Source organism: Kribbella qitaiheensis, assembly GCF_042657745.1.
In the GTDB taxonomy this organism is placed as follows: domain Bacteria; phylum Actinomycetota; class Actinomycetes; order Propionibacteriales; family Kribbellaceae; genus Kribbella; species Kribbella qitaiheensis.
Genome location: NZ_JBHSKE010000048.1, coordinates 112,493 through 224,994 on the forward strand (window position 1 = coordinate 112,493; position 112,502 = coordinate 224,994).

Sequence of the window (112,502 nt, forward strand, 5' to 3'; positions counted from 1 at the left end):
GCGACGGTCGGAGCCGTGGTGTCCGGCCTGGTGCTGATCGGGTCCGCGGTGCTCTGGTGGGACCTGCTCCGGTCCGCAGATGGCGGCGTCGGCTCGGGCGCGTTGGTCGGCTCCTCCAGCGAGGGGCGCGTCTTGCCGGGCCGGTTCGCCGACATGTTCGCCGAGACGGACGTGTCCTGGATCCCGGCGCTGGGCGTTCGTTTCCATGTCGCCGTCGACACGATCTCGATGCCGTTGATCGTGCTGACCGCGCTGCTGGTGTTCCTGTGCTGCCTGTACTCGCTGCGGATCACCCCGCGGATCGGCCGGATGCGCTCGCTGATCGCGCTGCTGCTGGTGATCGAGACCGGCGTGATCGGCACGTTCTCGGCGGTCGACCTGGTGCTGTTCTTCCTGTTCTTCGAGGTCGTGCTGATCCCGATGTGGCTGGTGATCGACATCTGGGGCGACGAGCACGACCCGGCCGGACGGCGCCGTGCGGCGACCACCTTCGTGCTGATGACGGTGCTCGGGTCGGCGCTGATGCTGCTCGGGTTCCTGCTGGTGTACCGCGTGACCGGCACCTTCGACCTCGAGGTGCTCGGCCAGGACCCGATCCGCAACGGGCATGGGGTCGCCCTGGCCGCCGCTGTGCTGATCACGATCGGCCTCGCGGTGAAGATGCCGCTCTGGCCGTTGCACATCTGGCTTCCCGACGCTCACGCCAAGGCCCCGACGGTTGGCTCTGTACTGCTCGCCGGGGTGCTCCTGAAGCTCGGCAGCTACGGCCTGATCCGGATCCTGCTCCCGGTGCTGCCCGGGGCCACGGCCACCATCGCGCCATATCTGGCCGGCTTCTCGACCGTGGCGATCATCGCCGGATCGCTGGCCTGCCTGGCGCAGACCGATCTCAAGCGGCTGATCGCGTACTCGAGCGTGGGCCACATGGGTTTCATCGGGCTCGGCATCGCGACGATGTCGCCGGAGGGGCTGAGCGGGGCGCTGTTCGCGAACATCGCGCACGGCATCATCACCGGCCTGCTGTTCTTCCTGGCCGGCGCGATCAAGGACCGGCACGACACCAGCGACCTGCGCGCCATCGGCCGGGCCCTCTACGCGCGACTGCCGCGGATCGGCGGGCTGCTCACGTTCGCCTGCCTGGCCTCGCTCGGACTGCCCGGGCTGGCCGGCTTCTGGGGCGAGATGCTGGTCCTGCTCGGGGCCTTCCACCCGGCCGATTTGTTGCCGAGGACAACGTTCCTGGTGATGATGGTGGTGGCCGGGCTCGGCACCGTGCTGACCGCGGCGTACTTCCTCCGCCTGGTGCGCACCCTGTGCCAGGGTGATCCGGCCGAGCACCCGGCGGCCGCCTTCGCCGTGGACCTGAGCCGGATCGAGCTGATCACCTGGGCGCCGCTGATCGCGCTGACCGTGGTCCTCGGGCTCTGGCCGCCGCTGCTGCTCAACCACTGGAACTTCCTATGACGATCACCTGGACCGACTGGCAGGCGACCGCCGTACCGCTGCTGCTCGCGCTCGGCGCGATCGCGGTGCTGCTGATCGACGCCTTCTGGAGCACCGGGACCAAGCAGCACAAGCACACCGTCATCAGCTTGATCACCGGCGGCACGATCCTGTTCTGCCTCGCGTTCGTGGTGGTGCAGCGCAACGGGTTCAAGCCCGCGTTCTGCCGGACTGTGGTGGAGGGCCCGGCCGAGTGCAGCCTGGTGCTCGAACCGCTGACGATCGGCCTGTGGGCGGTACTCCTGATCGGCGGACTGGGCGTCGTCGGCCTCTCGATGTACCGGCTGTTGTCGGCAGACATCCCGGTCGGGGAGTACCACTTCCTCTTGCTGAGCGCTCTGGTCGGCGCGACTGTGCTGGCCGGCGCGCGGGACCTCGCCACGGTGGTGATCGCGCTCGAGGTGGTATCGCTGCCGACCTTCGCGATGGTGGCACTGAACCGCGACCGCCGCGGCTCCGAGGCGGCGATGAAGGCCTTCCTGGTCTCGGTGCTCTCGACCGCCGTGATGCTCTTCGGCATCTCCTACCTGTACGGCGTCACCGGGTCGCTGTACCTCCAGACGATCGCGACGCGACTGCCGGGGATCGACCCGGACCTGCGCCGAGTGGCCTTCGCGGCCGGGTTGTTCGTCATCGTCGGGTTCGGCTTCAAGATCGCCGCCGTCCCGTTCCACGGCTGGCTGCCCGACACGTACGCCGGGGCGCCGATCGAGGTGACCACCTTCCTCGCGGTGGTGTCGAAGTCCGCCGGCGTGGCCGGGTTGCTCGTGCTGGTCACGTTCGGCGTCGCCCCGAGTGGTTCGGAGTTGCGCCTGGTCGTCGCGATCCTGGCCGCGGTGACGATGACGGTGGGCAACCTCGCTGCGTTGCGGCAGCAGGAGGCCGTGCGGCTGCTCGCCTGGTCGTCGATCGGGCAGGTCGGGTTCCTGCTCGCGCCTCTCGCCGTCGGTGACGCGCAGGCGGTCGTGGGATACCTCGCCGCCTATGTCGTGGTGACACTCGGCGCCTTCGGAGCGGTCGCGGTGGTCCAGCGGCACCGCCCCGGCGGGCTGCTTTCGGACTACCGCGGCATGATCCGCTCGGAGCCGGGCCTCGGGGCCGCCCTCGTGTTCTTCCTGGTGGTTCTGGCGGGGCTGCCGCCGGGGCTGGCCGGGCTGTTCACCAAGTTCGCGGCGTTCCAGGCGGTGATCGACGCGCACCTGGGCTGGCTCGCCGTGGTGATGGCGGTCAACGTGATGGTCGGCCTGGCGGTCTACCTGCGCTGGGTCGCCGAGATCTTCCGGCTCCCGGCCGACGACCCGTTCTCTGTCGACATCGAGACCCCGGCCGTCGCCGTCATCTCCGCCTGCGTCGGCTCCGCCGTGGTGATGTCCCTGCTCCCGAGCGCCCTCTTCGCCCTCGTCACCTGACGTCAGTTGAGGTCAGTTGGCGTTCTGGGCGGCCAGCCACGCCTCGTACTGCGTGTGGGCGCGGGCGAAGATCTGGTCGCGCTCGGCGGGAGACAGGTGGCTGCAGGGCAGGCCGAAGATGTCGTTCAGGGCCGCGTAGAAGTCGGCCGGGGTTTCCAGCAGGGTCGAGTCGATCCGGTCGTCGAAGGTCTCGATCAGGCTGAGCGACCGGAGAATCACCACGCTGCCGGCCTTGCGCCGGTAGGCCGCGCACAACCGGAGAAACGGCGAGTCGGGCGCCACCGAGAGGTAGGCGTGCTGGTCCTCGAAGGCCGCCAGGGTCGCCTGTGCGGACTCGAAGTCCATCCCGGCAAGGGTGCTGCGCGGATCGTGGTCCAGCCGCCACCCGTCGACGATCTCCGACGGCCGCAGTCGCAGCTCGAATGGAGTCTGCCTGGCCATCCCTGCCGCGAGCGGCATCGGCGAGAACAGGCCGTCGCCCAGGCCGACATCGACCAGCCAAGCCTTCTGTGGATCGTCGTCCAGGCCGTGGACGGTCAGCACCATGTGGCTGGCATCCACCCTGGCCAGCCGCGTCATCGTCTGCACGCCGCCGCGATGCATCGTCACCTGGTAGCCGAGCTCGGTGAGGAACTGCGCGAACACCCCGTTCAGCTGGAAGCAGTACCCGCCGGCTTCCCGCGTGAGGATCCGTTCCGCAACCGCCGAGGGCTCCAGCGGGCCGCCCCTGCCGAGCTGGTACTGCACCGACTCGTACGGCACGGTGTCGGCGAAGGCCGCGTGCAGTTCGAAGAGCGCCTCGACACTCGGCCCATCGTGCCTGGTCAGACCGACGCGACGGAGGAAGGCGGCGGTATCCATGGGGAGGAGGGTAGGCCGCGCCGGGGCCGACCTGGCAGGGTAGGGGCATGACCTCGGAGCGGATCTACGTCGGCAGTTACACCAGTCAGGAAGGGGGCGGCGAAGGCATCGGCTTCGGCACCCCCGAGCAGTTGCGGGTCGCCGCGGCGGCCTCTGATCCGTCGTTCCTGGTCCGGTCGGCGGATGGCCGGTTCCTCTACACGACGAACGAGCTGGAGGCCGGTCGCGTCAGCGCCTTCGCCATCGACGAGAACGGCTCGCTGGAGTTCCTCAACCACCGGCCGACCGGCGGTGCGCACCCCTGCCATCTCGAGATCGACCCGACCGGCCGGTTCCTGCTCTCGGCGAACTACACCTCCGGCTCGGTCGCGATCCACCCGATCGGGGCGAACGGCTCACTCGGCGATCCCAGTCAGATCCTGCAGCGCGAAGGCAGTGGCCCGAACACCGAGCGCCAGGAAGGCCCGCACGCGCACCAGGTCACCTTCGACCCGTCCGGCGCTTTCGCCTTCGACGTGGATCTCGGCTCGGACTCCGTCTACGTGTCGATCCTGAGCAACAAGGGCCGGCTGGAAGAGGTGGACCGCCTCACCATCCACCCCGGCGCCGGACCACGGCACCTCGTCTTCCACCCGGGCGGCGGAGCGGCGTACCTGATCAACGAGCTGGACTCGACGCTGGCCGTGCTCAGCTACAGCGACGGCAAGCTGGCAGTCGTGCAGACCGTGTCGACGCGGCCCGAGGACGCGACCGGCGAGAACTTCCCGGCCGAGGTGCTGATCTCCGCGGACGGCCGGTTCGTCTACGGCTCGAACCGCGGCGACAACACCATCGCCGTCTTCCAGACCGGTGCCGACGGGCTTCAGGCCGACCTGATCCAGACGATCGGTTCCGGCGGGACCTGGCCGCGACACCTTGCCTTCAGCAAGGATGGGACCCAGCTGTACGCCGCGAACGAGCAATCCGACACGATCGCGGTCTTCACCGTCGACCAGACCAGCGGCGCCCTCACCGCAACGGGGACGCCGCTGACCTGGCCCAAGCCGGTCTGCATTCTCCCCGCGTAACCCGTGGCGCAGCCGGACTTCCCCTACGCCGACACCGACTACCAGGAGGTCAACCGCGGCCAGTTCCACTTCAGCTCCCAGAGCGGGTGGATGAACGATCCCAACGGGTTGCTGTACTACCGCGGCACCTACCACCTCTACTACCAGCACAACCCGTACGGCCTGGCCTGGGACACGATGCACTGGGGTCACGCCACCAGCCCCGACCTGATCCACTGGCGGCAGCAGCCGATCGCGCTCGATCCGAGGATCCACCCCGGCGACCTGTGGTCCGGCGGGGGAGTGGTCGACATTCGCAACACGTCCGGGCTCAAGAACGGCTCGCACGACCCCATCGTGGTCTTCTCCGGCACCCAGGGGGTGCGGATGCTCTACAGCCTCGACGGCGGCAGCACCTTCACGGCGTACGACGACGGCCGGGTGGTGGCGCGGCCGAGCGGGTCCGAGAGCCGGGACCCGAAGGTCTGCTGGCACGAGCCGAGTGGGCGCTGGGTGATGGTGGTCTGGTCCGATGCCGACGGCAACGGTGTGGACTTCTTCGTGTCCGTCGACCTGCGCGACTGGGAGCGGGTCAGCCGGTTCGCGGCCGGCTGGTTGTTCGAGTGCCCGGACTTCACCCCGATGGGGCTGGACGGCGACGTGACCTATGTACTGCGGGACGCGCGCGGCTCGTACGTCGTCGGCGACTTCGACGGCCGGGAGTTCCGGACCTCCTGGCAGGAGCCGAGCACCATCGCCCGGAACACCGGCGGCGCTGGGAGCGACTACTACGCCGCCCAGTCGTTCCAGAACCTGCCAGATGACCGGGTTGTCACCCTGGCCTGGCAGGGCGGCAACCAGGGCTCGAGCTGGACCGGCAACGCCAGCTTCCCGGTGCAGCAGCGGCTCGTGAGCACCCCCGACGGCCCACGGATCCACAGCGAACCGATCGACGAGATCCGCCTCCTGCGCAGCTCGACCAAGACGTGGGGGGCGGCTCTGTTGTCGCCAGACGCGGCCCTGGACCTGCTAGCGGCCGAGGTCGCCGACACCTACGAGCTCGAGGCCAGCTTCGACCTCAGTGCCTCGCAGGCCACGGCGTTCACCTTCCGGCTCGGGACCGCCGACGGGCGGTCCGTCCGCTACGACCTCGGGTCAGGGCAGTTGGACGGCTACGACCTGCCGGTCGCGCCGGACGGGACCCTGTCGCTAAGGCTGCTCGTCGACCGAGGTCAGCTCGACATCTTCGCCGCGGACGGCGCGTTCTACGAGTGCCTCAACGTCGACTTCGACGGTGGTCACGGACTCCAGTTGGTCACCGACGGACCGTTGATGCTGAAGTCGCTGACACTGCACCGGCTCGGGTCGATCTGGAATGAGGGCCTACCGGCCTAGTGCCGCGACAGGTCTCGCTCTCGGCAAGCCTCGCGCGGCGAGGGCAAGACCTGATCCGGCGACTAAGGCCGCGGCCAGGAACCCGGTACCGCGGTCGAGGCCGGCGGCGACGAGTCCGAAGGTCGCCGGGCCGAGACCGAGTGCCAGGTCGAGGCTCATGCTGACCGTGCCCATCACGGCACCTCTTTCGGCCACAGGCACATCCTGCAGCGCCAGCATCATGATCGCGGGCGTCCCGAGCGCGACACCGACACCGAGCACGACCGTCCCGAGCGCCAACCCCGGCACGGCTCGCCAGCCCCCGATGATCGTCAGCCCGGCCGCCGCGCACAGCAGCGCCAGCCGAACACTCCGCTCCGCGCCCAACCGGTCCGGAATCCGTGCACCAACACTGCGGATCAGGATCACGATGGCCGCGAACACGAACATGAAGATCCCCGCCCCCGGCAGCCCGAGGTCCAGCGCATAGAGCGGCACGAACGCCAGGAACCCGGCCATGCCCCACACCAACGCGAGGAGCAGCAAGGCAGGTACCACCGCGGCCGGATGCAGCAGCCGTACTCCGGACTCGGCCGGCCCCGGCTCACGGGTGTCCCCGACCTTCAGAGCGAGTACTACGGCCAGTGCCGCCGCGCCGCTCGAGATCACCCAGACCGTGGCGAAGCCGATGGCCGCGACCACCGCCTCCCCGATCGGCGGGCCGACCGCGAGCCCGGCGTACAGGGAGAGGGAGAACAGGCTGATCGCCTCGCCTCGACGTTCCGCCGGCGCCAGGTCGCTCATCGCGGTCACCGCGCCGACGAAGAAGAAGGCCTCGCCGATGCCGGTCAGCAGCCGCAGTACGACGAGCACCACGAGGCTGTCCGCGATGCTGTAGCAGGCGACAGACGCTGCGAAGACGAGGCCGCCTCCGACCATCACCACCGACCTGCCGCGCCTGTCGGCCAGCCGCCCGGCCCACGGGCGCAGTACGAGCGCTGACAGGCTGAACGCGCCGACTGCGATCCCCACGCCCACGTCGCCGCCGGCCAGCGGTCCGGTCACATAGAGCGGCACGGTGGGCACCAACAGTCCGTCTGCGAAGAAGTAGGCGAGCGCGGCCAGCCCGAGCAGTGCGAACTGCGGTGTGACGAGACGGGGTCTGGCTAATGCTGTCCGGCTCATGAGCTGCCTCCGGCGGTCCGAAACGGGCGTTCGAGGATCACAATGGCTGTACGGCGCCTGCCGGGGCATCGGTAGTTCTGCCCATCTCGCAGGTCGCCGGGGAGGGGGCTAGATGGCGCGCGACGACCTGCGGCTCGCAGACCTGCTCTGCGCGCTGTCGGTGACGCTGGACCTCGCCATGGCCCAGCCACCGGAGAAGTCGCTCCGCAGTTGCCTCGTGGCGATGCGACTGGCGCAGTCCCTCGGACTGCCGCTGGTCGACCAGCGGACCGTCTACTACACGACCCTGCTCCGCCACCTCGGCTGCACAGCCACCACCCATGAAGAGGCCCGCATGATGGGCCCGGGCGTGGCCCGGCTCCGCCCACTGATGGAACGGACCGATCCGGCGAGCAAGCGCGAGTCACTCACCCTCCTGACGCACGTCGGCCAGGGCAGCGGCATCCGCCGGCTCCAGTACGTCGCTCGCACGCTGTCGGCCGGGAAGTCCGGTGAGGCGCAGGTGCTGCTCGCGATCTGTGAGGTCGGCAGCATGCTCGCCGAGGGACTCCATCTCGGCTCGGCGGTGGCCGATGCGCTCTACCAGAACCTGGAACGCTGGGACGGCACCGGTGCGCCGAGACGTCTGGCGGGTGAGGAGATCGGCATCGCGACCCGGATCGCCGAGGTCTCCACCCAGGCGGTGATCTTCACCGGCCTCGGTGGGCCGGAACTCGCCGAGAAGATGCTGCGCAAGCGGCAAGCAGGCTGGCTCGACCCGCACGTGGTCGCGGCCTTCAAACCGGACCTCGTGGGGGATCTGGAGACCAGTGACGTCTGGGAGGAAGCGCTCGCCGCGGAACCGCAACCGTGCTGGACGATCGCGGCCGACCGAGTAGACGACGTCGCGCGCGCGTTCGCGTACTTCGTGGACCTCAAGTCGCCGTATCTGTTCGGGCACTCGACCGGGGTCGCGGAATTGGTGGAGCAGGCCGGTGAGCGGCTGCTGGATGACGACGAGCGGCCCCTGGTGAAACAGGCCGCTTACCTCCACGACCTGGGCCGGATCGCGGTGCCCACTGGTGTCTGGGAGAGGTCGGGTGAGCTGCGCCGGGGTGACTGGGAGCAGGTGCGCCTGCATCCCTACCACTCGGAGCGGATCCTGGCTCGCTCCACCGCACTCGAGCCGGTGGCGACGCTGGCCGGGCTCCACCACGAGCGGCTCGACGGGAGCGGCTACCCCCGGCAGGCCAAGTCGAGTGACCTGCCGCCCGCGGCTCGCCTGCTGGCCGTGGCGGACGTGTTCCAGGCGCTGACACAAGAGCGCCCGCACCGGGCGGCGCTGCCACCCGAGGCGGCGGCGGACGCAGTACGGGCTGAGGTGGCTGCCGGGCGCCTCGACGGGGACTGTGCGCGGGCCGTGCTCGAAGCGGCCGGGCAACGAGTGCCCGGCCGCCTGTCGAGTCATCCTGCCGGCCTCAGCGAGCGCGAGGTCGAAGTACTGCGCTTGCTCGCCCTGGGCCGGTCCAACGCCGAGATCGCGCGCGAGTTGGTGATCTCACCCCGTACCGCGGAGCATCACGTGCAGCACATCTACGGCAAGATCGGGGTCTCCACCCGGGCTGCCGCCGCACTGTTCGCGATGCGCCACGGCCTGTTCACGCCGTGACGGTCACGCCGTGACAGGGACCAGCTTCTCGAAGAAGAACTCGTGCTTGAGGAACGACACGTCGTACTCGTGGCCCGGCTGCGGCGGGAGCAGTTGGGCGGCCTGGAAGAGGCGCCAGCCGTCCTTGAGCGCCTCCAGCCCGCTCGCGTACGGCGGGACGTCGGAGTCGCCCGTGGTCGGTGAGGTCTCGCCGGTCCCGTCGTACGTCGACCAGCCGACCGTGCGGGAGTCCAGCGCGGACGAGGCCAGGTAGAGCACCAGGACCTGCTGGCGGACGGTCTGCTGAACGGCAGCGGTGGTCATGCCATCTCCTTCTTCGCGGCGTGTGGGTTGAGGCTGCGCTGCGCGACCACGCGGCGCGGGCGGTTCGACACCCGGGTCACCCAGTAGTCCGGGTCGTAGGTGTCGTCGCCGGTGATCGCCTGCCACAGCTTGACCCGGTTGTAGATCTCCAGCCGGCCGGTGGCGTTCTCGTACCAGGGGAAGTACTGGCCGAGCTCCGTGGCCACCTGCTCGTCGTACAGGTCGTCGGTGTTCCACAGCCGGACCTGGCGGACGGTCGGGTTGAAGCGGATCTTGAACATGTAGCGGTCGACGGCGCTGTCGTTCTTGCGGCCGCCGTGCCAGATGCCGTGGTGCAGGAGCACGACAGTCCCGGCCGGGCAGGTGAGCCGGGTCTGGCCGAGCAGGTTCTGGTACCGGCCGGTGTCGGACTCGTTCGTCCGGCGCAGGTGGCTGCCGGGCACGCTGAGGGTGCCGCCCATCTCGAGCGTCACCTCCTGCGGGTAGTACATGAGTTGCACGTCGAAGGCGTCCTCGCGGACGTCGATGATCGCGTCACCGTGCAGGTTCTGCGCCTCGCCCTCGTGCGCCTTGCGGATGTGGACCGCGTGGTGGTCGACGGTCGGCTCGGGCCCGACCAGGCTGTGGATGGCGCCGGCGATCTCGGGCAGTTGTACCAGCCGCTGGACGAACTCGCTGTCCTGGAACGCCTCGGACAGCGGGGTGCCGTAGGGGACGCCGGGGATGCCGGCCTTCAGGACGTCGAGCGCCTGCTGGTTCATCTCGTCGGGGACGACGGCGTCCATCCGGAACGAACCGGTGGCGACGAACTGCGCCATCTGGACCGAGGTGAGCAGGTTCTTGCGATGCGGTTGGGTCATGTCTCTCCCTCTCGGGGCGACTGGGCCTTGGTGGTCACTACTCGTCCAGGTTAGGTTTCGATGCTCTTGTTTCGCGTGGGTTGAGTTCACCACTGGTGGTAATTTCTCACCATGATTCCGTTGCACCTGGCCGAGCCGCCCGAGGTCGTGAACGTCGGGGTGGGGGTGCACGGGGTGCGGGGGCCGCGGGACATCTTCCGGCTGCCAGACCTGTGGCAGTTCCACCTGTATGGGTACTCCGCGGACCTGACCGTGAGCGGGACGACGTACCCGGTCGCGCCGGGATCGGTCAGCCTGACGCCGGCCGGAGTACAGGTGCAGTTCGACTATCGCGGGCGCTCGGAGCACCTGTACGTCCACTTCCGCCCGCGCCCGATCGGCGAGCCGTCATACGTGCCGGTCGTGCAGGACGCCGGTACTGCGGCGCCTGCGCTGTCCGACATGCTCCGCTCGGCGATCGGGGCATCGCCTAGCGGCTCGGCCCGGGTGGTGTCCGAGGTGTGGGCGGCGTTGTGGCGGGTGGCGCAGCTGTCGGCTCCACTCACCGAGGGTGGGGCGGTTGCCGGACACTCGGCCGTGTCGGCGGCGATCGCGTACATCGAGGCGAACCTGGCGCGGCCGCTGACCGTGCCCTCGCTGGCGGCTGCCGCGGGGGTGTCGCACAACCACCTGACGCGGTTGTTCCGGGCGGAGACGGGGATGACGGTGGTCGCGTACATCCGGCAGCGGCGGATGACCCGGGCTCGCCACCTGCTCGTCTCGTCGACCTTGTCGATCCCGGCGGTCGCCGCGTCGGTCGGCATCCCCGACCTGCACGCCTTCAACAAGGCGTGCCACCGGGAACTCGGCGGACCGCCTCGCGTAGTACGGGCCGGAAACACGGTGGCCGGTGGTGGGCGGGCCGTCTAGGGTTCGCCGCATGTATGAGCTGATCCCGGTGGCCACCGCGCCCGAACTGGAAGAAGAAGCGGAAAAGCGGTTCGTGGAGGAGTGGCCGGAGTTCATCTTCCACGATGCCGGGGTGAAGGTTTACCGCGAGCGGCGGCGGTCGTACTTCCTCGACTGGGAGTTCTACCTGGTCTCGGTCGAGGACCGGCGGCTGATCGGCGGGTGCTGGGGTGTGCCGATCGCGTGGGACGAGACGGTTTCGGACCTGCCCGGTGGGTTCACGGATGCGCTGGGGCGGGCTGTCGAGTCTCGGGAGGCCGGTGTGGTGCCGGACACGTTCGTGCTGATGGCCGCGGCGGTGCGCAACGACGAGCAGGGCAAGGGGCATGCCGGCCGGGTGATCACGGCGGTGAAGGAACAGGCGGCTCTGGCTGGGCTGACGCGGATGATCGCTCCGGTGCGGCCGACGTTGAAGGCACGGTATCCGCTGACCGATATCGCCGAGTTCATGACGTGGACCCGGCCTGACGGGCTGCCGCTGGATCCGTGGCTGCGGACGCACGTTCGCCTCGGCGCTCGGTTGCTAGCGCCGGCTCCGGTGTCCCAGACCATGACCGGCACGGTCGAGGAGTGGGAGAAGTGGACCGGGCTCGCACTGCCGTCCAGTGGTACCTATGTGATCCCCGATGGACTGACCGTGCTGGAGGTCGACCGCGAGGCCGACCAGGGCATCTACCGCGAGCCCAACATCTGGCTACGTCACGCCTGAATCAGCTCGCCCGAGAGCCCGAGCGGTGAGACTGTCCGGGCCGAGGTTTCCGCGGAGGATGTGGAGACAGGTTTCGCGGTCGGGACCGGTCAGGGCTTGCTGGGCCCAGAGGGCGATGTCTTCCAGGGCTCGGGCGGCTCGGTAGTAGGTGAGGCGGGTGTGATCGAGGGTGACCGGGCCGTAGCCCTTGAAGAACGAGTCCTCCTCGGCCTGTGTGGTGGGACCGACGGAGCGCATTCCGCCGAGCATGAACAGCAGGTCCTGCTCGACCGGCGCGAGTACTACGTCGTCCCAGTCGATCAGGTGCAGTTGCTCGGGAGCGACCAGGATGTTGCCCAGGTGCGGGTCAGCGTGGCAGATGACCGCAGTACCGCCTAGATCCCGTGCTGCGAGCTCTTGGGTCAGCTCGACGATCCGCGCGATGGTCTGCTGGTGCTCCCGCCAGGTCGCGGCGACTTCGGCCTCTAGGTCGTCCTGCGGTTCTACAGTGCTGAACCTCTCACCCAGGGACTGAGCGAGTGCCGGCATGCGGGCGTTGATGGGGTTCAGCCGGGGCATTGCGGCTGCCAGGGCCGCCGGTGGCTCGATGGCGTGGACCTCAGCCAGCAGAGCGCCGTACGAGGTCCACTGGTCCGTGGTGAGGCCAGTGTCGGCCGCACGGTCTCCGGTGATCCACGGGGCCAGGGAGAGGCGTTTGCCGTCCCGGACGCTCCAGAGCTCGCCGGTGCGGGTTCTGAGTGGTCCCGGGATGCCCTGGACTCCGGAGTCGACCAGGAACGCCGTGACCTTCGGAGCTACGTCGGTACCGCCGCCGCTCCACTTGAGCGCGTACTGCTCGCCTGTGGGGGTCGAGGCCTGCAAGACCTCGGCAGCCACGTCCGCGCCGTGGTGGACCGGCTTCAGGTCGGCCAGTCCCACGCCGAAGTCGTCGGCCACCCATCGCACGAAGTCCGTCACCCGCCCCAGGATGCCGCTTTCCACGTCACCCGGCGAGCGAGTTATCCGCTGATGCTTGAGAGCTGCCGGGGCCGGGGCTTCCTGGGCGGAGGTTGCCCCTGGCCGCGTTCGCAGTACGGCGGTTCGCAGTACGGGCGGGTCAGCGGTAGTTGACGAACTGGACCGCGAAGTCGAGGTCCTCGCCTTTGATGAGCGCCTGGACCGCCTGCAGGTCGTCCCGGCTCTTGCTGGACACCCGGAGTTCGTCGCCCTGGATCTGCGCCTTGACGCCCTTCGGGCCCTCGTCGCGGATCAGCTTGGAGAGCTTCTTGGCGTTCTCCTGGGTGATGCCGGCGCTGATCGTGGCGTTGATCTTGTAGATCTTGCCGGACAGCTTCGGCTCGTCGGCCTCCAGGCCCTTGAGCGAGATCTGCCGCTTGACCAGCTTGTCCTTGAGCACGTCGAGGACGGCGTTCACCCGCTCCTCGGTGTTCGCCTGCATGTCGATCGTCTCACCAGACCACTTGACGCCCGCGTCCACGTTCTTGAAGTCGAACCGCTGGCTGATCTCCTTCGCCGCCTGGTTGACGGCGTTGTCCACCTCCTGGTGATCGACCTTGTTCACGATGTCGAAGGAGGACTCCGAAGCCATGGCAGTTCCTTTCCGATTTGCTGTCAGGGGCACTGTCTGTTGTATCGTCTCTCACGCCGCTCCTCGGAGCAGCATCACCCTGGCAGGTTGCCCGAGCGGCCAAAGGGAGCAGACTGTAAATCTGTCGGCTTATGCCTACGCAGGTTCGAACCCTGCACCTGCCACAGGGACTGAAACCGCCCCTGACCTGCGAAAACGCAGGTCAGGGGCGGTTTTGTCGTGTCCGGCTGTGTCCGGCCGTAACCGACTCTCTACGGCCGTCCGTGCGGAATGCGTGCGGAAGTTTGCTACGCCGAGGGCCGCCAGAGGGCTGGCCGCGTGGCGCTGCTGGTCCTGGGAGGCACATTGGGACTGAAGTCCTGCCTCGGCTGGCCGTAGTTGCGGCCTTCGACGAGGGGAGCGACCCACAGTCCGGAGCTTCATCACCGCTGTGGTCAAAGGCCCCACGTGGAACTGGCGAGAGTCACTCTGGCTGAGGTGTGGGGTTGTTCCTCGGTGGGAGGTGGCCATGAGGATGCATATGTCGGTCCACTGCTCGTCGTTGTCCTCGAACCGGGTGAATCCGGCCGATGCTGACCAGGCCGTCCGAAGTGATGCTCGTGAGCACGATGTCGCCGCCGACGTAGATCCGGTCGGCCGGCGGCCGGCGTCCGCCGCCGGGCGCGACAAATCTGCCCCACCTCGGGACACTGGAGTCGGAGCGGCGGTAGTGGGCTGGTGTGTGAGTCGGTTCTGCTGCGGCCCGGCGCCGCTCGCCACCGTTCGCATATCGAAACCAAGTCGGAAAACACGATCGACACCTTCACCTAGACTCCCTCCATGAGTCGTCCCCGCGCGACAGGCCGAATTCGACGATTACTGTTGTTCGCCGCTGCGATCGTGACGGCTGCGATCGCCGTCAGCGGGCTGTACGCCTACATTTTCCCTCCCGCATTGGGGATCTACAGGGAGTATCCGGATGAAGCTGCGTCCGTGGGGGTGTACTTGGAGGTCACCTTCAATGATGTTGAGCCGAGTTCCAGCACGATCCTTGCGACGGTCCAAGTCGACATTCTGGTTCCACGCGAAAGAGTATCGAGCCCTGGCGACTCGAAGGTGAAAGTGGGTTTCAGGACTGGAAGTCAAACATCGGAGCTGGAGTTCGTGCCGATGCTCGCCGATGCCTCGGATGATCGCGTTGATGCATGGTCGTCAAGACCCGCTAACATTCGTTTCGAAACATACGGAAATCAAAGTTCCTTCCCATGGGACAGCTATGAACTAGCTGGATTCCTCGATGTGGTCGGATCAGGCGACTTTTCAGTCATAAATGAATCCGGGGAGACACGTGGATATCCTGTCTATCTCAGTCTTTCCACAGGGAACGGCGCATCCGACTGGAGTGTTCGACAGATAGACTTCAGTTCACGAGGTTCGGCAGGGAGTTCATTCGATTCGCCCAGCATCTATCTCAGAGTATCTCGCCCTCTGTCAACTATTATCTACCTCATGACAGTTGCCGGTCTGCCGCTTCTCATTGCGTTGGCCTTCGCTAGCAAGTCATTAACGCGCCGGCATCGCCTCTCGCCTGGCGACGCGACCAGTCCGCTTGAGCTTGCTTCTGCTCTTCTTGCGCTTCTCGCACTAAGGCAGGTATTGACGCCAGCGAATGTCTCGTCAATAACGCTTCTGGACAGGGTTTTGGCAATCGAACTTGCGGTAATCCTAGTTCTGACGCTGATTGTGTATCTTGACGAACGCCCTCCGGCCGTTGCGCAATCAATCGACGCGTCCGGGGTTGCGGTGAAGCCTGTTGAGGACAGGAATGATATATCCAGTTCTTCGGTGCCGCTTTCGCCTCATTGGGCACAGGCGAGCTCGGGGTTGTGGCTACCGCGGGCGTTACCGAATGAAGAGCAGGTGGGGGTCACGCGAGAACGGCAACGGCGGATTGCACCGCCAGATGCTCGGTCATGAAGATAACCGGTTCGAGGTTCGTCGGTGATTCGGACAGCAGCGCTGTCCGGCTGTACATCGAAGCCACGGAATCAGGCAGTCCTGGTACAGGCGCTTCGGTGAACCGGACTTGCTCGATGATCCCGCACCAGCGCTGGTGATGTAGCTTGCGCCCTGAGCCGAACAGGGGAGCGAATCGGTGAACGATAAATTGCGACACGGTGGGCGCCGGGCCGCGGAGTGGATCGAGCAATTCGCGGGCCGTACTGGTTGGGCGTTACTCATCCTGGCGGTTGGGTTGATTATTGGCTGGTGGGCTGGCAGCTATACGGCATGCTCACAAGCGAAGTGTCACGTTCGCGTTGATGCCATCGAGGCTGCTGGCACGTGGGTAGGTGGGCTTGGCACGATGGCGGCGGTCCTCTTCGCGATCAACGCATTTCAGGCAGAGCAGCGCAACCGCCTGGAGGAGCAGCTCAGGCGGGACAGAGAAGAGCATCTTGCTGTGGTCGCCGCATTGGCAGATGCCCAGGAGGAAGAACACCGCGCTCGGGCCGACGCGGAGCTGGTGATCATTGACGCGCGGATCCGGGTCTCCGATGCCTCCCACGTAATGGGTGTGGCGGTGGTAGTGCGCAACCATTCCAACGCGACCTCGATCTACAAGCTCAGCGGCGAGATCGTGGGGTACGGACCCATACCTCCGGAGCACGAGGTTCCTGCCGGACGTTGGTCGTACCCAGCCGACTATGGCTCCGCCGGCACAGCGACTGACCAGTTGCCGACTCCCCTCGCTGGTGAGGGGGACGATGCCCGGCGCGCCTTTGAGCAGAACCTCCGCGCCCGCGTCACCATCACGTTCGAGATGAACGATCGCCGATGGCGACGCGCTGGCAACGACCCGGTAGAGCTGATCAGTTGACTGGGCGTCGTCGGTAGCCGGGGTCGCGCATCGCCGACTATGGCCGAAACCGAGGTTGACCTGCCCGCTGCCGATGCCGTCCGGATCGGCGCCGGCCTGATGGTGGCGGCCTGTTCTCTGACCTTCGGGCGGAAGGTGCGATTCGCCAGGTGGAGCCGCTTCAGTCGACGCGGGTAGGTGGAGCGGACCAGGAGCGGCAAGGGCTGCTGTGTCTGTGGATTCGTAGTCCGTCTGGATGGTTCGGGTACGTTCTGATCGACGAGACCATGAGTGCGACTTGGGTCGGCAGAGATGCTCACGCTCGCTGAAACTCCGCGGTAGTGGCTACCCGTAGGCCTGTGTACAACGGCAGCCGGCCAACGCCGACTCGTGCAGACTTATAGTCAGATCCGGGTGAGGTCACCCTCGCGGACCCTGGCCCAGCCTGAGGGCGTGGGAGGTAGCCGCTTCGGAACGCTATCACCCCTGAATCCAGTCAACTCTGCCAGGGGACCGCGTCGCCAGCGAGTTTCGACGAAGTTGGGTCCTGGAGAGCTCGAACACTCTGATGGACGCCCTCGTCGGGGAGATGGGCAAGCCGAATCTTGCCACGGCGTCGCGACGGTGGCGCCGTTCCATTGAGGGTGTCGCCGGCATGTGCGAGGCTGCTCCGATGCGAGTCTTGTGCCTCGACTACGACCTCGGCGCTGGTGAAGACCACTACAGGTTCGGTTCGTCGGTTTCTCTGTTTGACTACGATGTTGTGTTCTGGGATCCCGCCCAATCCCTTGAAGGGTATAAGGCGCTCAGGGATACCTATCAAGGGCGGGATTCTCTCAATGACAACGCGTCGGCGAGGCTCGTGAACGACGTGCATCGCCGGAACTCTGAATTCAAAGACTTCCTAGAGATGGGGAGATGTCTAGTTATATTCCTCCCAGGCGATCTGGACGTCTGGGTGGATACGGGGAAGAAAGATTACTCCGGGACGGGACGGAATCGTGCAGCCACGCGCATTGTCGACAGGTTCAACATCCTGAAAGCTATCCCCCTGGATCTCACTTTCGCGCCCGGAAGTGGCCTCGAAATCACGCCAGCCAACGACATCATGGCTTCTCTGTTTAAGCAGAGCCGTGAAAGCTGGATATACCGATCCGTGATCGAGAAACACCAGACCGTGAAGCCGCTCCTGCATATCAAGGGGACGAAGAAGTCGGTCGCAGGCATGGTTCGTGTCAAAGGGGCAGGTGGAAGACTCATACTGTTGCCCGAACTCGTCTTGCCCTTCGCTGATGATGAGAGCGACGGTGACGCAGACGATCTTGATCTTGTCGAGACTGGCTCCCCCGAGGACTCCGGAGTCGCAACGCAGGCTGAGGAGGATGAGGACGAGCCATGGCCGGGTGATCTATTGCTGGCCTGGGTTGAATCGTTAGTGGCTGAACCGGATGCGTCCTTGCCATCATGGACGGCGGAGTACAAGTTTCCGACTGAGGCGCGGCGGTCGGCTGAGCAGGTGGCGTTGGAGGCGGAGCTATCGGAGCTTCAGGTTCGGATTGAGTCGCTCAACGCGGAACAAGCGCGAGACGAGCAATGGAAGACGCTAATTGCAGGTTCTGGTGCATCGCTTGAGAGACGAGTCAGAGAGGCTTTCGAGCTGGTCGGATTCACCTTTGAACAAGTCGATCCGGGCCGAAGTGACCTGAAGGGCGAGTATCAGGGTCGGCGAGTTGTGGTCGAAGTCAAAGGGCTCTCCAAGAGTGCGGCTGAGAAGAACGCCGCGCAGCTCGAAAAATGGGTCTCTGAAGAACTTGCCGAGGAGCGCGAGGTGAAGGGTGTGCTCGTGGTGAACACTTGGCGGGAGCTCCCGGTTGCGAGCCGCACCGAGGCCGATTTTCCTAACCAGATGCTGAAGTATTGCGAGCAGCGAGGACACTGCCTGTTAACGGGACTCCAACTGCTGTCCATGGTCAGAGCGTGTCTTGACTCGCCGGATCGCAAGTCTGAGATCGCATCGCTGGTCCTCGACACGGTCGGTCCCGTAGAGAACTGGAGCGACCTAGCCTCGATCTTCGTCCCGCGTGAAGGTCAGGCGGAGTCGGCCCAGCTCTCGGTGGACGAGCCTGAGTCGTCCCTGCAGGGCGAGGTTGTGGATCCCACCGAGAGTCAAGGCGCTGACCCGGATTAGCAGCACCCTGAATCGGTACCCGACTTCGTGCCCCACGACGATCCGTCGCCCGATGGACAGGTCGGAGCGCGTTTGACAACTGGTACGCGGCTGAGCGCGTAATCGCCGATATCGGCCGGCTAGCATGCCTGAGACCGCGTCAGGGCTCCTCATAACCCAGAGGACGCAGCTTCGGTGGGGGCGCTGGTCAACGCCTTGGCGGGCCGCCGAGGAGATCGCATCTAACGTCATGTGCGCGGAACTGGTGCGGAAGTTTGGGAGCGTGCTGATTGCCGCCCAGGTCAGAGCGTCGGAGACGCCCCTCTGTAAATCTGTCGGCTTATGCCTACGCAGGTTCGAACCCTGCACCTGCCACAGGGCCTGAACCAGCCCCTGACCTGCGGAAACGCAGGCCAGGGGCTGGTTCGCTGCTCGAGGCCTGAGCATGCCCGTTCGGGCAAGCGGATCTGCCCGAAAGTACGGGTTGGAGATGCTCGCGTCCGGGAACGGCGCGATCCATGCTGGCATGGTCGATGTTCTCGTACGGATGAGGACGGGAGTCGCCCTGTGCCGATGTCTGCCGTGCTGTACGACGGGGCGACACCACCACGTCCCAAGAACCGTCGCGCTGAGACGGAGGCCGCAGGATGCCGACGGCTCACGCCGGGGCTCGGCCGACAGGGCAATGCCGCCACTCTTATGCGGCTGCAGCGGACGCCGGTAATGCCGCAGTGGTTGCGGATCTCCTTCGGCACCCCTCTGCAGCCCGTACTGAGCAGCCTGCTGTGCAGCGGTGCGGCGGCGAGGTCCATGCCGGCTGCCCGTGCGGAGCGGAGGAAGCCACGGCCGAGGAGCCTGGCCTCGGCCAGCCAGCTGTCCAGCGCCTCAGCGTGCCAGTCGTGCAGCGCGCCTGCCCCACGACCCCGACCGGCAGGGGAGGAGGCATCCAGCAAGACGGGGGCGGGTTCCTGTCCTCCGATGTATGGTTCGACCGCAGCGCGAACAAGGTCTTCATCTCTGACTTCCCCGTAAACGGCGCGAGTCCCCCGGCGGGTATGACGACCGAGCCCGACTGGGAGCGCGCGCTGTCGGTCATCGCTGGAACGCCCTCCGTCGGGCCGATCGTGGGGATCTTCGGCTACTCAGACTGTCTCGGCTCCGAAAGCCGCAACGGCCCGCTCCGCCAGAAGCGAGCCGACGCCATCCTCGGGCTGCTGCCGCCGGCGTCGAAAGCGAAGGTGATCCTGACCTCCGGCCAGATGTCAGGGAGCTTCCTGGCCGGCAATGACAGCGCGGAGCAGCGGGCTCATAACCGCGCCGTGATGGTGCGCATCCTCCCGCCGATCGGGCCGAAGGGCTCCGACGCCTGCGACATGCTCGCGGCCGCCACGAACCTGGACCAGTTCTTCTTCCTCGTCCGGTGCATGGAGACGCGGCTCGGCCTGACGAAGGCAGCGGATGCGCCAAAGGTGTTGTCGCTCCTTCGTCAGATCTACTACGGGTCGGCCGTCTGGACGCTGCCAAGCGGCCGCAACCCGGTCTGGGACGACGTTGTGACCGTTCGGCCGTGGTCGCCTGGCACCGATCCGGGTCCGATGCTGGGCAAGAAGCTGTTCGATGCTCTCAAAGCCAGCCAGACAATCACTGAGAACGGCAAGGACATCGACCTCGGGCACCTGCTGACCGGGATGGATGCCGCCCGTAAACCCGAGAACGTGAGCGCCAGCGTCGGCCCGTTCAAGCTCGGCACCAACGTGAAGAACCACGAGTGGGCCACCTGGGCCGGAGACGTCGGGTCCGGGGCCGCGATGTCCGTGCTGTGCACCTCGTACATGACCTTCCCTGTGAACGATGCGAAATACTTCACCGGGGGTGCCTCCGACCAGGACCTGGATGGCGACATCGACGCGTATGCCATCTGGGCGGCACTCAACGAGGGCACTCCAGACGTCGCGCTTCGGCTCGACATGACGGTCTCCGACGCGTTGCTCGACTACTACCGCACGACGAAGACGAACGCCGGCAAGGGGCGAGCAAGTAGGTACGAGGTGTTCGTCAACTTCTACGGTGGCCAGGCCAAGGGTGGCGTGATCGGGAAACCGGCGGAGCTGCATGCACGGCTACTGCCCTCGGTCCAGGAGTTTGCCCTGCTCTTCTTCGGCAACGAGCTGAAGAAGGTTCTCGGTGGTTCCTACTCCGGCGGCTGCTTCGGAACCCCGACACCACCAGCGCCGGGCCGTACGGTCGATCTCGGGAAGCTGCTCGGCGACGTCGCAGTTGCCTCGGACAAGATGACGGCCATCTTCGTGCATTGGCTGATGAAGCGGGTATAGCCGGACGTGAATGGCAGGAGCATCCCGAAGGAGCCGAGCGCACAGCCTCCGACCTGCGGAAACGCGGGGGCGGGGGCTGCTTCGTGGGCGGGGAATAGGGGCGAGGAGACTTGGGGTTGGTCTGTACGTCGAGTTGGCTGAATGAGCTAGGAGAGAGCGGGCGATGAAACCCACCGAGTTCGTCAAGGTGAACAGTCAGTTCTGGGGGGATCATCTGCGGAGTGTGAGTGAGCATCTGCCCACCAGCCACTCGCGCGAGCTGCCCGGGCCGCTGGTGTATCCGCGGCTGATGGTGCTGACCGAGACCCCGGACTGGAACATCCTGGAGTTGGTCGGGGTGAGCCGGGAGTACCGCTCCCTCGAGGTGAAGCGACAGAAGGCCGACAGCATCGACCAGTACTTCGGGGGCGCAGCCTCCGCATCCGATGCAGTTGTAGTCCTGCAGGACGAGAGGGTCTTCAAGGACGCGACGATTGCCACTGAGTCTGCGCGCACGGCTCTCGGAGACAGGTTCGGAGGCGCCGAGAGCCTGATCGGCGCTGAGGTGGTGGGTAGCGGCACGAAGCTCCTGCAGTTTGCTCCGGGGAACTACTCGACGTTCGAGCGTGTCCTGCTCGCCTCGACGGCTGACTCGTCGGTCCGCCTCCACTGGACGTTCCTGGCGATCGCAATCCACCGGTCGGAGCCGGCGGACAAGTACCGGGACTACCTGCAGCAGCTGGTGTCCGCGTCCAACCATCTCGATCCGGTCGGCACCTTCAGCGTGCCGCGGGGCGAGGTGGAGCAGCGCCTCAAGAGCGACGCGTTCGCGAGCACCTATCTGATGCACGGTCTCCCCGACGCGACTGCCGGCGAGTTCCTGGAACAGCACGAGGACATCCTGTTGTCGGCGTTCGACGCGACGAAGCTGATCCGTGAGCCGTACCTCGAGTGGCGCGATGGCAGCCCCGGTGCGGACGAGGTCGCGCTCACCCCGGACTTCATCCTCGAGCGTGCGGACGGCAGTCACATCATCGGCGACCTGAAGTTGCCGCTGCTCGAGACCGGGACCAAGGGCGGCAAGAAGCGGCACCGCTCGTACGGCGCACCCGTGCGCGACGGGTCGGCCAAGCTCGCGCAGTACGACGAGTACTTCAAGAGCCCCGAGAACCGCACGTTCGCCCAGGCGAAGTACGGCGTCGAGGTCACCGACCCGCGCAAGCTGCTGGTGATCGGCAGCCAGGAAACCGTCGACCCCGCCGAATTCGAGGGCGCGGCACAGACCAACTCCTTCGAGATCGTCGACTACGACACGATCCTGCGCCTCCACCTCGCAGCCAAGTTCTAGCTGCAGCCGGCCAGGGCGTTGGTGACGCTCCAGGCCTAGCGCCGGCGGGGCTGTTGTTGGGGGTGGGGACACCAAAACGGGACCTCGGACAGGTCATTTCTTGTCCGAGGTCCCCGTCCGTTGTCCGAGGTCCCGGCATCGTGGGCGGACCCACCGCAGGTGCTCGGCCCAGAAGACACCTGGACGGTCGCGGTGGCTGGCGCTGCCGAGCAACCTGGCGATGGCGGTCGGGGTAGCCCCGGACCGCCAGCACTCAGTAACCGCACCCGCCCCTCTGACAGGCCGCCTGGCGACGCCGGGCTCGTGACCTATCGGCGAGGTTGCTGAGTGGTGGCAGTCCGCCGGACCCCGGACCATACGATCCGGTCGGCGAAGGCGCCGCGGGCGGCGGCTTTGTCCTGGCGGAGCTTCTCCAGTTGATCCCTGTTGATCCCGAGGTCGGCGGCCAGGGCGTAGACGACCTCCAGTACGTCGGCCAGTTCCTCCGGGGCATCCTGGTCGTCGGCTGTCAGGAACTCGTCGACTTCCTCGGCCAGCTTCTCCCGCAATCGCCGGCGATATTCAGCGAGGTCTGCCCGGTGGGTGATCGGCTCCTCACCCTTGGCGCGGATGATGTCGGGGATCAGATCCCGCACCAGTTTCCCGTCAGTCGTCAACTCTTCCCTCCGTTGGCGGTAATGCCGGTGAGGGCGGTAACCAGGGTGGCGCGGGAGGTGGCGGACAGGTCGGAAGTGAGGGCCTCGATGCGGGTGGTGAAGGCGTTGTGGGCTTCGTGGGCGAGGGCCAGGCCGTCGGTGGTGAGGGCAATCTGGCAGGCGCGGCGGTCGGTCGGATGAGCCGCGCGGGCGACCAGCGAGCGACGTTCTAGGCGGTCGACCATGCTGGTCAGGCTGGAGCGTTCGATGCTGAGGATGCGGCTGAGATCAGTCATGCCAAGCGGGCCGCCGAGGAGTACGCAGAGCAGGTGCGCCTGCTGAGGAGTCAGCCCGAGCGGGCGGCTCGTCTCGGCGTACAGGTCTTGGAGGACGTGCATCAGGCTGACCAGGGAGCCGACCAGCTCCGTGTCGCTCGCTGTCTTGGTGGCCACCATCCCACTGTAGTCCGAAGGGCGGAAAGTTTGCTCTCCTGATAGTTAGCAGGACTAGTATTTAGGTCTACGAACTAAATAGGAGGCAGACGATGAACGTGCGTTTCGGCTATGGCTCACCCAACGGCATCCGCGACATCGCGGAGATCCTCGACCTGGCCGCGAAGGCGGACCGGGCCGGGCTCGACGTCTTCTCGGTCTCGGACCATCCGTACCTGGCGGATCACCTCGACGGCTATGCCCTGATCGGCTACATCCTCGGTCGTACCGAGCGGATCTCCACGCTCGTGAACGTGACCAACCTGCCGCTCAGACCCGCGCCGATGCTCGCCCGTACTGCGACCTCGCTGACCGCGCTCTCCGGCGGCAGGTTCATTCTCGGCCTGGGTGCGGGCGGCGCCTGGGACCGCATCACCACGATGGGGGTGCCGAGAATCCGCCCGGCCGAGGCGGTCGCCAAGTTCGAGGAGGCGATGGTGCTCATCCGCGAACTGTCAGGCGGCGGTCCGGCCGTCACCAACGACGCGGTTCGAGGCATCGTCCCCGCGGCTGTCCCGGCGCCACTCATCTGGACAGGCTCGAACGGCCCGAAGTCCCTCGCCGCGACCGGACGCCAGGCAGACGGCTGGATCCCCGGCCACGCGGCCGACTGGATCAGCGAGGTCTACAAAGACGGCCGCCGCATCATCGACGAGGCCGCGCTGAGCGTCGGCCGCAAACCGTCGGACGTCGCGACGATCTTCAACCTGCCAGGCGTCATCACGTCCCAGCCACGCAGCCGGGTCCGCGACGCCGACGGCCGCTGGATCGGCGGATCACCGGCGCAGTGGATCGAGGAGCTCACCACCGCGGTCCACCAGTACGGCGCCGCCGGGTTCACGCTGTTCGCCCGCGGCACCGAGCCGCTCGAGCACACCCTCGACCTCTGGGCCCACGAGATAGCCCCCGCAGTACGAGCCGCGACCTCCTAACCGTTGGGTGCACCTGCAGGATGGACGGCTGACGTCGAGGTCGTGGAGGCCGGTTCAGTCGAGGGTCGCCAGCTCTTCCGGGGTGAGGGTCAGGGAGCCTGCGGCGATGTTTTCTTCCAGGTGGGCCGTGCTGCCGGTGCCGGGGATGGCCAGGACGTTGGGGGATCGGTGGAGGGTCCAGGCCAGGCGGATCTGCTGGGCGGTGGCGTTGTGGGCCGCGGCGAGCGCCTGTACTGCGGCCGACGGGGCGGGCGTGGCGCCCCGTCCGCCGGATGCGCCGGCGATTGCGAAGAAGGGGACATAGGCGATTCCGCGGTCCGCGCAGGTCCGGAGGAAGGTGTCGTCGGAGCGATGGGTGTCGAGGGAGTAGCTGTTCTGGACGCAGACCACCGGGGCGATCGGTTCGGCCTCGTCGAGGTGGTCGGGGCGGACGTTGGAGATCCCCAGGTGCCTGATCAGGCCGGCGTCGCGGAGTTCGGCGAGCCAGCCGAAGCGCTCGGCGAGAGAGCCGGAGCCGTCCATGACCCGCAGATTGACCACGTCGAGGTGGTCGCGGCCCAGTTGGCGGAGGTTCTCCTCGACCTGCGTCCGGAGCTCGGCAGCCGTGGTGGCGTTGTAGAACCCGCGCTCCGGGTCGACGCCCGGCCCGACCTTGGTGGTGATCACCAGGTCCTCCGGGTACGGCGACAAAGCCTCCCGGATCAGCTCGTTCGCGTACCGCGTCGGCGCCTTGTCGCTGATCCCGAGCGTCCCGCCGGGGGTGGCGTAGAACGCGGCGGTGTCGAGGTGGTTCACGCCGAGCTCGACCGCGCGGCGCAGTACGCGGATGGCGACGGATCGGTCCGGGTTGGCCGTGATGCGCATCGCGCCGAAGCCCATCCGGTTGACGGTGAGGTCGCCTAGCTTCCAGGTACCCGCGGCTGCCGCGGTGATGTCAGAGGGCACTCGGCGAGCCTAGCCCTGCGGCAGAGGTCACTCCTCGATCGCTCCGCCGACGCCACGCAGGTGCTCGCGGAACGTCAGCGAAGGCCGCTTCTTCCGCTCCGCGAGATAGACGTCGAACCGCACCTGCTCGCGCAACGACGTACCGGCGTTGATCTGCGCGGCCTGGCGCCGTTCGGTGTCGCGGATCGACTCGGCGAGGTCGAGCAGTTCGTCGGCGCGCGCCGCTGGGATGAAGACGATCCCGTCCTCATCACCCAGTACTAAGTCGTCGGACGTGACGGTCCATTCGCCCACGGTGGCAGACTGCAGCGCATCGGCAGGCAGGGTCCTCATCCCAAGCGGGCCGGTCGGCATGGCGCCCAGGCTGTAGACAGGCAGCCCGATCGCCTGGATGTCGACGGTGTCGCGGTGCAGACCCCAGACGACCAGCCCGGCGAGCCCCGCCGCCTTCGCCTCCAACGTGACCAGGTCGCCCACGCACGCCTCGTCGCGCCGGCCGCCGTTGTCGACCACAAGTACGTCGCCCGGCGAGGCCGATTCGAACGCCTCGAGGAAGATGTCGACGCTCCCGACATGCTGCGCGGGCAGCACCCGGCCGGCGACCCGCGCGGCGACCACCGGCCGCAGCGACACCGTGCGAACGGGCAACCCCGCCCGCAGGCAGGCATCGGCGACATGAGCAGTGGTCAGATTCCCGAACCGCGTCTGAAGATCAGTCATTCCCTGACCATAGTCAGAGAATCGACGCCCCACCACCGGTACGCCGTACCGTCCTGCGAGTGGTCAGTGGGAGAGGAAGGTGATGATTTCGGGGAGGCCGGGGTGGTAGCCGTCGGTGGTGTCGACGGTGAGCTCGGGGACCGGCAGGGAGACGCGGTTGAAGGCGTCGTGACGGCGGCGCCAGTTGTCGCTCGGGGTGTGGCCGTCCTCGTGTGCCTTGCGGAGTTCGTTGCCGGCGGCCCGTTCGGTGATCCGGGCCTGCGCGACCCCGGCGGAGACGGTGCAGTGGACGATGCGGAGATCGGCGAGGTCCATGAACGGCGTGAGCCGCGGACCCCAGATGTGGTCCTGGAACGCCGCCTCCACCACCACCGTCGTACCGCGGCCGATCAGCAGGCCGATCACGTCGAAGAAGGTGGACAGCGTGCGCATCGTCAGCGGGTCCGACGGCCCGGGGACGAACCCGGGATTCGCGTGCACCATGCCTTCCTTGATCTCGTCTCGGCAGATCGCCGGACAACCGACCGCCGCGGCGACCTGGTGGGCGAGCGTGGTCTTGCCCGTGCCCGGGGGACCGCTGATCACGATGAGCATGGGCTTGGCTGGCACCGGGGCACCCTAGCCTGAACCGGGCCCCCGTGTCCGGTCCCTCTGCCCCGATCCTCTGTGCCCGGTCCGAAGCTGTGTCCGGATATGGCTGGACGTGGGACGAACGGATTCGCAGGATGAGTCAGTGACCACGTACTCCGCCGTCCGCACCACCGGCATCTACTGTCGGCCCGGGTGCGGCGCGAAGCCCCTCGCGGAGAACGTGCAGACCTTCGAGCTCGCGGCTGCGGCCGAGGCGGCGGGGTACCGCGCGTGTCTGCGCTGCAGGCCCTACCGGGTCGCGGGGACCGTCGCCGACGATGCGCCCGAACTCGTCTGCCGAGCCGTCCAGCTGATCATCGGAGGCGCGCTCGACGAGGCGGACGAGTCGGCGCTGGGTGCGCGGCTGGGGTTGTCGCCGCGGCATCTGCGGCGGATGTTCAACGATCACCTCGGCGTCACGCCGGGCCAGTTCGCGCGGTCCCGGCGGGCGCATTTCGCCAGGCGGCTGCTGGACGACTCGGAGTTGACGATCGCGGATGTCGCCTTCGCCTCCGGATTCGGGAGCCTGCGGCAGTTCAACCGGGCGATGCGGGAGGTGTTCCGATCGACGCCGCGCGAACTCCGGGAACGTCGTCGCCGCACCGATCGCCTGGTCGCGGACGGTGGACTGGTACTGCGGATGCCGTTCACCCCGCCGTACGACTGGGATGCGATGGTTGGGTTCCTCGCCGAGCGCGCGATCCCCGGTGTGGAGTCGGTGGTGGACGGGATCTACCGCCGCACGATCGGGCTGGACGGCGAACCAGGTCTGCTCGAAATTGCTCCCGGCGGCGCCGATCACCTGCTGCTGCGCGCCCATCTCCCTTACTGGGAAGGCGTTATCCACGTCGTCGAACGAGCCGCCCGCCTGGTCGGCCTGGAAACCGAACCTCTGCTCGCCGCCGCCCAACTCGCCGGCGACCCGGTGATCGGCCCGCTGATCGAATCCCGCCCGGGCATCCGCGTCCCCGGCGCCTGGGCCCCCTTCGAGACCGCCGTCCAGGCGGCCATCCGAGATCAATCACCCGCAGAAGCCGATGAACTGCTCGCCGGGCTGGTCAAGGTTGCAGGAACCCCTGTGCCCGGGCTCGACCACGGCCTCACCCACGCCTTCCCGTCCGCAGAAGCCGTGTACTCCGCGCCGCACGCCGCCGGCGAGGCCGTGCAGTCCCTAGCCGCAGAAGTTGCTGCAGGCAACATCAGGCTGGACGGCGCGGAGTCCCTTGAGAACCTGGTCGCCTCCCTGACCGCGATCCCCGGCATCACCGAACAAGCCGCCCACGAAATCGCCCTCCGCCTGGGTGCCAGAGACGCATTCCCCCGCACCCCGACCCTAGAGTCCGAAGCCTGGCACCCCTGGCGAGCCCTAGCCGGCATCCACCTCCTGACCGCCGATCGTGAGGGCGGTCAGGCGAGCGTGGTGTAGGTGCCAGCAGCTAGCAGTTCGTGGGTGGTTGTGGCGGCGAGGTTGTAGGCGGCGGTGGTGATGGCGGGGCCGAGGCTGACTCGGGCGACGCCGAGTGTGGTGAGGTCTCCGATACTGGGAGAGCCTGGGCCGACCATGATGTTGAGCGGGAGAGGTGACCCGGTCACGAGATCCTGGATCGTGGGTGGGTCGGTGACGCCCGGTACGAAGAGCACGTCCGCGCCTGCCTCGGCGTACAGCTTGGCTCTCTGCAAGGTGCCGGTTCCGTCGCCCAAGAGATAGGTGTCTGTGCGGGCGTTGATGCAGAGGTCAAGACCGGCGGCGACGGCTGCCTCGCGGGCGGCGGCGATGCGCTCCGCCTGGACGGTTGCCTCCAGCAAGGATCCGTTGAGGCTGTCCTCGAGGTTGATCCCGACGGCGCCGATCGTGATGACCTCGGCAACTGTCGACGCCACGTCGGCCGGCGTCGCGCCGTACCCGGCTTCGATGTCGGCGGTGACGGGCACGGAGACGACGGCGACGATGCGCCGCAGCGCGTCGAGCGCGTCGGCACGGCTCAGGCCGCCGCCGTCCTCGACTCCAAGTGCCCAGGACACCCCGGCGCTCGTCGTCGCGATCGCTGGTGCCCCGGCTGCCTCGATCGCCTTCGCCGAGCCCGCATCCCACGCGTTCGGCAGGACCAATGGAGTCGGTCCGTGGTGCAGAGCCCGGAAGGCGCGAGCCTGCGCGTCCCGGTCGATGGCTGCGCCGCTCACAGGCTGACCAGCAGTTCGTGATCGATCTCGACGAACTCCACGATCAAGTCTGCGAACTGCCCCGCGATCAGTTCCTTGTACGCCGCCGAGCCCGTGTGCGCCTCGTACGCCGCCTGGTCGGCGAAGTGCTCCACGAACAGCAAGTAGTCGGGGTTGGCCGGATCGCGGTAGACGCGGAACGACAGAGTGCCTTCCTCTTGCCCTGGACCCTGCGGCGCGAAGGCCTGGATTAGCTCCTCCGCCTTCGCCTGGTTGCCGTCCTTGAGCTTGATGGGGAACACCTTTGCGAGCACTTTCTTCCTCCTGGCTGAGTGGTGAGGAGTCAAGCGTCACCCGCACCGGTACCCCGGGTCTGGCCATATTCGGCCATCACAATCCGTCTCTGTATTCAAGATGATATGTCTCATCAAGCAAGATCTTGGTCTAGCCTGAACAGTGTCGACGAGGACGAAGGAGTCCGGGATGAACAACGTGTACACCCATGGCCACCACGAATCGGTACTGCGCTCGCACATCTGGCGCACCGCGGAGAACTCGGCCGGGTATCTCCTCCCGCAGCTCCGCCCCGGCATGTCCCTGCTCGACATCGGCGCCGGTCCCGGCACCATCACCGCCGACCTCGCGGCCCTGGTCCAGCCGGGCCGGACGACCGCGCTCGAGGCGAACGAATCCGCCCTGGACATCACCCGCGCCACCTTCGCCAAGCTCGACATCGAGGTGGACTTCGTCGTCGGCGACGTGCATCGGCTCGAGCTCCCGGACGACTCGTACGACGTGGTGCACGCGCACCAGGTCCTGCAGCACGTGGGTGATCCCGTGCAGGCGCTGAAGGAGATGCGAAGGGTCTGCAAGCCCGGCGGGATCGTCGCCGCGCGGGATTCGGACTACCACGCGTTCACCTGGTTCCCGGAGTTGCCCGAGCTCGACGAGTGGATGGACCTCTACCAGCGGATGGCGCGGGCGAACGGCGGTGAGCCCGACGCGGGCAGGCGCCTGCTGGCGTGGGCACTGGCCGCCGGGTTCGAGAAGGTCGAGGTGACGGCGAGCAACTGGACCTTCGCGAACCAGCCGGATCGCGACTGGTGGGGTGGCATGTGGGCCGACCGCATCCTCCAGTCCGACCTCGCCCGCCAGGCGCGCGCCGCCGGAGTACCGGAGGAAGATCTGCAGCGCATCTCCGACGCCTGGCGCACCTGGTCCGCGGCCCCCGATGGCTTCATCTCCTTGCTCCACGGCGAAATCCTCGCGACTGCCTGAGCCTTTTGTCGGTAGGCCCTGCCTAGCATCACCGGCATGATCGACTACAGCGTGCCAGGGCCTTTGACGGAACTTCGCCCTGACCAGGTTCAGCTGGCCGAGAGCCTGCCGAGAGACCCGCGCGGGATCTGCAAAGCCGTGCAGAGCTTGGTGATCCAGCCACGCGACGCGCCCGCGGCCGGCATCCCCGACGAGCGCATCCCGGAGAAGAACCTGCGCTCGGCCGCAGCGATAGTCGACGCCCTGATCGCCGAGGACCCACGACCATTGAGCGACGCCCGTACTGCGGAGCGCCGCGTGGTCGGCACCTGCCGTCACTTCGCGACGCTGGCCACGGCTCTGCTGCGGCTCCGCGGTGTGCCGGCCCGGGCGCGCTGCGGGTTCGGCGCGTACTTCGTGAAAGGGCAGAATCTCGACCATTGGGTGATCGAGTACAGGCCGGCCGAGGACGATCGCTGGATCCGGCTCGATGTCGAGAACCTCGACCGGCACTGGCCCGCCCACCTCGACGATCTCCAGCCCGGGGAGTTCCTGACCGGTGGCGAGGCCTGGCAGTGGTACCGGACGGGTGAAGTCGATGGCGACCTCTTCGGCGTCGGTGGACCCGACCCGGTCTGGGGACCGGGGGAGATCCGCGGCAATGCGATCCGGGATCTCGCTGCGCTCAACAAGGTGGAGATGCTGCCGTGGGACGAGTGGAGCCGGATGGACGACTCCTACCAGGGCAGGACCGGCCCGGACTTCGATGCGCTGATGGACGAGATCGCCGCCACGACCGACCCCGAAAGCCTTTACCAGAAGGAGGATCTGGCCGTCCCCGAGGAGCTGATCAACTAGCCGGCACGACGGGGTAGCCCTCGGGGTCGCACGGAAACAGCTATGGTGACGAAGCTAGTGTCCGTAAGTCGTGCTCTGACAGTGGGCGAACCCCCACGGCGCGGGCGGAGCACACTGCGCTGCGGCGGACGAGGTTTCGCGCTCTCCGGGGGTTCACTGGTGCTGTAGGGGTTCGCTGCTTCCTCTGGGGGTTACCCCACTGCTCTGGGGGTTAGCCCATTGCTCTGACAGTGGGCGAACCCCTACGGCACGGGCGGAGGACACTCTGCGGCTGCGGCGGGCGAGGTTTCGCGCCCTCCGGGGGTCCGCTAGTGCTTCTGGGTTCGCTGCCTCCTCTGGGGGTTACCCCACTGCTCTGGGGGTTAGCCCATTGCTCTGACAGTGGGCGAACCCCTACGGCACGGGCGGAGGACACTCTGCGGCTGCGGCTGCGGCGGGCAAGGGTTCGCGCGCTCCGAGGGTCCGCTAGGTGCCCGCGCCACCGCCCGTCTTGAACGAATGGGCACGCTGCCGGGAAACCTCGTAAAGCACCGCAGTCGCGGCGTTGGCCGCGTTGAGCGAGCTGGCCGAGCCGGTCATCGGAATGCGGACCAGATGGTCGGCGAGACCCTTCCAGGCTGCGCTCAGACCGGAGGTCTCGTTGCCGATCAGCAGCAACGTCGGGCGCGTCAGGTCGAAGTCGTAAATGTCGGCCTCGCCGTGCTCGTCCGTACCGACGACCACGATCGGTACGCCGTGCGCGCGCTGCGTCTCGACCCACTCCATCACCTCGCGCTGCGAGGGGACACGGACCGCGGGCAGTGCGAAGAGCGATCCCGTGCTCGCCCGCACCGACTTCGGGTCGTACACGTCGGCCGCGTGACCGGTGACGATCAGCCCGTCGGCGCCGAACGCGTCGGCGGACCGGATGATCGAGCCGATGTTGCCCGGCCCGGTGGGCCGGTCGAAGACGACGCCGAGGAAGTCGGGCCCGACCTGGATCCGGTTCAGGTCGTCGGCCGGCATCTCGAGTACGGCGATCACCTCGGGCGCGGCCTCCTCCTTCTCGCCCAGTTCCGCGAGCAACTCCGGCGCCATGCTCACCCGCTCGGTCAAGGGCAGTCGCTGCAGCAGATCCTGCGCCCAGTGCGACAGCGGCCGCGCGGAATCGTGGATCAACGCGCGGACCGGCCAGCCGTGATCCACCGCGAGAGTGATCGGCCGGACGCCCTGGACCAGGAACTCCCCGGCCCGCTGCCGCTTGTTCCGGTTGGACAGCAACGCCTGCCACACCTGGAACCGGGCATTCCGGCTACTGATCCGCTGCACCGCGGCCATCGGTCCTCCGTGAAGTCAGCCGAACGAACCCCCACACTACGAGGACCGGCATGGTTGGCCGCCCGCGGTTCGTCGAAGTACTGCCTCCAAGTACGGCGTTGAACCGTAGAACTGCGCGGAGGTCAGGCGACGGATTCGAGTAGGCCCAGCTGGTTGCCGTCTGCGTCGCTCACGGTCACCAGGCGCTGGCTTCCGCTCGCGACGATCTGGGGGTCGGTGCTGGTGATGCCGTGGGTGGCGAGTTCGGCCAGCGCCGGGTCGAGTTCGTCGACGGTGAAGTTGACCGCGGTCCGGCCGGCCCGGTCCGGGTCGTGGAAGACCTGGACGACGCCGAGGTCGCTCAGGTGCCATTCGGCCAGCGAGTCCATCGGGCGCGTGTCGGCCGGGCGGCCGAAGAACGACTCGTACCAGTCGCACGCCGGACCGAAGTCCGTCACCGGGATCACCGCGAGCACTGCCTTGATCGTCACCGTTCGTCGCCTACTTCCCATCAGGGTCGCCCTGGGCGGCCGACCTCCCCTGCCCCTGTCGGTGCCCAGGTCCCCGCTCCGCCACACCGAGCATGCCGAGATGGTTATATGCAGACCGAGCGATGCAAGCCGCGCCAACCCCGCACGGTAGTTGAAATGAGCGACCCGTCAGGTTGTCGTGGGCAACTACTCGAAGTGGTTGCCAACCGCGGCCGGGAGACAGGATCGTGGTGACCCGGCAGGACCGGTCGACGGCGGTGTTCCGCGTCAAGCAGTACCCGAAGTCCACCTTCCCGAGCGCCGCCGTGTACGGCGACATCGACTCGGCCGGACTGCGCCTGATCACCTGCGGTGGCCTCGACTACGTGTCGAGGAAGTTCGAGGCCAATCTGGTGGTCGTCGCCACCCTGATCGGTCACACGATCGGATAGGGACCGCGAAGTTCTGCAAATCGCCCTGGGGGAGTACGGTCGCGCGCATGGACGTCGACTCGGTGGTCGCGGGGTTGTCGCTGGCGGAGAAGGCCTCGTTGTGCCGGGGGTCGGGGTTCTGGCATACGCAGGCGATCGAGCGGGCCGGGATCCCGCGGGTGATGGTGACCGACGGGCCGCACGGACTGCGGAAGCAGCCTGGCGACGCCGACCACGTCGGGTTGTCCGGCAGTGTCCCCGCGACCTGCTTCCCGACGGCGTCCGCGCTGGCCTCGTCGTTCGACACCGACCTGCTGTACCGCGTGGGCGAGGCGCTGGGCCGGGAGTGCCGGGCCGAGCAGGTCGGAGTACTGCTCGGGCCGGGGGTGAACATCAAGAGGTCGCCGCTCTGCGGGCGCAACTTCGAGTACTTTTCCGAGGACCCGCTGGTCGCCGGCGCGCTCGCCGCCGCGGCGGTGCGCGGAGTGCAGAGTCAAGGTGTCGGGACCTCGCTGAAGCACTTCGCGGCGAACAACCAGGAGACCGACCGGCTCCGGGTCAGCGCCGACGTCGCCGAGCGGACTCTGCGCGAGATCTACTTGCCCGCGTTCGAGCGGGTGGTGACCGAGGCCCAGCCGTGGACCGTGATGTGCTCCTACAACAAGATCAACGGCACGTACGCCTCCCAGCACCACTGGCTGCTCACCGAGGTACTCCGCGACGAGTGGGGCTTCGAAGGCATGGTGGTCTCGGACTGGGGTGCCGTGGCCGACCGGGTTGCCGCGCTGGCTGCCGGACTCGACCTCGAGATGCCGCCGAACCTCCAGACCAGTGACGCCCAGATCATCGAGGCGGTGCAGAGCGGAGCCCTCGACGAGGCCGTGCTCGACACCGCCGTCACTCGGGTGCTCAACCTGGTCAACCGAACCACCACAGACAAAGGTGGCCCGCTGGACCTCGAGGCGCACCACGCGTTGGCTCGCGCGGCCGCTCGCGATTGCCTGGTGCTCCTCCGCAACGACGACAGTATCCTGCCGCTCGCGCCCGAACCGGGCAGCACGCTCGCCGTCATCGGCGAGTTCGCCCGGACTCCGCGATACCAGGGCGCCGGCAGTTCCCAGGTGAACCCGACCAAGGTCGAGACAGCACTGGACGAACTCACCCTTGCAGCCGAAGGCGTGACGGTCGCGTTCGCCGCCGGCTTCGGCCTCGACACAACCGCCGATGACGACTCACTGGCGCAGGAGGCTGTGGAGTTGGCGAGCCGGGCCGACACGGTCGTCGCCTTCCTCGGGCTGCCGGCGAGCGACGAGTCCGAAGGCTTCGACCGCGACCACCTCGACCTCCCCGCCTCGCAGACCGCGCTGGTAGCCCGGCTGGCCTCGGCGAACCCGCGCCTCGTCGTCGTCCTGGCGAACGGCTCCGCGATCAGGCTCGACGGCTGGGAGCACCACGCCAAGGCGGTGCTCGAGACCTGGCTCGGTGGCCAGGCAGCCGGTGGCGCGATCGCCGACGTCCTGCTCGGTACTGCGAACCCCTCCGGCCGGTTGGCGGAGACCCTCCCGCTGCGGCTGGAGGATAACCCGTCGTACCTCAACTTCCCCGGCGACTCGGGCCACGTCCGGTACGGCGAGGGCGTGTTCGTGGGTTACCGCGGGTACGACGCACTCGCCCGCGAGGTGAGCTACCCGTTCGGGCACGGCCTCTCGTACACGACCTTCGAGTACGCCGATCTCGTCGTCGAGCAGTCCGGCAGCCACGAGGCCGGCGACCTCGCAATCAGCGTGAAGTGCAACGTCACGAACACCGGGCCGCGAGCCGGCAAAGAGGTCATCCAGCTGTACGTCGGTGCCCCCGACGCGTCCGTCGCACGGCCGATCCGGGAGCTGAAGGGTTTCGCCAAGGTCGACCTCGCGCCCGGCGAGACTGCGCAGGTCGCGTTCACGCTGGACAGCCGCGACCTGTCCTACTGGTCCGAGCTCCACCATCGCTGGGTGCTCGAGGCAGGCCGCTTCGACCTCGCCGTCGGGGCGTCCTCGCGCGACCTGCGGCTCACCACGTCGCTCGACATCGACGCACCGCCGGTGGCCGCACCGCTCGACGATTCGTCCAGCCTGCAGGAGTGGCTGGCCGACCCGGTCGGTGGTCCGTTGCTCTTGGCAAGCATCGGCGCGAGCGACGCCGGTACTCCGAACGGCGTGCTCGGCGACCCGGAACTCCTCCAGGTGATCGGCAACTTCCCGCTCAGACGGCTGTGCGCGTTCCCCGGCATGGTCGTCGACAACAAGACGCTGGACAACCTCCTCGAACAACTAGGTGCCGAGCGTTGACTCGCGGGTGACCAGCCGGGTCGGCATCTCCACCAACCCGGGGTGCGGGTTGTCAGCGATCGCGTCGAGCAGGAGTTGCGCAGTACGGCGGCCGAGCTCTTCGAGCTCCAGGTCGACCGTGGTGAGAGGCGGGCGGCTCGCCAGCGCCATCACGCTCCAGTTGTCGTAGCCGGTCACGGCGAGGTCGTCCGGCACGGACCGGCCGAGCTCGCGCAGCCGGTCGCACACGCCGCGGGCGATCTGGTCGCTGCCGCAGGAGATCGCGTCCACCTCGTTGCCGGAGCGGAGCAGGACGTCGACCGCGTGCCGGCCCCAGCGTTCACTCCACTCGCCGTGCATCGGCTCACCCACGAAGGTATCGCCAGCTGACTCGATGGTCGCGGCTGCTCGGGCCCGCGCGCTGTTGTGGGTCGCGGGCCCGGTGACATGGGCGATCCGCCGGCGGCCGAGGCTGAGCAGATGCCGGACCGCCGAGGACGCGCCGCCGTGGTCGTCGACGATCACCGAGGTGTCGGCCGGATCGGTGGACGGGCTGAAGGCGTAGACCACCGGGATCGGTACGTCGATCGGCTCGCGCGGCTCGGTCCGCCGGCCGGTGACGATGATCCCGTCGACCCGCCGCGACACCAGCGAGCGCAGGTAGTGCTGCTCGCGCAGGGGATCGTCGCGGGTATCGCAGAGCACGAGCGCCATCTCGCCAGCGCTGAGGGCGTCCTCCGCGCCGAGCATGATCGGGATGCTGAACCGGCCCGAGCTGTCGGTGGTGATCAGGCCGACCGTGTAGCTGCGGCCCGAGGACAGGGCGCGGCCGCGGCTGTCCGGCGTGAAGCCCAGTTGTTCGGCGGCCCGGCGGACCCGTTCGCGGGTCTCCTCACGGAGCTGGCCGGTGTCGTTCAGTGCCTTCGACGCGGTGCTCGTGGAGACGCCCGCGAGCGCGGCGACATCGGTGATCCGTGGCAGCGATGGTCCGCGCGACGCCATCCGGCACCTCCTCAGCAGGGCCTGTCTACAACTTTCCGGACTTTCCGCAGTCAGCTCGTACGGTACCCCAGCCGATCCGGAACTCTCAGCATCTGACGAGGTCCGAGGGGTTGACCAGGCTGCGGAAGCTCTCTACGTTCGATCAGGAAAACGTGTTCCGGATTTTCCGTCCCAGCCAGGAGTCGCTGATGAGCGCCAGCCCGGAAGCAGCCACCACCTCCCTCAGCCCTGCCGCCGCCCGCCGGGGTAGCTGGCAACCGGTCGGTCTCGGGCAGGCCCGGATCAGCAGCGGATTCTGGGCTCCGAGGCAGACCCGGAACGGCGATCAGGCGATCCCGTTCGGGCAGCAGCAACTCGAGTCGGCCGGCAACCTGCACAACCTGCGACTGGCCGCGGGGATCGGCGAGGGCGAGGCGATCGGGCCCGTGTTCGCCGATTCCGACGTCTACAAGTGGCTCGAAGCCGTCGCCTGGGAGTACGGCCGGAACCCTTCCGAGGATCTCCTGAAGCGCCAGCGCGAGCTGACCGCGATCGTCGCCGCCGCGCAACGCGAGGACGGCTACCTCGACTCCGTCGTGCAACTCCGGTACGGCGAGGAGGGTCGCTACCAGCAGCTCGTCTGGAGCCACGAGCACTACTGCGCCGGCCACCTGATCCAGGCGGCGGTCGCGCAGGTCCGGTGCACGGGGGATCGCGAGCTCCTCGAGGTCGCGATCAAGCTGGCGGACCACCTGGCGGCGTCCTTCGGCGAGGGTGACGGCAAGACCGTGGATGTCGACGGTCATCCAGTGATCGAGATGGCCCTGGTCGAGCTGTACCGCGAGACCGGCACGAGTGCCTACCTCGACCTCGCCCGCTGGTTCGTCGAGGCCCGCGGCCACGGCATCATCGCGAACCACGGCCACGAGCCGACGTACTTCTCCGACCGGGTTCCGGTGCGAGCAGCCGCCACCGTGGAAGGCCACGCAGTGCGGGCGGTCTATCTCGCGGCGGGGGCCACGGATGTCGCGCTGGAGACCGGTGATGCGGAGTTGCTGGATGCGTTGAAGCGGCAGTTCGCCCACATGTGGTCGACGAAGACCTACGTGACCGGCGGACTCGGCGCGCGGTGGGAAGGCGAGGCGTTCGGCGACGAGCACGAACTGCCGCCGGATCGCGCGTACGCCGAGACGTGCGCCGCGATCGGTGGCATCCAGTGGGCCTGGCGGATGCTGCTGGCGACGGGCGAAGCGCAGTACGCGGATGCCATCGAGCGGATGCTCTACAACGGCTTCCTGGCCGGCGTCTCGCTGGCCGGCAGCGAGTACTTCTACGTGAACCCGCTCCAGCTGCGAGGTTCCGCGCACGCCGACAACAACCGCAGTCCAGCTCACGGCCGACGCGGCTGGTTCGAGTGCGCGTGCTGTCCGCCGAACATCATGCGTACCCTCGCCAGCCTCGACGGCTACCTCGCGAGCACCAGCACCGACAGCGTCCAGCTTCACCAGTACGCCGCGGGCGTGGTGACGGCGGAGCTGCCGGGGCGCGGCTCGATCGGGCTGACGGTGGAGACGGAGTACCCGTGGCAGGGCTCCGTCCGGGTGACCGTCGAGCAGACGGTCGACGGTCCGTGGGCGTTGGAGCTGCGCATCCCGCAGTGGGCCGAAGGAGCAACGGTCGGCGGCGTTCCGGTGGCAGCCGGCGAGTACGCGCGGATCGAGCGCGAGTGGCCGGTCGGCGCCGTAGTCGAGCTCGAGCTGCCGATGAAGCCACGGGTGGTCACGGCTCATCCGAGGGTCGACGCGGTCCGGGGATGTGTCGCGCTGGAACGCGGACCGCTGGTCTATGCCGTCGAGCAGGTCGACCAGCAGGCGAACGTCGACGACCTCCACCTGCTGACCGACGCGGAAGTAGCCGTCAGCCACGACCCGTCGCTGCTAGACGGCGTCACCGTGCTGAGGACCAGAGGCAGAACCGACACCGAGGTCGAGGTCGTCGCGGTCCCGTACTACGCCTGGGCGAACCGTGAGATCGGCGCGATGCGCGTCTGGCTCCCGCGCGGCTGATCATGCTGACTCGACGGAGGTTCCTCGGCGCAGCGACCGCCACCGCGGCGGCCGGGCTCCTGCCTGGCTGCAGCTCAGTGTTGCCGGAGCCGGATGTCCGAGCGGCGGGCTTCGGTGAGAGTGCCACCGGCACCGTCCGGGTCTGGTGCCGGGCGGCGACGCAGACCGGTCTGACCGCGCTGGTGGAGAAGTTCAACAAGTCCCAGGACCGGCTCACCGTCGAGCTGACACCGGTCCTGGACGCGCAGTACGTGACCAAGCTGGCGACGGCGATCCGCGGCCGGGAAGTGCCGGACGTGGTGGACATCGATGACATCAACTCGATGCTCTTCATCTACCGCGACGCCTTCACCGACCTCACCGAACCCCTGCGGGCGCTGGACTTCCGGGACAAGCTCAGCCCCGGACACCTGCGCCTGGCCACGAAGACCGACCGGGTGTACGGCGTGCCGTACCTGGCCGACAACTCGATGTTCTGGTTCAACACCGAGCTCTGCGACAAGGCCGGGGTCGATCCGGACCAGGCGATCAAGTCGTTCGACGATCTGCTGGACGCGGCGCGGAAGCTCGGCAAGCTCGGCGACGACATCTACGCCTGGAGCTTCCCGGCGAACAGCCCGGGTGCGCTCGGGTTCGTCGTCCAGCCGATGATCTGGGCGGCCGACACCGACCTGATCAAAGGGGAGATCGGGCAGCAGTCCGGCGACATCGTCGGCAACGACGTGGTCCAGCGGATGCTGGAGCTGCACCGGCAGCTCTGGGTCGACGGCCTTGTGCCGCGGGCGAACTTCTCCGACGACGCCTCGCGCTGGGGCAGCGACTTCCGGGCCGGCAAGGTCGGCATCTTCCCGTCCAACTACAGCGTGGTCGTGTCCGCGTCGGACGACAAGTTCCACCAGAAGGTGACGCCGCGACTGCTGTCCGGTCCCGACGGTGGCTCGGCCTTCTTCGACGGAGGCGACAACATGTGCATCCCGCGGGGCGCCGAGAACGCCTCCGGGGCCTGGGAGTTCGTCCGATTCGCGCTCGACCTGCCGCAGCAGATCGATCTGCCCGCGGGTGGCTACACCCCGGTCCGGTCGGATGCGGCGACTGCCGACTTCGGCAAGAAGTTCCCTCTCGCGACGCTGCCGCTGGAGCGGATCGAGGAGGGCTACGCGCCCACCACGCTCTCGTACAACCTGCTCTACAACCAGCCGGACGGACCGTGGCTGCAGATGTTCCGCCGGGCCGTGTTCGACGGCGAGGTGGAGGCCGCTATGCAAGAAGCGCAGCAGTCGTACGACCGGATTCTGGCGCAGGGGCAGGCATGAGCGCCGCCCGAACTGACGCGCCACCGCAGCCGGGACCGGCCACGCAGGCCGAGAACCGCCGTCCGACCCAGCGCCGAGCCGCGGGTCGCCGTACCGGGCAGGGATCTCTCACGCATCCGTCCCGGACCGGTCTGCTGCTGGTCACGCCCGCGGTGCTGTTCGTCGCGGTCTTCGTGCTGATCCCGCTCGGCTTCGCGCTGGTGATCTCGCTGACGAACTGGCCGCTGATCGGTCAGGTCCGGTTCAGCGGCCTGGACAACTACACCGCGATCGTCTCCGACGCGGCGTTCGCGAAATCCGTCCTCTACACCCTGATCTACACGGTCATCGTGACCGGCCCGATCCTGGTGCTCGGGTACGCGCTGGCCGTCCTGGTCCGGCGCAAGCGGCGCGGGTCCACCGTGTTGCGGACGGTCTTCTTCCTGCCGTTCGTGGTCGGCCTGTCCACGTTGAGCTTCGTCACCGTGCTCGAGGCGCAACCCGACAGCGGGGCGATCAACATCGTGCTCCGCAAGCTCGGCATCACCGACGGTACGACGGCCTGGCTGGTGGACGGGCCGCTGGCCACCGGGCTGATCTGCGTGCTGGTGATCTGGGGAGTCTCCGGCCTGACCATGATGTTGCTGATGGCCGGCATGCAGGCCATCCCGCGCGAGTACTACGAGTCGTCCGAGCTGGACGGCGCCACCTGGTGGCAGCAGGAGCGGGAGATCACCATCCCGGTCCTGCGCCGGACGATCGCGATGGCCGTCATCATCTCGGTGGTCGGGTCGCTGCTGGCGTTCACCCAGTTCTACATCCTGACCCGGGGCGGCCCGGGCACGGATACCACCACGGTCGTCCAGTACGTCTACAACCGCGCCTTCGTGCAGCTGCAGCTCGGCGCCGCGACCGCGTTGTCGATCGTGCTCGTCGTCGTGGTCGGACTCGTCACCGCGGCCCAGTTCTGGCTGCTCCGGGAGAGGGACTGACGATGAGGCTGAAGAACGTTCCCTACCTGGTCGGTGGCGGCGGCGCGCTGCTGGTCTTCGCGATTCCGTTGCTCTGGGCCCTCTTCCGGTCGGTCCGGCCGAACGATGTGATCGTCGCGGCGCCCGACTCGGCCACCTTCTTCCACCTGACCTGGGCCAACTTCCAGGCCTTGATCGAGGGCCCGGGCAACCTGCTGCGGGCCGTCGGCAACAGCCTGGTCGTCGCCCTGAGCACCGCCGTCCTGACCGCGGTGCTGGCGACGCTGGCGGGGTACGGGTTCGCCCGGTTCCGGTTCCGGACCGCGCCGCTGCTGTTCGCGCTGGTGGTGGTGTCGATGATGATCCCGTTCCAGGCGATCCTCACCCCGCTCTACCTGCAGCTGAACGTGATGCGGCTGACCGACAGCCTGTTCGGGTTGGTGCTCTTCTACACCACGGTCAACCTGCCGTTCGGCGTCTTCGTGATGCGGAACTCGTTCTCCTCGGTGCCGGTCGAGCTGGAGGACTCCGCCCACGTGGACGGTTGCGGCACCCTGCGGATGATCGGCTCGGTACTGCGCCCGCTGGTGACCCCGGGCGCGGCCACCGTGGCGCTCTACGCGTTCCTGGCGGCGTGGACGGAGTTCCTCGGCGCGCTGACCTTCCTCACCAAGGACGAGCTCTACACCCTGCCGGTGGCCCTGGTGAACGTGCAGGCCGGTGCGTACGGCGAGGTGAACTTCGGGTCGTTGGTGGCCGGCTCGGTGATCGCGATGGTCCCCTGCATCGTGCTCTACGTCGGACTCCAGCGCTTCTACGTCACCGGTCTGGCGTCAGGAGCGGTCAAGGGGTGAGTCGCCCGGGTTCGCAGTACCGGAGTTCGAGCTCGAGACATGGCTGGTGCCGGCGACAGCATGAGCGGTGTCGTGGGACTCGATGGCGCGGCGGCACAGGTCCAGCAGTTCCGGCTCGTTCTTGACGATCTTCTTGGCCTTCGGGCCGAGCGCGATGATGTGGTCGCGGGCGCCCTCGAGCCGCCGGAAGATCCGCTCCCGCTCCTCGGGATCGTCGGAGTACTCCGAGTCGAGGTACGCGGTCGCGTCGCGGCGGGCGTTCGCCATCGCGGTCTGGGTCCGGCCGCGGGTGCTGAACAGCGAGGCGAAGATCGTGATCACCAGCACCACGACGATGACGACCAGCGACAGGCCGGTGCTGATCTCCATCACGTCCACCGGCTCGCCGCCGTTGATGAACGGCAGGTTGTTCTCGTGCAGCGCGTGCAGGATCAGCTTCGCGCCGATGAACGCCAGGATCGCGGCCAGCCCGAAGGACAGGTAGACCAGCCGGTCGAGCAGGCCGTCCAGCAGGAAGTACAACTGGCGCAGGCCGAGCAGGCTGAAGGCGGTCGCGGTGAACACGATGTAGACGTTCTGGGTCAGGCCGAAGATCGCCGGGATGGAGTCCAGCGCGAACATCAGGTCGGTGCCGCCGATCGCCGCCATCACCAGCATCATCGGGGTCAGCGCCCGCTTGCCGTTCTCGATCGTGAACAGCTTGTCCCCGTCGTAGTAGTCCGTGGTCGGGAACACCTTGCGGCTCAGCCGGACGACGACGTTCTGCGCGGAGTGCGACTCCTCGGTCTCTGGCTTGAGCATGTTACCGGCGGTCAGCAGCAGCGCCACCCCGAACAGGTAGAACACCCAGGAGAAGGTGTTCAGCAGCGCCGAGCCGAGGAAGATGAACGCGGTGCGCGCGATCAGCGAGAAGACGATGCCGAACAGCAGCACCTTCTGCTGGTTCTCCCGCGGCACCCGGAAGCTGTTCATGAGGATCAGGAAGACGAACAGGTTGTCGACCGACAGCGCCTTCTCGGTGATGTAGCCCGCGAAGTACTCCGAGCCCATCGTCGGACCGCCGATGATCAGCATGCCGAGTCCGAACAGCACCGCGATCCCGACGTACAGGCTGGACCAGATGGCGGCCTCCCGCAGCCGGGGCGTGTGCGCGGTCCGGACGTGGAAGAAGTAGTCGAAGAGCAGCAGCCCGACGATCGCCGCCACCGTCAGGATCCAGACCAGCGGGGAAACGGTCATTGTCTCGGTTCCGATCGCGAAGGGGAGGAAGGTGGCGCCGGTGCTCCGCGCACTAGCCAACCATGAGCCCTCGGATGCTGTCGCCGACCGTCTCGAAGGCGGCCCGGCCGTGGCGATATTTGCCGAATGGGCATATTTGCACTTTGGGCAAATTTTGCTACGGTGACCTGTATGGACACAGTCGGGCTGCGGGAGCGGAAGAAGCAGGAGACCCGGATCGCGCTGAGCTGGGCGGCGGTCCGGCTGGCGGTCGAGCGGGGCCTGGACAACGTGCGGGTCGAGGACATCGCCGCCGAGGCCGGCGTCTCGCTGCGGACCTTCCGGAACTACTTCTCCAACAAGGCCGAGGCGATCGCGGCTCGGCACGTCGACCGAACGCTGCGGATCGCGGAAGCGTTGCGGGCGCGTCCGGCCGACGAACCGCTGTGGCCCGCTCTTCGGGGCGCGATCGAGACCCAGTTCGCGCTGGGTCAGCAGGGCCATGGCGGGTTGCGGCCGCCGGACGAGCAGTGGCTCGCCGGGATCCGCCTGATGATGACCGAGCCGGCCTTGCAGGGCGAGGTCGCCAAGGCCAACGCGGCCGTCGAGCAGGAACTGGCTGAGGCGATCGCCTCGCGGACGGGGGCGGGCGGGATGTATCCGAAGCTCGTTGCCGCCGCGGTGGGCGCGGCTGCCGCGGTGGCGATGGGGGAGTGGCTGCGAGCCGATCCACCTGTATCCATGGCCGACCTGCTGAGTGATGCCCTCGATCAACTGCAGGCCGGTCTGCCAGAGCCTGGCTAGAGCCCAGCCACAGATCCACCCGGAAGGTGCGAGCGCGCCGCCGGGGTGCTGAGTCACGCCCATTTTCGTAGCGACTGGAAGGAACAGACTGATGATTGCCGATGTCGTCATCGCGGGTGCCGGACCGAACGGACTGATGCTCGCCTGCGAGCTGAGTCTGGCCGGGGTCCACCCGATCGTGCTGGAGAGGCTGCCTGAGCGCAGCGAGGAGCCGCGAGCCAACGGGCTCGTCGGCCAGGTGGTGCGGATGCTCGACCGTCGCGGGCTGTACGAGCGCCTCAAGGGTGACCTCGTGCCGCCGGCTCCGGTGCCGGCCTTCACCTTCGGCGCCTTGCCACTGGAGCTGAGCGGGTTGGACGACAATCCGCTGTACATACTCGGCGTTCCCCAGCGCCGGATCGAAGAGGTGCTGCAGGAGCGGGCACTCGAGCTCGGTGTCGAGATCCGCCGCGGGCGCGAGCTGGCGAACCTGTCGCAGACCCCCGACGCCGTCACCGTCGAGGTCGCCGGACCGGACGGTTCGTACGAGTTGCAGACCCGCTATCTGGTCGGCGCCGATGGTGGTCGCAGCCTGACCCGCAAGCTCGCGGGGATCGACTTCCCGGGCGTGACCACCGACACCATGGTCTCCCGTACGGCGAACGCGGTGGTTCCGCCCGAGCTGGTGGATCCGGCGACGGGCGCGCTGGTGGTACCGGAGTACGGGATGATTCCGCCGTTCAGGCATCACCGGAACGAGCGCGGGTTGTTCGTGTTCGCGCCGTTCCCCGGGCGGATTCCGCTGGTGAGCACTGGGGAGTGGGACGTGCCGACAGATGGGCCGATGACGTTCGAGGACTTGCGGGAGAGCGTGCGGCGGGTGCTCGGGGTGGACCTGCCGCTGGCGGCGCCTGATGGCGACGGGCCGCACGTGCTGCGGCGGGTGGTCGGTGGGAACAGCCGGTTGGCCGAGCGGTTCCGGGAGGGGCGCGTGCTGCTCGTCGGCGATGCCGCACACGTGCACTCGGCGATCGGCGGGCCCGGGCTCAATCTCGGGCTGCAGGACACGATCAACCTGGGCTGGAAGCTCGCCGCCGAGATCCAGGGGTGGGCACCGGACGGGCTGCTCGACAGCTACGAGGCTGAGCGTCGGCCCGTCGGCGAGCGCGTGGTCATGCAGACGCAGGCCCAGTCCGCGCTGATCGCCCCGGGCAGCGAGGTCACCGCTCTGCGCAAGCTCTTCCAGGAACTCCTCGCCAAGCCGGAGAACGCCCGCCACATCGCAGCGCTGATGTCCGGCGCCGATATCCGGTACTCCGATGGTCCGCACCCGCTGGTGGGTCAGTGGGCTCCCGACATGCTCCTCACGCCGGCAGGTGGGGCTGATTCAGTCAGGCTGGCCGAGCTGACCCGGACCGCTCGTCCACTGCTCTTCGACTTCACCCCGGACGCGGTGTTCGCCTGCCAGTTCGGTACTGATCGCGTCCAGACCATCACTGCTCAGCCGCAGACGTCCGGCCTGCCGATCGCGCTACTGCTGAGGCCGGACGGGTATGTCGCCTGGGCTGCTGAGGTCGATGCGCCTGAGGAGCGGGACGCCTTGCGGATCGCGCTCGCCCGCTGGTTCGGAGTACAGGCTGGTCAGGCGCGGCCTTTGACTAGCGCGACGAGGTAGCGACAAGGGTCGGCGGTGGGGTTGTTGAAGGTGCAAGGGGCCGGGGCGCCGAGTTGGAGGCAGTCGCCGGTGGCCAGTTGGTGCAGCACGCCGCCCTCCTGGAAGTGGAGTTCGCCTTCGAGGATCCAGATCTGCTGGTACTTGAAGATGTAGGCGTCGGCGGGATACGAGACCGAGGCGCCGGGCGGGAGTTCGACCTCGACCAGTTCGAGCGGGCCCTCGGTGGTGGGGGAGACGGCGCGGCGGCGGTAACCGGTGGCTGGGTCGGTCCAGGTCGGCTGGTCCGCCGCCCGCCTCAGCAGGTCACCGGCGCCGCCCTCGGCCCTCGCCACCAGTTCCGACAGGGTCAGGCCGAGCGCGCCGGAGAGCCGGCCGAGCAGTACTGCGGTGGGCTGGGCCTCGCCGCGCTCGATCTTGCCGATCATCGCGCGGGAGACGCCGGAGCGATCGGCCAGGGCGTTCACCGAGAGATCCTGCGCGACCCGGGCGGACTGGAGGGTGGCGGCGAGTGAGGCGGACAGCGGATCTTCCAACATGCTTGCCACTATAGGGGCAGGTCTGGCTACTATCGTAGTCATGAAGATCAGGGATGCCTCGGAACTCGACGCCGAGGCCTGTGCGGCGATCTATGCGCCCTACGTGGAGCAGACCGCGATCAGCTTCGAACTCGACCCGCCGACCCCCGCCGAGATGGGCGAACGCATCGCCCGCTCGCTCGAGACGCACGCCTGGCTCGTCCTCGAGGACGACGGCCGCGTCGTCGGCTACGCGTACGCCGGGCCGATGAAACCCCGAGCGGCGTACCGCTGGTCCTGCGAGGTCAGCATCTATCTGGAACTCGGCAGACGCCGTACCGGAGGCGGGAGGGCTCTCTACGAAGCCCTCTTCGAGCGCCTGACGGAACGCGGCTACCGCACCGCCGTCGCCGGCATGACCCTCCCGAACGACGCCAGCGTGGGCCTCCACGCCTCCCTGGGCTTCGAACCCATAGGCACCTACCGAAACATCGGCTGGAAACACAAGACCTGGCACGACGTCGCCTGGTCCCAACGCCCCCTGGCCACCCCCACCACCCCACCCACAGAACCCCACTAACAGAAGCTGCGGTGGGTAGCGGTGGCAGGGACCTCAGCGGGAGGTGTCCGCCGCCGGCATCACGGTCACCACCGACCTGGCCGAGACGGTTGTCCAGGGCAACGAATTGCTGCTGCACCAACTGGTGATGAACCTGGCCGATAACGACATCCGCCACAACCTCGGCCCCGGCGGCACCCTCGCTCAGGCAGCTCCCGCGGCCACGGCCTCGGCCCCACCGCGGAACTCATCTTCAGCTCCTGAATGCACCCTGTGTGGGGTGAAGATGGACGACGTGACTGATGACCGCTCTCCTGTTGCAGCCGAGTCGACCGGGAATGTGACCGTTCGGCGGGCTGTGGAAGCTGACGATGCGGCACTGCTGGAGATCGAGCTGACCGCCTGGGACGGGTCGTCCGGTTTCCCGTCGCTCACCAGCGGCGAACGGAGCCAGTTCTTCAATGAACGCAGCGGACCCGACGCCCACCTGGTCGCCGAAGCCGGTGGCGAGGTGCTCGGCTACCTCCGGCTGCAGGACAAGTACCCGTTCCCCGAGGGTAACGGCGTACTGGCCATCAACGGCCTGGCCGTCGCCAACAGCGCCCGGGGCCGCGGCATCGGCTCCACCCTCCTCGAAGCCGCCACCGCCGAGGCCGTCCGCCGGGGTGCCCGCAAGCTCACCCTCCACGTGCACGCCACCAACGCCCCGGCCCGCCGCCTCTACGAGCGCCACGGCTACACCCTCGAAGGCACCCACCACCGCGAGTTCCAGATCGACGGCGAATACGTCGACGCCCTGCACCTCGCCAAGTTCCTCTAGCCCGTACGCCGGACCCACGGGGATCGGCTGGTCGGGGACACAGACAACCGGGTGGCTCCCACAAGACGTGGGAGCCACCCGGTTGGAGGGGTGGTGCAGGGGTTACGGGTTGATGCCTCGGGCCTCGAGCCAGGGCTCGGGGTTGATGGCGGGGCCGCCGCCCGGGAGCACCTCGAAGTGGAGGTGCGGGCCGGTGGTGTTGCCGGTGACGCCGATGGCGCCGACCTTGGAGCCGGCGGAGACCGAGTCGCCGACGGAGACGTCGAACTCGGACATGTGGCTGTAGGAGGTCACCGTGCCGTTGGCGTGGCGGACCTTGACCTGGCGACCGTAGGCTCCCGCGAACTCGGCCTGGATTACCGTGCCGGCCATCACCGACCGGACCGGCGTACCGATCGGGGCGGCGAAGTCGAGGCCGGTGTGGTTGGCGGCCCAGCGACCGCCGGCCTGGCCGAAGCGCGCGGTCAGGTGGTAGCCGGTGGTCGGGAGGACGATCTTCGGAGCCGCCGCCGCGGCCTTCGCGGCGGCCGCCGCGGCTGCGGCCTTCGCCTTGGCCTTGGCGATCGCCGCGGCCTTCGCGGCCGCGGCTGCCTTGACGGCCGCTGCCCGCTTCTGAGCGGCGAGAGCCTTGGTAGCCGCCAGGGCGAGGGCCCGGCGCTGGGACAGGGTCGCGGTGGCTGCCAACTTGGCGGCGCGGATCCTGGCCGCCTCGGCCGCTTGGGCCTTGCGGGTGGCCTCCAGGGTCAGGTCGGTCCGCGACCCGTTCCGAGAGGCCTGCTGCTGGCGCTCGATCCGAGCGGTGGCGAGGGCGTTCTGCTGGACAGAGGTGGCGCTGGTGGCGGCGTTGGCCGCACCGGAGGGGGAGGAGTTGAGGGCGACAGCGCCCGTGCCGGCGGCCGCGGCCAGCGCGGCCGTCAGGCCGACCAGCTGCGCGGCCTGACGGCCAGTGGGACGACGGGTGAGGCGGTGCAGGGCCACCCGACGGGAGCCGGGCGAGCGGCGCGGTTTCGCGCGTTCTGCATCCGACACATCGTGGTGAGGGGACACGAGAGCCTTCCAGAGTCGAGTAGCCGCCAGGGTGTGCCCAAGCGGCTCATCGACCATAACGACGCCTTCACGGGCTCCTCAAACGCGGACTGCAACCAGATCACCGAATTCCGTGACGCACGGTGAGGGTCGGGCTGCCCCGTGTGGCTACTCAGGCGTAAACAAAGGGCCGAGGTAGTTCAATCCGAGCGTGACTGGGATCACGTGGGTCACGCCTGCCCAGAGGCCCTTTGAAGCGCTATGGGGCTCCCTGGACCCATCGAGCGCTCCGGCTTCTGCCTAGCGCAGACGGGGCTTGAGTGGTTCCGCGGGCTGCCGTAGGACGGGGTCATGCGGATCGCGATCCTGGGCGGAACCCAGTTCATCGGCAGGGCCATCACCTCGCGGCTGGCGGGGGAGGGCCACGAACTTCTGGTCGTTCACCGGGGTGAGCATGAGCCGGCTGATCTTCCTGACGCGCGGCATGCGCATGTGGATCGGCATGACGGCCCTGCTCTGCGCGAGGCAGTCGCCGGCTTCCGGGCGGAGGCTGCCGTCGACGTGTCCGGGATGAACGCCCGCGCGGCCGAGGCGGCGCTCGGTGCGTTCGGGCCGGAGGTGAAGTTGGTCGCGATCTCCAGTTGCGACGTCTACCGGGCCTATGACGCCCTCCATGCCGGGTGGACGAGCGACGCCCTGCCGTTGACGGAGAACTCACCGCTGCGGGAACGACGGTTCGTGGATGGACCGGAGTACGAGAACCTCGAGATGGAGGAGCGGTATCTGCCGCGCGGGGCGACCGTGCTCCGGCTCGGGGCGGTCTACGGGGAGCATGACTATCAGCGCCGATTCGAGTTCGTACTGCGACGGGTGCGTGCCGGGCGGAAGCGGATCCCGGTGGGCTCCGGGCAGTTCCTCTTCAGCCGCGTGTACGTCGGGGACGTGGCCGCGGCCGTCTCCCTGGCGCTGGCGGGCGATCACCGGGGTGAGGCGTTCAACGTGGTCGAACGGGCCACCGCGCCGTACCGGTTGTTCGCCGAGCAGATCCTGGCGGCGGCGGATGCGCCGGACGCGTCGGACGTCGAACTCGTGCGGGTCTCCGACGAGAGGCTGCCGGCCGATCTCGAACTCACCGGAGTACTGAGTCAGCATCTGCTGATGGACCCCGGCAAGGCGCGGACCGTGCTCGGCTGGGAGCCGGTCGATCCGGCCGCCAGCCTGCGGGAATCGGTGCGGTGGCACCTCGCGAATCCGCCGGTGGATGCCTCGGACGACTTCAGTGCGGACGAGGCCGCGCTGGAGTGAGAAGTGGCGCCGATGTGGTCCGGAAATTGGTCGGAAGCACTCCTGGGAACCGGTATGCTTCTCGGGTTGGTTGAGGGACCTTGCAAGGGGTGCCGCTCTCGATTTCACATCGGGGCAGCAGACCGTGTAATCTCTCTCCTCGGCCCGCCCCTTTAGCTCAGTCGGCAGAGCGTCTCCATGGTAAGGAGAAGGTCTACGGTTCGATTCCGTAAAGGGGCTCTGAGAATCGCTGCGTCACCCGGTCCGCCGGGTGGAGTGACGGACTCTCTGGCGGGGTAGCTCAGGTGGTTAGAGCACACGGCTCATAATCGTGGTGTCGCGGGTTCGACTCCCGCCCCCGCTACCCACCACCATGTATTTCGAGAGCGCGATCACCCAAGTTGCGCGCTCCTGACAAGAAGAGGCAGTAGTGGCCAAGGCAAGCGACGTCCGCCCGAAGATCACGCTGGCGTGCACGGTGTGCAAGGAGCGCAACTACATCACCAAGAAGAACCGGCGTAACGACCCGGATCGTCTTGAGCTGAAGAAGTACTGCGCCCGGTGCAACGACCACACCGACCACCGCGAGACCCGCTGACCTCAGCAGTCTTCCGGAAGGGCCGCTTCGAAACCCGAAGCGGCCCTTTCGCTGTGCCCTGAGGCCGCTGTGCCCTGAGGTCCCTTGCGTCCAAAGAAGTGGAGTGAACCTCCCTCCACTTCTTCGGACGTCAGGGGATTAGACGGTGAGGATGGGGCGGTCGGCTTCGTAGGCGGCCCAGGCGGGAGAGGCCGCCCGGCGCCTTGGAGATGAAGGTCTCCCAGCGCTCCAGCAGGTACGGCGCTGCCACCGTCTCCTGCTCGCGGGTTGCCGCGCAGAAGGCCATGGCGCAGCCGGCCGCCACCCCGCCGTGGAGTTGGCGCAGGCCGGCCCGGGTACGGCGATGGATCTCAGCCGCCAGCGGCAGAAGATGCTCGGCCAGCACCACGTCGTACAAGGTCTGCAGGCCGCCGGAGAGGAAGCTGGCGGATCTGACCGCGACCGAGGCGATCCCGTGGCCGTCGTGCGGCCGCACCCACAGGTTGGAGGGGCGGATGTCGAGTACGCGGCCCTCCAGAGCCCAGAGCAGCAGGGCTGTCGCGGGGGCGCGGCCTGCGTAGAAGGAGAGCATGCTCAGCGCGTTCGCGTGGGGTGAGACGTGACCGCTCGCGTCGTGGTCGCGTTTGAGCAGTTCGGTCAGCTCGGGACCGTCCGGTTCGAGCAGGCGGTCGACCCGCAACCACGCGGATTCCGCCGGTTCGCCGATCTCCAGACCGTAGCGAGGGGCATACCGCGCCAACGCGGCCACGCCTGCCCGCCCGGCCATGACAGAGTCTGCCGTCACACATCCGCCTTCCCGCGATCCCCCAGGTGATCAGCTGAGTGGGTGGCGGCACTAGCGGTCATAGGCTGCCAGTAGGGTTACTGGATATGACGATCGACGCCACGATGGTCGGCCGGAGCTATGCGGCCGCCGAGTCCTACCAGGTCGGCCGGGAGAAGATCCGGGAGTTCGCCGACGCGATCGGGGACCCCAACCCGGCGTACCGAGGTAATGACGCGATCGCGCCGCCCACCTTCGCCTTCATGGTCGCCAACCCGGCGCTGTTGGAGTTACTCGCCGACGAAGAGCTCGGGCTGCGGCTGGACCGGATCGTGCACGGCGCGCAGAAGTTCAGCTACACCCGTCCGATCAAGGCCGGCGACGACATCGCCGCGACCGCCACCATCACCACCGTGCGCAAGGCCGGTGACGTCGAGGTGATCATGTACGAGACCGCGCTGACCACCGTCGACGGCGACCCGATCGCCACCTCCACGTCGACCATCTCGCACAACCGGGCGGACGCATGACCGGCCGCGTCGTCGAGGTCGGCACCGAACTGCCCGCGCTGACCGTCACCCTGCGCCGCGAGGACCTGGTCCGGTACGCAGGGGCCAGCGGCGACTTCAACCCGATCCACTGGAACGACCGGATGGCCGCGTCCCTCGGGCTGCCCGGCGTGATCGCGCACGGCATGCTCACGATGGCGTCCGCGGCCCGGGTGGTGACGGACTGGCTGGACGATCCCGCCGACCTGCTCGAGTACGGCGTGCGGTTCACCAAGCCGGTGGTCGTTCCGGACGACGACAAGGGCGCGACGGTGACCTTCTCGGCCAAGGTGGACAAGCTCGCCGACGGTACCGCGGAGATCGACATCACCGCGCTCGCCGGTGAGGAGAAGGTCCTCGGCCGGGCCAGGGCGGTCGTACGAGTCTGATGCCCGCCACCAGGAGTGCAGCAGTGATGACCGATGTGCGGTTGGCCGACCTGACCACGCTGCGGATCGGTGGTCCGGCCGACAAGCTGATCGAGGTGACCACCGAAGACGAGCTGATCACGGCGATCCGGGACGCCGACGCCGCCCGCGAACCCCTGCTGCTGCTGTCCGGCGGGAGCAACGTGGTGATCGGCGACGAGGGTTTCCGCGGCACGGTGATCAAGATCGCCACCCGCGGGATCCGGGTCGACGCGGACGCGTGCTCCGGCGCGATGATCCACGTCGCCGCCGGCGAGGACTGGGACGCCGTCGTGCAACGGGCGATCGCCGAGGAGTGGGTCGGCCTCGAGTCGATGTCGGGCATCCCGGGCCTGGCCGGGTCGACCCCGGTACAGAACGTGGGCGCCTACGGACACGAGGTGGCCGAGACGATCGCCTCCGTCCGGGTCTGGGACCGGGTCGAGAACGCCGTCCGGACGATCTTCGCCGCCGACTGCGGATTCACCTACCGGAGCTCACGGTTCAAGGCCGACCCCTCGCGGTACGCCGTGCTGGAGGTCGCCTTCCAGCTTCGGCTCGGCGACCTGTCCGCACCGATCGGGTACGCCGAACTGGCCCGGGTGCTCGGGGTCGAGCCGGGCTCACGGGCGCCGATGACCGAAGTACGGGAAGCCGTGCTCGGGTTGCGCCGGAGCAAGGGCATGGTGCTGGACGAGGCGGACCACGACACCTGGAGCGCCGGGTCCTTCTTCACGAACCCCCTGCTCGACACGGCGGCCGAAGTACCGGCGGGTGCGCCGCAGTGGCCCCAGCCCGACGGCCGGGTGAAGACCAGCGCGGCCTGGCTGATCGAGCACGCCGGTGTCGCCAAGGGCTACGCGATCGGCAACGCCGCCGTCTCCTCCAAGCACACCCTCGCCCTCACGAACCGCGGCAACGCCACCGCCAAGGAACTCCTGGCCCTGGCCACCCACGTCCGCACCCAGGTCCACCAGGCCTTCAACATCACCCTCGTCAACGAACCAGTCCTGGTGAACTGCAGCCTCTAGCAGCACTCGCCCAGGGCGCTGGTGTCTGCCCGGCCAAGCGCTTGTGGTGGGTCCGCACATCATCCAGAGACCTCGGACAGGAACCGGGGACCGCGGACAGGAATTAGCGTGTTCGAGGTCCCGACTTGGTGTCCCCGCCCCCAACAACCGCCACTGCCACCGCTCGGCCGGAGGGGCGCTGGACGGCTGACCCCGAGTACAGCGAGGCGTACCGAGTGACAGGAAATACTGCCTGTACTTCGGTACGCCGTGCGCGTGGTGCGGTGGGGCGCTGGCGGGACGAGGGGGTACCTCCTGTCGTTGGGTACAGCGATAGTGATCCGTGAAAAAGATTTGCACAAGGGGTTGTTGAGATGGGCCTATCTGGTTAATCTTTTGCTCGCTGGCGGGGGGTGAGGCGCGCGAGAGGAGAAAGTTGTGCGAGGAGATTTGTCGCGAAGGCGGTTCCTTGCCGGGGTGGGGGCAGTGGGCGCGAGCGCTCTGGTAGCCGGGTGCTCGGGGAGTGGTGGTGGGGGTGGTTCTGATGTTCTGCAGGTCTGGGGTGGGGTGCCGGCAGCGTCCGGGCCGGGGAAAGTGGTCGAGGCGTTCCAGCGGAAGTTTCCGCAGTACAAGGTGAATTACACGCGGTTCGTGAACGACGATCGCGGCAACTTGAAGCTGGACACCGCGCTGCAGGGTGGGCTCGACATCGACGTGTACTTCACCTACGCGTCCGCATCGCTGGCGCTGCGGGCCGGATCGGGACTGGCGGCCGATCTGACCGACCGAGTGAAGGGCGATCCCGACCTCGCGTTGTTCCTCGACACCGAGCAGCCGCGCGCGTTCCTCGACCAAGGCCGGGTCAAGGCGCTGGCGACCGCCCGCGAGCCGTACTTCGTGCTGTTCAACGAGAAACTCCGCGAGCAGGCGGGCGTCGAGTTGCCCCACCAGTGGACGGTCGACGAGTACCGCGCCACCGCGAAGAAGCTGACCTCGGGCAGCACCGTCGGCGCCTACACGATCCCGGACATCGCCCGCATCTCGCTGGGCCCCAACTACTGGTACTCCGACGACAACAACCGCCGGTCGAACTTCGACAACCCGATCTTCGAGCAGGCGCTGGCGACCGGGCGCGCGATGATCGACGAGGGCAGCGCGTTCCCCTGGAGCGAAGTACTGGCCAGGCATCTCGACGCCTACCAGCAGAACTCGTTCCTGAAGGCCGAGTTCAACCTCTGGTCGACCGCGCCGTTCAACCTGCGCTATCTGTACGACGCGAAGAAGTATCCGCACGACTTCAAGGTGTCCTTCGCGCCGCCGCCGACAGTGCCGGGTGGTGGCGACTGGAACGGCGGCAGCTACAACAACTTCGTCATGATGAACCCGAAGTCCGCGAAGACCGAGGCGGCCTGGCAGTTCATCAAGTTCTGGCTGACCGAGGGATCCGCGCCGATGCTTGCCGGCGGCAAGATCCCGACGCTCGGCAACGTCACGAACGAGCAGTTGATGGCCGGCATGCTCGGCAAGGAGCCGGACAAGTACTTCGACCTCGACTCCTTCCAGCGGGTCGTGCTCGACGCCGAACCGAAGCTCGCGACCGACACCTTGCTGGCCGGGTTCCCCGAGATCAACCTCGCCTACGGCCAGCAGCGCGATCTGTGCTGGCTGGGTGAGAAGTCGCCGGGCCCGGCGATCCGTGAGGTCTACCGGCTGGCCAACGCCGCCATCGCCCGTAATGAGGGGAGTGCCTGATGACTGTCGCGACTCCGCCCGCTCCGGTGCAGACAGCCACCGAACAACCATCGGCAGAACAGCCCGGCCGCGGGATCACGCCCAGCGGCTGGACCGGCCTGGCCTTCATCGCGCCGAACCTGCTCGGCGTCATCGCCTTCACCCTGATCCCGTTGATCAGCGTGATCGCGCTCGCCTTCACCGACTGGAACCTGGTGTCCGGCCTCGGCGGGATCGAGTTCAACGGCCTGGACAACTTCATCGCGATCGCCCGCGACCCCGGCTTCTGGAACGCGGTCGGCCTGACTCTGCTGTACGTCGGGGTGAGCGTCCCGCTGACCGTCGTACTCGGGCTGGCGCTCGGGATGGCCCTGAATCGCCCGCTGCCCGGCCGCGCCGTACTGCGGGCGATCTTCTTCCTGCCGTACATCGTCAACACGGTCGCGATCGGCATGACGTGGCTGATGCTGATGAACCCGAAGTCGGGCCTGGTCAACCAGACGCTCGACGTCTTCGGCATCTCGCCCGGCTGGTTCGCCTCGTCGCACTGGGCGTTGCCGGCGCTGATCGTGATGGCGGTCTGGGGCGGCGTCGGTTACTGCTCGCTGATCTATCTGTCCGCCTTGCAGGACGCGCCCGGCCAGCTCTACGAGGCGGCCGACATCGACGGCGCCGGGATCTGGATGAAGTTCCGCGCGATCACCTGGCCATCGTTGCTCCCGACAACCATCTTCCTGGCCGTGACGCTGATCATCGGTGCCTCCCAGGGCTTCGGGCTGATCGCGCTGATCACCTCCGGTGGTCCGGGCGACTCCACCACGACCATCTCGTACTACATGTACCAGACGGGCTTCCAGTTCTACAGGTTCGGCTACGCGTCGGCGATCGGCCTGGTGACGTTCCTCGGCGTACTCGTGCTGACCCTGGTGACGTGGCGGGCCCAGCGAGGGAGGGCTCTTCATGACTAAGACGCCGAGACAGCAGCAGGCGGCCAGGGCCAAGTGGTACTGGGGGATCTCGTTGTGGATCCTCGGGCTGGCATTCCTCGCGCCGTTCGCCTGGATGCTGTCGACCTCGCTGAAGCAGGACGTCGACGCCTTCCAGGTCCCGATGCAGTGGATCCCGGATCCGGCGCAGTGGGAGAACTTCAAGACCGTGCTGATTGGTGCGGACTCGGTACTGCCGGCCTTCGGCCGCTCCGCGCTCGTCGCCCTGCTCCGGGTGGCCGGGGAGCTGATCACCGCGACGATGGCCGGCTACGCGTTCGCCCGGATGTCGTTCCGCGGCCGGGACAAGCTCTTCCTGCTGTACCTCGCGACCGCGATCATCCCCGCCCAGTTGCTGCTCGTACCGCGCTTCATCTACTTCCAGAAGCTCGGCCTGTACGACACGCTGTGGGCGCTGATCCTGCCCGGCATGTTCACCGTGCTCGGCACCTTCCTGATGCGCCAGTTCTTCGTCAGCCAGCCCGGCGAGTTCGCCGAGGCGGCCCGGATGGACGGCGCGAACGAGTGGCAGATCTTCTCCCGGATCTACCTGCCGCAGGCGGCGCCGGTGATCAGCGCGCTCGGCATCCTCGCCTTCGTCTGGTCCTGGAACGACTACGAGACACCACTCGTGCTGATCAGCAGCCCCGAGCAGTACACGTTGCCGCTCAGCCTGACCAACTTTGTCGACGAGCAGGGCTCGATCGCGCCCGGCCTGACGATGGCCGCCTCGGTGGTCTCGATCGTGCCAGTGCTGATCGTCTTCGTCGTCCTGCAACGCCGCTTCATCGCCGCCATGACCCATACCGGCATCAAGTGACCCCGGCTCCGCAACGAGCCGGCATCCAGTGAAGGAGCCTTCTTGAACGTCTCAGGTGTCTTCCCGGACCTCGCCCAGATCGGGGACTTCGGTCCACCGCGCAGCGAGCTCGGTGTCGGCTCGCTGATGCCCTGGAACGGCCTGCTCTATGTGCAGAACTACAACTCGCACAAGGCCGCGAGCGGGGGCGGGGTGAGCCTGCGCCGGATCGCGCCCGACTTCTCGATGGAGATCGTCGCGGAGACCCTCGGCGTGGACGGCACCTACACCAACCGGTTCGTGCACTTCCCGACGTCGAAGCTGGTGCTCGGTCCGCACGTGATCGACCAGGACCACAAGATCACCACGATCCCCGAGCTCCAGCCGCTGCGGGTCTGCGGCACGGCCCGGCACCTCACCAAGCCGGACACCCACGTCTACGTGCTGGCGATGGAAGGCGAGCTTTTCGAGCTGGACCTGACCAGCTACGAGTGCGTCCAGCTCTTCGACCTCAACGAGGAGCTGGGCACCGAAGGAGAGATGAAGGTCCACTACAAGGACTGCTACTCCAGCTTCGGACGGCTCGTCGTCTGCTCCAACGAGTACGACGAGCAGGACTGGGCGGGCCACCGCTCGCAGGGCCGCCTCGCGGAGTACGACGGAACGCAGTGGCGGGTGATCGCCGAGAAGCCGTTCACCGGCATCGGTGGTCGGCACGAGTTCGGCGGCACCATCTTCGCCACCGGGTGGGACCAGGCCTCGGCCATCCTCGAGGTGTTCACCGAGTCCGACCAGCAGTGGACCCGGTACCGGCTGCCGAAGGCGTCGCACTGCTTCGACCACAAGTGGCAGACCGAGTGGCCGCGGATTCGCGAGGTCGAGCACGAGCGCCTGCTGATGGATCACCACGGCATGTTCTACGAGCTGTCGCCCTGGGCGTACGGCGGCAGGATCTGGGGAGTGCGGCCGATCTCCACCCATCTGTGGGTGCTCGGCGACTTCTGCTCATGGCGCGGCATGCTCGTCGCCGGCGCCGACAACGCCTCCCCGAGCCACGGACTCAACCCGACCACCGCGGAGCCGCAGTCCGGCCTGTGGTTCGGCAAGACCGACGACCTGTGGAACTTCGGCAAACCCGCCGGTTGGGGTGGCCCGTGGTGGGAGACCCCGGTGACCGCGGGAGAGCCGTCCGACCCGTACCTGATGACCGGTTTCGACAACAAGTGCCTGCACCTGGAGAACTTCGGCGAGCAGCCGATGACCGTGACGGTCGAGATCGACTTCCACGGGCACGGCCGGTTCGGTGCCACCGAGGCGATCACGGTCGAGCCCGGCAAGATCCACACCCACGTCTTCCCGGCCGGGTTCAGCGCGCACTGGGTGCGGCTGGTCAGCGATGTCGACGGAGTTGCGAGTGCCCAGTTCATCTATACGTGATGATCGCGGGATGGGATCAGAGATGGACAGCGACAAACCCTCCCGGGCCGACACCCCGAGCCCCTTGCAGGTGGTCAGACGGGCCCTGCCCGAGCTGAACGGCGCCATGCAACGGGTCGCCGAGCACATCCTCGCCAACCCTGACGAGGTGGCCCGGGGATCCATCACCAAGCTGGCCGAGGCGGCGCAGACCTCGGCGGCCACGGTGACCCGGCTGTCGACCCACCTGGGCTTCGCCGGGTACCCGGCGCTCCGGGCCGCGATCGCGATGGAGATCGGCCGCGGCCTGGAAGCCGGCTGGACGAGTGACATCGGCCTGGCCATCGGTCCGGCCGATCCGCCCGAGCAGGTGCTCGGAGTACTGGCCAGCACGCAGGCCAACGCGCTCCGCAACGCGCTCGCGTCCATCGATCTGCCGGCCGCCTCCCAGGTGGCCGACGCGATCGCGGGTGCCCGGCGTACCCATATCTACGGCGAGTGGGGCGACGCGATCCCGGCGCGCGAGCTCTACATCCGGCTGCTCCGGATCGGCATCCCGGTCTGGTTCTTCGACGGACCGCAGTCGGCGCAGATCGCGGCCGGACTGCTGGGCGACGGTGACGTCGCGCTCGTGGTCTCGCGGTCCGGCACCGACCCGGCGACGCTCGAGTTCGTCCGCCGCTCGAAGGTCGAGGGCGCGCTCACGGTCGCCATCACCGGCGTAGCGGACTCCCCGATCGGCGAGCTCGCCGAGATCTGCTTCGACACCGGTACTCCGGTGGGCGGTACCTGGACCGAGTTCTTCGCCGGGCGAGCCAGCGACACCCTCACCGCTGGGCTGCTCTTCGTCCTGGTCGCCCAGCGGATACCCGACCACCTCACCGCGAACCACCCGAACGGACCGGGACAGCCGGTCGTGCACCCAGACCCTCCACCCCGAAGGTGATTGCATGCAGCAGCTCCACGTCCACTCCGATCTGACCGTCGTGGGCGGTGGCCTGGCCGGCGTCTGTGCCGCGATCGGCGCCGCCCGGCAAGGCAGTACCGTCGCCCTGATCCAGAACCGGCCGGTGCTCGGTGGCAACTCCTCCAGCGAGGTACGGGTCTGGGTCTGCGGGGCCACCGCGCACGGCGTCCAGCACTTCGCCCGCGAGACGGGGATCATGGGCGAGCTCTTTGTCGAGAACCAGTTCCGCAACCCCGAGGGCAACCCGTACTACTGGGACCTCGTAGTACTGGAGGCCGTCCGGGCCGAGCCGAACATCACGCTCTACCTCAACACCGACGTCCGGACCGTCGAGGCGTCCGGCCCGGCAGACGACCGGGTGATCGACTCGGCGACCGGGTGGCAGATGGGCTCGGAGAAGGAGATCCTCTTCACCAGTCCGGTGTTCCTCGACTGCACCGGCGACGGCCTGGTCGGTCACCTGGCCGGCGCGGAGTACCGGACCGGCCGCGAGCCGCGTTCGGAGTACGGCGAATCGTGGGCGCCGGAGGTGCCGGACGGCAACACCCTAGGCAGCACGATCCTCTTCTACAGCAAGGACGTCGGCCACCCGGTGAAGTACGTGCCGCCGTCGTTCGCGAAGGACATCACCAAGACCTCCATCCCGGAACGCCGGGTGATCCGGACCGAGGCCAACGGCTGCGCCTACTGGTGGATCGAGTGGGGCGGCGAGCGGGACGTCGTCGACGACAACGAACTGATCCGCGACGAGCTCCAGGCCGTGGTCTACGGAATCTGGGACCACATCAAGAACTCCGGCTTGTACGACGCCGACAACCTCACGCTCGAGTGGATCGGCTCGGTCCCGGGCAAACGGGAGTACCGGCGGTTCCTGGGGGATCACGTGCTCACACAGCACGAGGTCCTCGGACAGGAGTTGTTCGAGGACCGGGTGGCCTTCGGCGGCTGGTCGATCGACCTGCACCCGCCGGGTGGGATGTACGCGACCGAGCGCGGGTCGAAGCACTGGCACCCGGACGGGAACTACCACATCCCGTTGCGGTCGCTGTACTCGCGCAACGTGCGGAACCTGTGGATGGCCGGGCGCAACATCAGTGCGAGTCACGTGGCGTTCGGGACCACCCGGGTGATGGCGACCTGCGCAGTACTGGGTGAGGCTGCCGGGGTCGCGGCGGCCGTCGCCTCGCAGGCTGGGGTGACTCCGCGTGAGGTGGCGACTGAGCGATTCGACTTGGTGCGGAAGGCGTTGCACCGTGCGGACGCGTCCGTTCTCGGGGTGGAGGACGCGGATCCGGCGAACCTCGCGCTTGCCGCTTCGGTCACGGCCTCGTCGAGCTTGCGGCGGATGGCTGTGGAGGTGTCCGCGGGGACCCGGGCGCTCGACACGGATCTGGCGATGGTGCTGCCGGTCGATCCTCGGCTGGATGGGCTGGAGCTGTTGGTGGATGCGACCGCGGCAACGACGTTCACGGTCGAGCTGCACGATCCGTTGAAGCCGCAGAACTACCTGCCGCTGTGGAAGCTCGCGGAGTGGACGGTCGAGGTCGCGGCCGGGGAGAAGCGGTGGGTGCGGATTCCCGTGCAGTGGCGGCCGGATCAGCCGCAGAACGCGGTCGTAGTAGTGAAAGAGAACGCGGCGTTGTCCGTGCACGTGGCGGACTCCGCGCTGCCGGGGACGATCTGCTTCGCGCATCGGGCCCCGGAGCCGGACGAGCAGTACACCGAGCAGTTCCGGGAGTGGAAGCACATCCTGCCGCGTGGGGGTCTGTGCTTCCGGCTTGGTGCGGAGACGGCCGCTTACTCGCCTGAGAAGGTCGTCGGCGGCTTCGCTCGTCCTTATGGCGGCCCGCAGATGTGGGTGTCGGAGGACCTGGCGTGGGATCCGTCGCCGGCGGTCGAGCTGGCCTGGGCGGAGCAGGTGGAGATCGGGGAGGTGACGGTGATTCTGGACGACGATGTCGAGGAGGACCTGATCAACCTGCATCACCACCGGACGCCTTTCGACGTACTGCCGACGCTGGTGCGGGAGTACGAAGTACAGGTCGCCGATGACGATGGCGAGTGGCAGACCGTTGCCTCGGTGACCGGCAATCGCCGACGTCGGCAGACGCATCGCCTGACTGCCCGGGCTGCGAAGTTGCGGGTGCTGGTCGGCGCGACCAACGGAGCAACGCGCGCTCATCTCGTCTCTGTGCGGGTCTATGCCGCCTGATCCCAGCACCCGTACACCCCACCCGTGATCGTGGCCGACGGCGATGGCTCCCCGTCCACGGTCTGGGGTATGCTTCTTGATGCCCCAGGCAATAGCTTGCGGGAAGTGAACCCGGCAGCCATCCGGACGGTTGGTGAGCCGGGTTTTGCGCGTTCAAAGCCGCCTGAGGCAGCAGTACGACGCGACCGCCTGACGCCACTCACCGCCCTTCGCCCAGGCCCAGACCACTGCATCCGGGATCCACAGCAGAGGATCCAGATGCGGCGCGAGCAGCTCGTACTGCAAGCTGTCGGCACAGCCGTACCGCCGAACGGCCTGGAAGAGCACCCGAGCGTCGAACTCCAGCGTGGACTCGTCCCGCTCGATCACCAGCCGCTCAGTCGTCTCGGCGGCATCCTCGACGATTGCCGTCAAGCAGAACTTCCGACCTGCTGCATCGGCTTTCGCCGTGGCGTAGAGCTTGACCGTGAGGTCGAGTTCGTCGATCACGGACAGGATCTTGCGCTGGCGGGCTGGTGACTCCTTCTGGAAGTGGAGGCGGCGCTGACGCGGCATCAGCAGTCCCGAGATCAGTTGGCGGTTGGCTCTGACATCGGTAGCAGAGCATGCGGCGGCCGCCATCAGGAGGCCTCGGGACTTGTTCTCGTCGACGAAGACGTGCAGGGGCATGGGGAGAGTGACTCGTTCAGAGGCGCCAGGATTTGTTGTTGAGGTGCAGCCAGCGGAGGAAGTGTTTGGCTTGGCGTTGGGTGCTCAGGGGGCCGGTCAGGAGGTCTGCGGCGATCTGGGCCGGAGCTGCGGTGCGGAGGTTGGTAGGGCGGGTTCGGGCTCGGGTGAAGACGATGTCGGTTGCCGGCTCGGCGAGGAGGACGTTGGCGTGGGGGCCTGCGGGGCTGAGGTTCCAGGCTTCGGCGGCGGCGTTTGCGTCCGGGGTGTAGATCATCGCGGAGCGCGAGGCGGTGCCGTCGGCCCAGTGAGCAGCGGCGAGTGGGCCGGTGACCGCATGGGGGACTCCCACGGTGTGGATCCGGGTCAGCAGCGGTTCCAGGCCGCGGGGTGCATTCCAGCGGGTCAGGCGGCTGTTGCGGATGAAGCCGAGGTCGTCGGTCCAGCGACGGAGCAGCGGTGCCCAGTCCGGTACTGCGATGGCGCCGGGTGAATGGCGTGCCACGAGATCTTCAGCCTCGAGCAGGTCGACGATTCGGTGGACCTGCGGGGTGGGGATCTTCGTGATCGAGACGAGATCGCGGGTTGTCCAGAGGCCGTTGTAGTCGAGCAGCGCTCTGATGACGGCGGCTGCGGGGGCTCCCTGCAGCGTTCCGGGTGAGCTCGAGCTTTGCCAGGGATCACGGTCGGTGCCGCGGTCGGAGATGAACAGGTCGGGGTGCGTCAGATTCAGCAGCACGTTGCCGGTGGCATCTGCGTAGCCGAGACCCGCTTCCGTCAGGCGCCGGCGCACCGGCGCGGTCAGCCGCCCGGTGACGATCACGGTCGGACAGCCCGGCGTCTGCGGCTGCTTGCGAAGCCGGGAGACGTCCTGGGCGGTGACCTCTTCGGGGTGGATCGACAGGAGTAGGCGGCCGGACAGTCCGTCCGGCGCAGTGACGATCACCGGCTCTGTCGGCGCGACCCGCCAACCGTGGGGGAGCCGGTTGGCCAGGAGTATCAGGGCGGTGGCTCGGAGGGCGTCGATGGTGAGGGGCACCTCGTCCACGGCAGCGACCTTTCGATGGGGGGTGGTCAGCGGGTTGGCAGCTGGAGGGTGATGACGGGGGTCCAGTGGTAGAGGTGGGGGGAGCGGGTGAGGGTGATGAGGGAGACGGACGCGAGGGTGGTCGTGGCCGTGTGGGCGGGGGCCGCGGCCAGGTGGGCGAGTAGGGGTGCGGCGGGGGCTGGGGTGGTGAAGTAGCCGAGGGTGATGTGGGGGTTGAGGGCAGGGAGTTCGGGGACGGCGTCGGGGCCCCAGACATCGGCGATGGCGGCGCGGATCGTGTTGCGGAGGCGTTGGAGCGGTTCGGCCGGGGTGACGGGCAGTTGCACGGTCTCCGGGTCGACCACGGCCGGGCCGATCGTCACGTCGAAGGGCGAGAAGCGCTCCAGCCGGCTCTCGGCGGCCTCGGTGATCGCCCGCAGCTCGCCCGGCTCCACCCGGTCCGCGAAGCCGACACCCTGCAGGGTCAGGTGCAACCACTCGAGCGGTACCGGCGCGATCCCGGGCATCGTCGCAATCACCGGCTCGTACGCCGAGAACAGCCGCGCGACGGCGCAGTCGCCGGCGAAGGTCAGGTGCCACGTATAGAAGGAGCGGTCCTCGCGCCAGCCGGGACGCAGGTACCAGTGGTCGCGGACTTCGTCGAACATCTCGGGGCTCCCGTCAGTCGAGCCGGCCGCGCGTGGTCGCGGGGCGGCGGGTGAACTCGCGGATGCCTTCGTGCATCGCGCGGGCCTTCGGTTCTTCGGCGTACCGCTCGGTCCTGGTGATCGCCGCGACCTCGCTAATCCGATGGATCAACGGCCGGACGCGGTACTCCGTGGGGGTGGCGAGCACGGCGCCGAGTGCCTCCAGCGCGCCGTCCAGCTCGCCGAGTTCGAGGCGCGCCTTCACCTGCTGCAGGCGGACCATCCGCTCGGACCCGTAGTTGCGCAGGGCATGCGGAGCCGCCTCGAACAGCGCGACCCCCAGGTCGGCATGGGCGAGCGTGTACTGCGCTTCGCCGAGTGCCAGGTGGGCGTCGGACCAGATCCCCTCGGCGCGTTCCGGAGTACAGAGGAAGGGTCCGCCGAGCTCGGTCAGGCCCGGCCTGATCCTGGTGTGCTTCGCGTTGTGCAGGGCGTCTCGGGCGTCGTCGATGCGGCCGCATCGCGCCAGGTCCACTGCTGCCACGCTCGCGAGGAACAGCGCGGACGTGCCCGCGGCGTACTGGAGTCCGTCCTCGGCATACCGCGCGGCGCGGGTGAAGTCGTCCTGCCAGAAGGCGGCCGTGTGCTGGGTGGCGCGAACCCAGGCGCGGAGCTCGTCGTTGCCGGCTGCCTCGGCGCAGGCCCAGGCGGTCCGGGTGTGGCTCTCGGCGATGTCCGGCCGGCCGAGGTCCACCGACATCCAGCCGAGCAGCGTGAGCGCCCAGCCGGCCGCGGCGTACAGGTCGCGCGTCTGGCTCGGTGGCTGCCGCCCGGCGAGCAGCCGGAACGCGCGGTCGCGGATCGCCCGGCAGCGCAGGAAGAGCGGCTTGGTGGGCACCTTGAGGTAGTTCTGCGCGATCCGGCGGATGTCCGCGTGCAGTTGCTCGACGGTGAGGTCGCCGACGTTCGACTCCTCCGCCAGCGCCAGCAGCGCGACCGACTCGTCGCCCGCGTCGACCACGTCGTCCTCGAGCCCGATCGTCGAGCAACTGGTCAGGTCGAGATCGAGCTGACCGGCCGCGCCCGGCGGCGGGGCGAAGCCGATCTCGTTGTCGGTGGCAACGCTCAGGACGTACCGCAGCCCGGACCGGTACGCCGCGCCCGGCCAGCGCACCGCACCGCGTTCGAGCTTGGCGATGTAGTGCCCGTCCAGGTCGTACTGCGTATCGGTGGTCTCCCACAACCAGGTGCAGACGGCCTCCGCCAGCTCCGCGCGGGACATGTGTTCACCTGGTGCGCGGCGCGACGGGGTCCGCTCCCGCGCCGCCCGCAACAACCCGTTGGACTCTGACATGGCCGCCACTGTAGGGGGCCGAACACGCTCCGCGACGGCCGAAAAGGCCCCTGTGGACGACTTGCCCCACGATGCCCCGAGATGCCCCGCGATGGCCCGGATCCCTGCCCCGCAAGAAGGTCTCCCCACGCCACCACTCGGTGCGCTATGGGGTCACCCCCTAGGGTGTGCGGTGTGGCTGAAGAGGCGATCACTACGTTGCGTGCGGAGCTCCGGAGCTTCGGCCGGGCCGAGGAAGGGTTCGCGCTGCTGGAAATGTTCCTCGAGGTCGCGCTGCCGCGGCTGAGCGACACGGTGATCGACCCGCGCGGCCTGGTGCTGCCGAACGAGATGACCGACGACCGTGCGGTGGTGCAGGGGCTGATCGACGAGATCGCCGCCGACCGGGAGCCGGCGCGGCGCCTGCTGACCGCGGCCGAGCGCTCCTATGACGTCGGGGACGAGCAGAGCCGCTGGGACTTCACTCGGCTCGCCTACTGCTCCGCCTCGGCCTCCGTCTGGAGCAAGGGCAGGCGCACCACGTACTTCGAGGTGGTGCACCACGACCGAGCCACCTACTGGCTCCCGGACAGCCTCAAGGCGGAGTACTTCGATCGCATCTCCACCAAGGGCTGGGCCATCCCGGAGGCGTGGCTCCAGGCGATCCCCAAGCAGCCCAAGCCCTGGTGGAAGCGCGGGCGCTAGCCGACGGCTGGTAGCCGCTCGAGCGCCTTGGCCACGGATGCCTGGAGTTCGGCGTCGTCCCAGGCTCGGTCGGTCATCGCGCCGGACAGGTACGCGTCGTACGCGGCCAGGTCCAGGTGACCGTGTCCGCACAGGGCAGTCAGGATGACCTTCTCCTCGCCGGACTCCTTGCACCGCTGGGCTTCCTCGATCGTGGCGGCCAGCGCGTGGGTCGGCTCCGGCGCCGGCACGATGCCCTCGGCCCGGGCGAACAGCACGCCCGCGGCGAAGCACTCGGACTGCGCCTTGGCGATCGCCTCGATCTCGCCGGTCTCGTAGAGGTGGCTGATCAGCGGGCTCATCCCGTGGTACCGCAGGCCGCCGGCGTGGATCGGGTCCGGGACGAAGTCGTGCCCGAGGGTGTGCATCTTCATCAGCGGCGTCATCCCGATGGTGTCGCCGAAGTCGTAGGCGTAGGTGCCCTGGGTCAGCGACGGGCAGGCCTCGGGCTCCACCGCGCGCACCACCGGCGCCATCCGCCCGGCCCATTTCTCCCGCAGGAACGGGAACGCCAGGCCGCCGAAGTTCGAGCCACCGCCGGTGCAGCCGACCAGCAGGTCCGGGGTCTCGCCGACCATCGAGAGCTGGATCAGGGCTTCCTCGCCGATGATCGTCTGGTGCAGCAGGACGTGGTTCAGCACGCTGCCGAGCGCGTAGTGGATGGTCGGGTCCTGCAAGGCCATCTCGACCGCCTCGCTGATCGCGATGCCCAGCGAGCCGGTGGAGTCTGGGTCCTCGGCCAGGATCTTGCGGCCGGACTCGGTGAGCTCGGACGGGCTCGGGTGCACGGTCGCCCCGAAGACCTCCATCATCGTCCGCCGGTACGGCTTCTGGTCGTACGACGCCCGCACCTGCCAGACCTCGCACTCCAGCCCGTACTGCGCGCACGCGAACGCCAGGGCGGTTCCCCACTGGCCCGCGCCGGTCTCGGTGGTCAGCTTCCGGATCCCGGCCTTCGCGTTGTAGTAGGCCTGCGGGACCGCGGTGTTCGGCTTGTGCGAGCCGGCCGGGGAGACACCTTCGTACTTGTAGTAGATCCGGGCCGGCGTATCGAGCGCCTTCTCCAGCCGGTGTGCCCGGTAGAGCGGGCTCGGACGCCACAACCGGTACACGTCGAGCACCTCACCAGGGATGTCGACGTACTGGTCCTGCGAAACCTCCTGCAGGATCAGGTCCATCGGGAACAGCGGCGCCAGGTCGTCCGGCCCCACCGGCTGCCCGGTGCCCGGATGGAGCACCGCCGGCGGTGGTGTCGGCAGATCGTGCAGCACGTTGTACCAGCGAGTCGGCAGCTCTTCCTCAGGCAGCAGGATCTTGGTCGGCATCATCTCCGCAAAGTAAGGCCGCCCCCAGACCCCGCGCAATCCCCGCCCCGTGCGATCGGGTGGGGTGGGTCCGGCCGGCGGCTAGTACGCGGGCTCTGGTGCGGGCGAGTGTGCGGGCTGGGTAACGCCGAGCCAGGTGTCGATGTCGGTCAGGAGGAGCTTCTGTACTTCGGCCGGTGCGGTGGACGCGAGCACCGACCCGCGCGCCAGATCCGCAAGCTCGGCATCGGTGAAGCCGTGCACGCTGCGGGCGGTCTCGTACTGCTCGGCGAGGCGGGAACCGAACAGCAGCGGGTCGTCCGCTCCCAGGGCGATCCGAGCGCCCGCCTCGTACAGCTGCCGCAGCGGGACGTCTTCCGCACGCGGGTAGACGCCGAGCGAGACATTGGATGCCGGGCAGACCTCCAGGGCGACCTGGGCGTCGACCAGGCGCTTCAACAGGTCCGGGTCCTCGACCGATCGCACGCCGTGGCCGATCCGCCCCGCTCCGAGCTCGTCGAGGCACGTCCGCACCGTCGCCGGCCCGCACAGCTCGCCACCGTGCGGAGTCGCCAGCAGCCCGGCGTTCCGCGCGATCCGGAAAGCCGGGGCGAACTCCGACGTGGTCCCGCGCCGCTCGTCGTTGGACAACCCGAACCCGACGACACCACGTCCGACGTACTGCGCCGCGAGGCGGGCGAGGGTGCGCGCGTCGAGCGGGTGCCTGGTCCGGTTCGCCGCGATGACCACCTGTACTGCGATGCCGGTGGCGGCGGCCGCGTCACGGGCGGCATCCAGCACCAGATCGGTGAAGTCGGTGATCCCGTGGAAGCGGTTCGCGTAGCCGGAGGGGTCGACCTGGATCTCCAGCCAGCGGGACCCGTCGGCCCGGTCGTCCTCGGCGGCCTCGCGGACCAGCCGGCGCACGTCGTCCTCGGTCCGCAGTACGGAACGAGCGATGTCGTAGAGGCGCTGGAACCGGAACCAGCCGCGCTCGTCGGCCGCGGAAAGCTCCGGCGGCCAGTCGGTGCGGAGGGCGTCGGGCAGCCGGACGCCGTGCTTGTCGGCCAGCTCGACCAGCGTCAGGTGCCGCATCGAGCCGGAGAAGTGCAGGTGCAGGTGGGTCTTCGGCAGCAGCCGCAGGTCCCGATCCGTCATCACAGAAGGTTACCGAGACATAGCCCGACCCACGAAACCGGCCCGCTCACCTGACGGCCGCGGCGGGAAAGTGGCCGGGCGGACGCGGCAGGAGTTCTGCCGCGTCCGCCCGGGGTGATCAGGTGGTGGTCAGCTCAGGAGCTTGGCGATGCGGGAGACGCCTTCGGTGAGGTCGGCGTCGCCTAGCGCGTACGAAAGACGCAGGTACCCCGGGGCCCCGAACGCCTCGCCCGGGACGACCGCGACCTCGGCGTCGTCGAGGATGATCGAGGCGAGCTCGGCGGACGTGGTGGGGGTCCGGCCGTTGATCTCCCGGCCGAGCACACCCTTGACCGACGGGTACGCGTAGAACGCCCCGGTCGGCTCCGGGCACTCGACGCCGGGGATCTCGTTCAGCATCTGCACCATCGTCTTGCGGCGCCGGTCGAAGGCGACCTTCATCTCGTCGACGGCGCTCAGGTCGCCGGTCAGCGCGGCGATCGCGGCCCGCTGGGCGACGTTGCAGACGTTCGAGGTCTGGTGCGACTGCAGGTTCGTCGCGGCCTTGATGACGTCCTTCGGACCGATCATCCAGCCGACCCGCCAGCCGGTCATCGCGTACGTCTTGGCGACCCCGTTCAGCACCACGGTCCGGTCCGCGAGCTCCGGTACGGCGACCGGCATCGAGGTGGACCTGGTGTCGCCGTAGGTGAGGTGCTCGTAGATCTCGTCGGTGATCACCCAGAGGTCGTGCTCCAGCGCCCAGCGGCCGATCGCCTCGACCGCCTCCGGGGAATCCACCGCGCCGGTCGGGTTCGACGGCGAGCAGAACAGCAGCGCCTTCGTCTTCTCGGTCCGGGCCGCCTCGAGCTGCTCGACGGTGACCAGGTAGTTCTGGCTCTCGTCCGCCAGCACCTCGACCGGCACGCCGCCGGCCAGCTGGATCGTCTCCGGGTAGGTGGTCCAGTACGGCGCCGGCAGCAGCACCTCGTCGCCCGGGTCGAGCAGCGTCGCGAACGTGTTGTAGACGGCGTGCTTGCCGCCGTTGGTCACCAGGACCTGCGCGGCCTCGATCTCGTATCCGGAATCCCGCTTCGTCTTGTCGACGATCGCCTGCTTCAGCTCGGGCAACCCGCCGGCCGGGCTGTAGCGGTGGTTCTTCGGATCGCGGGCGGCCACCACGGCGGCCTCGACGATGTAGTCAGGCGTCGGGAAGTCCGGTTCGCCGGCGCCGAAGCCGATCACCGGGCGGCCGGCCGCCTTGAGGGCCTTCGCCTTCGCGTCGACAGCGAGGGTGGCCGATTCACTGATTGCACCGATACGTGCGGAGATGCGGGAGACCATGGCTCCCATCCTGGCACTGCCGCCCTGGCCCTGACATCTGGGTATCACCTGCTGACCGTCCGTGCCTCTCCGCCCGCCGCAAGGTGGTGCCCCGGGCCTGATCGGAACTGTCGCGAGCCCCCTGGCGTTGGGTGCTGCGTGGAGACGGTATGGTTCTGCCCGCAGTACGACGTCCGGCCGGAAGTGCACGGGAGTTTGGCGCCGTGGCGGGGAGCCGGAGCGGCCTGGGGCTCAGTTCGACCAGGTGGCCCCGACCCCGTACACTCTTCTAGTCCGGGCGTAGATGGCCCTGACTCGGCATGCCCGAGATCAGGTCCAGCGGCGTTCGGAACTTTGCAGAGGGCACTAGCTCAACTGGCAGAGCATCGGTCTCCAAAACCGAAGGTTGGGGGTTCAAGTCCCTCGTGCCCTGCAAATCCTGACCGGCGAAGGGCCGGCCAGGCCGCTGCTAGCGAAAGAGGTAGGTCGTGACGGAGACGCGCACCCCGGCACCGTCCGGCGCCGGCAAGCCTGCGGAGAGCAAGTCGGGCAACCGCCTGCTGCGCTTCTACCGCCAGGTGGTCGCCGAGCTCCGCAAGGTCGTCTGGCCGACCCGCAAGCAGCTTTCCACCTACTTCGTGGTCGTCCTGACCTTCGTGGTGTTCGTCATCGCGATCGTGTCGGTGCTCGACCTCGCCTTCGGCTGGGCGATGTTCAAGATCTTCGGCTGATCCCGGCCGCCCCGAACCACCAGCCCGAGCTCACCGGTTCCACCACCCCGATGCACAGATGACGGAGTACAACGTGTCCGACCAGCGCGACGACGAGGTCCTCGACGTGGAGGACGAGTTCGACGTATCCGCTGACTCCGACGACGATCTCGACTTCGACTCGGACGACGATGACGACGACGACCTGTTCAAGGCCGACGACGCCGACCCGTTCGTGGAGCTCGACGTAGAGGCCTCCGTCGACGAGGACGATGACGACGTGCCGGTCGCCGCGGACAGCGAGTACTCCGCCGACGACGAGGCCGAGGACGGCCCGGCGGACTCCGACGACTCCGACGACGAGCCGGTGGTGGTCGTCGCGGCCGCCAACGCCGCCGAGGACGACGAGGTGGTGACCGAGGCGGACATCGAGGACGCCACGGACGAGCTGGCCGCCGAGACCGCCGAGACCGCGCCGGACGACACCACCGAGCCCGAGACCGAGCCCGACGAGGTCGTCTACGCCAGCGACGAGGCTCCCGAGGCCGTCGCCGACGTGACCGAGGCCGAGGTCGAAGAAGTGGTCGCCGAGGAGGTCGAGCCGGAGGAGCCGGGCGACCCGCTGGAGGAACTGCGCAGCACGCTGCGCTCCCAGATCGGCGACTGGTACGTGGTGCACACGTACTCAGGGATGGAGAACCGGGTCAAGGGCAACCTGGAGAACCGGATCAACTCCCTGAACATGGAGGACTACATCTTCGAGATCGTCGTGCCGACCGAAGAGGTCGCCGAGATCAAGAACGGGCAGCGCCGGATGGTCAAGCGCACCGTGCTCCCCGGCTACGTGCTGGTCCGGATGGACCTGACGGACGAGTCCTGGTCGACCGTGCGGCACACGCCGTCGGTGACCGGCTTCGTCGGGAACAGCCAGAAGCCCGTCCCGCTCAGCCTCGAAGAGGTCGAGAAGATGCTCGCTCCGGCCGTCGTGGCGGCGGCCGAGGCGGCGGCTGCCGAGACCGGTGCCGCACCCACCAAGACCGCGGCCAAGAAGAAGGTCGAGGTCGCCGACTTCGGTGTGGGCGACTCGGTCATGGTGGTCGACGGGCCGTTCGCGACCCTGCACGCCACGATCACGGAGATCAATGCCGACGCCCAGCGGATCAAGGCGCTGGTGGAGATCTTCGGCCGGGAGACCCCGGTGGAACTCAGCTTCAGCCAGATCCAGAAAGTCTAAGGACCCGAGAGAATGCCTCCCAAGAAGAAGATCGCTGCCCTCGTGAAGGTGCAGCTCCAGGCCGGTGCCGCGACGCCGGCCCCGCCGGTCGGTACCGCGCTCGGTCCGCACGGCGTCAACATCATGGAGTTCTGCAAGGCGTACAACGCCCAGACGGAGTCCATGCGCGGAAACGTCGTGCCGGTCGAGATCACCATCTACGAAGACCGCTCCTTCACCTTCATCACCAAGACGCCGCCGGCGCCGGAGATGATCAAGAAGGCCGCGGGCCTGCAGAAGGGTTCGGCCGTCCCGCAGAAGGACAAGGTCGGCAAGATCACCAAGGACCAGGTCCGCGAGATCGCCACCACCAAGATGCCGGACCTGAACGCGCGCGACATCGACGCCGCGATGAAGATCATCGAGGGCACCGCCCGCTCGATGGGTGTCGTCGTCGAGAAATAAGTCCCGCGGCCCGGCCGTTGGACAGGTAGTACGGAACAGCAGTTGTGGCAGGGCGAAGCGCCGCCCGTGACACCACATCCCAGAGAGGAACACTCATGACTCAGCGCAGCAAGAGCTACCGCGCCATCGCGGAGAAGATCGACTTCGACCACCTGTACACCCCGCTCGAGGCGATCAAGTTCGCCAAGCAGGGCGCGACCGGTAAGAAGTTCAACTCCACCATCGATGTCGCGATGCGCCTCGGGGTCGACCCCCGCAAGGCCGACCAGATGGTGCGCGGCACCGTCAACCTTCCGCACGGCACCGGCAAGACGGCACGGGTCCTCGTCTTCGCCACCGGTGAGAAGGCCGAGGCCGCCAAGGCCGCCGGCGCCGACTTCGTCGGTGACGACGACCTGATCAAGAAGGTGACCGACGGCTGGCTCGACTTCGACGCCGTCGTCGCCACCCCCGACATGATGGGCAAGGTCGGCCGGCTGGGCCGTGTGCTCGGCCCGCGTGGTCTGATGCCGAACCCGAAGACCGGTACGGTCACCCCGGACGTGACGAAGGCTGTCACCGACATCAAGGGCGGCAAGATCGAGTTCCGGGTCGACCGGCACGCGAACCTGCACTTCATCATCGGCAAGGTCTCCTTCGACGAGACCCAGCTGGTGGAGAACTACAGCGCCGCGCTGGAGGAGATTCTCCGGCTGAAGCCCTCCAGTTCGAAGGGCCGCTACATCAAGAAGACCGTCTTCTCGACGACGATGGGTCCGGGCGTCCAGGTCGACCCGAACGCCACTCGCAACCTGCTCGAGGAGAACCCCGAGGCCTGAGCCTCGCCGGTCTCGTGGTACCCCGCAAGACAAACGAAGGGCCCCGGACCGGGGCCCTTCGCTGTGTCTGGTGATACCCGCGCGCCCATCGCAACAGCGCGGCTATTCTCTAGCCGCACCTGTGATCGAGGTTACGACCGAGCCCGGATCAGGCGCCTCCGCAATGGAGTCGCAGCGGCCGATCCGCCGTCTGCACGGTCCAGCCGTCGGCGTGTGTCTGGAGAACGCTGCCCGGATCGGCCTCCACCGGGCCCCGCGCCTCGGTCCGAGGATCGACCCGCGGCGACGGTACGGCGTACGTGGCGATCACAGTCCGCTGGCCGATGCCGGGGATTCGCGCCAGGGCCCGCGGCGAGGTGATGTTCAGTGCGGCGGTCTTGCGGCGGATGACGTCGGCAGGTTCGGTCAGGTCGAGGAGGTATTCCTCGGGAGTGAAGAACGGAGCCTCGGTCGCCTCGGCCGGGTCCTGCCAGGCGCCGGGTTCACCGGCGACCGCGCGGGGGACGGCAGCTTCGAGACACTCCCTCAGCAGTTCCCCCCATGCGTTCAGGAGGGCAGGCCCGTTGAGATCCTCCGGGAGCAGCCGGGAGCGCTGCGCCAGGATGTTGCCGGTGTCGAAGCCGGCCGCGGTCCGGTGCACGCTGGCCGCGACCCGGTCGTCGCCCTCGTAGATCAGCCGGGCCGGGTTCGGTCCACGCCCGGCGGGTAGCGGCGACGGATGGCAGTTGATCGCGCCGAACTTGGGCACGTCGAGGATCTCTGGCGGGATCAGCCGGGGGAAGGCGGCCGAGATGACCAGGTCGGGGTGCAGAGAGTCGATCACCGGGGCAGCGATGCCGCGGAGCTTCCCGGTGACGAGCACGCTCTGGGTCTCCGGCAGTTGGACGACGAGCGGGTTCGCCGACCCGCCGTACCGGTCGCCGGCACTCGGCGGCAGGGTGACGACGAGGATGATCTCGTGGCCATGCCGGGCCGCCCAGTCGGCGACCAGGCGGTAGCCGGGCAGGAACGCGTTCAGGCTGACGATGCGCAGGGGTCGATTGTTCACGTCCCCCGGTACGGAGCCCGGGCGGCGATCGGATCGAGGCATCTCAGCGGGCAACGAGATCCGGGGTCAGGTCCGAGATGCTCCTGCAACCGGACAGGCGGAGGGCGTGCTCGAACTCGGCACCGAGTTCTCCGAGCAGGCGGGTGACGCCCGCGGAGCCGCCGACGCTCAGGGCCCAGAGCGCGGGTCGGCCGACGAAGACCGCGCGGGCGCCGAGGGCCAGCGCCGCGAGGACGTGCTCCCCGCGCCGGATCCCGCCGTCGACGTAGACCTCGGCACCGGTCCCGGCGAGGGCCTCCGCGACCTCGGGCAGAGCCCGCGCGGTCGAGATCGAGCCGTCGAGCTGGCGACCACCGTGGTTCGACACGATCACGCCGGCCGCACCCGCGTCGACGCATCGCTTGGCGTCGTCGCCCCGCAGTATGCCCTTGACCAGGACCGGGAGTCCGGTGCGCTCGCCCAGCCAGCCGATCACGTCCGGGGTCAGGTCGTCCGCCTTCGCCAGGTCGTCGGCGGTGTAGTCGTTCGCGACCAGGTTCGCCAGCAGGTGGCCCGACTGGATCACCTCCCAGACGGTCGGCCCGTCGTCCTCCTTGCGCCCGACCACCGGAGTGTCAGCCGTGAGCATGACGGCCCGTGCCCCAGCGGCGACCGCCGCGTCCAGCATCCGCACGGTCACCTCGCGGTTCTTCACCACGTAGATCTGCAGCCACCAGGCAGCACCGGCCGCGCCGATGTCGGCGAACGTCGTACCGGCGTTGCTGGAGACGCCGAGGACCGAGTTCGCCGCGGCGACGCCCGCCGACATGGCCGCCTCGCCGTCGGGGTCCGCCTGCCGCTGCATCGTGGTCGGAGCGACCAGCACCGGCAGGTCGACCGGCGTACCGAGCACTGTGGTCGAGATGTCCACGGTCGACACGTCGGTCAGCACGCGAGGGCGGAAACGGTACGAGCTCCAGGCCGCGACGGCCTCGCCCACGCTGATCCCACCGGCGGAACCCTGCCGGAAGTACCGGTGCAGGGGCTCCGGCAGCTTCTCGGCGGCCGCCTCTTCCAGGCTGTCGATCCATCGCATGAGCCTGATCCTCGCATCCGGAAGGCGCTGCCGGAAGGCGCGTGCCGGAAGGTGGCCAAGCCAGGAAAAAGGTTGCCCAGCCAGGTAAAGTTGGTCCCGTGAAGCAGTACGAGCGGCGATTTCTCCGCCCCGGCCGGCACAGCGGTGCCGACGGGGTGAGCTGCTGCTGCGCTCTCTCCTGAGGTGACCGCGGCCGGTCGGGGTGTCTGTCCCCCTCGAACCCGCTGCTCCCTTGGAGAGAATTACGATGTCCGTCCTCACCGCTGAAGAACTGAACAACACCCTTGCCCTCCGCGACCTCGCCGACCCGGCCCAGGGACCGCATGCGATCCAGCTGATCGTCGACCAGCTCCGTACCGCGCTGGGCCACGCGTGGCCGTACACCGAGATCTGGACCCGGCGAGATCATCCGGTCGTCTCCCTCGCCGACAACTACGACAACCTCGGGTACGCCGCCGGGGCGGTCACCCGCGAGGCGCGGTACACGCGCTATGCCTCCGAAGGCGAGGTACTGCGCAGCCATACGTCGGCGATGATCCCGCCCGCGCTGCGCGAGCTCGCCGCGTCCGACTCGACCGACGTGCTGATGGTGTGCGCGGGGATCTGCTACCGGCGCGACTCCGTCGACTGGCAGCACACCGGTACGCCGCACCAGCTGGATCTGTGGCGGATCAGCCGCAACGTGACGCTCGGGGAGTCCGAGCTGGAGGAGATGATCGCCCGGCTGGTGGCCACCGTCCTGCCCGGGCAGACCTACCGGACAGTGCCGGCGGTCCACCCGTACACGACCCACGGCCGGCAGATCGACGTGCTGCTCGACGACCAGTGGATCGAGATCGGCGAGTGCGGAGTCGCGGCGCCCGACGTACTGCGCAAGGCCGGGCTCGACGAGAGCTGGACCGGCCTGGCGATGGGGCCCGGCCTGGACCGGTTGCTCATGCTGCGCAAGGGGATCCGGGACATCCGGTTGCTCCGGTCAACGGATCCCCGGGTGGCCGAGCAGATGCTCGACCTGCAGCCGTACAGGCCGGTCTCGGCGATGCCCGCCGTACGGCGTGACCTGTCGGTGGTGGTCGGGCCGGACGTCGACACCTCGGCCGAGGCGCTCGGCGACCGCGTCCGCAACGCCCTCGGCCCCGAAGCGGACGCCGCGGAATCTGTCGAGGTCCGCGGCGAGACGTCGTACGACGACCTGCCGGAGGCGGCGCGGACCCGGTTGCAGCTCGAGCCGGGGCAACGCAACGTCCTGGTCAGGTTGATCCTCAGGCCGCTGGACCGCACGCTCACCGACGCCGAGGCCAACCACCTCCGCGACCGGGTCTACTCGGCCTTGCACGAGGGTCCGGTGCTCGAACTGATCGGGTAGCAAGTACTTCCGGGGCTGGTGGCGAACACCAGCCCCGGAGGGATCAGCGCAACGCTGCGCAGAAGGTGGACGCCTTCGCGGTGATGTCGGCCCAGCGGCCGGCTTCCACGTCGGCCGGTGACACCACGTCGGTCCCGGCACTCACCGCCAGCGCGCCGGCGTCGAGGAACTGACGGGCGTTGCCGGCGTTCACACCGCCGGACGGGACCAGCGGTACGCCGGGGAACGGCCCACCGAGATCCTTCAGATACTTCGGCCCCAGGTGGTGCGCCGGGAAGATCTTCACCGCGTCGGAGCCGAGCGCGACCGCGGTCATCACCTCCGACGGGGTGAACGCGCCGAGCACGATCGGGATCCCCGCGTCGTGCGCGGCCGCCGCGATCGCCGCCGCCTCGGGACCCTGCCCGGGCGTGACCAGGAACTGCGCTCCCGCGTCGACAGCGGCGCGAGCCTGCTCCGCGGTCTGCACGGTGCCGGCGCCCACCACGGCTCCGGTATCACCGGACGCGGCCCGCTCCAGGTGCCGCGGCAGGTCCGGCGTGGTGAAGGTCAGCTCGATCACATGGATGCCGCCGGCAACGAGCGCCGAGCACAGGTCCCGCGCGTCGTCGATCGCCGGCGCCCGTACGACGCTCAGCACGCGGTCGCTGCGGAGCAGGTCCAGGGTGGTCATGCACTCTCTCCTCGGTTGGTTGCGGCACGGCGGATCGCGCGCCCGGGCAGTGCGTCGGTACGCCGGCCGTCGGCGATCACGGGGACACCACCGACCAGGACCCAGGGAATCCCTTCGGCCTGCTGCCGGGGGTTGTCGAAGGTCGCGGTGTCCCGCACGGCCGCCGGATCGAACAGCACCAGGTCAGCGTGATACCCCTCGCGGACCAGCCCGCGATCGGCCAGCCGGAGGCGGCTAGCGGGACGGCCGGTCAGGTGGTGCACGCAGTCCTCGAGCTCGAGCACGCCCAGCTCGCGGACGTAGTGCGCGAGGTAGCGGGGGAAGGTGCCCCAGGCCCGGGGGTGCGGTTTGCCGCCGACCAGGATCGCGTCCGAACCACCGGTGTGGGTCGGGTGCTTCATGATCGCCTGCACGTTCGCCTCGTGGCCGATGTGCTGCAGGATCGTGGTCGCCAGGTTGTCCCGGATCAGCAGGTCGAAGAACACCCAGGACGGGGGTTTGCCGATGCCGGCCGCGATCGCCGCGACGGTGTTGCCGACCGCGCCGCTCAGCGTCTGGTTCCGCACACCACTGATCTCGATGGTGTTCCAGTCCGTCACGCAGCCGTGGCTGCCGTCAGTGCCGACCTGCTCCAGCTCGTAGGTGATCCGCTCGCGATCAGCCGGGTCGGCGAGCCTCGTCAACAGCGCGTCCGGGCCGCCCTCCGCGGTCCAGCTCGGCAGGATCGCCGCCAGGGTGGTTGCCCCGGGCAAGTAAGGGTAGGAGTCGGTGGTGATGTCGACGCCGTCGGCCAGCGCCTCGTCGAGCATCGCCAGCAGGTCGGCCCCGCGGCCCTTGTTCGGCTCGAAGTTCATCGTCGCGTGGGTGAGGTGGAGCGCGCAGCCAGACGCTCGCGCCACGTCGACCATCTCTGCGTATGCCTCCAGCGCGCCCTTTCCGTAGGACCGCTGGTGCGGGCTGTAGTAGCCGCCGTACTCCGTGACCACTCGGCACAGCTCGATCAGTTCGGCGGTATCGGCGAACATCCCGGGGGTGTAGGTCAGCCCGCTGCTCATCCCGACAGCCCCTTGCTCGAGGCCCTCGGCGAGCAGCCGCTTCATCTCCGCGAGCTCGGCGCTGGTGGCCGGGCGGTTGGCGGTGCCGACCACCATCATCCGTAACGTGCCCTGCGGGACCAGGTACGCCGCGTTGCAGGCGATCCCCTGATCCAGCCGGTCGAGGTACCCGGCGACACTGGACCAGGAGAAGTCGAAGTCGTCCGGCTCCCCGTTCCACCCGGCGATCTGGCGCCGTACGGCGGAACGGGTGGCGTCGTCGATCGGCGCGAACGACAGGCCGTCCTGGCCGAGCACCTCCAGCGTGACACCCTGGCTGACCTTCGCCAGGTGGTCCGGGTTCGCCAGGATCTGCAGGTCCGAGTGGGCGTGCATGTCGATGAAGCCCGGCGAGAGCACCAGGCCGTCGGCCGGGATGGTCCACCCGGCCGCCGGCAGATCGTTGCCGATGGCCACGATCCGGCCGGCGTCGACGGCGACGTCGGCCCGCACCCCCGGCGCGCCGGTGCCGTCGACCACGGTCGCGCCGGTGATCAGCAGATCGGTCATCTCCGGCCCTCAGAAGAAGGTGCGGACCAGGTCGACCACGACCGGGTCGTCGGCATCCGGGTCGTCGATGACCGGGATCAGTCCCCACTTGTCGAAGGCCGTGCACGGGTGCGACAAGCCGACCCGGAGCTCGTCCCCGATCACCAGCGGCGGTTCGCCTTCGGCGGAGAAGCGGAGAAACCCGTGCTGGTCGTTCAGCTTGGTCACCGTCATCCCTTCGACCGCGCGGGCGGAGTCCCCAGCGGTCCGCGGCCGCAGTACCTGCGGCTCGGGCATGCCCTCGTCGAAGGGTAGGTCGCGCTTGCCGGCATCGAAGATCGCCAGCCCTGGTTCGGGTTGTGAGGTGATCCGGATCCAGCCGTGCATGGCGGGAATCAGCCGTTCGCCGTCGGTACGCGGTACCGACCCGAGCGGCGACACCTTCCGGTAGTACCCGTCGTCGTGCGCGATGTAGGCGCCGGACCGCAGCAGCACCCGCGCCCCGTTCTTGCCGAGCGGTGCGAGCACCTCGGCCACCTGCTCGAAGTACGCGCTGCCGCCGGCGCTGACCACCGGTACTACGTCAGCGTCGTACCGGTCCTGCTCCTGGAGGCAGGTGTGGACCGCGGCGAGGTCGCGGAGGTAAGAGCGGACGTGCTCGAGCCCGGCCTCGTCGGCCCCGCGGGCGATCGCCCCTTCGTAGCCGGCGACTCCGGCGAGTCGCAGGGTCCGCGAGTCGGCGATCGCGTTGCCCACCGCGACTCCGGTCTCGACATCGCGCACACCGGTCCGGCCACCGGTCCCACCGACCTCGACCAGTACGTCGAGCCGCCGGGCGTCGGGGCCGACGTGGGCGGCGCGAGCGGCGTCCAGCAGTTCGACCGTGCGGACCGAGTCGGCCCAGACCATCACCTCGAAGTCCGGGTCGGCCGCGAGCTCGTCCGCGATCCACCGCAACTGCAGCGGGGAGACCACCGAGTTGGCGATCATCACCCGGCTCACTCCGTACTCCCGGGCGACTCCGAGCTGGAACGCGTTCGCCAGCGTGATCGCCCAGGAACCGGCCTCGAGCTGCGCCGCCCAGAGCGCCGGGGCCATCGTGGTCTTGCCGTGCGGAGCGAGGTCGACGCCGTGCTCGGCGCACCAGCGGGCCAGGGTGGCGACGTTGTGCTGCAGGCCGGGCGCGGACAGCGTGAGCAGGGGAGTCGGCAGGTTGGACAGGCGCGGCTTGTCGGCCAGCACCTCGGCAACGGTCCGGCCCCAGAATGACGGCGGCAACGCCTTGTCCTGCCAGCTGATCGGCTGGTCCGCTAGAGCGGCGACGGCGGCGGCATCGTACGAAGCTGACATGACGTCCTCTGCTGATCGATATCGGTTTGTCAGGGCCAAGTCTGGGCCCAACCTACGCCGATTGCATATGACGCAACAGTCGTTGCGCAGTCTGACGCCTCGGTTGTAGCATCGCGCCAGAACTCCCGTCAACGCAGCGGTGAAAGGACACCCGATGGTCGACCTGGTGCCGCGTGCGGTCTGCCTCGGTGAGGCGATGATCATGCTCGCCGGCGAGACCGGTGCCGCGCTGGAGGATGTCGAGACGTTCCGCCGTTCCGTCGGGGGCGCTGAGTGCAACGTCGCGGGTGGGCTGGCAGCGCTGGACATCCCGACCGGCTGGATCTCGCGTGTCGGCGCCGACGGTTTCGGCCGCCACGTACTGCGCGACCTGCAGGTCCGTGGTGTGGAAGTCGGTGCCGTCGAGGACGATCCGGTCCGGCCGACCGGGCTTTACGTGAAAGACGCCGTCGCCGGGCGGAGCCGGATGCACTACTACCGCTCCGGCTCCGCCGCGTCGGCCATGGATGCGGCCTTCCTCGATCGGCCGGCAGTGCGGAACCGCCTGGTCGGTGCCGAGCTCGTGCACACCACCGGGATCACCGCGGCCATCTCGACCACGGCGGCCGAGATGCTCGATCGGCTGACTGCCTTGAGGGACACCCTCGGCTTCACCTTGAGTGTCGACCTGAACTGGCGTCCCGCGTTGTGGCGCGACGCCGATCCGGCTCCGTTGTGGCGGCTGCTACGCGCGGCCGACGTCGTACTGATCGGGGCGGACGAGGCGATGGTGTTCGCCGGGACCGGTGATCCCGCGAAGCTGCGCGAACTGCTCGGGCCTCGGTCGACGATCGTGGTGAAGTCGGATGAGCATGTTGCCCTCGCGTTGGAGCCGGACGGTCGACGTACGGAGGTTCCGGCGCTTACTGTCGAGGTGGTAGAGCCAGTGGGTGCCGGGGATGCTTTCGCCGCCGGGTTCCTGGCCGGGACCTTGCACGCCATGCCGATGGAGCAGCGGTTGCGGCTGGGGCACCTGAGCGCTGCTGCGGTGCTGGCCGTTCGTGAGGACCACGCGGCTCCGCCTCCGCTCGCTGCCCGGCAGGCGCTGCTCGTCTGCTCGGATGAAGACTGGGCCGGGACGCAGGTCGGTCCGGGCGGCATCAGGTCATCGGCCCTGGTGGGAGGTGCGGTGTGAGTCAGAGCCTGGCCAGAGCACTGCAGATCCTGGCGAGCCTCGGGGAGGGCGACCGCTCGCTCGACCAGCTCGCCACAGAGTTGGACGTGCACAAGACGACAGTGCTGCGTCTGCTGCGCACGATGGAGGCCGAGCGCTTCGTCCGCCGTGACGGGTCACACCGGTACCAGTTGGGTTCTCGGCTGTTCTCTTTGGCGGATGCGGCCCGCGAGCAACACGTCGTACGGGCTGTGGCCGCGCCGCACCTGCGGCAGCTCAATCAGAAGACCGGGCAGACCGTGCACCTGGCGGCGTACGAGAACGGGCAGGTCATCTACATCGACAAGCTCGACAGCGTGCAGTCGGTCCGGATGTACTCCCAGATCGGCGTCCCGGCGGCGCTGCACTGCACCGCGGTCGGCAAGGTCCTGCTGGCCGCTCAGCCGAAGCGGCAGCGCGAGGCTCTGCTGACCAGCATCGACTACCACCAGTACACGCCGAACACGATCTCCGGCCCGGACGAACTGCGCGACGAGCTGGACCGGGTCCGGGCGCAGGGCTGGGCCCACGACCGGGCCGAGCACGAGTCCTTCATCAACTGCATCGGCGCGCCGATCGCCGACCGCTCCGGCCGGGTGGTGGGAGCCGTGTCCGTCTCGGTCCCCGACGTCCTGCTCAACTATGAACAGGTGCTCGAGCTGCTGCCCGACCTGCTCGCCACCTCGGCCGCCATCGGCGCCGACTACACCAACTGATCGAGAGGAACCTCGTATGTCCGACAAGACCGTCATCTCCACCACCGACGCCCCCGCGCCGATGCCGGTGTTCTCCCAGGGAGTCCGCAAGGGCAACATCCTGCAGGTGTCCGGCCAGGGCTCGGTCGACCCGGAGAGCGGCCAGTTCGTCTTCGAGGGTGACGTGAAGGCGCAGACCACCCGGGTGCTGCAGAACATCGAGGCGATCCTGAAGGCCGGTGGCGCCACCTTCGACGACGTCGTGATGCTGCGCGTCTACCTGACCACCCGCGACAACTTCGTCCCGATGAACGACGCGTACGCCGAGTTCGTCGGCACCCGTACTCCGAGCGGCGTGCTGCCGTCGCGGACCACTGTCTTCACCGGCCTCCCGCTCGAGCCCATGCTGGTCGAGATCGACGCCCTCGCGGTCCTGTCCTGACCCATCCGACCCGCGGGAATGCCGTCTCATCATCTAGTTGAGGATGGGACGATAGGCAGGATGGCAGACCCCGTCAGTCTCTGGAAGATCGCTCCCTCGGTCTATCTGCCCGCGCTGCTGTACGGCATCGGCCAGGGAGCGATCGCTCCCGTTGTCGCTCTGTCCGCCCGCGACCTGGGCGCCTCGTTCGCGGGCGCCAGTCTCGTCGTCGCCGCGGCCGGCGTCGGCCAGGTGATCGGCGACATCCCGGCCGGCGCGCTGACCACAAGGATCGGCGAGCGCCGCGCGATGCTGCTCGCCACCGGCCTCGTCTCCGTCGCCCTGGTCGCCTGCCTGGTGGTCCCGACCGTCTGGGGTCTTGCCGTCGCGATCGGCGCGACCGGGCTGGCCGGCGCTGTCTGGGGTCTCGCCCGGCAGGCCTACCTCAGCGAGGCCGTACCCCTGGAAATGCGGGCGCGGGCGCTGTCCACGCTCGGTGGCGTCCAGCGGATCGGCTCGTTCATCGGGCCGTTCCTGGGTGCCTTCGCGATGAAGTTCCTCGGCACCGACGGCGCCTACTGGGTCCACCTCGTCGCCGCGGCCCTCGCCTGCGTGGTGCTGCTCAGCCTCCCCGACATCGAGTCCGTACGCCGGAGTCGCGCTGCTCGCCCGATGGTCATGCAGTCCACCCGCGCCGTCATCCAGGAACACCTTCCCGTACTGCGGACGCTGGGAATCGGCGCGCTCCTGGTTGGCGCCGTCCGGGCGTCGCGGCAGGTGGTGATCCCGCTGTGGGCCGAGCACATCGGGCTGGATCCGCAGACGACGAGCCTGATCTTCGGGATCTCCGGCGCGGTCGACATGCTGCTCTTCTATCCGGCGGGCTCCGTGATGGACCGGTTCGGCCGCAAGTGGGCCGCCGTACCGTCCATGCTCGTGCTGGGTCTCGCGCACCTGTTGTTGCCGTTGACGCACTCGGGTGGGGCGTTGACCGCGGTCGCGTTGCTGATGGGAATCGGCAACGGGCTCGGCGCCGGGGTGATCATGACGCTCGGCGCGGACGCGTCACCGCCGGTCGGCAGGGCGCAGTTCCTCGGCGCCTTCCGCCTCTTCGCCGACACCGGCAACGGCGCCGGCCCGTTCCTCATCGCGGCGGTGACGGCTCTGTCCAGTCTGGCCCCGGCTGTACTGTTCATGGGGCTCACGGGTTGGGCCGCGGCCTTCGCCATGAGCCGCTGGATCCCGCCGCGTCCCCAGGCTCCGAAGTAGCTTTCCGGGCGTTCGCAGTAGCAGACCCGGTAACCGATTTGGTGGCGGCGTCACGGCCGGTTACTCTTGAGGCTGCCGAAGACCGCTGGTCGTTGCTCCCGGAGCAACTGAAGGTCCCACAAGTTCGTGGGCGGCCCGCGTAGGTGACAAGTAAGTGAGAGTAGTTTTCTTCACGCCCTTGCGCCTGCGCAGGGGCGTTTTCGATTCTGCGGGTCCTGGCCGGTGCGGCAACGAAGCCCAACCCTGTGATTGCAGGGCGGAAGGAGACCCATGGCGAGGCCGGACAAGGCAGCCGCCGTCGCAGAGCTCACGGAGAACTTCAAGAGCTCTAACGGCGCCGTGCTGACCGAGTACCGCGGACTCACTGTGGCGCAGTTGCGGCAGTTGCGCACTACGCTCGGTGACGACGTGAACTACGCCGTGGTGAAGAACACGCTGACCCAGATCGCGGCCAAGGACGCGGGAGTGGAGTCGTTCGACTCGCTGCTGCAGGGTCCGTCGGCCATCGCCTTCATCAAGGGCGACCCGGTGGTCGCGGCCAAGGGGCTGCGTGACTTCGCCAAGGCCAATCCCCTTCTCGTCATCAAGGGCGGTGTGCTGGACGGCAAGGCACTCAGCTCCGACGAGATCAACAAGCTCGCTGACCTGGAGTCGCGTGAGGTTCTCCTCTCGAAGCTCGCAGGTGCGATGAAGGCGGCCCCGCAGCAAGCGGTGTCGCTGTTCGCTGCTCCGCTGTCGCAGGCCGCGCGCCTGTTCGCGGCGCTGCAGGACAAGCTGCCGGCCGGCGACGCCCCCGTGGCGGACGAGGCTCCGGCTGCGGAGGCCGTGCAGGACGCACCGGCCGACGCACCTGCCGAGGCGAGCACCGAGGAGACCGCGTCAGCCGACAGCTGACCCGTTCGAATCACGCAGGACCCCAGTCAGTAATCACCTAGCAACACACTTATCGGAAGGACCGCCAAAATGGCGAAGCTCAGCACCGAAGAGCTGCTCGGCCAGTTCAAGGACCTCACCCTGCTCGAGCTCTCTGAGTTCGTGAAGGCGTTCGAGGAGGAGTTCGGCGTGACCGCCGCCGCTCCCGTCGCAGTTGCCGCGGCCCCGGCCGCCGGTGGCGGCGCCGCCGAGGAGACCGTCGAGCAGGACGAGTTCGACGTCGTCCTCGAGGCGGCCGGCGACAAGAAGATCCAGGTCATCAAGGAGGTGCGCGGCCTCACCAGCCTCGGCCTGAAGGAGGCCAAGGACCTCGTCGAGAGTGCGCCGAAGGCCATCCTGGAGAAGGTCGACAAGGCTGCCGCGGAGAAGGCCAAGGAGGCCCTCGAGGGCGCCGGCGCCACCGTCACCCTGAAGTGACCCGTGCGGCCCAGCCGCACACCCAGTAGTACCGCGAAGGGCGGTCCCGCCAAGGGACCGCCCTTCGTCACGTCCGGCCGTCTCACGTCCGGCCGTCTCACGTCCGGCCGTCTCACGTCCGCCGGCGTCGCGACGAGGGCCAGGCAGCACCACGAGCACACCGACCCGCGACGAAGCGGGTTGTCGCCAGGGTGCCTGGTGATCGCGCCGATCCGGAGGAATCGGAGGCTGGTTCGGGCCTGGGCCTGGCAGGTTGTTGGCCGGCTGCCGGCCTACGAGGCGCCAGCCGCCGCACAACCCGCCAGCGCCCGGCCGATTCGCCGGCCCAGTGCAGACGGCGTGCCGCCACGGAGACCTGGAACACCTCGTAGGGACCGAGGACACCTCCTACGGCCCCGACGTACCGGCAGTCGGTGCGGTTGTGGGGACCTGGGACACCTCGCAGGGGACCGGCGTCGCCTTCTTGGGGCGCGAGATGCCGGTGGTGGGTGCGGTTGCGGGGACCGGGGACACCTTGTGGGGACTGGGGACAGGTTGTTTCGTGTCCGCGGTCCCGGTTTGGTGTCCGAGGTCCCACCTTGTGCACCGGGTGAGTGTCCGGGGCTCCCGGGGCTGCTCCAGCCGTGTACTAAGTGTCGGTTCGGTTTGCCCTCCGCCGCCCCGGACCCGGCCGGGTGTCCGAGGGAGCACTTTGTGCACCGGGTGAGTGTTCGGGGGCGGTCGGATCTACTCAGGCGGTGCACAAGGTGCCGGGGTTCGGTGAGCCCAGCCGCCCCGGGGTCGAGGACCCGCCGGCTCTGGACGAGGTAGCTCGTCGGGCTTGTGGGTGGGCGAGCTTTCCGGCGCTTGTCACCAGACCTCTCAGCCGAGCGGGCCCAGCTCGCTGAGATCACTGACAGCTCGCGTGACCCGCTCCACCGACCGACCGCCGGCCAACCAGTGGCCGGGTCAGACGCCGATTCGTTGCCAGGGGCCCCAGATGGCGAAGCTCAGGCCGCGACTGGCCTGGATGTTGACGAACAGGGTGTGCCCGTCCGGGCTGAACGTCGAGCCGGCGAACTCGTCGCCGGACCGGTCCGCGCCGGTGCTGTCGGTGAGCCGGTTCAGGGCGATGTCCCAGAGCTGCCCGCCGCGGGACAGACCGCGCAGGTAGTTGTCCTCGGTGTTGTCCTCGCAGAGCACCAGCGTGCCTCGCTTGCTGGTCGTCACGTTGTCCGGGAAGTCCAGCGTCGACCGGTTCGGCGACTGATAGATCAGCTGCAGCTTCTTCGCCCGGGTGTGATACGCCCAGATCTGGCCGAAGCCGTTGCCATAACCACCGACCGGGTCCGGTCCGGTCTCCGCGGCGCCGCCGCCCTGGGTCGAGCAGAAGTACACGACGTTGCGGTCGTAGACCTGACCCTCCAGTCGCGAGAAGTACGCCGCACCCTGCGCCCGGCCCTGATCACCGACGTACACCAGGGCCTGGTCGTTGGTCGTCGGCGCGGTCTGGCCAGGCGTGTACGGGAACCGCGGCGCCGGGTCGTCGATGTCGACCCAGGTCACGTCGTACGTCGCCCGTTTCGGCTGCTCCGCGGCCAGGTTCAGGTTCGGACGGCCCCGTACTGCGAGCATCTGCAGCCGGCCGCCGTCCTCGAGCCGGCCACGCTTCATCGGATTCCGGCGCGGGAGATAGCGGTAGAACCCGGACGGGAAGGCGAAGTTGTCCTCGGTCAGGTAGAGGATGCCGTCCCCGGGGTCGAACGCGACCGCCTCGTGGGCGAACCGGCCCGCCTGGGTGATCGGCTGCCGGTCCGACTGGCCGCCGGCCGGCACCTCGAAGACGAACCCGTGCGGCTTGGTCAGCGGCACGTTGGACACCCCGGTGAAGTCCGGTCCGACGTCCGGACCGTTCACCGTCTCCTCGCAGGTGACCCAGCTGCCCCACGGCATGATGCCGCCGCTGCAGTTCATCATCGTGCCGTTCAGGCTCGTGTACGCGTCGACCACTTGGCCGTACCGGGTCACCTCGACGGTCGTCGTACCGCTCTGTGCCTGAGTGTCGTACGGCGTCCCCGGACCGAACGGGGTGCCCGGGTTGTTCACTTCGTGGTTGCGGACCAGCAGCACGTTGCCGCGGGACGACCGGAACGCGCCCATGCCGTCGTGCCGACCGGGCAGCCGGGTGCCGTCGGTCAGCACCACCGGGAACTCCGTGTCGTGGAACGACCGGTACGAGAAGCCCTCCGGCAGGTGCAGCCGTACCTTGCCGTCACGCTTGTCCGGGATCGGCCGCAACGCCCGGAACGGTGCCCCGCCCTTCGGATCCGCCAGCGCCTGCTCGGCCACGAATCCCTGGAACGGTCCGGCGGCGACGAGGCCGCCCGCGACCGCCACGCTTCCTCTGAGGAACGTTCGACGTTCGATGCTCATCTGTCCTCTCCCCTCCTGAAAGTCACATCCCCTTTCGCGACGCTAACTCCCAGCAAGCCCCACGGACAGCGCTCAGCGCCTCGCTCCTCAACCCAGCCAGGCGTCAATGTCGCTCAGTGCCCGCTCGACCACAGGACGGGGTGCGGCCGAGCTGGTGAAGGAGGTCCGGGCGAGGTCGGCCAGCACCTCGTCCGACAGCCCAAGCACACTCCGGCAGACCTCGTACTCCGCGACGAGGTCCGAGCCGAACAGCAACGGATCGTCAGCGTTCACCGAGCACCGCACGCCGGCCTCCAACAACGCAGGCAAGGATGCTCGGCCAACGACGCACCACCGACAGCAGCGCGTTGCTCGTCGGGCACACCGCGAGCGTCACCCCTTCAGCCGCCAGCCGTGCGACCACCTCAGGATCATCAACAGCCCGTACTCCGTGCATGATCCGCCGGGCACCGAGTAGATCCACGGCCTCGACCACCGCGTCCGCAGTACCGAGTTCGCCCGCGTGAGGCACGACCGGCAACCCACCGGCACGAGCGATCCCCGCGGCCCCGACAAACACCTCAGCCCCGGCGGCACCCTCATCCATCGATCCCGAACCCGACGACACCTCGCCCGGACCGGCTGACAGCCAACAGCGCAACTTCCTCAGCAGCGTCACCCCCGAGCCCACGATTGGCAGCCACCACAAGCCCGAACCCCACTCCAGTGGCGGCTCCCGCGGCCAACCCGGCATCGAGGACCGCGTCCAACCCGTCCGCGTCCGAACCGAGCCACCCGCCGAGCAGGCCCGGCCACATCGACGGCTCGATCCAGCGGACGCCCTGGTCCGCGGCGTCCTCGACGATCTCGGTGATCAGCCTGCGCACGTCGGCCTCGGTCCGCAGGCAGCCCGCGGCCGCGGTGATGGTCGCCATGAACGCGTCGAACGATCCGAAACTGGTCGGCAGCGGCGCCTGTACGCCGTACCGGGCGGCCAGTTCGGCCAGGGTGGCAGGGCGCATCGCGCCGTCCACATGCAGGTGCAGATGGGCTTTCGGTAAGGCCTTGAGATCTTTCACTCAACAGAGTCAAGCAATACCAGTGCGCAGCCGGTCCGGCAGGTCCGTCGCGGCCGCGGGGACCGGCGTACTACGATCTCGGGCAGCCGCGGTGCGTGACCGGAGCGTGACTCATTGGTCATCGACACTTGATATTTAGGGGTTACGCAATAAGTGACTCGTGCGTAACCTAGGGCACCGCGCCCTCGTTGAACCGGCGAAAGCACGTCGGTCAGGGCTGCACAACGAACCCGTGAGGAGGACCGGTGGGCGTAGAAGTCCGCGTCGAGGGACTGTCCAAGTCCTTCGGAAGTCAGCTGATCTGGGGCGACGTGTCCCTGACGCTGCCCGCCGGTGAGATCTGCGTGATGCTGGGCCCTTCCGGCACCGGGAAGTCCGTATTCCTGAAGACGTTGATCGGCCTGCTCAAGCCCGACAAGGGCCATGTGCACATCGAGGGCGTCGACATCGCCACCTGTTCGGAACGCAAGCTCTACGAGGTGCGCAAGTTGTTCGGCGTGCTGTTCCAGGACGGCGCGATGTTCGGCTCGATGAACCTCTACGACAACGTCGCTTTCCCGCTTCGCGAGCACACCCGCAAGTCCGAGTCCGAGATCCGCTCCATCGTGATGGAGAAGATGGAGATGGTCGGCCTCGTCGGCGCGGAGAAGAAGCTCCCCGGCGAGATCTCCGGCGGGATGCGCAAGCGGGCCGGCCTGGCCCGCGCGCTGGTGCTGGAGCCGGAGATCCTGCTCTTCGACGAGCCCGACTCGGGTCTCGACCCGGTCCGGACCGCGTTCCTGAACCAGCTGATCATCGACCTGAACGAGATGACCCAGGCGACCTGCCTGATCGTCACCCACGACATCAACACCGCCCGCACGGTGCCGGACAACATCGGCCTGCTGTACCACCGGCACCTGGCGATGTTCGGCCCGCGCGAGATGCTGCTGTCCAGCGAGGAGCCGGTGGTCCGCCAGTTCCTGAACGCGCAGCGGGTCGGCCCGATCGGCATGTCCGAGGAGAAGGACGCGGACGAACTGGCCCGTGAGGCCGACCAGGAACTGCCGCCGCTGCCGCCGATCCCGGTCCAGCAGCTGCCGAGCAGCGGGGTGATCCGGCCGACCCAGCGGCCGCCGGGGGAGTGGTGTGCCGAGAACGGCGTGACACCTCCGCCGGGCAGCTTCGCCTCCGATGTGGTGGGGGCTACGTGACTGTTTCTGCGACCGCCCCGCTGAAGCACGCAGGATCTCTCTTCGCTTTCGCCCTCGACACCGCCCGGGCCTCCGTCCGGCGGCCGTTCCAGCTGCGCGAGTTCCTCCAGCAGGCGTGGTTCGTCGCCAGCGTGACGATCATCCCGACCGCCCTGGTCGCGATCCCGTTCGGCGCGGTGATCGCGCTGCAGGTCGGCGGGCTGATCAAGCAGTTCGGCGCGCAGGCCTTCACCGGGTCGGCCGCCGTCCTGGCCGTGGTCCGGGAGGCGTCCCCGATCGCGACCGCGCTGCTGATCGCCGGCGCCGGCGGGTCCGCGATCTGCGCGGACCTCGGCGCCCGCAAGATCCGCGAGGAGCTCGACGCGATGATGGTGCTCGGCATCGACCCGATCCAGCGCCTCGTCGTACCGCGGGTGCTGGCCACCATGCTGGTCGCCTTCTTCCTGAACGGTTTCGTCAGCGTGGTCGGCGTGATGGGCGGCTACGTCTTCAACGTGGTCCTGCAGGACGGGACGCCCGGTAGTTATATAGCCTCCTTCACCGCGCTCGCCCACCTGCCGGACCTGTGGCAGGGCCAGGTGAAAGCGCTGGTGTTCGGCTTCATCGCCGCCGTGGTCGCGTCCTACAAGGGCATGAACGCCGGCGGCGGTCCGAAAGGCGTCGGCGACGCGGTGAACCAGTCCGTCGTGATCACCTTCATGCTGCTCTTCGTCGCGAACTTCTCGATGACGGCGATCTACTTCCAGCTCGTCCCACCGAAGGGGGCTTGAGCATGTCAGCCCTCGTCGACACCCTGGTGAAGAAGCCGCTGCACTCGCTCGACCGGCTCGGTGAGCAGCTCGCCTTCTACATCAAGGCGCTGGCCTGGTCCGGCAAGTCGATCACCCGCTACCGCAAGGAGATCCTGCGGCTGCTGGCCGAGGTGACGCTCGGCACCGGCGCGCTCGCGGTGATCGGCGGCACCGTCGGCGTGATCACCTTCCTGGCCTTCTTCACCGGCACCGAGGTCGGCCTGCAGGGATACTCGGCGCTCAACCAGATCGGCACCTCCGCCTTCGCCGGCTTCGTCAGCGCCTACATCAACACCCGCGAGATCGGCCCGCTGATCGCCGGCATCGCACTGGCCGCCACCGTCGGCTGCGGCTTCACCGCACAGCTCGGCGCGATGCGGATCAGCGAGGAGATCGACGCGCTCGAGGTGATGGCGATCCCGTCGCTGCCGTTCCTGGTCACCACCCGGATCATCGCGGGCCTGATCGCGGTCATCCCGCTGTACGTCGTCGGCCTGCTCGCCTCGTACTTCGCCACCCGGCTGACGGTGACCACGTTCTACGGGCAGAGCACCGGGACCTACGACCATTACTTCCACCTGTTCCTACCACCAGGCGATGTGCTCTGGTCGTTCGGCAAGGTGCTCGTCTTCGCGGTCCTGGTGATCCTGGTGCACTGCTACCACGGCTACCACGCGACCGGTGGTCCCGCGGGAGTCGGCGTCGCTGTCGGCCGCGCAGTACGCACCTCGATCGTCGTCATCAACGTCGTCGACCTGCTGCTGTCGATGGCCATCTGGGGTACCACGACCACGGTCAGGCTGGCGGGGTAGCGCGATGGCCAGACGAGTTCTCGGCACGGCCTTCATCGGGTTGCTCTGCTTCCTGCTCTGGCTCACGTACGCCTTCTACGCGAAGGTCTTCGTCGACACGGTCGACGTGAAGCTGCAGACCAGCCACATCGGCCTCCAGCTGAACCGGCACGCGGACGTGAAGCTGCGCGGCATCATCGTCGGCGAGGTGCGCAGCGTCGCCACCGACGGCGACACCGCCACCGTGGAGCTGGCGCTGAAGCCGGACCAGGTCAAGGAGATCTCCAGCCAGGTCAGCGCGCGGATCCTGCCGAAGACGCTGTTCGGCGAGAAATACGTCGCCCTCGTCCCGCCGCAGGGCGGGGAAGGCCGGTCGATCCGGGCCGGCGACGTGATCTCCCGGGACAAGACGGCCGTCGGCATCGAGATCGAGAAGGTGCTGAACGACGCGCTCCCACTGCTGCAGGCGGTCGACCCAGCCGACCTGAACGCCACCTTGAACACGCTGGCCACGGCGCTGGAGGGACGCGGGTCCGAGATCGCCGAGACCCTCACCCAGCTCGACGGCTACCTGGAGAAGCTGAACCCCAGCGTGCCGAACCTGATCGCCGCGCTGACCAAGCTGACCCAGGTCTCCCAGCTCTACGGCGACGTGACACCGGACCTGGTCCGGGCCCTGCGCAACCTGACCATCACCGGCAACACCGTGGTGGAGAAGGAGCAGCAGCTGCAGAAGTTCTTCACCGACGTGCAGACGCTGTCGACCACCGGCGACACCTTCCTGAAGCAGAACGAGGACCGGGTGATCCGGCTCGGCGAGGTGAGCCGGCCGATCCTGGACCTGCTGGAGCGGTACTCCCCGGAGTTCCCCTGCTTCCTCAAGGTGATGACGGACACCGCGCCGATCCTGAACGACACGTTCCGCGACGGCGCCCTGCACATCAACCTCGAGCTGATCACGAACCAGCCCACGCCGTACCAGCCGAGCGAGCTGCCGGCGTACAAGGACAAGCGCGGGCCCACCTGCGTCGGCAAGAACTACAGCCACCCGGGCGCGAAGCCGGGTCCCTACACGCAGCAGAACCCCGCGCCGTACATCACCGGTGACGACGGCGTGATCGGCGACCACAACAAGGAGAGCCGCTTCCCGCTGAACCTGCAGCTGAACCGGTCGATGCCCGGGTTCGCGCTGGACACCGGCGGCGCCGGCACACCCGCGGAGCAGAAGGTGATCGACTCCTTCGCCGGTCCCGCGATGGGTATCCCGGCGACCGACGTACCGGACCTGACCACCCTGATGATCGGCCCGCTCGTCCGCGGTGGGCAGGTGAATCTGAAATGAAACTGCTCGACAAGAAGACCTCGATCGACACCGTGCGGCTGGCGATCTTCGTGGTCGTCACCACCATCGCGACCGCGCTGCTGGCCGTCACCATCGGCAACATCAGCTTCAACGCGACCACGAAGTACCGGGCCGTCTTCACCGACGTGGTCGGACTGAACAAGGGCGACGACATCCGGATCGCCGGGGTGCGCGTCGGCCAGGTCGACAAGATCGCGATCTACCAGGACACCCTGGCCATGGTCACCTTCAGCGTCGACTCCGACCAGGTGGTCGACACCTCCACCCACGCGACGATGCGCTACCGGAACCTGGTCGGCAACCGCTACATCGCGCTCACCGAGGGCGTCGGTGGCGGCACCCGGATGAAGGCGAACGGTCTCATCGACAAGGACCGTACCGCGCCCGCTCTCGACCTGTCGGTGCTCTTCAACGGGTTCAAGCCGCTGTTCACCGCGCTGACGCCCAAGGATGTGAACCAGTTCGCCTTCGAGGTGATCAAGGTGCTCCAGGGTGAGGGCGGCACGATCGAGAGCCTGCTGGCCAGGACCGCGTCGCTGACCACCACGCTGGCCGACGCGGACCAGGTGATCGGCGACCTGATCACCAACCTGACGTCGACGCTGCAGATCGTCTCGCAGCGGCAGCAGAACTTCTCCGCGCTGCTGGTGAACCTGCAGAAGTTCATCACCGGGCTGAGCCAGGACATCAACCCGATCCTCGGTTCGCTCGGCTCGATCAACTCGCTGAACACCAAGACGGCCGGCCTGCTGCAGCAGACCCGGGTGCCGCTGAAGGCGGACCTGGACCGGCTCCGCCAGGTGTCCACCACGCTCGACGACACGCAGGGAATCTGGGTCAAGACGCTGCAGAACATGCCCGGCAAGCTCGAGACGATGACCCGGACCGCGACGTACGGCTCCTGGTTCAACTTCTACCTGTGCGGATTCGACGGCAACGTCACCCTGCCGATCGGCACCCGCATCCCAGTGAGCTACGACAACAACTCGGCGAGGTGCCAAAAGTGACCCCGTTCCGTGAACAGAACCAGGTCACCATCGGGGTGGTCGGGCTGACCGTGATCGGGCTGATCATGCTGGCCGCGTTCAAGGCGCAGGACCTGCCGCTGATCGGTGGCGGCACGAAGTACTCCGCGCAGTTCTCCGAGGCCGGAGGGCTGAAGCCGAACGACGAGATCCGGGTCGCCGGGGTCCGCGTCGGTCAGGTCCGCAAGGTCGATCTCGAAGGCACGCACGTCCGGGTCGACTTCGTGGTCGACCGCGGGGTGAAGCTGGGCGACAGGACCGGCGCCGAGATGAAGATCAAGACGCTGCTCGGGCAGAAATACCTGAAGCTGAACCCGGCCGGTGACGGCAAGCTCAAGGAGGGCTCGGAGATCCCGCTGGACCGGACCGTCTCGGCGTACGACGTGGTGGACGCGTTCACCGATCTGGCCAACACCACCGAGCGGATCGACACCGTCCAGCTCGCGAAGGCCCTGGACACGTTGTCGGCGACCTTCAAGAACACCCCCGAAGAGGTGCAGGCCTCGCTGACCGGACTGTCCCGGCTGTCCCGGAACGTGGCCAAGCGCGACGACGAGCTGAAGAAGCTCCTGCAGCACTCGGACGTGGTCACCAAGATCCTGGCCGACCGGAACCGGGAGCTGATCAAGCTGATGAAGGACGGCAACACCGTGTTCCAGGCGGTGCAGGCGCGGCGGGCGCTGATCCACCAGTTGCTGGTGTCGACGCAGAAGCTGTCCGCGCAGATCATCGCGCTGGTCCGGGAGAACCGCAAGGACCTGGCGCCCACGCTGCAGAAGGTGAACGCCGTCCTGGCGACGTTGCTGAAGAACCAGAACGCCCTGGACGCCAGCATCCGCGGCCTCGCGCCGTACGCCCGGGTCTTCACCAACACCCTCGGCACCGGCCCGTGGTTCGACACCTACGTGCAGAACCTGGCCCCGGTCCCGGAGATCCCGCTGCCCGCCGTCCCGCCCGGGTTGCCGCCGATCCTGGGAGGTGGCCGATGAGGCTCACTTCGGTTTCCCGGCTGATCGCGATCGGCGTTGTGCTGCTGATGCTCGCCGTCAGCGCGATCTCGCTCTGGCCGCACCCCGAGCGCGTCTCCGCGACGGCGTACTTCCCGCGCGCGGTGAGCGTCTACCCCGGCTCGGACGTCCGGATCCTCGGGATCAAGGTCGGCGAGATCGAGAGCGTCACGCCGGCCGGTCGCGCCGTCCGGGTGAAGTTCTGGTGGGAGGCCAAGCACAAGGTGCCGGCCAACGCGAAGGCGGTGATCGCCTCGCCGTCGATCGTTGCCGACCGCTACATCCAGCTCACCCCGGCCTACTCCAAGGGCGACGTGATGGCCGACGGCGCGGAGATCCCGCTGGACCGGACCGCCGTACCGCTGGAGCTCGACCAGATCTACCAGAGCCTGAACGACCTGTCCGTCGCGCTCGGCCCGAAGGGGGCGAACGACCAGGGCGCCCTGTCGCGGCTGCTGGACGTGTCCGCGGCGAACCTGAACGGCCAGGGCAAGAAGCTGAACCAGACCATCACCGACGTGTCGACGCTGACCCAGACGCTGGCGGGCAACTCCAAGAACCTGTTCGCCACAATCCGGCAGTTGCAGACGTTCGTGTCCGCGCTGGCCGCGAACGACACCCTGGTGAAGCAGTTCAACACCAACTTCGCCGCCACCTCGACCACGTTGGCCGGTGAACGCAAGGACCTCGCGGCGGCGCTGTCCACGCTGGCGACCGCGCTTGGCGAGGTGGCCGCGTTCGTGAAGGACAACCGCGGGCTGCTGAAGACCACCATCTCCGGTGCCACCGACGTCTCCCAGATCCTGGTCAAGGAGAAGGCCGCGCTGGCTGAGATCATCGACACCGCGCCGCTCGGCCTGGGGAACCTGGCCCGCGTCTACAACCCGCAGTTCGGCACCCTGGACCAGCGGATCAACCTGGCCCAGCTGGACGACCCGGCGACCTTCATCTGCTCGCTGCTGCTGCAGGCCAACCAGCCGCTGTCCGCCTGTTCCGCGCTCAAGCCCGTCCTTGCCGCCCTGCCGAAGCTCCCGCTACTCAGCAGCATCACCGGCTCCGGCGGCCCGGCCGGTACTCCGTGGGCTCCCGCCCCGAAGCCGAAGCTGCCGAGCCCGGACAACGTCGACGAGACCCTCGGCGGACTGGTCCCCGGAGGTGCCCGATGAAGCGCCGTACCGCGGTGGTGGCCGGCGTGGTCGCCATGGCCACGGCGCTGACCGGGTGCGACTTCAGCGTGTACTCGCTGCCGTTGCCGGGTGGCGCGAAGATCAAGGGCCCGTCGTACTCGATCACCGTCGAGTTCTCCGACGTGCTGGACCTGGTCCCGAAGTCGTCGGTGAAGGTGGACGACGTCACCGTCGGCACGGTCCAGAAGGTCTGGCTCGAGGGCTACGTCGCCAAGGTGAAGCTGAAGCTGCCGAAGAGCGTCGACCTGCCCGACAACTCCCGGGCGACGATCCGGCAGACCAGCCTGCTCGGCGAGAAGTTCGTCTCGCTGGCACCGCCGACCGGCGACGAGAAGCCCCGCGGCAAGCTGGAGAACGGCGAGCTGATCCCGTTGTCGCGGACCACGAGCAACGTCGAGGTCGAAGAAGTGCTGTCGGCGCTCTCGCTGCTGCTGAACGGCGGCGGCGTGGCCCAGTTGCAGATCATCACCCAGGAGCTGAACAAGGCGCTGACCGGGAACGAGCCGGCCATCCGCAGCGTGCTGACCCAGCTGAACACCTTCGTCGGCACCCTGGACAAGAACAAGCAGCAGATCGTCACCGCGATCACCGCGGTGGACGCGCTGGCGAAGAAACTGAACGCGCAGAAGGCGACCCTGGCGACCGCGATCGACTCGCTGCCGAAGTCGATCGCGACCCTGGACAAGCAGCGGGCCGCGCTGGTCAAGACGCTGCAGGCACTGGCCAAACTCGGCAACACGGCGACCCGGGTGATCACCGCGTCGCAGAAGGACCTGGTGGCCAACCTGCAGTCCCTCTACCCGCTGCTGACCAAGCTGGCCGAGGCCGGGGAGAACCTGCCGAAGTCGCTGGAACTGCTGCTCACGTATCCGTTCCCGGACGGCGCGGCCAAGGCCGTGAAGGGTGACTTCACCAACCTGGACATCACCCTGGACGTGAACACCAAGAAGGCGCTGGAAGGCATCCTCGGGCTCAAGCTGCCGAACGTCGGCCCGAACGCGCTCCCGACCGGCAATGTCAACCTCCCGCTGCACAACCCGCCGAAGTTCCCGACCAACGGGCTGCCGTCGCTGCCGGTGCCGACCGGCGCCACGACGACCTGCATCACCTTGCTCGGCCTCCCGGTCTGTACGCCGAAGCTGAACCGCTCCGCGTTCGACCCGGAACTGGCGAAGGTCCTGATGCCGGGGGTGGCCAAGTGATCAGCAAGACGGTCCGGATCCAGCTGATGGTGTTCCTGCTGATCACCGTCGTCGGCGTCGCGTACGTCGGCGGCAAGTACGCGCAGGTCGACCAGTTGCTCTTCGACGACGACTACACGGTGAGCGCCAGCTTCGCCGAGTCCGGCGGCATCTTCAGCGGCGCCGAGGTGACGTACCGCGGCCAGCCGGTCGGCCGGGTCGGCAAGCTCGAGCTGCTCTCCGACGGCGTCGAGGTCGACCTGGACATCGAAAAGAAGGTGAAGATCCCGAACGACCTGGTCGCGGTGGTCGCGAACCGCTCGGCGATCGGCGAGCAGTACGTCGACCTGCAGCCGCGCCGCGACGACGGCCCGTACCTGCAGGACCGGTCCAAGATCGCCCGGCAGGACACGGCGATCCCGATCGACACCACCGAACTGCTGCTGAACCTGGACCAGCTGGTGAACTCGGTCGACAAGAACAGCCTGAAGACCACCGTCAAGGAACTCGGCGACGCCCTGCGCGGCAAGGGCAGCGACCTGCAGAAGATCATCGACAGCTCCGGGCTGCTGATCAACGACGCGGACGCGAACATCCTGCAGACGATCAAGCTGATCAACGACGGCAACACTGTGCTCGCTACCCAGGTGGCCAGCGGCGACGCGATCAAGACCTGGGCGAAGAACCTCGCGCTGCTGTCCGACACCCTGGTCAGCTCGGACGCGAACCTGCGCTCCGTGATCGACAACGGCTCGGCCGCCTCGCAGCAGGTGACCACCCTGATCCAGGAGAACCGTGCGGACATCGCTGTGCTGCTAGGTAATCTCCTCACGGTGAACGAGATGACCGCGGTGCGCCTGGACGCCGTCGAGCAGCTGCTGGTGGTGTACCCGGCCGTGGCGATGGGCGGTTACGTCGTACCGGCGAAGGACGCGGGGACCGGGCACTACGACGCGCACTTCGGCCTCGTGCTCGGCTTCAGCCCGCCTGCCTGCCGGGCCGGCTACAACGGCACCGACAGGCGGGTCCCGCAGGACACCACGAACAAGCCCGCCAACACCAAGGCCGGCTGTACGGCGTCGCCCGGGTCCGGCGTGAACGTTCGCGGCTCGCAGAACAAGCCGACCCCGTCGTCCCGCTCGGACGCGAACCGGATCGGCTACGGCGTCGGGTACGACCCCGCCACGGGCGCCGCCGGAGGCACCGGCGGCATGCCCGAGCTGGTGCTCGGCTCGACCGGCGGCCAGGAGGAACTGCTCGGCAAGGACTCCTGGAAAGCCCTGATACTCGGACCGGTGAGCGGCAAGTGACTACTTCCACCCTTCTGCCCGGCAAGACCGCGGGCGACGGCGACAACCATGACCACGGTTTTGGCCGTAAGCGCCTGGTCGCGGTCTGGGCACTCAGCGTGCTGCTGCTGATCGCGCTCGTCGGCGCGATGCTGGCGATCTTCGCGATCCGCCGCCAGACCACCAGCGACGAGGACCGCGCGGCCGCGATGCAGGCGGCCCGCCAGTTGGCGCTCGACTTCACCACCTACGACTACAAGACCTGGGACGCGGACTCCAAGCGGGTACTCGACGACGCCACCGGGCAGTTCAAGGAGGAGTTCGCGGCCGGCTCGAACTCGGTCAAGACCGAGGTGGTGACCAACCAGGCGACCTCCAAGGGTGACGTGAAGGAGGCCGCGGTGGTCTCGAACGACAAGGACTCGGCCCAGGTGCTGGTGATCGTGAACGCCGTGGTGACGAACACCGCGAGCAAGGACGGCGTCGAGCGGCGCTACCGGGTCAAGCTGGACATGGTCCGGGAGAAGGATCGCTGGCTGACCGCGGACTTCCAGGTGGTCGGCTGATGGCCCGCCGGATCGCCGGTCAGCGGCGCGGCACAGACCGCCGGACCGAGACATCCGAGGTGACTCAGGCCACATCGGAGGCTCCCGAGGTGGTTTCGAAGCCTTCCCCCGGGGCTCCCGAAATTACTGAGAGTGAGCAAATCGAGGAAGTAAAGGCTTCCGAGACTGTTCGGACGGACCCCGCTCCGGGCGGGCGGGTCACGCTGATGCTGTCCGCGGCCCTCGCCGTGCTGGTGGTGCTGATCCTGGCGCTCGGCGGCGTTCTCGGGATCAAGGCGCTGAAGGGCCGGGAGGCCGAGGACGCCCGAGGCCAGGCGGCGACGGCCGGCCGGAAGGCGGCCGAGACCGCGCTCAGCTACGACTACCGCACGCTGGAAAAGAGCTTCGCGGCCGCCCGGGCGACGATGACACCGGACTTCGCGGCCAAGTTCGACGACACGGCCAAGGTGGCCGGCGAACTGGCCACCAAGACCAAGGCCACCGTCCGCGCCGACGTCCGGGAGGTCGGCGTACGGGACGGGGACGCGGACCGGGTCACGCTGGTCATCTTCGTGAACCAGACCACCACCAGCACGATCACACAGGGTAAGCCCCGGGTCGACCTGAACCGGACGAGATTCACAATGGTCCGAAACGGGGATCAATGGCTGGTCCAGGAGATCGCCGGACTGTAGTCTCTTTGTGACTCCGGACAGGACGGACCGGGCGGCTCGCGGGTGCTCTACCCGCTGGAGAACCCGGGTCGATCCTTGACGGAGTGGGTGGTCCGACGGCATAGTGTCGGACCCCATTGGACAGGCTTGCCCTGATCGGGTAGCCTATTGCTTTGCGCTGCCTTTAACCCCACCCTGGTTCGGCTCAAAACTTGACTAGGGCGGTTCGGCGTGCGCTCCCAGCACCGAAGTGATTTCTGCGAGCCCGTGGAAGGACGCCCCTTGGTCGCCTCGCGCAACCCCCAGTCCGACAGCATTACCGACGTTTCCGGCTCACCACGCCGCATCTCCTTCGCAAAGATTTCCGAGCCTCTCGAGGTTCCGGATCTCCTTGCGCTGCAGGTGGACAGTTTCGACTGGCTGGTCGGAAACGAAACCTGGCAGGCCAGGGTGGCCGCCGCCGAGGCGGAGGGACGGACTGATTTGTCCTCCCCGTCCGGCCTGGAGGAGATCTTCGAAGAGATCTCCCCGATCGAGGACTTCAGCGGCACCATGTCGCTGTCGTTCCGCGACCACCGGTTCGAGCCCCCGAAGAACACGGTCGACGAGTGCAAGGAGCGTGACGTCACCTACTCGGCGCCGCTGTTCGTCACCGCCGAGTTCATGAACAACGAGACCGGCGAGATCAAGAGCCAGACCGTCTTCATGGGTGACTTCCCGTTGATGACGCGCAAGGGCACATTCGTGATCAACGGCACCGAGCGTGTCGTCGTGTCCCAGCTGGTTCGCTCGCCCGGTGTGTACTTCGAGCGCACGCCGGACAAGACGTCGGACAAGGACATCTTCACCGCCAAGATCATCCCGTCGCGCGGCGCGTGGCTGGAGTTCGAGGTCGACAAGCGCGACATGGTGGGCGTGCGGCTGGACCGCAAGCGCAAGCAGAACGTCACCGTGCTGCTCAAGGCGCTCGGCTGGACCGACGCGCAGATCCTCGAGGAGTTCGGCGAGTACGAGTCGATCCGCCTCACCCTGGAGAAGGACCACACCTCCGGGCAGGACGACGCGCTGCTCGACATCTACCGCAAGCTCCGTCCGGGCGAACCGCCGACGCGCGAGGCTGCCCAGGCGCTGCTGGACAACTACTACTTCAACGGCAAGCGCTACGACCTGGCCAAGGTCGGCCGCTACAAGATCAACAAGAAGCTCGGCCGTGACGAGACTCACGACACCGCGGTTCTGACGATCAACGACATCGTCGCGACGATCAAGTACCTGGTCGCGCTGCACGAGGGCAAGACCGAGCTGGACGCGCCGCAGGGCGAGATCGTCGTCGAAGAGGACGACATCGACCACTTCGGCAACCGCCGTCTGCGCACGGTCGGCGAGCTGATCCAGAACCAGCTCCGCACCGGCCTGGCCCGGATGGAGCGGGTGGTCCGCGAGCGGATGACGACCCAGGACGTCGAGGCGATCACGCCGCAGACCCTGATCAACATCCGTCCCGTGGTGGCGGCGCTGAAGGAGTTCTTCGGCACCTCCCAGCTGTCCCAGTTCATGGACCAGACCAACCCGATCGCGGGTCTGACCCACAAGCGCCGCCTGTCGGCACTTGGCCCGGGTGGTCTGTCGCGTGAGCGGGCCGGCTTCGAGGTCCGCGACGTGCACCCGTCCCACTACGGCCGGATGTGCCCGATCGAGACCCCGGAAGGCCCGAACATCGGCCTGATCGGGTCGCTGGCCACCTACGGCCGGGTGAACCCCTTCGGGTTCGTCGAGACGCCGTACCGCAAGGTCGCCGACGGCCGGGTCACCGACCAGGTCGACTACCTGACCGCGGACGAGGAGGACCGGTTCGTCATCGCCCAGGCCAACGCGGCGCTGAACGACGACGACTCGTTCGCCGAGGACCGCGTGCTGGTTCGCCGGCGCCACGGTGAGGTCGAGCTCGTGCTCGTCGACGACGTGGACTACATGGACGTCTCGCCGCGCCAGATGGTGTCGGTCGCGACGGCGATGATCCCGTTCCTCGAGCACGACGACGCCAACCGCGCCCTGATGGGCTCCAACATGCAGCGCCAGGCCGTTCCGCTGATCACCGCGGACGCCCCCCTGGTCGGTACCGGCATGGAGTTCCGCGGAGCGGTCGACGCCGGTGACGTGGTGGTGTCGGAGAAGGCTGGTGTGATCAAGGAGGTCTCGGCCGACCTGATCGAGGTCGCCGCCGACGACGGCACGTACCAGACCTACCGACTGGCGAAGTTCCGCCGCTCGAACCAGGGCACCTGCATCAACCAGCGTCCGCTGGTCGACGCGGGGCAGCGGGTCGAGATCGGCTCGCCGCTGGCCGACGGTCCGTGCACCGACGAGGGCGAGATGGCCCTCGGCCGGAACCTGCTCGTGGCGTTCATGCCGTGGGAGGGTCACAACTACGAGGACGCGATCATCCTCAGCCAGCGCGTCGTGCAGCAGGACCTGCTGACCTCGATCCACATCGAGGAGCACGAGGTCGACGCCCGCGACACCAAGCTGGGCCCGGAGGAGATCACCCGCGACATCCCCAACGTCTCCGACGAGATGCTGGCGGACCTGGACGAGCGGGGCATCATCCGGATCGGCGCCGAGGTCACCACCGGTGACATCCTGGTCGGCAAGGTCACGCCCAAGGGTGAGACCGAGCTGACCCCGGAGGAGCGGCTGCTGCGCGCGATCTTCGGTGAGAAGGCCCGTGAGGTGCGCGACACCTCGCTGAAGGTGCCGCACGGTGAGAACGGAACCGTCATCGGGGTCCGCGTCTTCGACCGCGACAACGGCGACGAGCTGCCGCCGGGCGTGAACCAGCTGGTCCGCGTGTACGTCGCGCAGAAGCGCAAGATCTCCGTCGGTGACAAGCTCGCCGGACGCCACGGCAACAAGGGCGTCATCTCGAAGATCCTGCCGGTCGAGGACATGCCGTTCATGGAGGACGGCACCCAGGTCGACATCATCCTGAACCCGCTGGGCGTGCCCGGCCGGATGAACGTCGGTCAGGTGCTCGAGACCCACCTCGGCTGGGTTGCCAGCCGCGGCTGGAAGGTCGACCCGGACAGCAAGGAGGAGTGGGCCCAGCGGCTGATCAAGATCGGTGCCGGCGAAGCCGCTCCGTTCACGAACGTCGCCACCCCGGTCTTCGACGGCGCCAAGGAGGAGGAGGTCACCGGCCTGCTCGGCTCCACGCTGCCGAACCGCGACGGCGACCGGATGGTCGACAGCACCGGCAAGGCCCGGCTGTTCGACGGCCGCTCGGGTGAGCCTTTCCCGCAGCCGGTCGGCGTCGGCTACATGTACATGCTGAAGCTGCACCACCTGGTGGACGACAAGATCCACGCCCGTTCGACCGGTCCGTACTCGATGATCACGCAGCAGCCGCTGGGTGGTAAGGCGCAGTTCGGTGGTCAGCGGTTCGGCGAGATGGAGGTGTGGGCCCTGGAGGCCTACGGTGCCGCCTTCGCGCTGCAGGAGCTGCTCACCATCAAGTCCGACGACGTCGTCGGTCGCGTCAAGGTGTACGAAGCGATCGTCAAGGGCGAGAACATCCCGGAGCCGGGTATCCCGGAGTCCTTCAAGGTTCTGGTCAAGGAAATGCAGTCCCTGTGTCTCAATGTCGAGGTGCTCTCGTCCGACGGAAGCCGGGTCGAGATGCGCGACAGCGAAGAGGACGTCTTCCGCGCTGCGGAGGAACTGGGCATCGACCTGTCCCGGCGTGAGCCGAACAGCGTCGAGGAGGTCTGAGCGGGTTGCCGCTTGAGATCAACAACCAACTCACTCAGACCATTTTTAGCAACGGGAGATAACACATCGTGCTCGACGTGAACTTCTTCGACGAGCTTCGGATCGGCCTGGCGACCGCGGATGAGATCCGCCAGTGGTCGCACGGCGAGGTCAAGAAGCCCGAGACGATCAACTACCGGACGCTCAAGCCTGAGCGTGACGGACTGTTCTGCGAGAAGATCTTCGGTCCCACCCGGGACTGGGAGTGCTACTGCGGTAAGTACAAGCGCGTTCGCTTCAAGGGCATCATCTGCGAGCGGTGTGGCGTCGAGGTCACCCGTTCCAAGGTGCGCCGTGAGCGGATGGGCCACATCGAGCTGGCCGCGCCGGTCACCCACATCTGGTACTTCAAGGGTGTCCCGTCGCGACTCGGCTACCTGCTCGACCTCGCCCCGAAGGACCTGGAGAAGGTCATCTACTTCGCGGCGTACATGATCACCGACGTCGACGACGAGGCGCGGCACCGCGACCTCTCGTCGCTGGAGGGCCGGACCGATGTCGAGCGCAAGCAGCTCGAGGGCCGGCGCGACAACGACATCGAGACGCGGATGAAGAAGCTCGAGGAGGACCTCGCCCAGCTCGAGGCCGAGGGCGCCAAGGCCGACGTCCGCCGCAAGGTGAAGGAAGGCGCCGAGCGTGAGGTCAAGCAGCTGCGCGATCGTGCGCAGCGCGAGATCGACCGTCTCGACGAGGTCTGGAGCCGGTTCAAGAACCTCAAGGTCCAGGACCTGGAGGGCGACGAGATCCTGTACCGCGCCATGAAGGAGCGGTTCGGCAAGTACTTCGAGGGCGCGATGGGTGCCGCCGCGATCCAGCGGCGTCTGGAGACCTTCGACCTCAAGGCCGAGGCGGACAGCCTGCGGGAGACCATCAAGACCGGCAAGGGCCAGCGCAAGACCCGCGCCCTGAAGCGGCTCAAGGTCGTCACCGCGTTCCTGGCCACCAACAACAGCCCGATGGGCATGGTGCTCGACTGCGTCCCGGTGATCCCGCCGGACCTGCGGCCGATGGTCCAGCTCGACGGTGGCCGGTTCGCCACCTCCGACCTGAACGACCTGTACCGCCGGGTGATCAACCGGAACAACCGGCTCAAGCGCCTGCTCGATCTGGGTGCGCCGGAGATCATCGTCAACAACGAGAAGCGGATGCTGCAGGAGGCCGTCGACGCGCTGTTCGACAACGGCCGTCGTGGCCGTCCGGTCACCGGCCCGGGCAACCGGCCGCTGAAGTCGCTGTCCGACATGCTCAAGGGCAAGCAGGGACGGTTCCGTCAGAACCTGCTCGGCAAGCGCGTCGACTACTCCGGCCGTTCGGTCATCGTGGTCGGCCCGCAGCTGAAGCTGCACCAGTGCGGTCTGCCGAAGGCGATGGCGCTGGAGCTGTTCAAGCCGTTCGTGATGAAGCGGCTGGTCGACCTCAACCACGCGCAGAACATCAAGTCCGCCAAGCGGATGGTCGAGCGTCAGCGCGCCCAGGTCTGGGACGTGCTGGAAGAGGTCATCACCGAGCACCCCGTGCTGCTGAACCGCGCGCCTACCCTGCACCGGTTGGGTATCCAGGCGTTCGAGCCGCAGCTGATCGAGGGCAAGGCGATCCAGATCCACCCGCTCGTCTGCTCCGCGTTCAACGCGGACTTCGACGGTGACCAGATGGCGGTGCACCTGCCGCTGTCGGCCGAGGCCCAGGCCGAGGCGCGGATCCTGATGCTGTCGACGAACAACATCCTGAAGCCTGCTGACGGCCGTCCGGTCACGATGCCGACCCAGGACATGATCATCGGCATCTACTTCCTGACCATGCTGAAGGAAGGCGCCCTCGGTGAGGGTCGCGCGTTCAGCTCGGTGGCCGAGGCGCTGATGGCCTTCGACCGTGGCGAGCTCTCGCTGCAGGCGAAGGTCACGCTGCGCCTGAACGAGGCCGGTACGCCGAAGGGCGCGCTGGAGCTGGCCGAGGGCGAGTTCTCGCTGGAGACGACGCTGGGTCGCGCCCTGTTCAACGAGGCGCTGCCGGCGGACTACACCTTCGTGGACACCGAGGTCGGCAAGAAGCAGCTGGGCTCGATCGTCAACGACCTGGCCGAGCGCTACTCCAAGGTCCAGGTGGCGAACTGCCTGGACGCGCTGAAGGACCTCGGTTTCCGCTGGGCCACCCGCTCGGGTGTCACGGTGTCGATCGACGACTTCAGCACGCCGCCGAGCAAGCCCGAGATCATGGCTCGTTACGAGTCGCAGGCCGAGAAGGTCCAGAAGCAGTTCGAGCGTGGTCTGATCACCTCGTCCGAGCGGCGCCAGGAGCTGATCGAGATCTGGACCGGCGCGAACGCCGAGGTCGGCAAGGCCATGGAGGAGAACTTCGCCAAGGCCAACCCGATCTGGATGATGGTCCACTCGGGTGCGCGAGGCAACATGATGCAGATCCGGCAGATCGCCGGTATGCGTGGTCTGGTGGCCAACCCGAAGGGCGAGATCATCGCCCGGCCGATCAAGTCCAACTTCCGCGAGGGCCTGTCGGTGGTCGAGTACTTCATCGCCACCCACGGTGCTCGTAAGGGTCTTGCCGACACCGCGCTGCGGACCGCCGACTCGGGGTACCTGACCCGTCGTCTGGTGGACGTCTCGCAGGACGTCATCATCCGCGAGGAGGACTGCGGCACCGAGCGCGGCCTGCCGAAGAAGATCGGCGAGCCGGGTCCGGACGGCAAGGTCGTGCACGCGGAGAACGTGGAGACCAGCGCCTACGCGCGCACCCTGGCGACCGACGTGTCGGACGCCAAGGGCAACGTGGTGCTGACCGCGGGCAGCGACCTGGGCGACGTGTCCATCGCCGCCCTGGTGGCCGCCGGGATCGAGGAGGTCAAGGTCCGCTCCGTGCTGACCTGTGACGCCAAGACCGGTACGTGCGCGAAGTGCTACGGCCGTTCGCTGGCGACCGGTAAGCCGGTCGACATCGGCGAGGCCGTCGGCATCATCGCGGCGCAGTCCATCGGTGAGCCGGGTACGCAGCTGACGATGCGGACCTTCCACACCGGTGGTGTCGCGGGTGATGACATCACCCACGGTCTGCCGCGTGTGGTCGAGCTGTTCGAGGCCCGCCAGCCCAAGGGCAAGGCGCCGATCTCGGAGGCGGCCGGCCGGATCTCGATCGAGGACACCGACAAGACCCGGAAGCTGGTGCTCACCCCGGACGACGGTTCCGAGGAGGTCGCCTACCCGGTGTCGAAGCGGACCCGTCTGCTGGTCGAGGAAGGCCAGCACGTCGAGGTCGGTCAGCAGCTGACGCAGGGTACGCCGGACCCGCAGGAGGTTCTGCGGATCCTGGGTGTCCGCAAGGCGCAGGAGCACCTGGTGGACGAGGTCCAGGAGGTGTACCGGTCGCAGGGTGTGGCCATCCACGACAAGCACATCGAGATCATCGTCCGGCAGATGCTGCGCCGGGTCACGGTGATCGAGTCCGGCGAGGCGAACCTGCTGCCGGGCGAGCTGGCGGACCGCCTGATGTTCGAGGCGGAGAACCGTCGGGTCGTCGCCGAGGGCGGTACGCCGGCCTCCGGACGTCCGGTGCTGATGGGTATCACCAAGGCGTCGCTGGCGACCGAGTCGTGGCTGTCGGCCGCCTCCTTCCAGGAGACGACCCGCGTCCTCACCGAGGCCGCGATCCACGGCAAGTCCGACTCGCTGGTCGGTCTGAAGGAGAACGTCATCATCGGAAAGCTGATCCCGGCGGGTACCGGCATGGACCGTTACCGCAACATCCGGGTGGAGCCCACCGAGGAGGCGAAGGCCGCGATGTACTCGATGGTCGGCTACGAGTCGTACGACTACGACTTCGGCCCGTCCGCGGGTCAGTCGGTCCCGCTCGACGACTTCGACCTCGGTTCCTACCAGAACTGATTCGCAGTACGAGCAAACCGCCGAGGGCGGCACTCCCACCAGGGGGTGCCGCCCTCGCGGCGTTCTGGGGCACGATGAGTCATGGCCGAGAACAAGACCACCAGGACCGGGAACAGCGTCGAGGAATTCCTCGCGAGCGTGCCGGAGCCACGGCAGTCCGACGCCCGGGAGGTGGACGCGCTGCTGACCGGGGTGACCGGCCTGCCGGCGGCGCTGTGGGGGCCGTCGATCCTCGGCTACGGCCAGCGGCACCTGGTCTACGACAGCGGCCGCGAGCTCGACTGGTTCGAGATCGGCTTCTCGCCGCGCAAGGCGTCGACCACGCTCTACCTCACCGAGGGCTTCGACGGATACGACGAACTGCTGGGCCGGCTCGGCAAGCACAGCACCGGCAAGTCCTGCCTCTACATCAAACGCCTGGATGACGTCGATCGCGACGTCCTGAAGGAGCTCGCCACCCGCTCCGTCAGCCACCTCCGCGGGTCCTGACCCGGGGCTCGAACCAGGCGGCCTGACGGTACGGCGCGGAGCGTGGTTGCCGAGGGCAACTTGGCCCCCGGAGCGGCGATCGGACGGCCTGGATGGGCGTTCGGGATCGGGGCGGCGGGCGACACGCCGGGGGTGGGCGGACGGTTCCCGGCCGACGCGCGGGGCGGGCGTCGAAGTGTCGGCGGGATGCGCGAAGATGGCGCTCATGAAGGATCTCCCGGGGTACCTGCAGCCTTTCGTCCTGACGGTCGAAGGAGCCGCGGACCTGCGGATCGAGCGAGTCGGCGACCTCGACTTCTACCGGCCCGCGAGCACTGCCCGGACAGGAGCGATCCTGCTCGTCCACGGAGGTCCCGGGCCTGCCGATCTCGAGGTGCAGCCTCGCGACTGGCCGGTCTTCCAGGGCTACGCCACAGCCATCGCCCAGCGGGGACTGGTGGCCGTCACGGTCGACCACAGCCTGATCCGTGGCTATGACCAACTGACCGCCGCAGCGGACGACGTGGAGGCTGCCGTCGGCATCCTGCGGGCCGACCCGCAGGTAGACCCCGGCAAGGTCGGGCTGTGGTTCTTCTCCGGCTCCGGGTTGCTGGCCGGCGAGTGGCTGGACAGCCGGCCCGACTGGCTGCGCTGGATCGCCCTGACCTATCCCTGCCTCGCCACCCCGCCTGGTGTCGACGAACTGATTTCCGCCGCCGAAGTGATCGGCAAACACAAGGACCTGCCGGTGCTGCTGACGAGGGTCGGCCGCGAGCGAGAAGCACTCGCCGGGCCGGTGGCGGAGTTCGTCTCCGCCGGTGGCGCCGCGCTGGACATCATCGACGTACCGAAAGGGCAACACGGCTTCGACATGCTCGACCACACCGAAGAGTCCCGCGCCGCGGTGACCAAGGCACTGGACTGGGCGATCGCGCACCTCGGCGAAGAACCCGCCGGCCAACTGCCGATCCCCGCAGTCACGACCACCTCCGACCCCATTCCCGCCACCACCATCCCGGCCCCGCTCCGTCAGCCGGCCACCAAGGTGGCAGCCGCCCCGACCCCAGCCGCCAAAACCCCTGCCGCCAAGACCACCAAGCCCCAGGCTCCGGCGGCACCTGCTGAGCCCGCCCCGACTCCTGCGGCGATCCCCGTGCCGCAGCAGGCGGATTCGCCGGCGGCCCGGGTGGTCGGGCGCGAGCACGCTGCCTACGAGACGCACGATCTCGAGGCGTTCCTGGCGATGTACTCGCCGACCGCCCAGCTCCAGCTGGAGGACGGCACCGTGATGCGCGGCCGCCGTTCCCTGCGGGAGTACTACGGCCCTCGCTTCGACGCGGGCCAGTGCAAGACCGAGCTGGTGCAGCGGATGCTGGTCGGCGATTGGGTGGTCGAGCAGTCGATCGTCCACGACTCCGACCGCAGCCCGACCCCGACCGTCGGCCTGTACTGCGTGCAGGACGGCCTGATCGTCGAAGTCAGGTTCCTTGCCTGACCCGACCTCGTCACCGGCCCCGGGCCGACCCGATCCGTCGGGCCGGCCCGGGGTCGCGGACTTCCTGGCGGAGTTCCAGCGGGCCGCCGCCGAGCTGGCGGCGAGCTTCGCGGACGTCGACCCGGCCGCGACTGTGCCCGCCTGTCCCGGGTGGACCGTCGCCGACCTCGCCGCGCACATGGTCAGCGGCGAGCGCTGGGCCGCGTCGATCCTGCTGAGCGGCAAACGTCAGTCCGTGCCCGCCGTACTGCGAACCACTTCCTGGTCCGACCAGTACGCCGGGACCTCGGCCGCCCTGGCTGCCGCGATCCGCGCGGTGGACCCGGACGAGCCCTGCTGGAACTTCGCCCCGGTAGAGCAGCGAGCGGGGTTCTGGAGCCGCCGAAGGCTGCACGAGACCACGGTTCACCTGGCCGACGCGATCCAGGCCGGTGGGGGAGTAGCGGTGATACCTGCGGCCGTGGCGGCGGATGGTGTCGACGAGGTGTTCGGGGTGTTCCTGCCGCGGATGCTGGCCAGGGGAGCCGCCCCGGCCGTGAAGGCGCAACTCGGCGTACGGGCTGTCGACACCGGCCACGAGTGGACGCTCACGCCGGCAGAGGCCGGTGAGCCGCCTGCGATCGACCGGGCCAAGGCAACCGGTGCAGCCGTCATCTCCGGCACGGCATCCGACCTGGACCTCTGCCTGTGGAAGCGCCTCCCGGCGACCACCCTTACCATCGAGGGCGACAGCACAGCCGCCCTCGCATTCCTGGCCGGCCGGGCGACTCCCTAGCTCATGATCCCGAGCGGAGTCGGCTTCCAGCCCGGGAAGACCTTGGTGGCCTGGGCGGCGGAGAGCCCGAGGCGGCCCATCACCACTTCGGAGAGGACATCGCGGTAGTCGTTGGTGCCGGGGACGTCGCCCAGGTCGAGGACGGACGGGGCGAGACCTTCCCAGCGGCCGTGCACGCCACCCTTGACGCCACCACCGAGGATCATCGTCACGCCGCCGTGGCCGTGGTCGGCGCCGTTGTTGGCGTTCTGTTCGACCCGCCGGCCGAACTCGCTCATCGTCACCACGGTGGTGCTGTCGAGGTCCGGCCCGAGTTCGGCGGCGAAGGTGGCCAGTGCCGCGCCGACGGTCTTCAGCGAGTTCGTCATGTCGCCGCCCTCGACCGTGCCGATGTCCGTGTGCATGTCCCAGCCGCCGAGGTCGATCGTCGCGACCCGCACGCCCGCCTTGGCCTTGATCAGCTGGGCCAGCGTCGCCAGGGAGTTGCCGAGCTCGCCGTCCGGGTAGCCGCGTTCCTTGGCCGGCTTCTGCTCCTGCTTGCTGTAGGCCTGGGCCTTCGCCGAGGCCTGGAGCGCGTCGAGACCCTGCACGCCCAACGGGTGGTCGAGCCCGGTGTAGAGGGTGGTCAGTGCCGCCAGCGTCTGCGGTGCCACCCCGTCGATGCCCTTGACGCTGAAGTCCTTCAACGAGGTGAGCATGATCGGGTTCGACGACCCCAGCAGCGAACGGCTCATCCGGGCGCCGATGCCCAGCCCACGGAACGTAGTACCGGGTCCTAGTTGCTGGAGGACGCGGTCGAGCCAACCGGACTGCACCGACGAGCGGGCCGCGCCACCGCGCTCCAGGCAGTCCTGAGCCTGGAAGTGGCTACGGGTCAGGTCCGGGGTGGAAACCGCGGGGACAGCCGCGAACCGGCCCGCGGTGATGAGCGGCTGCAGCGGCGCCAGCGACGGGTGCAGGCCGAATCCGCGCTGCAGGTTGATCAACGACCCGGCCCGTACCGCGATGCCTGGCCGCGCCTTGAGCAGTTGCGGGTCGTCGGCGGGCACCAGCACCGACAGGCCGTCCATGCCACCGCGGAGGAACACCACGATCAAGGTGCCGGTGGGACTGGCGTTCGGGGCCGCCCAGGAGATCCGGGTGGTTACGAGCTGGCTGGTCATCGCGGCGACGCCCACCCCGAGACCGCCGGCCAGCAGCCGGCGCCGGGTGAAGCCGTGGCTCCACTGCTCTTCGCGGTCCTCGGCGTCGGCCGTGACCGCGGCCGCCTGGGCCCGCAGTGCCGCGTCCTCGGCGGTCGGACCGAGCTTCTGCCAGTCGGGGCAGTCCGGGTGCAGCGAGGCGAGTTGGTCGGAGCGGCTCATGATCGCGGGGAACTCCTGCCGTAGTACAGAACGAGGTGTGCGGGGTCAGCGGGCCAGGAACTGCGGCGAGTCCAGCACCAGGGCGACGACGTGGCCGGCCTGCCACTCCATCCGGCCCTGGTCGACCCGGGCGGTGGACTTGGCGCCGACGAAGGTGGACAGGGCGGCGCGCTGCCAGGCGTTCGGGCGCTGCCCGATCAGGCGTACGCCGAGCCGGTCGAACCAGGCGCGGTAGGTGTCGCCCTTGCGCGGCCGGAGGTCAGCGGGGAGCTTCTCCCGCTTCATGCCCTCCCACCAGCCGTGGGCGAGGGCGCGGTGCATCGACCAGCGGTCCAGCATCTGTCCGGCGGACGACCAGGCCGGAGCGACGTCCGGATAGCCGTTGGGCGACGGCCAGCCCAGTGGTGCGTGACCGAGGTTGTTCAGCTGCCAGTACACGGCCTCCAGGCCCTTGCCCGTGGTCGGGCCGAGTGGCAGATCCAGCGCCCGGGCACTGCTCACCACGTCCTCGAGCGGACGCTTGGTCTTGCTCCCGAGGGAGTTCCAGAACTCGCTGCTGCGGAACAACGTGATCAGCATCGGCAGGATCGCGGTGTTGTTGCGTAGGTACACCTGGGCGAGGCGGTTGACCAGGTCGGCCGGGGGAGAGTCGTCGACGAAGCGAACCACGAGCTTGCGGGCGAGCGTCCGGGCGGTCGCGGGGTGGATGGCCAGGTAGTCGAGGTACCGGTCGCCGGTCGCGAGCCCGCCCTTGCCGGAGGTGTTCGAGGCACTCCAGCCGAGCACCTTGACCCGGCCGGTCCTGTGCCGGTCCGCCAGATACTCGAACCTGCCCTCATCCGTCGCGCCGCGCCCACTCAGTACATAGGCGCTGTTGCGGACGTCCTTCTCCGTATCGCCCGACGAGACCCCGACGGTGTGCAGCTCGAGCAGTTCGCGGCCGAGGTTCTCGTTCACGCTCTCGCGGTTCGACTGGTCGTTGTCGAGGTACCGCAGCATCGCGGGGTGCCGCATCGCCGCCTTCAACATGGCGTTGTACCGGCCGAAGGCGTGCTGCCGGATCACCGAGACCGCGTACTGCGGCGCGACGTCCCAGCAGCGGTCGGACGGCGTCGAGACGTGCAGGTGGTTGGCGAACACGTCCACCACCACCTCGAACAACTGACGGCTGCCGAAGACCTGCCGGCCGAGCGTGGCCATGCCGGTGTCGAACATGGCCTCCCACGAGTACTCCTCGATCCCGCGGCGGATCGTCGCCGGATCCGCGCCGGCCAGCGGGCGCGACCGCCAGGCCTGGTCACCCGCCGGGTCCTTGGCGGTGGGGGAGAGCTGGGCGGCGAGCCAGCGGTCGATGCCGAGCCTCTCTAGGTTCTTCACGTCCGACGGCCGGGGACCGAAGGTGACGCGGTTCAAGAGATGCTGACGAGCCTGGGCGTCGGTCAGCGGGCCGCCCTTGGCGACCAGCAGGCTCGGCTCGGTCACACCCGCCTTGGCCGCAGCGGCGAAACCGGAGAACTGCTTGGGCTTGGCGGCATTCTTGGCGGGCGGCTTGCGCTGTCCGGCGACGAAGCTGGAGTCCCGGTCCTCCCCGTCGGCGGCGAGACTCGGCTGCTGAGCAACCTTGGCGCGGGAGGCCGGTGCGCCGGAGGGTGACGGAGCGCCGGCCGCGAGGACGCGGTTGCGAAGGGTGTGGGGCCGGCTGATCACCTCGAGCGCCAGCCCGCCGGCGGCCAGCGTGCCGGCGACGGCACCGATGGCCGCACGGCGGACCACCGCCGACGTGGTCCCTGGGGCGGCAGGACCCGGCGGCGGCGCTTGCGACGGGTGCGGTGGGGGAGGAGGGACAGGGCGGTGATCCACGAAGTGCTCCCGGGCGCAGGGCGGTTCGGAACGATCCCCGTTACCAGGTCGTTACACCTGATTGGCGTGACTATGCCGCAGGACTCCAGGGGCGAACACAGGCCGTGGCCGACATTTACCTGGATCAGACATTCGGTTTAGTGATCGCCGCGGATCCGCGGCAGGATCGGGGCTCCCCGGGCCGTCGGGGCCTGGCGGGAACCACC

Annotated in this window: 103 protein-coding genes and 4 tRNA genes (1 of these 107 cut by a window edge); 69 read left to right on the forward strand and 38 right to left on the reverse strand. The window is 68.2% G+C overall.

Annotated features, from left to right (window positions below; genetic code table 11):
* Both ACFPJ1_RS29415 and ACFPJ1_RS29420 read left to right on the forward strand, forming a co-directional pair.
* Positions 1-1,464: the 3' portion of a complex I subunit 4 family protein gene (locus tag ACFPJ1_RS29415; protein WP_380108814.1), read on the forward strand. It extends 93 nt beyond the left edge of the window; only the last 1,464 of its 1,557 coding nucleotides appear in the window; its start codon lies beyond the left edge, outside the window; it ends in the stop codon at positions 1,462-1,464.
* A complete protein-coding gene (locus ACFPJ1_RS29420) occupies positions 1,461-2,912 on the forward strand; it encodes an NADH-quinone oxidoreductase subunit N (RefSeq protein ID WP_380108815.1) in 1,452 nt (483 codons plus the stop codon). The genes ACFPJ1_RS29415 and ACFPJ1_RS29420 overlap by 4 nt, the downstream gene beginning before the upstream one ends.
* A gap of 12 nt (positions 2,913-2,924) precedes the next feature.
* Here the strand turns inward: ACFPJ1_RS29420 and ACFPJ1_RS29425 are convergent, their stop codons facing one another.
* Positions 2,925-3,773, reverse strand: coding sequence for an arylamine N-acetyltransferase family protein (locus ACFPJ1_RS29425; RefSeq protein ID WP_380108817.1), 849 nt, complete (start codon positions 3,771-3,773; stop codon positions 2,925-2,927).
* 47 nt (positions 3,774-3,820) lie between these two features.
* Here ACFPJ1_RS29425 and ACFPJ1_RS29430 point away from each other — a divergent pair, with 47 nt between their 5' ends.
* A complete protein-coding gene (locus tag ACFPJ1_RS29430; RefSeq protein ID WP_380108818.1) occupies positions 3,821-4,840 on the forward strand; it encodes a lactonase family protein in 1,020 nt (339 codons plus the stop codon).
* 3 nt (positions 4,841-4,843) lie between these two features.
* Positions 4,844-6,214 (forward strand): glycoside hydrolase family 32 protein, encoded by a 1,371-nt coding sequence (locus ACFPJ1_RS29435; protein WP_380108819.1) that lies wholly within the window; start codon positions 4,844-4,846, stop codon positions 6,212-6,214.
* On the opposite strand, the gene ACFPJ1_RS29440 is transcribed toward ACFPJ1_RS29435, so the two are convergent.
* Entirely contained in the window at positions 6,203-7,378 is a 1,176-nt protein-coding gene (locus ACFPJ1_RS29440; RefSeq protein WP_380108820.1) for an MFS transporter, read from the reverse strand. The genes ACFPJ1_RS29435 and ACFPJ1_RS29440 overlap by 12 nt on opposite strands.
* Before the next feature lie 112 nt (positions 7,379-7,490).
* Here ACFPJ1_RS29440 and ACFPJ1_RS29445 point away from each other — a divergent pair, with 112 nt between their 5' ends.
* Positions 7,491-9,026: an HD domain-containing phosphohydrolase gene (locus ACFPJ1_RS29445; RefSeq protein ID WP_380108822.1), complete on the forward strand. Its 1,536-nt coding sequence runs from the start codon at positions 7,491-7,493 to the stop codon at positions 9,024-9,026.
* A gap of 3 nt (positions 9,027-9,029) precedes the next feature.
* Here the strand turns inward: ACFPJ1_RS29445 and ACFPJ1_RS29450 are convergent, their stop codons facing one another.
* Entirely contained in the window at positions 9,030-9,329 is a 300-nt protein-coding gene (locus ACFPJ1_RS29450; RefSeq protein ID WP_380108823.1) for a hypothetical protein, read from the reverse strand.
* On the reverse strand, positions 9,326-10,189 hold the full coding sequence (locus tag ACFPJ1_RS29455; RefSeq protein WP_380108825.1) for a phytanoyl-CoA dioxygenase family protein: 864 nt from the start codon (positions 10,187-10,189) through the stop codon (positions 9,326-9,328). Before ACFPJ1_RS29455 ends, ACFPJ1_RS29450 begins: the two co-directional genes overlap by 4 nt.
* A 111-nt stretch (positions 10,190-10,300) precedes the next feature.
* On the opposite strand from ACFPJ1_RS29455, the gene ACFPJ1_RS29460 reads away from it, so the two are divergent.
* Positions 10,301-11,098, forward strand: a complete 798-nt coding sequence (locus ACFPJ1_RS29460; RefSeq protein WP_380108827.1) for an AraC family transcriptional regulator — start codon at positions 10,301-10,303, stop codon at positions 11,096-11,098.
* A gap of 10 nt (positions 11,099-11,108) precedes the next feature.
* The gene (locus ACFPJ1_RS29465; protein WP_380108829.1) at positions 11,109-11,846 is read left to right on the forward strand and encodes a hypothetical protein; all 738 of its coding nucleotides are present in this window, start codon (positions 11,109-11,111) and stop codon (positions 11,844-11,846) included.
* On the opposite strand, the gene ACFPJ1_RS29470 is transcribed toward ACFPJ1_RS29465, so the two are convergent.
* Both ACFPJ1_RS29470 and ACFPJ1_RS29475 read right to left on the reverse strand, forming a co-directional pair.
* Complete coding sequence (locus ACFPJ1_RS29470; RefSeq protein WP_380108830.1) at positions 11,832-12,803, reverse strand: phosphotransferase enzyme family protein; 972 nt, start codon at positions 12,801-12,803, stop codon at positions 11,832-11,834. The two genes, ACFPJ1_RS29465 and ACFPJ1_RS29470, sit on opposite strands and share 15 nt — an antisense overlap.
* Before the next feature lie 139 nt (positions 12,804-12,942).
* On the reverse strand, positions 12,943-13,434 hold the full coding sequence (locus tag ACFPJ1_RS29475) for a YajQ family cyclic di-GMP-binding protein (RefSeq protein ID WP_380108831.1): 492 nt from the start codon (positions 13,432-13,434) through the stop codon (positions 12,943-12,945).
* An 81-nt stretch (positions 13,435-13,515) separates the two neighbouring features.
* On the opposite strand from ACFPJ1_RS29475, the gene ACFPJ1_RS29480 reads away from it, so the two are divergent.
* The 6 genes from ACFPJ1_RS29480 to ACFPJ1_RS29505 all read left to right on the forward strand — a co-directional run bounded on the left by ACFPJ1_RS29480 (position 13,516) and on the right by ACFPJ1_RS29505 (position 22,097).
* A tRNA-Tyr gene (locus tag ACFPJ1_RS29480) sits at positions 13,516-13,598 on the forward strand.
* Positions 13,599-14,253: 655 nt separating this feature from the next.
* Positions 14,254-15,390, forward strand: coding sequence for a hypothetical protein (locus ACFPJ1_RS29485; RefSeq protein WP_380108832.1), 1,137 nt, complete (start codon positions 14,254-14,256; stop codon positions 15,388-15,390).
* Between the two features lie 178 nt (positions 15,391-15,568).
* Complete coding sequence (locus ACFPJ1_RS29490) at positions 15,569-16,291, forward strand: hypothetical protein (protein ID WP_380108833.1); 723 nt, start codon at positions 15,569-15,571, stop codon at positions 16,289-16,291.
* Positions 16,292-16,838: 547 nt separating this feature from the next.
* Entirely contained in the window at positions 16,839-18,458 is a 1,620-nt protein-coding gene (locus tag ACFPJ1_RS29495; protein WP_380108834.1) for a hypothetical protein, read from the forward strand.
* Between the two features lie 1,034 nt (positions 18,459-19,492).
* A complete protein-coding gene (locus ACFPJ1_RS29500; protein ID WP_380108836.1) occupies positions 19,493-20,770 on the forward strand; it encodes a hypothetical protein in 1,278 nt (425 codons plus the stop codon).
* Positions 20,771-20,933: 163 nt separating this feature from the next.
* Positions 20,934-22,097, forward strand: coding sequence for a hypothetical protein (locus ACFPJ1_RS29505; RefSeq protein ID WP_380108837.1), 1,164 nt, complete (start codon positions 20,934-20,936; stop codon positions 22,095-22,097).
* A gap of 308 nt (positions 22,098-22,405) precedes the next feature.
* On the opposite strand, the gene ACFPJ1_RS29510 is transcribed toward ACFPJ1_RS29505, so the two are convergent.
* Positions 22,406-22,753 (reverse strand): pyrophosphohydrolase domain-containing protein, encoded by a 348-nt coding sequence (locus ACFPJ1_RS29510; protein WP_380108839.1) that lies wholly within the window; start codon positions 22,751-22,753, stop codon positions 22,406-22,408.
* Positions 22,750-23,184: a MarR family winged helix-turn-helix transcriptional regulator gene (locus ACFPJ1_RS29515; RefSeq protein ID WP_380108840.1), complete on the reverse strand. Its 435-nt coding sequence runs from the start codon at positions 23,182-23,184 to the stop codon at positions 22,750-22,752. The genes ACFPJ1_RS29510 and ACFPJ1_RS29515 overlap by 4 nt, the downstream gene beginning before the upstream one ends.
* Positions 23,185-23,276: 92 nt before the next feature.
* Between ACFPJ1_RS29515 and ACFPJ1_RS29520 the strand changes: the two genes are divergently transcribed.
* Positions 23,277-24,155, forward strand: coding sequence for an LLM class flavin-dependent oxidoreductase (locus ACFPJ1_RS29520; RefSeq protein ID WP_380108841.1), 879 nt, complete (start codon positions 23,277-23,279; stop codon positions 24,153-24,155).
* Positions 24,156-24,209: 54 nt separating this feature from the next.
* On the opposite strand, the gene ACFPJ1_RS29525 is transcribed toward ACFPJ1_RS29520, so the two are convergent.
* The 3 genes from ACFPJ1_RS29525 to ACFPJ1_RS29535 all read right to left on the reverse strand — a co-directional run bounded on the left by ACFPJ1_RS29525 (position 24,210) and on the right by ACFPJ1_RS29535 (position 26,429).
* Positions 24,210-25,100, reverse strand: coding sequence for an oxidoreductase (locus ACFPJ1_RS29525; RefSeq protein ID WP_380108842.1), 891 nt, complete (start codon positions 25,098-25,100; stop codon positions 24,210-24,212).
* Between the two features lie 27 nt (positions 25,101-25,127).
* A complete protein-coding gene (locus ACFPJ1_RS29530) occupies positions 25,128-25,820 on the reverse strand; it encodes an RraA family protein (RefSeq protein ID WP_380108844.1) in 693 nt (230 codons plus the stop codon).
* A 63-nt stretch (positions 25,821-25,883) separates the two neighbouring features.
* Positions 25,884-26,429: a P-loop nucleotide/nucleoside kinase family protein gene (locus tag ACFPJ1_RS29535; protein ID WP_380108846.1), complete on the reverse strand. Its 546-nt coding sequence runs from the start codon at positions 26,427-26,429 to the stop codon at positions 25,884-25,886.
* A 124-nt stretch (positions 26,430-26,553) separates the two neighbouring features.
* On the opposite strand from ACFPJ1_RS29535, the gene ACFPJ1_RS29540 reads away from it, so the two are divergent.
* The gene (locus ACFPJ1_RS29540; RefSeq protein WP_380108847.1) at positions 26,554-27,876 is read left to right on the forward strand and encodes a DNA-3-methyladenine glycosylase 2; all 1,323 of its coding nucleotides are present in this window, start codon (positions 26,554-26,556) and stop codon (positions 27,874-27,876) included.
* Here the strand turns inward: ACFPJ1_RS29540 and ACFPJ1_RS29545 are convergent.
* Together ACFPJ1_RS29545 and ACFPJ1_RS29550 are read right to left on the reverse strand one after the other, a co-directional pair.
* Positions 27,858-28,631, reverse strand: a complete 774-nt coding sequence (locus ACFPJ1_RS29545) for an isocitrate lyase/PEP mutase family protein (protein ID WP_380108849.1) — start codon at positions 28,629-28,631, stop codon at positions 27,858-27,860. The genes ACFPJ1_RS29540 and ACFPJ1_RS29545 overlap by 19 nt on opposite strands.
* Entirely contained in the window at positions 28,628-28,924 is a 297-nt protein-coding gene (locus ACFPJ1_RS29550) for a putative quinol monooxygenase (protein ID WP_380108851.1), read from the reverse strand. Before ACFPJ1_RS29550 ends, ACFPJ1_RS29545 begins: the two co-directional genes overlap by 4 nt.
* A gap of 169 nt (positions 28,925-29,093) precedes the next feature.
* Between ACFPJ1_RS29550 and ACFPJ1_RS29555 the strand changes: the two genes are divergently transcribed.
* Together ACFPJ1_RS29555 and ACFPJ1_RS29560 are read left to right on the forward strand one after the other, a co-directional pair.
* Complete coding sequence (locus tag ACFPJ1_RS29555) at positions 29,094-29,888, forward strand: class I SAM-dependent methyltransferase (RefSeq protein WP_380108853.1); 795 nt, start codon at positions 29,094-29,096, stop codon at positions 29,886-29,888.
* Between the two features lie 36 nt (positions 29,889-29,924).
* Entirely contained in the window at positions 29,925-30,725 is an 801-nt protein-coding gene (locus tag ACFPJ1_RS29560) for a transglutaminase-like domain-containing protein (protein WP_380108855.1), read from the forward strand.
* 465 nt (positions 30,726-31,190) lie between these two features.
* On the opposite strand, the gene ACFPJ1_RS29565 is transcribed toward ACFPJ1_RS29560, so the two are convergent.
* Together ACFPJ1_RS29565 and ACFPJ1_RS29570 are read right to left on the reverse strand one after the other, a co-directional pair.
* Positions 31,191-32,042: a TrmH family RNA methyltransferase gene (locus tag ACFPJ1_RS29565; RefSeq protein WP_380108857.1), complete on the reverse strand. Its 852-nt coding sequence runs from the start codon at positions 32,040-32,042 to the stop codon at positions 31,191-31,193.
* A 122-nt stretch (positions 32,043-32,164) separates the two neighbouring features.
* Positions 32,165-32,512, reverse strand: coding sequence for a VOC family protein (locus tag ACFPJ1_RS29570; RefSeq protein WP_380108858.1), 348 nt, complete (start codon positions 32,510-32,512; stop codon positions 32,165-32,167).
* A gap of 173 nt (positions 32,513-32,685) precedes the next feature.
* Between ACFPJ1_RS29570 and ACFPJ1_RS29575 the strand changes: the two genes are divergently transcribed.
* Complete coding sequence (locus ACFPJ1_RS29575; RefSeq protein WP_380108859.1) at positions 32,686-32,943, forward strand: sortase domain-containing protein; 258 nt, start codon at positions 32,686-32,688, stop codon at positions 32,941-32,943.
* 47 nt (positions 32,944-32,990) lie between these two features.
* Positions 32,991-35,252, forward strand: coding sequence for a glycoside hydrolase family 3 C-terminal domain-containing protein (locus tag ACFPJ1_RS29580; protein WP_380108861.1), 2,262 nt, complete (start codon positions 32,991-32,993; stop codon positions 35,250-35,252).
* Here the strand turns inward: ACFPJ1_RS29580 and ACFPJ1_RS29585 are convergent.
* Positions 35,235-36,233: a LacI family DNA-binding transcriptional regulator gene (locus ACFPJ1_RS29585; protein ID WP_380108862.1), complete on the reverse strand. Its 999-nt coding sequence runs from the start codon at positions 36,231-36,233 to the stop codon at positions 35,235-35,237. The two genes, ACFPJ1_RS29580 and ACFPJ1_RS29585, sit on opposite strands and share 18 nt — an antisense overlap.
* 188 nt (positions 36,234-36,421) lie before the next feature.
* On the opposite strand from ACFPJ1_RS29585, the gene ACFPJ1_RS29590 reads away from it, so the two are divergent.
* The 4 genes from ACFPJ1_RS29590 to ACFPJ1_RS29605 are packed head-to-tail and all read left to right on the forward strand — an operon-like array spanning position 36,422 to position 41,395.
* Positions 36,422-38,278, forward strand: a complete 1,857-nt coding sequence (locus ACFPJ1_RS29590) for a glycoside hydrolase family 127 protein (RefSeq protein ID WP_380108863.1) — start codon at positions 36,422-36,424, stop codon at positions 38,276-38,278.
* 2 nt (positions 38,279-38,280) lie between these two features.
* Entirely contained in the window at positions 38,281-39,591 is a 1,311-nt protein-coding gene (locus ACFPJ1_RS29595; protein ID WP_380108864.1) for an ABC transporter substrate-binding protein, read from the forward strand.
* Positions 39,588-40,562, forward strand: a complete 975-nt coding sequence (locus tag ACFPJ1_RS29600; protein WP_380108866.1) for a carbohydrate ABC transporter permease — start codon at positions 39,588-39,590, stop codon at positions 40,560-40,562. The genes ACFPJ1_RS29595 and ACFPJ1_RS29600 overlap by 4 nt, the downstream gene beginning before the upstream one ends.
* A gap of 2 nt (positions 40,563-40,564) precedes the next feature.
* The gene (locus ACFPJ1_RS29605) at positions 40,565-41,395 is read left to right on the forward strand and encodes a carbohydrate ABC transporter permease (protein WP_380108867.1); all 831 of its coding nucleotides are present in this window, start codon (positions 40,565-40,567) and stop codon (positions 41,393-41,395) included.
* Here ACFPJ1_RS29605 and ACFPJ1_RS29610 read toward each other — a convergent pair.
* Positions 41,375-42,634: a TerC family protein gene (locus tag ACFPJ1_RS29610; protein ID WP_380108868.1), complete on the reverse strand. Its 1,260-nt coding sequence runs from the start codon at positions 42,632-42,634 to the stop codon at positions 41,375-41,377. The genes ACFPJ1_RS29605 and ACFPJ1_RS29610 overlap by 21 nt on opposite strands.
* 171 nt (positions 42,635-42,805) lie before the next feature.
* Here ACFPJ1_RS29610 and ACFPJ1_RS29615 point away from each other — a divergent pair, with 171 nt between their 5' ends.
* Both ACFPJ1_RS29615 and ACFPJ1_RS29620 read left to right on the forward strand, forming a co-directional pair.
* On the forward strand, positions 42,806-43,417 hold the full coding sequence (locus ACFPJ1_RS29615) for a TetR/AcrR family transcriptional regulator (protein WP_380108869.1): 612 nt from the start codon (positions 42,806-42,808) through the stop codon (positions 43,415-43,417).
* A gap of 91 nt (positions 43,418-43,508) precedes the next feature.
* Positions 43,509-45,071, forward strand: coding sequence for an FAD-dependent monooxygenase (locus ACFPJ1_RS29620; protein WP_380108871.1), 1,563 nt, complete (start codon positions 43,509-43,511; stop codon positions 45,069-45,071).
* Here the strand turns inward: ACFPJ1_RS29620 and ACFPJ1_RS29625 are convergent.
* Positions 45,038-45,607 carry a helix-turn-helix domain-containing protein gene (locus tag ACFPJ1_RS29625; protein WP_380108872.1) on the reverse strand — a complete coding sequence of 190 codons (570 nt, stop codon included), beginning with the start codon at positions 45,605-45,607 and terminating at the stop codon, positions 45,038-45,040. The genes ACFPJ1_RS29620 and ACFPJ1_RS29625 overlap by 34 nt on opposite strands.
* Before the next feature lie 40 nt (positions 45,608-45,647).
* Here ACFPJ1_RS29625 and ACFPJ1_RS29630 point away from each other — a divergent pair, with 40 nt between their 5' ends.
* Together ACFPJ1_RS29630 and ACFPJ1_RS29635 are read left to right on the forward strand one after the other, a co-directional pair.
* Positions 45,648-46,166 (forward strand): arsinothricin resistance N-acetyltransferase ArsN1 family B, encoded by a 519-nt coding sequence (locus ACFPJ1_RS29630; protein ID WP_380108874.1) that lies wholly within the window; start codon positions 45,648-45,650, stop codon positions 46,164-46,166.
* 43 nt (positions 46,167-46,209) lie between these two features.
* Complete coding sequence (locus ACFPJ1_RS29635) at positions 46,210-46,965, forward strand: GNAT family N-acetyltransferase (protein WP_380108876.1); 756 nt, start codon at positions 46,210-46,212, stop codon at positions 46,963-46,965.
* 102 nt (positions 46,966-47,067) lie between these two features.
* Here the strand turns inward: ACFPJ1_RS29635 and ACFPJ1_RS29640 are convergent, their stop codons facing one another.
* Positions 47,068-47,943 (reverse strand): M23 family metallopeptidase, encoded by an 876-nt coding sequence (locus ACFPJ1_RS29640; protein WP_380108878.1) that lies wholly within the window; start codon positions 47,941-47,943, stop codon positions 47,068-47,070.
* 399 nt (positions 47,944-48,342) lie between these two features.
* Between ACFPJ1_RS29640 and ACFPJ1_RS29645 the strand changes: the two genes are divergently transcribed.
* From ACFPJ1_RS29645 to rpmG, 4 genes are all read left to right on the forward strand, one after another.
* On the forward strand, positions 48,343-49,296 hold the full coding sequence (locus ACFPJ1_RS29645) for an NAD-dependent epimerase/dehydratase family protein (protein WP_380108880.1): 954 nt from the start codon (positions 48,343-48,345) through the stop codon (positions 49,294-49,296).
* 146 nt (positions 49,297-49,442) lie between these two features.
* Positions 49,443-49,515: transfer RNA gene (locus tag ACFPJ1_RS29650), tRNA-Thr, on the forward strand.
* A 50-nt stretch (positions 49,516-49,565) separates the two neighbouring features.
* A tRNA-Met gene (locus tag ACFPJ1_RS29655) sits at positions 49,566-49,639 on the forward strand.
* A 66-nt stretch (positions 49,640-49,705) separates the two neighbouring features.
* Positions 49,706-49,873, forward strand: coding sequence for a 50S ribosomal protein L33 (gene rpmG / locus ACFPJ1_RS29660; protein ID WP_020388160.1), 168 nt, complete (start codon positions 49,706-49,708; stop codon positions 49,871-49,873).
* A 130-nt stretch (positions 49,874-50,003) separates the two neighbouring features.
* On the opposite strand, the gene ACFPJ1_RS29665 is transcribed toward rpmG, so the two are convergent.
* Positions 50,004-50,657, reverse strand: a complete 654-nt coding sequence (locus tag ACFPJ1_RS29665) for a hypothetical protein (RefSeq protein WP_380108882.1) — start codon at positions 50,655-50,657, stop codon at positions 50,004-50,006.
* Positions 50,658-50,743: 86 nt separating this feature from the next.
* Here ACFPJ1_RS29665 and ACFPJ1_RS29670 point away from each other — a divergent pair, with 86 nt between their 5' ends.
* The 9 genes from ACFPJ1_RS29670 (at position 50,744) to ACFPJ1_RS29710 (ending at position 60,712) form a co-directional block, all read left to right on the forward strand.
* Positions 50,744-51,166, forward strand: coding sequence for an FAS1-like dehydratase domain-containing protein (locus tag ACFPJ1_RS29670; RefSeq protein WP_380108884.1), 423 nt, complete (start codon positions 50,744-50,746; stop codon positions 51,164-51,166).
* The gene (locus tag ACFPJ1_RS29675) at positions 51,163-51,573 is read left to right on the forward strand and encodes a MaoC/PaaZ C-terminal domain-containing protein (RefSeq protein ID WP_380108886.1); all 411 of its coding nucleotides are present in this window, start codon (positions 51,163-51,165) and stop codon (positions 51,571-51,573) included. Before ACFPJ1_RS29670 ends, ACFPJ1_RS29675 begins: the two co-directional genes overlap by 4 nt.
* Positions 51,573-52,622, forward strand: coding sequence for a UDP-N-acetylmuramate dehydrogenase (locus ACFPJ1_RS29680; protein ID WP_380108888.1), 1,050 nt, complete (start codon positions 51,573-51,575; stop codon positions 52,620-52,622). Before ACFPJ1_RS29675 ends, ACFPJ1_RS29680 begins: the two co-directional genes overlap by 1 nt.
* A 546-nt stretch (positions 52,623-53,168) precedes the next feature.
* Entirely contained in the window at positions 53,169-54,353 is a 1,185-nt protein-coding gene (locus tag ACFPJ1_RS29685) for an ABC transporter substrate-binding protein (protein WP_380108889.1), read from the forward strand.
* Entirely contained in the window at positions 54,353-55,300 is a 948-nt protein-coding gene (locus tag ACFPJ1_RS29690) for a carbohydrate ABC transporter permease (RefSeq protein WP_380108891.1), read from the forward strand. Before ACFPJ1_RS29685 ends, ACFPJ1_RS29690 begins: the two co-directional genes overlap by 1 nt.
* Positions 55,293-56,138, forward strand: coding sequence for a carbohydrate ABC transporter permease (locus ACFPJ1_RS29695; protein WP_380108893.1), 846 nt, complete (start codon positions 55,293-55,295; stop codon positions 56,136-56,138). The genes ACFPJ1_RS29690 and ACFPJ1_RS29695 overlap by 8 nt, the downstream gene beginning before the upstream one ends.
* A 42-nt stretch (positions 56,139-56,180) precedes the next feature.
* Positions 56,181-57,554 (forward strand): hypothetical protein, encoded by a 1,374-nt coding sequence (locus ACFPJ1_RS29700; RefSeq protein WP_380108895.1) that lies wholly within the window; start codon positions 56,181-56,183, stop codon positions 57,552-57,554.
* A 10-nt stretch (positions 57,555-57,564) separates the two neighbouring features.
* Positions 57,565-58,479, forward strand: coding sequence for a MurR/RpiR family transcriptional regulator (locus ACFPJ1_RS29705; protein ID WP_380108897.1), 915 nt, complete (start codon positions 57,565-57,567; stop codon positions 58,477-58,479).
* A 4-nt stretch (positions 58,480-58,483) separates the two neighbouring features.
* Complete coding sequence (locus tag ACFPJ1_RS29710; protein WP_380108898.1) at positions 58,484-60,712, forward strand: FAD-dependent oxidoreductase; 2,229 nt, start codon at positions 58,484-58,486, stop codon at positions 60,710-60,712.
* 153 nt (positions 60,713-60,865) lie between these two features.
* On the opposite strand, the gene ACFPJ1_RS29715 is transcribed toward ACFPJ1_RS29710, so the two are convergent.
* Genes ACFPJ1_RS29715 through ACFPJ1_RS29730 form a run of 4 tightly spaced genes read right to left on the reverse strand, consistent with a single transcriptional unit; the run spans position 60,866 to position 64,406 of the window.
* Entirely contained in the window at positions 60,866-61,381 is a 516-nt protein-coding gene (locus tag ACFPJ1_RS29715; RefSeq protein ID WP_380108900.1) for a hypothetical protein, read from the reverse strand.
* A 16-nt stretch (positions 61,382-61,397) separates the two neighbouring features.
* Positions 61,398-62,426 carry a hypothetical protein gene (locus tag ACFPJ1_RS29720; RefSeq protein WP_380108901.1) on the reverse strand — a complete coding sequence of 343 codons (1,029 nt, stop codon included), beginning with the start codon at positions 62,424-62,426 and terminating at the stop codon, positions 61,398-61,400.
* A 26-nt stretch (positions 62,427-62,452) separates the two neighbouring features.
* Positions 62,453-63,073, reverse strand: a complete 621-nt coding sequence (locus ACFPJ1_RS29725; protein ID WP_380108903.1) for a 2'-5' RNA ligase family protein — start codon at positions 63,071-63,073, stop codon at positions 62,453-62,455.
* Positions 63,074-63,086: 13 nt separating this feature from the next.
* Entirely contained in the window at positions 63,087-64,406 is a 1,320-nt protein-coding gene (locus ACFPJ1_RS29730) for a hypothetical protein (protein WP_380108905.1), read from the reverse strand.
* Positions 64,407-64,580: 174 nt separating this feature from the next.
* On the opposite strand from ACFPJ1_RS29730, the gene ACFPJ1_RS29735 reads away from it, so the two are divergent.
* Positions 64,581-65,090, forward strand: a complete 510-nt coding sequence (locus ACFPJ1_RS29735; protein WP_380108907.1) for a hypothetical protein — start codon at positions 64,581-64,583, stop codon at positions 65,088-65,090.
* On the opposite strand, the gene ACFPJ1_RS29740 is transcribed toward ACFPJ1_RS29735, so the two are convergent.
* From ACFPJ1_RS29740 to ACFPJ1_RS29750, 3 genes are all read right to left on the reverse strand, one after another.
* Positions 65,087-66,457, reverse strand: coding sequence for a TrpB-like pyridoxal phosphate-dependent enzyme (locus ACFPJ1_RS29740; RefSeq protein ID WP_380108909.1), 1,371 nt, complete (start codon positions 66,455-66,457; stop codon positions 65,087-65,089). The two genes, ACFPJ1_RS29735 and ACFPJ1_RS29740, sit on opposite strands and share 4 nt — an antisense overlap.
* Before the next feature lie 78 nt (positions 66,458-66,535).
* Entirely contained in the window at positions 66,536-67,591 is a 1,056-nt protein-coding gene (locus tag ACFPJ1_RS29745) for an adenosine deaminase (RefSeq protein WP_380108911.1), read from the reverse strand.
* 129 nt (positions 67,592-67,720) lie between these two features.
* A complete protein-coding gene (locus ACFPJ1_RS29750) occupies positions 67,721-68,914 on the reverse strand; it encodes a pyridoxal phosphate-dependent aminotransferase (protein WP_380108913.1) in 1,194 nt (397 codons plus the stop codon).
* A 339-nt stretch (positions 68,915-69,253) separates the two neighbouring features.
* On the opposite strand from ACFPJ1_RS29750, the gene ACFPJ1_RS29755 reads away from it, so the two are divergent.
* From ACFPJ1_RS29755 to rplA, 5 genes are all read left to right on the forward strand, one after another.
* Positions 69,254-69,326: transfer RNA gene (locus tag ACFPJ1_RS29755), tRNA-Trp, on the forward strand.
* Positions 69,327-69,381: 55 nt separating this feature from the next.
* Positions 69,382-69,624: a preprotein translocase subunit SecE gene (gene secE, locus ACFPJ1_RS29760; RefSeq protein WP_020388149.1), complete on the forward strand. Its 243-nt coding sequence runs from the start codon at positions 69,382-69,384 to the stop codon at positions 69,622-69,624.
* Positions 69,625-69,970: 346 nt separating this feature from the next.
* On the forward strand, positions 69,971-70,837 hold the full coding sequence (nusG, locus tag ACFPJ1_RS29765; protein ID WP_417498491.1) for a transcription termination/antitermination protein NusG: 867 nt from the start codon (positions 69,971-69,973) through the stop codon (positions 70,835-70,837).
* A 12-nt stretch (positions 70,838-70,849) separates the two neighbouring features.
* Entirely contained in the window at positions 70,850-71,281 is a 432-nt protein-coding gene (gene rplK / locus ACFPJ1_RS29770) for a 50S ribosomal protein L11 (RefSeq protein WP_132190583.1), read from the forward strand.
* 95 nt (positions 71,282-71,376) lie between these two features.
* Positions 71,377-72,099: a 50S ribosomal protein L1 gene (gene rplA, locus ACFPJ1_RS29775; RefSeq protein ID WP_380108915.1), complete on the forward strand. Its 723-nt coding sequence runs from the start codon at positions 71,377-71,379 to the stop codon at positions 72,097-72,099.
* Between the two features lie 148 nt (positions 72,100-72,247).
* On the opposite strand, the gene ACFPJ1_RS29780 is transcribed toward rplA, so the two are convergent.
* A complete protein-coding gene (locus tag ACFPJ1_RS29780; protein ID WP_380108917.1) occupies positions 72,248-73,147 on the reverse strand; it encodes a methionyl-tRNA formyltransferase in 900 nt (299 codons plus the stop codon).
* 43 nt (positions 73,148-73,190) lie between these two features.
* A complete protein-coding gene (locus ACFPJ1_RS29785; protein WP_380108918.1) occupies positions 73,191-74,222 on the reverse strand; it encodes an alpha-hydroxy acid oxidase in 1,032 nt (343 codons plus the stop codon).
* A gap of 247 nt (positions 74,223-74,469) precedes the next feature.
* On the opposite strand from ACFPJ1_RS29785, the gene srmL reads away from it, so the two are divergent.
* Complete coding sequence (gene srmL / locus ACFPJ1_RS29790) at positions 74,470-75,588, forward strand: PheS-related mystery ligase SrmL (protein WP_380108919.1); 1,119 nt, start codon at positions 74,470-74,472, stop codon at positions 75,586-75,588.
* A 43-nt stretch (positions 75,589-75,631) separates the two neighbouring features.
* On the opposite strand, the gene ACFPJ1_RS29795 is transcribed toward srmL, so the two are convergent.
* From ACFPJ1_RS29795 to ACFPJ1_RS29805, 3 genes are read right to left on the reverse strand one after another with little or no spacing between them, the layout of a single operon-like run.
* Positions 75,632-76,261 carry a bifunctional 4-hydroxy-2-oxoglutarate aldolase/2-dehydro-3-deoxy-phosphogluconate aldolase gene (locus tag ACFPJ1_RS29795; RefSeq protein ID WP_380108921.1) on the reverse strand — a complete coding sequence of 210 codons (630 nt, stop codon included), beginning with the start codon at positions 76,259-76,261 and terminating at the stop codon, positions 75,632-75,634.
* A complete protein-coding gene (locus ACFPJ1_RS29800; RefSeq protein ID WP_380108922.1) occupies positions 76,258-77,865 on the reverse strand; it encodes an N-acyl-D-amino-acid deacylase family protein in 1,608 nt (535 codons plus the stop codon). The genes ACFPJ1_RS29795 and ACFPJ1_RS29800 overlap by 4 nt, the downstream gene beginning before the upstream one ends.
* 9 nt (positions 77,866-77,874) lie before the next feature.
* A complete protein-coding gene (locus ACFPJ1_RS29805) occupies positions 77,875-79,194 on the reverse strand; it encodes a type III PLP-dependent enzyme domain-containing protein (RefSeq protein ID WP_380108923.1) in 1,320 nt (439 codons plus the stop codon).
* A gap of 154 nt (positions 79,195-79,348) precedes the next feature.
* Between ACFPJ1_RS29805 and ACFPJ1_RS29810 the strand changes: the two genes are divergently transcribed.
* The 6 genes from ACFPJ1_RS29810 (at position 79,349) to rplL (ending at position 84,121) form a co-directional block, all read left to right on the forward strand.
* Complete coding sequence (locus ACFPJ1_RS29810; protein WP_380108924.1) at positions 79,349-80,368, forward strand: sugar kinase; 1,020 nt, start codon at positions 79,349-79,351, stop codon at positions 80,366-80,368.
* On the forward strand, positions 80,365-81,102 hold the full coding sequence (locus ACFPJ1_RS29815; RefSeq protein ID WP_380108925.1) for an IclR family transcriptional regulator: 738 nt from the start codon (positions 80,365-80,367) through the stop codon (positions 81,100-81,102). Before ACFPJ1_RS29810 ends, ACFPJ1_RS29815 begins: the two co-directional genes overlap by 4 nt.
* 16 nt (positions 81,103-81,118) lie before the next feature.
* On the forward strand, positions 81,119-81,523 hold the full coding sequence (locus tag ACFPJ1_RS29820; protein ID WP_380108927.1) for a RidA family protein: 405 nt from the start codon (positions 81,119-81,121) through the stop codon (positions 81,521-81,523).
* A 60-nt stretch (positions 81,524-81,583) separates the two neighbouring features.
* The gene (locus tag ACFPJ1_RS29825) at positions 81,584-82,771 is read left to right on the forward strand and encodes an MFS transporter (RefSeq protein WP_380108929.1); all 1,188 of its coding nucleotides are present in this window, start codon (positions 81,584-81,586) and stop codon (positions 82,769-82,771) included.
* Between the two features lie 270 nt (positions 82,772-83,041).
* A complete protein-coding gene (rplJ, locus tag ACFPJ1_RS29830; RefSeq protein WP_132190594.1) occupies positions 83,042-83,665 on the forward strand; it encodes a 50S ribosomal protein L10 in 624 nt (207 codons plus the stop codon).
* 69 nt (positions 83,666-83,734) lie between these two features.
* On the forward strand, positions 83,735-84,121 hold the full coding sequence (gene rplL, locus ACFPJ1_RS29835) for a 50S ribosomal protein L7/L12 (RefSeq protein WP_132190595.1): 387 nt from the start codon (positions 83,735-83,737) through the stop codon (positions 84,119-84,121).
* 948 nt (positions 84,122-85,069) lie between these two features.
* Here rplL and ACFPJ1_RS29840 read toward each other — a convergent pair.
* The 4 genes from ACFPJ1_RS29840 to ACFPJ1_RS29855 all read right to left on the reverse strand — a co-directional run bounded on the left by ACFPJ1_RS29840 (position 85,070) and on the right by ACFPJ1_RS29855 (position 87,591).
* Complete coding sequence (locus ACFPJ1_RS29840) at positions 85,070-86,533, reverse strand: PhoX family protein (RefSeq protein ID WP_380108930.1); 1,464 nt, start codon at positions 86,531-86,533, stop codon at positions 85,070-85,072.
* An 87-nt stretch (positions 86,534-86,620) separates the two neighbouring features.
* Positions 86,621-86,806, reverse strand: a complete 186-nt coding sequence (locus ACFPJ1_RS29845) for a hypothetical protein (protein WP_380108932.1) — start codon at positions 86,804-86,806, stop codon at positions 86,621-86,623.
* On the reverse strand, positions 86,796-87,119 hold the full coding sequence (locus tag ACFPJ1_RS29850) for a hypothetical protein (RefSeq protein ID WP_380108933.1): 324 nt from the start codon (positions 87,117-87,119) through the stop codon (positions 86,796-86,798). Before ACFPJ1_RS29850 ends, ACFPJ1_RS29845 begins: the two co-directional genes overlap by 11 nt.
* Positions 87,112-87,591, reverse strand: a complete 480-nt coding sequence (locus ACFPJ1_RS29855) for a hypothetical protein (protein WP_380108935.1) — start codon at positions 87,589-87,591, stop codon at positions 87,112-87,114. Before ACFPJ1_RS29855 ends, ACFPJ1_RS29850 begins: the two co-directional genes overlap by 8 nt.
* Positions 87,592-87,836: 245 nt before the next feature.
* Here ACFPJ1_RS29855 and ACFPJ1_RS29860 point away from each other — a divergent pair, with 245 nt between their 5' ends.
* The 16 genes from ACFPJ1_RS29860 to ACFPJ1_RS29935 all read left to right on the forward strand — a co-directional run bounded on the left by ACFPJ1_RS29860 (position 87,837) and on the right by ACFPJ1_RS29935 (position 109,072).
* Positions 87,837-88,784: an ABC transporter ATP-binding protein gene (locus tag ACFPJ1_RS29860; protein ID WP_380108937.1), complete on the forward strand. Its 948-nt coding sequence runs from the start codon at positions 87,837-87,839 to the stop codon at positions 88,782-88,784.
* Positions 88,781-89,554, forward strand: coding sequence for an MlaE family ABC transporter permease (locus tag ACFPJ1_RS29865; protein ID WP_380108939.1), 774 nt, complete (start codon positions 88,781-88,783; stop codon positions 89,552-89,554). The genes ACFPJ1_RS29860 and ACFPJ1_RS29865 overlap by 4 nt, the downstream gene beginning before the upstream one ends.
* 2 nt (positions 89,555-89,556) lie before the next feature.
* Positions 89,557-90,387, forward strand: coding sequence for an MlaE family ABC transporter permease (locus ACFPJ1_RS29870; RefSeq protein WP_380108940.1), 831 nt, complete (start codon positions 89,557-89,559; stop codon positions 90,385-90,387).
* A gap of 4 nt (positions 90,388-90,391) precedes the next feature.
* Positions 90,392-91,708, forward strand: coding sequence for an MCE family protein (locus ACFPJ1_RS29875; RefSeq protein ID WP_380108941.1), 1,317 nt, complete (start codon positions 90,392-90,394; stop codon positions 91,706-91,708).
* A complete protein-coding gene (locus tag ACFPJ1_RS29880) occupies positions 91,705-92,736 on the forward strand; it encodes an MCE family protein (RefSeq protein WP_380108942.1) in 1,032 nt (343 codons plus the stop codon). The genes ACFPJ1_RS29875 and ACFPJ1_RS29880 overlap by 4 nt, the downstream gene beginning before the upstream one ends.
* Positions 92,733-93,743: an MCE family protein gene (locus ACFPJ1_RS29885; RefSeq protein ID WP_380108944.1), complete on the forward strand. Its 1,011-nt coding sequence runs from the start codon at positions 92,733-92,735 to the stop codon at positions 93,741-93,743. The genes ACFPJ1_RS29880 and ACFPJ1_RS29885 overlap by 4 nt, the downstream gene beginning before the upstream one ends.
* Positions 93,740-94,927, forward strand: coding sequence for an MCE family protein (locus ACFPJ1_RS29890; protein WP_380108946.1), 1,188 nt, complete (start codon positions 93,740-93,742; stop codon positions 94,925-94,927). The genes ACFPJ1_RS29885 and ACFPJ1_RS29890 overlap by 4 nt, the downstream gene beginning before the upstream one ends.
* Entirely contained in the window at positions 94,924-96,150 is a 1,227-nt protein-coding gene (locus tag ACFPJ1_RS29895; protein ID WP_380108948.1) for an MCE family protein, read from the forward strand. Before ACFPJ1_RS29890 ends, ACFPJ1_RS29895 begins: the two co-directional genes overlap by 4 nt.
* Positions 96,147-97,439, forward strand: a complete 1,293-nt coding sequence (locus ACFPJ1_RS29900) for an MCE family protein (protein WP_380108949.1) — start codon at positions 96,147-96,149, stop codon at positions 97,437-97,439. Before ACFPJ1_RS29895 ends, ACFPJ1_RS29900 begins: the two co-directional genes overlap by 4 nt.
* Positions 97,436-97,984, forward strand: coding sequence for a hypothetical protein (locus tag ACFPJ1_RS29905; protein WP_380108950.1), 549 nt, complete (start codon positions 97,436-97,438; stop codon positions 97,982-97,984). The genes ACFPJ1_RS29900 and ACFPJ1_RS29905 overlap by 4 nt, the downstream gene beginning before the upstream one ends.
* A 206-nt stretch (positions 97,985-98,190) precedes the next feature.
* A complete protein-coding gene (locus ACFPJ1_RS29910) occupies positions 98,191-98,658 on the forward strand; it encodes a hypothetical protein (protein WP_380108951.1) in 468 nt (155 codons plus the stop codon).
* Between the two features lie 261 nt (positions 98,659-98,919).
* Positions 98,920-102,405 (forward strand): DNA-directed RNA polymerase subunit beta, encoded by a 3,486-nt coding sequence (gene rpoB / locus ACFPJ1_RS29915; RefSeq protein ID WP_380108953.1) that lies wholly within the window; start codon positions 98,920-98,922, stop codon positions 102,403-102,405.
* Positions 102,406-102,473: 68 nt separating this feature from the next.
* Positions 102,474-106,334, forward strand: a complete 3,861-nt coding sequence (locus ACFPJ1_RS29920; RefSeq protein WP_380108954.1) for a DNA-directed RNA polymerase subunit beta' — start codon at positions 102,474-102,476, stop codon at positions 106,332-106,334.
* Between the two features lie 81 nt (positions 106,335-106,415).
* Entirely contained in the window at positions 106,416-106,823 is a 408-nt protein-coding gene (locus ACFPJ1_RS29925; RefSeq protein WP_380108956.1) for a DUF1801 domain-containing protein, read from the forward strand.
* Positions 106,824-107,028: 205 nt separating this feature from the next.
* Positions 107,029-108,297, forward strand: coding sequence for a nuclear transport factor 2 family protein (locus ACFPJ1_RS29930; protein ID WP_380108958.1), 1,269 nt, complete (start codon positions 107,029-107,031; stop codon positions 108,295-108,297).
* Positions 108,290-109,072 (forward strand): maleylpyruvate isomerase family mycothiol-dependent enzyme, encoded by a 783-nt coding sequence (locus ACFPJ1_RS29935; RefSeq protein ID WP_380108960.1) that lies wholly within the window; start codon positions 108,290-108,292, stop codon positions 109,070-109,072. Before ACFPJ1_RS29930 ends, ACFPJ1_RS29935 begins: the two co-directional genes overlap by 8 nt.
* Here the strand turns inward: ACFPJ1_RS29935 and ACFPJ1_RS29940 are convergent.
* The gene (locus ACFPJ1_RS29940) at positions 109,069-110,436 is read right to left on the reverse strand and encodes a DUF1501 domain-containing protein (RefSeq protein WP_380108961.1); all 1,368 of its coding nucleotides are present in this window, start codon (positions 110,434-110,436) and stop codon (positions 109,069-109,071) included. The two genes, ACFPJ1_RS29935 and ACFPJ1_RS29940, sit on opposite strands and share 4 nt — an antisense overlap.
* A gap of 45 nt (positions 110,437-110,481) precedes the next feature.
* On the reverse strand, positions 110,482-112,209 hold the full coding sequence (locus ACFPJ1_RS29945) for a DUF1800 domain-containing protein (RefSeq protein WP_380108963.1): 1,728 nt from the start codon (positions 112,207-112,209) through the stop codon (positions 110,482-110,484).
* Positions 112,210-112,502: the final 293 nt, after the last annotated feature.

What these genes read in the sequence shown, in the direction of transcription:
- ACFPJ1_RS29795 (WP_380108921.1), bottom strand. Translation starts at nt 76,261, where the DNA reads ATGACCACCCTGGACCTGCTCCGCAGCGACCGCGTGCTGAGCGTCGTA.
- ACFPJ1_RS29625 (WP_380108872.1), bottom strand. Translation starts at nt 45,607, where the DNA reads ATGTTGGAAGATCCGCTGTCCGCCTCACTCGCCGCCACCCTCCAGTCC.
- ACFPJ1_RS29825 (WP_380108929.1), top strand. Translation starts at nt 81,584, where the DNA reads ATGGCAGACCCCGTCAGTCTCTGGAAGATCGCTCCCTCGGTCTATCTG.
- ACFPJ1_RS29450 (WP_380108823.1), bottom strand. Translation starts at nt 9,329, where the DNA reads ATGACCACCGCTGCCGTTCAGCAGACCGTCCGCCAGCAGGTCCTGGTG.
- ACFPJ1_RS29585 (WP_380108862.1), bottom strand. Translation starts at nt 36,233, where the DNA reads ATGGCGTCGCGCGGACCATCGCTGCCACGGATCACCGATGTCGCCGCG.
- ACFPJ1_RS29745 (WP_380108911.1), bottom strand. Translation starts at nt 67,591, where the DNA reads ATGACGGATCGGGACCTGCGGCTGCTGCCGAAGACCCACCTGCACCTG.
- ACFPJ1_RS29495 (WP_380108834.1), top strand. Translation starts at nt 16,839, where the DNA reads ATGGACGCCCTCGTCGGGGAGATGGGCAAGCCGAATCTTGCCACGGCG.
- ACFPJ1_RS29475 (WP_380108831.1), bottom strand. Translation starts at nt 13,434, where the DNA reads ATGGCTTCGGAGTCCTCCTTCGACATCGTGAACAAGGTCGATCACCAG.
- ACFPJ1_RS29850 (WP_380108933.1), bottom strand. Translation starts at nt 87,119, where the DNA reads ATGGATGAGGGTGCCGCCGGGGCTGAGGTGTTTGTCGGGGCCGCGGGG.
- ACFPJ1_RS29715 (WP_380108900.1), bottom strand. Translation starts at nt 61,381, where the DNA reads ATGCCCCTGCACGTCTTCGTCGACGAGAACAAGTCCCGAGGCCTCCTG.
- ACFPJ1_RS29455 (WP_380108825.1), bottom strand. Translation starts at nt 10,189, where the DNA reads ATGACCCAACCGCATCGCAAGAACCTGCTCACCTCGGTCCAGATGGCG.
- ACFPJ1_RS29485 (WP_380108832.1), top strand. Translation starts at nt 14,254, where the DNA reads ATGAGTCGTCCCCGCGCGACAGGCCGAATTCGACGATTACTGTTGTTC.
- ACFPJ1_RS29630 (WP_380108874.1), top strand. Translation starts at nt 45,648, where the DNA reads ATGAAGATCAGGGATGCCTCGGAACTCGACGCCGAGGCCTGTGCGGCG.
- ACFPJ1_RS29520 (WP_380108841.1), top strand. Translation starts at nt 23,277, where the DNA reads ATGAACGTGCGTTTCGGCTATGGCTCACCCAACGGCATCCGCGACATC.
- ACFPJ1_RS29595 (WP_380108864.1), top strand. Translation starts at nt 38,281, where the DNA reads ATGCTGACTCGACGGAGGTTCCTCGGCGCAGCGACCGCCACCGCGGCG.
- ACFPJ1_RS29705 (WP_380108897.1), top strand. Translation starts at nt 57,565, where the DNA reads ATGGGATCAGAGATGGACAGCGACAAACCCTCCCGGGCCGACACCCCG.
- ACFPJ1_RS29690 (WP_380108891.1), top strand. Translation starts at nt 54,353, where the DNA reads ATGACTGTCGCGACTCCGCCCGCTCCGGTGCAGACAGCCACCGAACAA.
- ACFPJ1_RS29620 (WP_380108871.1), top strand. Translation starts at nt 43,509, where the DNA reads ATGATTGCCGATGTCGTCATCGCGGGTGCCGGACCGAACGGACTGATG.
- ACFPJ1_RS29800 (WP_380108922.1), bottom strand. Translation starts at nt 77,865, where the DNA reads ATGACCGATCTGCTGATCACCGGCGCGACCGTGGTCGACGGCACCGGC.
- ACFPJ1_RS29875 (WP_380108941.1), top strand. Translation starts at nt 90,392, where the DNA reads ATGGCCAGACGAGTTCTCGGCACGGCCTTCATCGGGTTGCTCTGCTTC.
- ACFPJ1_RS29465 (WP_380108829.1), top strand. Translation starts at nt 11,109, where the DNA reads ATGTATGAGCTGATCCCGGTGGCCACCGCGCCCGAACTGGAAGAAGAA.
- ACFPJ1_RS29880 (WP_380108942.1), top strand. Translation starts at nt 91,705, where the DNA reads ATGAAACTGCTCGACAAGAAGACCTCGATCGACACCGTGCGGCTGGCG.
- ACFPJ1_RS29810 (WP_380108924.1), top strand. Translation starts at nt 79,349, where the DNA reads ATGGTCGACCTGGTGCCGCGTGCGGTCTGCCTCGGTGAGGCGATGATC.
- ACFPJ1_RS29940 (WP_380108961.1), bottom strand. Translation starts at nt 110,436, where the DNA reads ATGAGCCGCTCCGACCAACTCGCCTCGCTGCACCCGGACTGCCCCGAC.
- ACFPJ1_RS29740 (WP_380108909.1), bottom strand. Translation starts at nt 66,457, where the DNA reads ATGATGCCGACCAAGATCCTGCTGCCTGAGGAAGAGCTGCCGACTCGC.
- ACFPJ1_RS29425 (WP_380108817.1), bottom strand. Translation starts at nt 3,773, where the DNA reads ATGGATACCGCCGCCTTCCTCCGTCGCGTCGGTCTGACCAGGCACGAT.
- ACFPJ1_RS29910 (WP_380108951.1), top strand. Translation starts at nt 98,191, where the DNA reads ATGCTGTCCGCGGCCCTCGCCGTGCTGGTGGTGCTGATCCTGGCGCTC.
- ACFPJ1_RS29725 (WP_380108903.1), bottom strand. Translation starts at nt 63,073, where the DNA reads ATGTTCGACGAAGTCCGCGACCACTGGTACCTGCGTCCCGGCTGGCGC.
- ACFPJ1_RS29530 (WP_380108844.1), bottom strand. Translation starts at nt 25,820, where the DNA reads ATGACTGATCTTCAGACGCGGTTCGGGAATCTGACCACTGCTCATGTC.
- srmL (WP_380108919.1), top strand. Translation starts at nt 74,470, where the DNA reads ATGTCCGTCCTCACCGCTGAAGAACTGAACAACACCCTTGCCCTCCGC.
- ACFPJ1_RS29805 (WP_380108923.1), bottom strand. Translation starts at nt 79,194, where the DNA reads ATGTCAGCTTCGTACGATGCCGCCGCCGTCGCCGCTCTAGCGGACCAG.
- ACFPJ1_RS29785 (WP_380108918.1), bottom strand. Translation starts at nt 74,222, where the DNA reads ATGCGATGGATCGACAGCCTGGAAGAGGCGGCCGCCGAGAAGCTGCCG.
- ACFPJ1_RS29565 (WP_380108857.1), bottom strand. Translation starts at nt 32,042, where the DNA reads ATGGCCGCGGTGCAGCGGATCAGTAGCCGGAATGCCCGGTTCCAGGTG.
- ACFPJ1_RS29930 (WP_380108958.1), top strand. Translation starts at nt 107,029, where the DNA reads ATGAAGGATCTCCCGGGGTACCTGCAGCCTTTCGTCCTGACGGTCGAA.
- ACFPJ1_RS29445 (WP_380108822.1), top strand. Translation starts at nt 7,491, where the DNA reads ATGGCGCGCGACGACCTGCGGCTCGCAGACCTGCTCTGCGCGCTGTCG.
- ACFPJ1_RS29710 (WP_380108898.1), top strand. Translation starts at nt 58,484, where the DNA reads ATGCAGCAGCTCCACGTCCACTCCGATCTGACCGTCGTGGGCGGTGGC.
- ACFPJ1_RS29675 (WP_380108886.1), top strand. Translation starts at nt 51,163, where the DNA reads ATGACCGGCCGCGTCGTCGAGGTCGGCACCGAACTGCCCGCGCTGACC.
- ACFPJ1_RS29440 (WP_380108820.1), bottom strand. Translation starts at nt 7,378, where the DNA reads ATGAGCCGGACAGCATTAGCCAGACCCCGTCTCGTCACACCGCAGTTC.
- ACFPJ1_RS29460 (WP_380108827.1), top strand. Translation starts at nt 10,301, where the DNA reads ATGATTCCGTTGCACCTGGCCGAGCCGCCCGAGGTCGTGAACGTCGGG.
- ACFPJ1_RS29555 (WP_380108853.1), top strand. Translation starts at nt 29,094, where the DNA reads ATGAACAACGTGTACACCCATGGCCACCACGAATCGGTACTGCGCTCG.
- ACFPJ1_RS29600 (WP_380108866.1), top strand. Translation starts at nt 39,588, where the DNA reads ATGAGCGCCGCCCGAACTGACGCGCCACCGCAGCCGGGACCGGCCACG.
- ACFPJ1_RS29895 (WP_380108948.1), top strand. Translation starts at nt 94,924, where the DNA reads ATGAAGCGCCGTACCGCGGTGGTGGCCGGCGTGGTCGCCATGGCCACG.
- ACFPJ1_RS29505 (WP_380108837.1), top strand. Translation starts at nt 20,934, where the DNA reads ATGAAACCCACCGAGTTCGTCAAGGTGAACAGTCAGTTCTGGGGGGAT.
- ACFPJ1_RS29615 (WP_380108869.1), top strand. Translation starts at nt 42,806, where the DNA reads ATGGACACAGTCGGGCTGCGGGAGCGGAAGAAGCAGGAGACCCGGATC.
- ACFPJ1_RS29590 (WP_380108863.1), top strand. Translation starts at nt 36,422, where the DNA reads ATGAGCGCCAGCCCGGAAGCAGCCACCACCTCCCTCAGCCCTGCCGCC.
- ACFPJ1_RS29670 (WP_380108884.1), top strand. Translation starts at nt 50,744, where the DNA reads ATGACGATCGACGCCACGATGGTCGGCCGGAGCTATGCGGCCGCCGAG.
- ACFPJ1_RS29610 (WP_380108868.1), bottom strand. Translation starts at nt 42,634, where the DNA reads ATGACCGTTTCCCCGCTGGTCTGGATCCTGACGGTGGCGGCGATCGTC.
- ACFPJ1_RS29680 (WP_380108888.1), top strand. Translation starts at nt 51,573, where the DNA reads ATGCCCGCCACCAGGAGTGCAGCAGTGATGACCGATGTGCGGTTGGCC.
- rplJ (WP_132190594.1), top strand. Translation starts at nt 83,042, where the DNA reads ATGGCGAGGCCGGACAAGGCAGCCGCCGTCGCAGAGCTCACGGAGAAC.
- ACFPJ1_RS29925 (WP_380108956.1), top strand. Translation starts at nt 106,416, where the DNA reads ATGGCCGAGAACAAGACCACCAGGACCGGGAACAGCGTCGAGGAATTC.
- ACFPJ1_RS29645 (WP_380108880.1), top strand. Translation starts at nt 48,343, where the DNA reads ATGCGGATCGCGATCCTGGGCGGAACCCAGTTCATCGGCAGGGCCATC.
- ACFPJ1_RS29695 (WP_380108893.1), top strand. Translation starts at nt 55,293, where the DNA reads ATGACTAAGACGCCGAGACAGCAGCAGGCGGCCAGGGCCAAGTGGTAC.
- rplL (WP_132190595.1), top strand. Translation starts at nt 83,735, where the DNA reads ATGGCGAAGCTCAGCACCGAAGAGCTGCTCGGCCAGTTCAAGGACCTC.
- ACFPJ1_RS29840 (WP_380108930.1), bottom strand. Translation starts at nt 86,533, where the DNA reads ATGAGCATCGAACGTCGAACGTTCCTCAGAGGAAGCGTGGCGGTCGCG.
- ACFPJ1_RS29820 (WP_380108927.1), top strand. Translation starts at nt 81,119, where the DNA reads ATGTCCGACAAGACCGTCATCTCCACCACCGACGCCCCCGCGCCGATG.
- rplA (WP_380108915.1), top strand. Translation starts at nt 71,377, where the DNA reads ATGACTCAGCGCAGCAAGAGCTACCGCGCCATCGCGGAGAAGATCGAC.
- ACFPJ1_RS29430 (WP_380108818.1), top strand. Translation starts at nt 3,821, where the DNA reads ATGACCTCGGAGCGGATCTACGTCGGCAGTTACACCAGTCAGGAAGGG.
- ACFPJ1_RS29730 (WP_380108905.1), bottom strand. Translation starts at nt 64,406, where the DNA reads ATGTCAGAGTCCAACGGGTTGTTGCGGGCGGCGCGGGAGCGGACCCCG.
- ACFPJ1_RS29870 (WP_380108940.1), top strand. Translation starts at nt 89,557, where the DNA reads ATGTCAGCCCTCGTCGACACCCTGGTGAAGAAGCCGCTGCACTCGCTC.
- ACFPJ1_RS29560 (WP_380108855.1), top strand. Translation starts at nt 29,925, where the DNA reads ATGATCGACTACAGCGTGCCAGGGCCTTTGACGGAACTTCGCCCTGAC.
- ACFPJ1_RS29580 (WP_380108861.1), top strand. Translation starts at nt 32,991, where the DNA reads ATGGACGTCGACTCGGTGGTCGCGGGGTTGTCGCTGGCGGAGAAGGCC.
- ACFPJ1_RS29890 (WP_380108946.1), top strand. Translation starts at nt 93,740, where the DNA reads ATGAGGCTCACTTCGGTTTCCCGGCTGATCGCGATCGGCGTTGTGCTG.
- ACFPJ1_RS29420 (WP_380108815.1), top strand. Translation starts at nt 1,461, where the DNA reads ATGACGATCACCTGGACCGACTGGCAGGCGACCGCCGTACCGCTGCTG.
- ACFPJ1_RS29500 (WP_380108836.1), top strand. Translation starts at nt 19,493, where the DNA reads ATGACGACCGAGCCCGACTGGGAGCGCGCGCTGTCGGTCATCGCTGGA.
- ACFPJ1_RS29605 (WP_380108867.1), top strand. Translation starts at nt 40,565, where the DNA reads ATGAGGCTGAAGAACGTTCCCTACCTGGTCGGTGGCGGCGGCGCGCTG.
- ACFPJ1_RS29750 (WP_380108913.1), bottom strand. Translation starts at nt 68,914, where the DNA reads ATGGTCTCCCGCATCTCCGCACGTATCGGTGCAATCAGTGAATCGGCC.
- rplK (WP_132190583.1), top strand. Translation starts at nt 70,850, where the DNA reads ATGCCTCCCAAGAAGAAGATCGCTGCCCTCGTGAAGGTGCAGCTCCAG.